The organism is Lysobacter oryzae DSM 21044, assembly GCF_059568595.1.
Window position 1 is genome coordinate 340,492 of record NZ_JCANTQ010000009.1, and the last position, 112,489, is coordinate 452,980.

Here is a 112,489-nt window from a genome sequence, read left to right on the forward strand (position 1 = left end):
ATAGAACTCGGCGGCGGCGGCCACCCCGTAGGAGCGGTGGCCGAAGAAGCTCTTGTTGAGGTAGAGCTCGAAGATCTCGTCCTTGCTCAGCTCGTTCTCGATGCGCATGGCGAGCATCATTTCGGCGAGCTTGCGCTTGTAGCTGTATTCCTGGCTGAGGAAGAACTGGCGGGCGACCTGCTGGGTGATCGTGGAGCCGCCCGGCACGCGGCGGTCATCCGTGGTCGCGAGCAGCCACACCGCGCGCGCGGTGCCCTTGTAGTCGACGCCATGGTGCTTGTAGAAGCGTGCGTCCTCGGCCGCGAGGAAGGCCTGCTTGAGGCGTTGCGGCACGTCCTCGATATTCACCGGGTAGCGACGCGTCTCGCCGAACAGCGCCATCAGCTTGCCGTCGCGCGAGTACACGTACATGGGCTCCTGCAGCTCGACCGAGCGCAGGGTCTCCACATCCGGGAGCTTGGGGGCGATGAGGAAGTACAGAACGCCCAGCGCGATGGCGCCAAGCAGGACCACGCTGGCGGCCGCGATCAGCGTCCAGCGCAGCAAGCGATGAAAACGGGGCATCGAAGCGGAATTCCTCGGCAACGGAGATTGCGGGTGCTGTGGTCGAGGAGTATAGAGGAGGCGCACAGCTGCACCGGGACGTGGTCGTCGTGTTTGCACTTGTCGATCCGCACCGGCGGGTTGCTTCGCGCAGATTGGGGGCGGACGGCGCTATGAATGACGGTGGTGACGCTCGAATCGAGCCCCGGTTCGGCTCGATCGGCCGCCTGGGGCCTGACCGACTGGCCGGGGGCAGGGATTGGGGTTGGGCGCGAAATGACCGGATCGTTTAGGGGTAATCCAACTGTCGCGGCCGTTCCGGTTCAGGTTCGGCGTTCAGAGGGAAAAGCGGTCTGGTTGGCAGTTCGGGGCACGGGGGAGTTGCCAGTCCGGGGAAAGTCCGATATTTAAGGCACGGCCACACGAAGTGCGCGTAAGCGCTTGTGGCATGGGGAGAAAAATCGTGGGGATCGTCACAAAAGGCCAGCCGACCCTAGTCGGCGTGGACATCAGTTCGACCGCGGTCAAGCTGTTGCAGCTCTCGAGGGCTGGCGACCGCTATCGGGTCGAGCACTATGCGGTCGAGCCGCTGCCGCCGAACGCGGTGGTCGAAAAGAACATCGTCGAGGTCGAGGCGGTGGGCGAGGCGATCAAGCGCGCGGTCAACCGCTCCGGCACCAAGGTCAAGTACGCCGCCGCCGCGGTCGCGGGCTCTTCGGTCATCACCAAGGTGATCCCGATGCCTGCCGACCTCGACGAAGACGATCTCGAATCCCAGGTCGAACTCGAAGCGGTCAACTACGTGCCGTACCCGATCGAGGAAGTGAACCTCGATTTCGAGGTGCTTGGGCCGATGCCGAACAATCCCGGCACGCTGCAGGTGCTGCTCGCGGCCTCGCGATCCGAAAACGTCGAACTGCGCTCGTCCGCCCTCGAGATCGGTGGCCTGACCCCGAAGGTCATGGACGTCGAGGCGTTCGCCATCGAGAACGCATTCGCGCTGCTGGCCAACCAGCTGAGCGGCCCGCGCGATGGCCTCACCGCGCTGATCGATTCCGGCGCGACGATGACCACGCTCAATGTGCTGCGCAACGGACGCAGCCTCTACAGCCGCGAACAGGTTTTTGGCGGCAAGCAGCTCACCGACGAGGTGATGCGCCGCTATGGACTGAGCTACGAGGAAGCGGGCCTGGCCAAGCGCCAGGGTGGCCTGCCGGAGAGCTACCAGGCCGAAGTGCTGGAACCGTTCAAGGAAGCGATGGTCCAGCAGGTCAGCCGCCTCCTGCAGTTCTTCTATGCAGGTAGCGAATTCAACCGCGTCGACCAGATCGTCCTCGCCGGCGGCAACGCGGCCATCCCGGGCATCGCCCAGATGGTCGAGGAGCACCTGGGTGTTCCGACCCTGGTCGCCAATCCGCTGGCGCACATGACGCTCGGTCCCCGCGTCCAGGCGCACGCGCTGGCGCAGGACGCACCTGCGTTGATGATCGCTTGTGGCCTCGCCCTGAGGAGCTTCGACTGATGGCACGGATCAATCTCCTCCCGTGGCGCGCCGAACGGCGCAAGCAGCGCCAGAAGGAATTCAGCATCCTGCTCGGCATGTCGGCGCTGGGTGCGGTGCTGCTGTCGTTCCTGATGATTGGCTACTACAACGCCCAGATCAGCGGCCAGAACGAGCGCAACCAGTACCTGACCGACCAGATCGCGCTCGTGCAGAAGCAGATCGACGAGATCAAGCTCCTCGACGAGAAGAAGGCCAAGCTGCTCGCCCGCAAGGAAATCATCGAGAAGCTGCAGGCGAACCGCTCGCAGATGGTGCACCTGTTCGATTCGCTGGTACGGACGATTCCCGACGGCGTGATCTTGACCTCGATCAAGCAGGACGAGGACACGTTGATGCTGGAGGGTCGCGCGCAGTCCAACGCACGCGTCAGTACCTACATGCGCAATCTCGAAGGTTCCGGCTGGATGACCAAGCCCGACCTGTCGATCATCGAGGCGAAGGGCGAGGACAAGGCCCTCCCGAACCAGTTCAAGCTGACCGTCAAGCTCGCCAATCCGAATGCCCCCAAGGATGAGGACGGCGATGGCGTGCCGGACGCCCCCGCGGCAGCGCCCGCCGGTGCCGCCCCGGCCACGATGCCTGGCCCGGCGCCCGCCGCACCGGCCGCCCCCGTGAAACAAGGAGCCGCCTCGTGAGCGCAAAGAAATTCTCGCTGCGGGAACTCGACTTCAACAACATGGGCTCGTGGCCGCAACAGGCCAAGGTCGGCTTCTGCATCATCATCGCCCTCCTGATCGTGTTCCTGAGTTGGTGGCTGTTCGTCCGCGACAAACTGTCCGAGCTCGAGGGCCTCGAAAACAAGGAAACCGAACTCCGCCAGGAGTTCGAGACCAAGCAGGGTCGGGCCGCCAATCTGGAGCCGCTCAAGCAACAGCTGGCGCAGATGGAAGAGCAACTCAAGCAGATGCTGCGACAGCTGCCGAGCAAGACCGAGATGCCTGACCTGATCGTCGACATCTCGCAGACTGCCCTGGCGACCGGCATCACCAATGAATTGTTCCAGCCGGGTCCCGAAATTCCCAAGGAGTTCTACGCCGAGAAGCCGATCGCGCTGCGCATGGTGGGCACTTACCACCAGTTCGGCGGCTTCGTGAGCGGCGTGGCGACGCTCCCGCGCGTGGTGATCATGACGATGCACGACATCTCGCTGAAGCCGCGCGACAAGGACAAGAACGGCAAGCCGGTTCCCATCACCGCCAATAGTCCGCTGGAACTGGCGGGTACGGTGAAGACTTACCGCTACCTGGATGAAGAAGAAGTTGCCCAGCAGGAGCAGGCCGCGAACCAGGCCGCACCCGCTCCGGCCGGCGCTCCCGGCAACACGCAGGGAGGGGGCTGAGATGCTCGGTCTATCTGATCGTGTGAGTGCCATGAGCAAGCGAACGCTGCCACTTCTTGCCCTCCTATTCGCGCTGACCGGTTGTGCCCGTGGTATCACGAGCACCCCCGGAGAGGCGCCGAACCTCGAAAAATGGGTTGCTGAAGTCAAGGCGCGTCCCGCGCCGCCGCTGGATCCGCTGCCTGTCATGCAGCAGTTCGAAACCTTCGAATATGCCGCCTACTCGCTACGCGATCCCTTCAGCACGGCCTTCACGGACACCGACTCTAGCTCGGGTCCGCGTCCGGACCGTCAGCGCCGCAAGCAGGCGCTCGAGCAGTTCCCGCTCGACAGCCTGGACATGGTGGGCACCTTGGGCCGCGGCGCAGGGATGATTGCGCTGGTGATGGCGCCGGACAAGGTCACCTATCGAGTCCGTCCCGGCAACTACATGGGACAGAGCGACGGTCGTGTGACCGGTGTGTTTGAAGACCGCATCGAGTTGGTGGAACTGGTGCCGGATGGCGCGGGTGGCTGGCTGGAACGTCCAGCGTCGGTCGCATTAGAAGATCAATGATTGGGGGATGACACGATGACCGTTTTCAACGCCAACCGCTCCAAGCGCACCGGCATCGGCCTCGCAATCGGGCTGCTGGCCGGGTTCAGTGCGGTCCATGCAGCCACGCCGGCTGGTGGCACCTTCACGCCGACGTTCGTGGCCCAGGTCGCTCCGTCGGTCGCTCCGATGCCGAGCAACGATCCCGCCAAGCAATTGCCGGGGGCCATCTCGGTTTCGAACATCGACTTCAAGCGCGGTGACGGCGGCGCCGGCAAACTGATCCTTCGCTTCAGCGGTGACGGCGCCACGCCGGACCTGCGCAGCAACGGCTCGACGGTGACGATCAACGTAGGTAACGCGCAGCTGCCGGCGAACCTGCAGAAGCCGTTGAACGTCACCGACTTCGCCACGCCGGTGCAGTCGATCAATGCACGTCCCGCCGGGACCGGCACCCAGCTGGTGCTGAACACCACCGGCGCGTACGAATCGATGGCATACCAGACCGGTCGCGACTACATCGTCGAGATCGTGCCGCGAGCCGCGGCGGCCAAGCAGCAACGCGCCGTCGGCGCTGCCAGCACCAGTCCCACCGCCGCCCGCACCTACAGCGGCCGGCCGGTGACGTTCAACTTCCAGGACGTCCCGGTCCGCACGGTCCTCCAGCTGATCGCCGAAGAGTCCGGGCTCAACGTCGTGGCCGCCGACACGGTGCAGGGCAACGTCACCCTGCGCCTCGTCAACGTGCCGTGGGACCAGGCGCTCGACATCGTCCTGCAGGCCAAGGGTCTGGACAAGCGCCGCAGCGGCAACGTCATCTGGATCGCCCCGCAGTCGGAAATCGCCAAGTACGAGCAGGACAAGGAGGACGCGCGCATCGCGCTCGATAACCGCGTCGACCTCGTGACCGAATACATCCAGATCAACTACCACAACGCCGGTGCGATCTTTAAGGCGCTGACCGAGGCAAAGGGCATCGGCTCGGGCGGTGGCGGCCAGGGCGGTGGCGGTGGCAATAATTCCAACCAGAACGACAACGGCTTCCTGTCGCAGCGCGGCCGCCTGGTCGCCGACGACCGCACCAACACCCTGATGGTCAGCGACATTCCCAAGAAGGTCGCGCAGATCAAGGAACTTGTACGCGTGATCGACCGACCGGTTGACCAGGTCATCATCGAAGCCAGGATCGTGATCGCGACCGAGACCTTCGCTCGCGAAATCGGTGCCAAGTTCGGCCTGCACGGGGCCACCGGCAAGGATGGCGATCGCAGCTCGCTGGGCTTCGGTGGCAGCACCGACTCCTCGTCGGAGAATGCGATCGAGCGTGCCAACCGCGTCTCGGCCGGTGAACGTGGCTTCGACTTCAATCGCACCATGAACGTGAACCTGCCGGTCTCGAACCCGGCAGGCGCGCTCGCCCTCTCGATCCTCAATGCCGGCTACCTGCTCGATGTCGAGCTGTCCGCGATGCAGGAAGAAGGCCGCGGCGAAGTCATCTCCAATCCGCGCGTCGTGACCAGCAACCAGCGCGAAGCGGTGATCCGCCAGGGCCAGGAAGTCGGCTACGTGACCGTCACCCAAGGCGCCGGCGCCGGCGGCAACGTCGCCCAGCAGACCGTGCAGTTCAAGGACGTGCTGCTGGAAATGAAGGTCACCCCGACCATCACCAATGACGGCCGCGTCTTCCTCAACATGAACGTGAAGAAGGACGAGGTCGAGGACTTCGTGGAAGCGTCGATCGGCAGCGTGCCGCTGATCAACAAGCGCGAGGTCAACACCGCCGTGCTGATCGAGGACGGCCAGACCGTGGTGATCGGCGGCGTGTACGAGTTCCGCGATCGCAGCGACATCCAGAAGGTTCCCTTCCTCGGCGACATTCCCTTCCTCGGCAACCTGTTCAAGAAGAAGGGCAAGAACAAGGAGAAGGCGGAGCTGCTCATCTTCGTGACGCCTAAGGTCCTGCAGGTCGCCCAGCGCTGATCGCACGATCCATGCAATGAACACGGGGGCCGCAAGGCCCCCGTTGTTTTTTCGCTGTCGCCTACCTGAAACCGGGGCGTCGTGGGCCGAACTTGCCGCTGCCAGTTCGGTCAAAATGGGCCTGGTCCGTCATCGAGCTTCCCATGGACAGCAGCGTTCCCCCGGTTCCGATGCCTGCCGGCAGTGAGGTCAGCCGGCTGTACGACGCCTTCCGCGACCTGCGCGCGGCGCTATCGACGGAGATCGTCGGGCAGGCGGCCCTGATCGAGCGCCTCTTGATTGCCCTGCTGGCAGACGGCCACCTGCTGGTCGAGGGCGCGCCCGGGCTTGCCAAGACCAGCGCGATCCGCGCCTTGGCGACTCGCCTCGATGCCGATTTTTCCCGCGTCCAGTTCACTCCGGACCTGCTTCCCGCCGACCTGACCGGGACCGAAGTGTGGCGTCCGCAGGATGGCCGTTTCGAATTCCAGCCCGGACCGATCTTCCATCCCCTGCTGCTCGCGGACGAAATCAACCGCGCGCCGGCAAAGGTGCAGTCCGCGTTGCTGGAGGCGATGGGCGAGCGCCAGGTGACCGTCGGGCGGCAGACCTACGCGCTGCCGCCGCTGTTCCTGGTGATGGCGACCCAGAATCCCATCGAACAGGAAGGCACGTTCCCGCTGCCCGAGGCGCAGCTCGATCGCTTCCTGATGTACGTGCGCATCGGTTATCCGGAAGCTGCGACCGAAACCGAGATCCTGCGCCTCGCCCGCGAACGTGCGCGTGCCGCCGCGCGCGCGACGCCTGCGGTGGCGGCGCGCATGCCGATAGGGGATGTCTTCGCGGCGCGCGCCGCGGTCCTTGACCTCCATGTGGCCCCGGCGGTGGAGCGCTACCTGATCGAACTCGTGCTCGCCTCGCGGGACGCCGAGCGTTACGACGCCGCATTGGCGCGTCGCATCGAATGGGGCGCCAGCCCACGCGGCTCGATCGCGCTCGAGCGCTGTGCCCGCGCGCATGCGTGGCTGGCGGGACGGGATTTCGTTACCCCCGAGGACGTCCGCGCGATCGCGCCCGATGTCCTCCGCCACCGCATCCTGCCGAGCTACGAAGCGACGGCGGAGGGTTGGGACGGCGAACGCCTGGTCGCCGAATTGCTGCGCCAGGTGCCGCTGCCCTGAGCATGGGCGAACACGACGCCCATCGCGAAGTTGCCGTTGCGCAGGCCGACGGCGTGCGCCCCACGCTGCCGGAGCTGGTGGCGATGCGCGGCAGCATCGGCGGGCGCCGGCCGGCGCGGCGTGGGCGCCATGGCCCCACCGGCCAAGCGCTGTCGCCGCTGCGCGGGCGCGGCATGGAGTACGCCGAGTCACGCGATTACGTGGCGGGCGATGACGCTCGCCATATCGACTGGCGCCTTACCGCGCGCACGGGCCGTGCACACACCAAGCTGTTCCAGGCCGAGCGCGAGCGCCTGACCCTGATCGTCGCGGATACCGCGCCGTCGCTGTATTTCGGCACGCGGGTGCGCTTCAAGTCGGTGCAGGCGGCACGCGCTGGGGCCGTGGCCGCGTGGGCGGCCGCGCGCGATGGCGATCGCCTCGCCGCATTGCGCGGCAGCCTGCGCGAGCCGCCGGTGACGCCGGCTTCAGGTGCGCGCGGCGCATTGCGCGTGCTGGATGCGCTGGTGCGCTGGTACGCCGCGCCTCCGGTCGACGACTCGGGGCTCGCCGTCGCGCTCGACCATGCCCAGCGCCTGTTGCGGCCCGGCTCGCGCCTGGTCCTGCTCGCCGATCCCGGCAGCATCGCCGCGATTGGCGAGCGCCGCTGGCCAGCGCTCGCCCAGCACCACGAGGTCATCGTGCTGCTGCTGACCGATCCGCTGGAGACTGCGGCGCCCAAGCGCGTACTCCCGTTCAACAACGATGGCCATCGGCTCGAGCTCGATCTCGCGTCGCCGCCGCAACGCCAGCGCTGGCTGCGCGAGTTCGTCGCGCCGGTCGAGGCGGCGATCGCCGCGCTGCCCGCGAAGGGCGTGCGCGTGCAGGCCCTGTCGACGGACGCGGCCAGTGATTCCTGGTTGCCCCTGCTTGGCCGCGCCCGGCCCTTGGTGGCGTGATGGCCGATCCGACGCTGGTGCTTCGCGACATCCATGCGACCGCCGCGCCATCGCTGTGGCCGCCCGCCCCGGGCTGGTGGCTGCTCGCGGCGCTGCTGTTGGCCGCCGGTGTCGCGCTAGCGCTGTGGCGGCGCGCCCGCGCGCGCCGGCGTCGTCGCATCCTGCAACTGTTTGATGAAGCGCTCGCGGCGGCAGCGAACGCGCCAGCGCAGGTCGCCGCCATGTCCGCGCTGCTGCGCCGCGCCGCGCGCCGCCGCGATCGCCATGCGGACACGTTGCAGGGCGAGGCATGGCTGGCGTTCCTCGATGCAAACGACAGCAGCCGACCGTTCACGCGTGGCGACGGCAGGCTGCTGCTGGACGGCGGCTTCCAGCGCGATGCCGACCCCGCGCGCGTCGCCACGCTCGGTCGTCTCGCACGCGCGCGCTTCCTCGAATGGATGACGCGCTAGCCATGCCTTCGTTCGCTTCCCTCGAGGCCTTGCGCGAGTTGTTCGCCTGGCCATGGTGGCTGCTCGCGCTGCCACTGCCCTTGCTGGTGCGCTGGCTGCTGCCGGCGGCGCGCTCGACCGGCGCGGCCGTGCGGGTACGGTATGGCGCGCGCCTGGATGCGATCGCGCAGGCGGGAGGGCACACCTTGCGCGGTGGCCGCGTCCATCCGCTGTTGGCGATCGCGTGGATCCTGCTGTGCATCGCCGCGGCGCGCCCGCAGCAGCTTGGCGAGGCGGTGCAGCCACCGCAGGCAGGGCGTGACCTGATGTTGGCGCTCGACCTGTCGGGCAGCATGGCCGAGCCGGACATGGAGCTGGGCGGGCGACCGGTGGACCGCCTCACCGCGGCGAAGGCCGTGCTCGCGGATTTCCTCGACCGCCGCGGCGGCGACCGCGTCGGACTGCTGGTGTTCGGCCGCCGCGCCTACGCGCTGACGCCGCTCACGCTCGATCGCGATTCGGTGCGCGAGCAACTCGGCGACAGCGTCGTCGGCCTGGCCGGGCAGGAGACCGCGATCGGAGATGCGATCGGCCTGGCCGTGAAGCGCCTGCGCACCCAGCCCGCGGAGCAGCGCGTGGTGATCCTGCTCACCGACGGCGTCAACACCGCTGGTGCGCTCGACCCGCGCAAGGCGGCGGAGCTGGCGCGCAGCGAGCACGTGCGCGTGCACACCATCGCCTTCGGTGGAGAAGGCTCGCTGTCGGTATTCGGCTTCAAGCTGCCCATGCCCGGGGGCGGCGACGAGATCGACGAGGCGACGCTGCGCGCGATCGCGGCGCAGACCGGCGGACGCTTCTTCCGCGCGCGCGATACCGGCGAGCTGGCCGGCATCTACGCCGAGATCGATCGCCTTGAACCGGTGCGGCGTCCGGGCCAGGCGGTACGGCCAAAACTCGAGCGCTACGCCTGGCCGCTCACCGGTGCACTGGTTTGCGCGCTGCTCGTGCTCGTCTGGCCGCGGAGGCGCGCATGAGCTGGCTGCCCGACTTGGCGGCACTGCACCTGCTGCGACCGCAGTGGCTGCTCGCGCTGTTGCTGCTGCCGGTGCTGGCCTGGTCGTGGCGGCGCCGGCAGCGCCACAACAGCGCCTGGCGCGACATCGTCGATCCGCACCTGCTGCCGCACCTGATCGAGGCACGCCAGGACCGCCGCAGCCGATGGGGCGCATGGACCGCCGCCGCGGCTTACGTGCTGGCCGTGCTGGCGCTGGCCGGGCCGAGTTGGCGCCAGTCCGCGCAACCCTTGTGGCAGAGCCGGGCGCCGCTGGTGGTGGCGCTGGACCTGTCGAGCGCATCGCTTGCGGCGGACCTGCCGCCCTCGCGATTGGCCCAGGCCCGCGCCAAGCTCACCACGCTGCTGCGCGAACGCAACGGCGGCCAGGTGGGCCTGGTGGCATTCGCCGCCGACGCGTTCACGGTCGCGCCGCTCACCGACGACGCGGCCAACGTCGCGCTGTTCCTGGATTCGCTGCAGCCCGACGTGATGCCACGCGACGGACAACGCGCGGACGAAGCCATCGCCTGGTCGGGCGAACTGCTGCAGCGCGCGGGTGCGTCCCGCGGCGACATCCTCGTGCTTACCGACCACGCCGACGACGCGGCGATCGCCGCTGCCGCCGATGCCGCATCCGCGGGCTATCGCGTATCCGTGCTTGGCCTGGGCACCGACGCTGGCGCTGCCTACCGTCGTCTCGCGGGCGGCATCGCGAACGCACGCCTGGACGCGGCGTCCCTGCGCAGGCTGGCCAGCAGCGGCAACGGCGGCTTCGAGCCGCTCGCCAGCGACGACAGCGACCTGCGCACGCTGGGGCTGCTGGATCCGCCCGCGGCCGAAACGAGCGGCCACGGTGCTCCGGGCCTGGCCTGGCGCGACGAAGGCTACTGGCTGCTGCCGCCGCTGATGCTGCTCGCGCTCTTCGCGTTCCGCCGGCGCAGCGGCGCGGCAGTCGTGGTGGTGGCGTTGTGTTCGTTGCTGCCGCTGGGCAATGCGCGCGCCGCCGACCTGTGGCGACGCCCGGACCAGGCCGCCTACGTGCAGATGCAGCATGGCAACGCGGCCTACCGCAGGGGTGACTACCAGGCCGCCGCGCAGCAATACCAGGGTCTCGACAGCGCAACGGCGCACTACAACCGCGGCAATGCGCTGGCGAAGGCCGGCAGTTATCCGCAGGCGATCGCCGCCTACAACCAGGCCCTGCGGCGCGAACCGGGAATGGCCGACGCGATCGCGAACAAGCAGGCGGTCGAAGCGGCGATGAAGCGCCGCCAGCAGTCGGGCGGCGATTCGGGCAAGCCGCAACAATCGCAGGGCGGGCAGGCTGGCAACCAGGGCAATCCGCAGCAGTCCGCATCCAAACCCGACTCGCCTGGTTCGCAGGGGCAGCAGAAGCAGAAGCAGAAGCAGCCTGCGGAAAAGCCGCCGGCGCAATCCAACCCGCCGCCGGCGACACCTCCTGATGCAGGCGCGCAGGCCGAGGCCGATCGCGCCCAGCGCGAACGCATGCAACGCGCCCTGCAACAGCAGCGTGCGCAGCAGGGCGGAAAGGACCAGCAGCAACAGCGCGCGCAGGCGCAGGAAACACCGGAGCAACGCGAACGGCGCCTGGCCAACGAAGCCTGGCTGCGACGCGTGCCGGACGATCCGGGCGGGTTGCTGCGGGCGAAGTTCCGCCTGGAATACGAACGCCGCGTAGCCGAGGGCAAGCTTCGACAATGAGCAGGATTCCGTCCCTTCTTAGCGCTGCCCTCGTCCTGCTGCTGATGGCCTTCGCGCTGCCGGCCGCGGCGCAGACGCGCGCCTGGCTGGACCGCGACCGCATCAGCGCCAACGAAACCGTCACGCTCAACATCAAGACCGATGGCATGGCGCGCCCGGCCTACGACCCGCTGCTGCGCGACTTCGCCATCAGCGGCCGCAGCAGTCGCACCGAGATGGACAACACCGGCGTGCACAGCCTCTACGCCGTCGCGCTGCAACCGCGCCGCGCCGGCCAGCTGGTGATTCCGGCGCTCCGCGTCGGCAACGCCAGCACGCAACCGCTGGTGTTGCAGGTTGAAGCCGCCAACGCCCCGGCGCCGTCGCGCGCGGGCGACGATGTCTTCATCGAAAGCCAAGCCGATGACGCGCAACCGTACGTGCAGCAGACCGTCGGCTGGGTGGTGCGCCTGTATTCGGCGGCGCCGCTGATTTCCGGCCAGCTCGACCAGCCGGCGCCCGCGGGGGCATCGCTGCAGCAGGTGGGCGAGGACGCGCGCTATTCGCGCGAAGTCGCCGGGCGCCGCTACGAAGTCATCGAACGCCGCTACCAGCTGGTGCCCGAGCGCAGCGGCGCGCTGAGCATCCCGGGCGCGGTATTCGAAGGACGCGGTACCGGCGGCTTCTTCGACGAACTGTTCGGCGACCGCGGCGGCGCGCTCAACGCGCAGGCGCCGGCGAAAGTGCTGCAGGTGCAGCCGATTCCCGCGAATGCGCCGCAACCGTGGTTGCCGCTGCGCGACCTGCGCCTGCGCTACGCCAGCACGCCTGGCGACCTGCGCGCCGGCGCCTCGGGCAGCCTGGTGGTCGAGGCGGTCGTCGACGGTGCCACCGCCGCGCAGATGCCGGAATTGCAGTTGCCACCGATCGACGGGGTGCAGGTATTCGCCGATCCGGTGCAGGCGGACGAGACGTTCCGCAATGGCCGGCCGCAGGTGAAGCTGACCCGCCGCTTCGCCCTGGTTCCCGCGCAGGCCGGCGCGGCAAGCCTGGCAGGCATGCGCATCGATTGGTGGGATGTCGCCGCCGGAGCCAGGCGCACCGCCACGTTGCCGCCGCTGTCATGGAGCGTGGCCGCTGCCGACGGCACCCGCGGCGCCACGACCGCGCCGGCGGCGGGCGCGCCCGCGGTGGCGTCCGCCTCTGCCGGCATGCGCGCGCACGCGGGCTGGATCCTGGCCACGCTGGTGTTCGCGGCATTGTGGTTGTTCACCCTGGTGTGGGGTTTGCACCAGCGCGCGCAGCACCACCAAGCACTACCGCCCACGGGCGCGCGCGGCGCGGTCGTGCCGGGAGCCAGGAAGCCATCGCAGGGCCTGGCCGAGCTTCGCCGCGTCCTGGAGACCGGCGACCTCGGCGATGTCGCCGAGACGTTGCGCGCGATGGCCACGCCCCCGGCAGGAAACCTGGACGAACTCGTGGCCCGGCTCGAGGATGCCGGACAACGCGACGCGGTCGTCGCGCTGCAGCGCGCGCGCTGGGGCAACGGCGACGGCGTGCGCGCGCGGCAGTTGCTGCGCAGCGCGTTTTCCAAGGGGCCACGCTGGCGCGTCGAACCCGCTTCCGCGCCGTCGCTGCTGCCGCCGCTGTACCCGGAACGGTGACGTCGGGGCAAGGCTGAACAGGAGGCCCTGGTGTAATCTCGCGGCTGTTTTGCCCACCCGGAATCCAACCGAATGAGCCACATCAGCCTGCCCGCCGCCACCTCCAAGGGCATGCCGCTGCACGTCAAGGTGCTGATCGGCTTCGTACTGGGTGCCGCGCTGGGACTGCTGGCCCATGTGTATGGCGGCGCCGATGCACCGCTCGTCCACGGCGTCATCGAGTACGTCACGCGCCCGGCGGGGCAGATCTTCCTCAACCTGCTCTTCATGCTGGTGCTGCCGCTGATGTTCTCGGCGCTGGTGCTGGGCGTGGCCGAACTCGGCGACATCGCCAGCCTCGGCCGCCTCGGCTGGCGCACGCTGACCTACACCGCGACCGTCACCGGCGCCGCCGTCGCGATCGGCCTGCTGATGGTCAACCTGATCCAGCCCGGCCTGCACATGGATCCGGCGCTGGTGCAGCAGGCGATGAGCAGCAATGCCGGCAAGGTTGGCGACATCGTCACCAGCGGCCAGCAGCTCAAGGTGCTGGACCTGCTGGTCAACATCGTCCCGCACAACGTGCTCGCGGCCGGGGTGGACGACAAGCAGAAGCTTGGCATCGTGTTCTTCGCCCTGATGATCGGCATCGGCCTGGTGCTGACGCCGTCGGCGGCGACGCAGGCGTTCAAGCATGCGCTGCAGGGCCTGTTCGAGATCAGCATGCGCCTGATCGGATTGTTCATCCGCCTCGCGCCGTACGCGGTGGCCTGCTTCATGTTCGGCCTGTGCGCGCAGTTGGGCTGGGACGTGCTCGCCGGCCTGGCCTACTTCGTGGTCACCGTGGTGCTGGCATTGGCCATCCACATGTTCGTGGTGCTGCCGCTGTGGGTGAGGTTCATGGGCGGGATGTCGCCGCGCACGTTCTTCCGCGGCAGCCAGGAAGCGGTGCTGACCGCGTTCGCCACCGCGTCGTCCACCGCCACCCTGCCGGTCACCCTGCGCGTGGCCGAGGAGAACCTGCACCTGCCGCGCAAGGTGAGCCGCTTCGTGCTGACCGTGGGCGCCTCGGCCAACCACCACGGCACCGCGCTGTTCGAAGGCGTGACCGTGCTGTTCCTGGCGCAGGTGTTCGGCCTGCACCTGCCGCTGACCGAGCAGCTGATGGTGCTGGGCCTGTGCATCCTCGGCGGCATCGGCACCGCCGGCATCCCGTCCGGCTCGCTGCCGGTGATCGCGATGATCTGCGGCATCATCGGCCTCAACCCGGCGGGCATCGGCATCATCCTGGGCGTCAACAGCTTCCTCGACATGTGCCGCACCTCGCTCAATGTCACCGGCGACCTGGCCACCGCGGTGGTCGTTTCGGCGCGCAGTGGCGAGGCCGAGGTCAAGGCGGCGGCGACGGAAAACGTGGAAACCGTGGTGTAGAAGCCGGTGCGGGCCCGCAGCAAGACGAGGTAACGCGGCTGCCGCCACGCCGGGGCGAACCCGGGTCGTTGCCGCGCGCCGCCTGCGCGTTCGCTCGCAGCGTGCGTCCGCAACCTCCTTTTGACCGACGTCGACACGCCCGCTTGCTAAGCTCGGGCATCCGATGCAGGAGCCGGGCCATGGGCGAAGCCAGTCGCGCTGCCGCACGCAAGCTGCCGTTGCACTGGAAGATGCTGCTCGGCTTCCTGGTCGGCCTCGCCGCCGGCCTCACCGCGCACTACACCGCCGGCGCCGATGCGCCGTGGGTGCAGGTGCTGACCACCTACCTCACCCAGCCGGCCGCGACGATCTTCCTGCGGCTGATCTTCATGCTGGTGATCCCGCTGCTGTTCTCGGCGCTGGTGATCGGCGTGTCGGAGATGGGCGACGTGCGCGCCTTCGGCCGCGTCGGCTGGCGCACCCTGATCTACACCGTGGTGATGTCGGCGCTCGCCGTGGTGCTCGGGCTGGTGCTGGTCAACCTGTTCCACCCGGGTTCCGGCGTCGACGAGGCGCAGGCGCTCAAATTGCTGAGCGACAACGCCGAACGCGCGCGCGGCATCGTCAGCGATGCCGGCGCGCAACCCAAGGGCCTCGACATGGTGCTGTCGATCGTGCCCGACAACATCGTCGCCGCGGCGGCCAGCAACAACACCATCCTGTCGGTGATGTTCTTCGCGCTGATGCTCGGCATCGGCCTGGTGGTGGTCCGCAACGACGCGACCGCGACGCTGGCGCGCGGCATCCAGGGCCTGTTCGACGTGTCGATGGCGCTGATCGGCATGGTGATCAGGCTCGCGCCGTATGCGGTCGCGTGCCTGATGTTCAACATGACCGTGGTGTTCGGCTGGGACCTGCTGGGCAAGCTCGCCAGTTACGTCGGCGTGGTCGTGCTGGCGCTGGCGCTGCACCTGTTCGTGACCTATTCGCTCGCGCTGAAGTTCATCGGCGGACGCTCGCCCCTGCAGTTCTTCGTCGGCGTGCGCGAGGCGATGCTGCTGGCGTTCTCCACGGCCTCGAGCAACGCCACCCTGCCGACCGCGCTGCGCGTGGCCGACGAGGAGCTGCACCTGCCGCGGCGCATCTCGCGCTTCGTCCTCACGGTGGGCGCCACCGCCAACCAGAACGGCACCGCGCTGTTCGAGGGAGTGACGGTGATCTTCCTCGCCCAGTTCTTCGGCGTGGACCTGTCGCTCACCCAGCAGGTGACGGTGATGTTCGTCTGCATCCTCGGCGGCATCGGCACCGCGGGCGTGCCCTCGGGATCGCTGCCGGTGGTGGCGCTGATCTGCGCGATGGTCGGGGTGAAGCCGGAAGGCATCGGCCTGATCCTGGGCGTCAATCACTTCCTCGACATGTGCCGGACCACGCTCAACGTGACCGGCGACCTGGCTATTGCCGCGATGGTGTCCCGGGGTGAGGTCGAGGAACCGGCCGCGCCGGCGCCGCAGGCGGCCTGACGCCCCCGGGGGCGGCCGCGGCCGGAATCGCGGGCGGATCGTTACGACGGCGGAGCCGGGGCGGTCGCGTGTGGGACAATGCAGGCCTCGCCGGCCGGCCCCCGCCGCTGCCGCGCCTCTCCCCGCTCCCGCCTCCAGCCGCCACCCATGACGACGCCTGCCCGCCGCGACCTCGCCAACGCCATCCGTTTCCTCGCCATCGACGCGGTCCAGGCCGCCAACTCCGGCCATCCCGGCATGCCCATGGGCATGGCCGACATCGCCGAAGTGCTGTGGAACGACTACCTGCGCCACAGCGCGAAGAACCCGAACTGGTTCAACCGCGATCGCTTCATCCTCTCCAACGGCCACGGCTCGATGCTGCAGTACGCGCTGCTGCATCTGTCCGGCTATGACCTGTCGATCGACGATCTGCGCGATTTCCGCCAGCTCGAATCGAAGACCCCGGGTCACCCCGAGAACTTCATGACCCCGGGCGTGGAAACCACCACCGGCCCGCTCGGCCAGGGCTTCGCCAATGCAGTGGGCATGGCGCTCGCCGAGAAGCTGCTGGCGCAGCGCTTCAACCGTCCCGAGTTCGAGATCGTCGACCACCACACCTACGTGTTCATGGGCGACGGCTGCCTGATGGAAGGCATCTCGCATGAAGCGGCTTCACTGGCCGGCACCTGGGGCCTGAACAAGCTGATCGCGTTCTGGGACGACAACAAGATCTCGATCGACGGCAACACCGATGGCTGGTTTACCGACAACACCCCGGCGCGTTTCGAGGCCTACGGCTGGAACGTGGTGCGCGGCGTCAACGGCCACGATGCGCAGGAGATCAAGACCGCGATCGAGACCGCGCTGAAGTCCAGCGACAAGCCGACGCTGATCTGCTGCCGCACCACCATCGGTTTCGGTTCGCCGAACAAGGCCGGCAAGGAATCCAGCCACGGTGCGCCGCTGGGCAAGGACGAGGTCACCGCGACGCGCGAAGCACTGAACTGGCCGCATGCGTCGTTCGAGATCCCCGAAGCGATCTACAACGCCTGGCGTACCAGCAAGGGCGAAGTGCGCGAAGCCGAGTGGAACACCCTGTTCGACAAGTACGCCGCGAAGCATCCGGAACTCGCCGCCGAGCTCAATCGCCGTTCGCGCAACGAACTGCCGGAAGGCTTCATCGCTGCGGCGGACGCCTACATCGCCAAGCTGCAGGCCGACGGCCCCGTGGTCGCCTCGCGCAAGGCCTCGCAGATGGCGATCGAAGCCTACGCGCCGCTGCTGCCGGAACTGATCGGCGGCTCCGCCGACCTCGCCCATTCCAACCTCACCTTGTGGAAGGGCAGCAAGTCGGTCGCCAGCGATGATCCCAACGCCAACTACATCTATTACGGCGTGCGCGAATTCGCGATGACCGCGATCAGTAACGGCCTCGGCCTGCACGAGTGCTTCATCCCGTACGACGCCACGTTCCTGGTCTTCAGCGATTACGCGCGCAACGCCGTGCGCATGAGCGCACTGATGGGCGCGCACGCGATCCACGTGTACACCCACGACTCCATCGGCCTGGGCGAGGACGGTCCGACCCACCAGCCGATCGAGCACCTTGCATCCCTGCGCTACATTCCCGGCAACGACGTGTGGCGCCCGTGCGACGCGGTGGAATCGGCGGTGTGCTGGAAGAAGGCGATCGAGCGCCACAACGGCCCGAGCTGCCTGATCTTCTCGCGCCAGAACCTCCCGCATCAGTCGCGCAACGCGCAGCAGGTCGCCGACATCGAGCGTGGCGGCTACGTGCTGAAGGAGTCGGCCGGTGCGCCGGAGGTCATCCTGATCGCCACCGGCTCCGAAGTCGGCCTCGCCATGCAGGCCGCGGAGCAGCTGGGCGACAAGGTCCGCGTCGTGTCGATGCCGTCGACCGATGTGTTCGAGCGCCAGGACGCGCAGTACCGCGAGTCCGTCCTGCCGAAGGCCTGCCGCAAGCGCATCGCCATCGAAGCCGGCGTCACCGGTTTCTGGCGCCAGTACGTCGGCCTCGACGGCGCGGTGGTGGGTATCGACAGCTACGGCGCCAGCGCGCCGATCGAGAAGCTGCTGCCGCACTTCGGCTTCACCGTGGAGAAGGTGGTCGAAGCGGCCCGCTCGCTCTGATCCGGTTTCGTCGTCCCGGAACGGCGCCTTCGGGCGCCGTTTTGTTTTCGCCATTCTGTAGCCGGGCCCCTTGTGGCAGGGCGGGTTTCCCGGCACGCTGCGCGCTCCATACGTACGCGTACGCACTGCATGACGCACCCGGATTTCCCGCACCTGTTCGCCCCGCTCGACCTCGGCTTCTGCACGCTGCCCAACCGCGTGCTGATGGGCTCGATGCACACCGGACTGGAGGACAAGGCGCGGGACTTCCCGAAGCTGGCGGCGTACTTCGCCGAGCGGGCGGAAGGGGGCGTCGGCCTGATGGTCACCGGCGGCTTCTCGCCAAACATCGAGGGTTGGCTCAAGCCGTTCGGCGGCACGTTGCGCTGGCCGTGGGACGTGGGCAAGCACCGCCAGGTCACGCGCGCGGTGCACGCGCACGGCGGCCGCATCTGCCTGCAGATCCTGCATGCCGGCCGCTATGGGTACCAGCCGCTGCAGGTGGCACCGTCGAAGCTGAAGGCGCCGATCAATCCGTTCACCCCGCGTGCGCTGTCGGCCGGCGGCGTCGAGCGGCAGATCAAGGCATTCGTGCGCACCGCGAAACTGGCGCGCGAGGGCGGCTACGACGGCGTCGAGGTGATGGGCTCGGAGGGCTACCTGCTCAACCAGTTCACCGTGCCGCGCACCAACAAGCGCAGCGATGCCTGGGGCGGCGATGCGAGCAAGCGCATGCGCTTCGCGGTGGAGATCGTGCGCCGCATCCGCGAGGCCTGCGGTCCCGACTTCATCATCATCTACCGCCTGTCGATGCTCGACCTGGTCGACGACGGCGGTACCTGGGACGACGTCGTCGCGCAGGCCAAGGCGATCGAGGCCGCCGGCGCCACGATCATCAACACCGGCATCGGCTGGCACGAGGCGCGGATTCCTACCATCGCAACATCGGTGCCGCGCGCGGCCTTCACCGGCATCACCGCGCGGCTGAAGCCACATGTGCGACTGCCGCTGGTCACCACCAACCGCATCAACATGCCCGAGGTCGCCGAGCGCATCCTCGCCAATGGCGAGGCCGACATGGTGTCGATGGCGCGGCCGCTGCTGGCCGATCCGCAGTGGGTGAACAAGGCGCGCGTGCGGCGCGTGGACGAGATCAACACCTGCATCGCCTGCAACCAGGCCTGCCTGGACCACGTGTTCCAGGACAAGACCGCGAGCTGCCTGGTCAACCCGCGCGCGTGCGCGGAAACCGAACTGGTCTACCGCCCGACCGCGGCGCCGAAGAAGATCGCGGTGGTCGGTGCCGGGCCCGCGGGCCTCGCGGCGGCCACCGTCGCCGCCGAGCGTGGCCATCACGTCACGCTGTTCGATGCGGCCGCCGAGATCGGCGGGCAGTTCAACCTGGCCAAGCGCATTCCCGGCAAGGAAGAGTTCTTCGAGACGCTGCGCTACTTCCGCCGCAAGCTGGAGCTGGCGAAAGTCGATGTCCGCCTCAACACGCGCGCCGACACCACCACGCTGGCGGCCTCGTTCGATGAAGTGGTGCTCGCCAGCGGCATCCGCCCGCGGGCCGTCGATTTCGCCGGCGCCGACCACGCCAAGGTCGTCAGCTATGTCGACGTCCTCACCGGCCGCATCGTGCCCGGCGCGAAGGTCGCCATCGTCGGCGCCGGCGGCATCGGCTTCGACGTCGCCGAGTTCCTGGTGCATCCCGCGCGACCGTTCGACGCCAGCATGCCCGCACTGGACCCGCAGCACTGGCGGGCGGAGTGGGGCGTGGACCTGGACTACGGCGACAACCGCGGCGGCCTGCGCCCGCCCGCACCGGACGCGCCCGCGCGCGAGGTGTGGCTGCTGCAGCGCAGTCCGGGCAAGCCCGGCGCGAAGCTCGGCAAGACCACCGGCTGGATCCATCGCGCCACGCTCAAGGCCAAGCAGGTGCGGATGCTGGGCGGGGTCGAATACCTCGGTGTCGACGACGAGGGCTTCCACGTTCGCGTCGATGGCCTGGAGCAGACGCTCGCGGTCGACCACGTGGTGATCTGCGCCGGCCAGGAACCGCACCGGCCGCTCGCCGACGACCTGCGCGCCGCCGGCGTGCCGGTGCACGTGATCGGCGGCGCCGACGTCGCGGCGGAGCTGGATGCGAAGCGCGCGATCAACCAGGGCAGCCGGGTCGCGGCCGCCTTGTAGGCGCGCGGGCGACTGCCGCCGCATTGGTCTTCAGGTCCCGCATGGCGACCGGGTTGTTGCGCCGGTAACGCCGGCTGCGTCAGCGCGCCGGTCGCGGCGTGTCGTGGCGCTTGAAATAGCGGTGGTGCTGCAGGTGGTCGTGCTTCTGCCCGATGGCGAAGTAGGCCTTGCCGCCGCGGCGGCCGGTCTGCAGGCAGGGCAGTTCGTACTGCGCCTCGGGATTGTTGGTGTAGTAGTGCGGGATCTTGTCGATGAAGCGTCCGAGCATCTCCGGCCCGCACTCGACCTCGCCGTACTTGTCGAAGCCGAAGCGCGGATTGCCGATGTTGAAGTCGTCCACGCACACCACGCCGTTCTCGATCAGGCCCAGTTCCCGCTCGAGCGGCCAGGCCTCGTACCAGTGGGCGTCGAGGTAGTACAGCGGGCAACGGAAGCGATCGCGGAACTTGGCGATCAATTCGGGGGAATCGATCTTCTCCACATAGGTGTGCGGCATGAAACCGACGCGCCGCTTCACCAGGTCCACGTACCGGTCCACGACGTCGCAGGTGACGATCGACAGATGCGGGTAGGTGCGCGCCAGGTAGTCGGTCGTATCGCCCGCATTGCAGCCGGTTTCGATGATCGCATCGCACTGGTAGCGCTCGATCAGGTAATCGAATTCGAGCGCCGTGGTGATGTCGAAGCCGAAGGGCCCGCCGCCATCACTGAGTTCGGCGGCGCCCAGACGCATGGTGCGGTAGAAGTGCTTGTAGACGTTGTCGGCGGACATCCGGGAATCCGTGGCGCTGGAGCAGCGTGCGAGTATAGGACGCGCTACGGCGACCGGTTACCCCGCCGTGCGCGCCAGTCCCAGCGCCAGCAGCCGCGCTTCCAGGTGTTCGCCCAGGCTGCGGGGAGCGTCCAGTCCCATGCGGGCCGCGGCTTCGCGGTCGCGGATGCCACCGGCGCCCAGCGCCGCCAGCACCGTCCGCAGCTTGCCGGCGCGACTGGCGGTATTGGCCTTGAGCCAGCCCAGGGCCCGTACCAGGCGCTGCTCCACCGCGGTGAAATCGCTGCCGAGCGGATAGTCCGGCAGGGTGCCGTCGCGGCGCAGGTCGGCCAGCGCGTCCCGCAGGCGCTGCGGGTTGTTGTGTTGCGCGCCTGCGTGCATGCCGATGTCGGCGCGTAGCTTGCCGTTGCCGGTCGCGGTGGTGCGGAGCCGGTCCTGGAAGCGCGCATCGGTGATCGCCAGCATCGCGGCGATGCAGTCCTCGTCGCTGCGCCCGCGCAGGTCGGCGATGCCGTACTCGGTGATGTAGACGTCGCGCAGGTGGCGCGGGATGGTCGTGTGGTCGTAGTTCCACACGATGTTGGAGCGCACGCGGCCGCCGCTCTCGCGCGTGGCGCGCAGCAGTAGCACCGAGCGCGCGTCCGGCAGGGCATGCGCCATGGCGACGAAGTTGTATTGGCCGCCGACTCCGGAGACCACGCGCCCGTCGCCCAGCGCGTCCGACACCGCGGCGCCGAGCACCGTCGCCATCATGCAGGTGTTGAAGAAGCGTGCATCGCGGCGCTGCAGGCGCTCGAGCGTCTCGCGTCCGCCGTAGAGTTCGTTGACTTCGCTCACGCGCTTCATGCCGATGGCGCGGCGAGCGTCCTCCGGCATCTCGCGCAGCCAGCGGTAGAAGTCGGGCGAGCCCAGGTAGAACGCGCCGTGCAGGTACTCGCCCTCCTGCTCCAGGCGGACCTGGTCGCCGGCGGTGGCACTGCCCTCGGCGAGGCGCCGCAGCAGCGCCGCGTCGTCGACGACCTTGCGCCGGATCACGCCGGTCTCGACCAGGCGGCGGAAACCTTCATTGATCATCTCGCTGCAGCCGTACAGGCCGTGCTCGAACACGCCCAGTCGCGGATCGTCCGCTTGCGCCGAGTCCAATGCGCGCAACACGCGCCGGTAGGCGGCATTGTCGGTGTGGCGCAGCACCAGCGCATGGCACAGCGCGTCCGACAGCGCGCCGATCCCGACCTGCAGGGTGCCGCCGTCGACCACCAGGGTGCTGGCGTGGAAGCCGATCGCGTAGTCAGTGTCGTTCACCGGTTGCCGCGGCAGCCCGAACAGCTTCGGGTACGGACCCGGCGGCGTGACGACCACATCGAAGAATTCCGCGTCCACGGCGGCGCTGCCACCGAGCCACGGCAGCTCCGGATCGACTTCCGCGACCAGCAGCGGACGGGCGAGTCCACGCGCGGTGATGGCATCGATCGCGTCGAAGGTGAGGTCGGTGTTGCAGGAAAGCGAGAGGCGAGCGCCGTCCGGCGAGCGCGCGACCTTCTGCACGATCGCGTTCACGCCGCGGTCGGCGAGCGCACGCGCCACGTGCGTGTAGTTGAGGCTGGCGTAGCGCCGCTGCGCCTGCGTGGAACCGAGCAGCGCGCCGGACTGGAAGTAGAACTCCTCGACCTCGATATGCGCGGGCAGCGCATCGCGCTTGAGCGCCTGCACGTAGGCCAGGCGCGGGAAATCGTCGCCGAAGTGGCGGGCCACGAACGGACGCAGGAACCGCCCCTCCAGCCCCTTGCCCGGCGCCGGCGGATCCAGCGACAGCGCGGTGTACAGGTGCAGCGGCCGCGCCGGGTCGGCCGCCGCGCGCGCGTACAGCGCATTGAGCAACCGGTGCGGCTTGCCCAGGCCTAGCGGCGCGCCGACGTGCAGCTCGCCTCCGACACGGGCGAGCAGCAGGTCGATGGCGGCCTCGAGCGAGTCGGTGTGCAGGGTGCTTCGCATGCGCCCAGTATGGGCGCGGCGGAGCGCTCAGCGCAGCAGCAGGCGCGCCAGCTGCGAACCGGCGAACAACGCGGCCACGAACAGCACCGCCTCGCCGGCGTGCAACAGGTTGGCCAACGCCGGCCCTGGGCAGTAACCTCCGATGCCCCAGCCGATGCCGAACAGGGCGCTGCCCAGCAGCAGCCTGGCATCCAGGCGGGGTGAGGGGGATGGCGGCAGTTCCGTGCCCAGGTACGTGCGTCCGCGCCGGCGCAGCCAGGCGAAGCCGGGCACCGAAACCGCGAGCGCGCCGCCCATCACCAGGGCCAGCGATGGATCCCAGTGGCCTGCCGGGTCGAGGAAGTTGAGCACCTTGTCCGGGTTGGTCATGCCCGACACCGCCAGGCCGAGGCCGAACAGCAGGCCGGCAAGCAATGCGAAGGCCACGCGCTTCATGCGATGCCCCCGAGGACGTGGCGCAGCACGTAGGTGGTCGCGAACGCCGTGCCCATGAACACCAGCACCGCCACCAGCGAGCGCTTGGACAAGCGTGACAACCCGCAAATGCCGTGGCCGCTGGTGCAGCCGTTGCCGATGCGCGTGCCGAAGCCCACCAGCACGCCGGCCGCGATCAGCCAGCCAAGGGGGAAACCGGTGCGCACCGGCGCCCCGCTGTAGGCCAGCCACGCGCCCGCAGCCACGATCAGCCCGAGCAGGAACGCGAGCCGCCAGCCGCGCTCGCTGCGCTGTTCCACCGTTGCGTTGAGGATGCCGCTGATGCCGGCGATGCGCCCAAGCAGCGCGTACAGCAGTGTCGCGGCCAGCCCGATCAGCGCCCCGCCGAGCAAAGCGGAAACGGGGGTGAACGCGGTGGGCATCGCGTGCGCTCCGTCAGAACTGGTCGAGCGGCACGCGCAGGTAGCGGATGCCGTTCGCGGAGGCGCTGGGCAGCGCGCCGGCGCGCAGGTTCACCTGCAGCGACGGGATGATCAGCGCCGGTACCGCCAGCGTGGCATCGCGCGCCTCGCGCATGCCGACGAACTCGGCCTCGCCGATGCCGGCGCGGACGTGGATGTTGGCGCGCTTCTGTTCGCCGATCGTGGTTTCGCAGGCGGCGGGACGATCGCTGCCGTCTTCGGTGCGCTTGCCGTAGTCGTGGCAGATGAACACGCGGGTCGAATCGGGCAGTTCGTACAGGCGCCGGATCGAGCGGTACAGCATGGCGGCGTCGCCGCCGGGGAAGTCGCAACGCGCGGTACCGGCATCGGGCATGAACAGCGAGTCGCCGGTGAACAGTGCGTCGCCGATCAGGTAGGCGACGCTGTCGCGGGTATGTCCCGGCACGGGGATGACGCGCGCGGGGATCGGACCGAGCGAGAACTCGTCGTCATCGCTGAAGAGGCAGTCGAAATTGTCGGCCGCCGATTCTAGGTTGTAGTCGAACACCGGCGCGAACGTGCGCTGGACCTCGCGGATGCCCTGGCCGATCGCGACCATCGCATCGGGGAGCTGCGTGGCCAGCCATTGCGCGGCGGTGAGGTGATCGGCGTGGGCGTGCGTTTCCAGCAGCCAGCGCACCTGCAGGTCGTGCTGACGCACGCAGTCGAGCAGCTTCTGCGCCGAGGCATGGCCCACGCGTCCGGACTTGGCGTCGAAATCCAGCACCGGGTCGATGATGGCGGCTTGCCGGGTGCCCGGCTCGGCGACGACATAGCTCCACGTGCCGGTGTCGGCGTGGTGGAACGGGTGCACCTGCACCATCGTCGCGGGCGCGTTCATTGCGGCGATCCCAGGGTTTCGTTGAGCAGCGTCGCCAGGCGGTAGGCGGCGAGGCGGATGCGCTGTTCGGCGAGCGCGCGATGCTTCTCGGAATAGCTGCGATCGAGCTTGTGCACTTCCTGCCCGTCCCGGGTCGGGTAAAGCTGGCGCACGTCGGTGAGGGCGCATGATTCGGTGGCCCACGCGGCCGGCGTCAGCGCATTGGGGTCCGACACCGGCGGCCACGGCTCGTGGTCGAGGCGGTCGGTGTACTGGCCAAGGTCGAGGCCGCGCTCGGCCAGCACGTAGAAGTCCCACACCGAGTGCAGGTTGGTGCCCATGACGCCGTCGACATAGCGGTCGCGCGCATAGGCTTCCGGCGCGATGTCGGTGCGCAGGCTGATCTGGTACTTGTTGCCGCCCTGGTCGTTGCGCGCATTGGCGTGCAGCGGCTGGTGCACGTCGCCGACGAAATGGACGATGAACTTGAGCGCCTCGCGGCGCGCCGCGGGCGGCTGGCTGCGGTCGGCGAGGATCGCGCGCTGCGCGGCGATCGCGCCGATGACGCACTGGCCGTCCTTGCAGTCGCGCTCGGGCGCATAGCGGCAGCTGTCGCTGGAGAGGTTGACGTAGTGCCAGCGCGAGGTCTGCTTGAAGCGCTCCGGATCGCTGTCGCGCATCGTGTCCGCCCAGGTGGCGACGCCGGCGAGGGTGGGGTCGGGTTCGCCGGCCAGCAGGCGGGCGACCTCGGCGTTCGCCGCCGGGGTCAGGTGGCGTTGCGCGAGTGCGCCGACCAGCTTGTGGCCCAGGGCGCTCCAGGCGACGACCGGGCCGGCGACCAGCAGCGCGCCGAGCAGGCCAAGGGCGAGGATGCGCGGCCAGCGGCGTGAGGACGGAGGGCGGCGGGCCTGGCCCGCGCGGAGGAGGGGGATCCGGATCATGCCGCCACTTTACCGGAGCCGGCGGGGCACTTCCGTGCCGTATCGGCCATGTCGACCGCGCCCGCGGCCGGGGGCCAAGGGCCGCTCCGCGCAAGGCGGCCGCGGCGCCCCGCCTGCTAAAATATGGGGCTTCTCATCCCGCCCGCGCCCCGCAGGCTCGCTCTCCCAGGAGTTCTCCCGCAATGACGATCAAGGTTGGCATCAATGGCTTCGGCCGCATCGGACGCAATGTGCTGCGTTCGGCCGTGCAGAACTTCGGCAACGACATCGAGATCGTCGCCATCAACGACCTGCTGGAGCCGGACTACCTGGCGTACATGCTTAGCTACGACTCGGTGCACGGCCGCTTCAAGGGCGACGTCAAGGTCGAGGGCAACACCCTGATCGTCAACGGCAAGAAGATCCGCCTGACCCAGGAACGCGACCCCGCCAACCTCAAATGGGACGAAGTCGGCGCGGACGTCGTCATCGAGTCCACCGGCCTGTTCCTCGACAAGACCACCGCGCAGAAGCACCTCGATGCCGGCGCGAAGAAGGTCGTGCTGTCGGCGCCGTCGAAGGACGACACGCCGATGTTCGTCTACGGCGTGAACCACGCCAGCTACAAGGGCGAGGCGATCATCTCCAACGCCTCGTGCACCACCAACTGCCTGGCGCCGCTGGCCAAGGTGTTGCACGACAAGTGGGGCATCAAGCGCGGCCTGATGACCACCGTGCACGCCACCACCGCGACCCAGAAGACCGTCGATGGCCCGTCCAACAAGGACTGGCGCGGCGGCCGCGGCATCCTCGAGAACATCATTCCGTCCAGCACCGGCGCGGCCAAGGCCGTCGGCGTGGTGATCCCCGAGCTCAACAAGAAGCTCACCGGCATGTCGTTCCGCGTGCCGACCTCGGACGTGTCCGTGGTCGACCTGACCGTCGAGCTCGAGAAGTCCGCCACCTACGCCGAGATCTGCGCCGAGATGAAGGCGCAGTCGGAAGGCGCGCTCAAGGGCATCCTCGGCTACACCGAGGACAAGGTCGTCGCCACCGACTTCCGCGGCGACGCGCGCACCTCGATCTTCGACGCCGAAGCCGGCATCGCGCTGGATGGCACCTTCGTCAAGCTGGTGAGCTGGTACGACAACGAGTGGGGCTACTCCAACAAGTGCCTCGAGATGGTCAAGGTCGTCGCCGGCAAGTAAGCGGCGTCCATGCCCGGCGAAGCCCCGCATCACGCGGGGCTTCGCGTTTGCGAGCCCCAGTTTGCTTTTTGAATTCCACAGGAGTCCCCCATGTCCATCGTCCGCATGACCGACCTCGACCTGAACGGCAAGCGCGTTCTGATCCGCCAGGATCTCAACGTCCCCGTCGCCGACGGCAAGGTCACCTCCGACCAGCGCCTGACTGCATCGATCCCCACCTTGAAGCTGGCCCTGGAGAAGGGCGCGGCGGTGATGGTGATGTCGCACCTGGGACGGCCCAAGGAGGGCATGTGGACGCCCGAGGATTCGCTCGAACCGGTGGCAAGGCGCCTGGGCGAACTGCTGGGCTTCGAGGTTCCGCTGGTGCGCGACTGGCTCAGCGCCGACTTCGCCGTGAAGCCGGGCCAACTGGTCCTGCTCGAGAACTGCCGCATGAACATGGGCGAGGGCAAGGACGATGAGGCCCTGTCGAAGAAGTACGCGGAGCTGTGCGATGTGTTCGTCATGGATGCGTTCGGCACCGCGCATCGCGCGCAGGCATCGACGCACGGCGTGATCCGTTTCGCGAAGGTGGCCGCGGGCGGCCCGCTGCTGATGGCGGAGCTGGATGCGCTGGCCAAGGCGCTCGACAACCCGGCGCGTCCGCTGCTGGCGATCGTCGCCGGCTCCAAGGTGTCGACCAAACTCGAGCTGCTGTCGTCGCTGGTCGGCAAGGTCGACCAGCTGATCGTCGGCGGCGGCATCGCCAACACCTTCATCGCCGCGATGGGCCACGGCGTGGGCAAGTCGCTGGTCGAACCCGACCTGCTCGACACCGCCAGGCAGATCATGGCCGACGCCAAGGCGCGCGGCGCCGACATCCCGATCCCCAGCGACGTGGTGGTCGCGCCGAAGTTCGCCGCCGACGCGCCGGCAACCGTGAAAGCCGTGGACGCCGTGGGCGCGGACGACATGATCCTCGACATCGGACCGCAGACCGCGGCGCGGTACGCCGACCTGATCAAGGCGGCCGGCACCGTGGTGTGGAACGGCCCGGTCGGCGTGTTCGAATTCGACTCATTCGGCAAAGGCACGCAGACCCTTGCGCGCGCCATTGCCGCGTCGAAGGCCTTCTCGATCGCCGGCGGCGGCGACACCCTGGCCGCGGTCGACAAGTACGGCATCGAAGAGGACGTGTCGTACATTTCCACCGGCGGCGGCGCGTTCCTCGAGTTCCTCGAGGGCAAGGAACTGCCGGCCGTGGCGGCGCTGAACGCGCGCGGCTGAGCGCTCTCCCCGCATCTGTCGCAACCGTGGCGATGCCGGTGTTCCGGGCCGGCGTCACCAATTCCCGCAGTGCGTGTCGGTTAGAGTACCGGCAGGGGAAACAGAGAACGGCAATGCGGATAGTTCTGGTGATGCTCGCCCTGCTGGCGGCGGGCATGGCGGGTGCGCAGGAAGTCGAACACACGCGCGGCGAATACCGATTTGGAGTAGGGCCGGAGCCCGCGTTCGTGCAGCAGCAGGACGTCGCCACCGAGTGGGATGCGAAGGCCCCGGGCGCGAGCGGTGCGCCCTGGCGGTTCTGGCTTTTCGACGAGCAGGTGGATCGGCGCTCCGGTCGCGATCACGTCTATATCGACTACGCCTATGAAGCCAGGGACGCGACCCTGCTAGGCGAGGCGGGGCGCTACCAGATCACGTTCAATCCCGTTTACCAGCGTCTGGTCCTGCACCGGGTGCAGTTGCGGCGCAACGGCAAGTGGCTCGAGCGGCTGGTGCCGGACCGCATCTCGCTGGCACGCCGCGAGGAGGGATTCGAGCAGGACCTCGCGGACGGCAGCGTTACGGCCCTGATCGTCCTCGATGACGTGCGCGTGGACGATGTCGTCCGGGTGCGGTACTCGATCATCGGCAGCAATCCGATACTGTCCGGCCAGGTCGTCGATGGCGGCCAGTTCGGCTGGAACAGTCCGCTGCTGAAGAACCGCTTGCGCGTGCTGTACGACCGCGGCGCCAAGCCCAACGTCCGCCGGGAAAACGATGCCCCCGCGCCGGTGATCCGCGAGTCGGACGCAGCCACTGAAGTGCTGTTCGAATCCGCGCGCAATCGCGCGTACGCGAACGAAGGCTCCTATCCCGTCTGGTACCAGCCGTATCCCGTCGCGCACGTGTCGCAGGCGCGTAGCTGGTCCGATGTCGTCGCCTGGGCGCTGCCGTTGTATCCGCGCGTCGAGGGAGCGCTGCCCACCGACCTGCAGGCCCACGTCGCGCGCTGGTCGAAGCTGGCCGATCCCCAGGCGCGCCTCACCGCCGCATTGCGCTTGGTGCAGCAGCAGGTCCGTTACTTTGGGGTGGAGATGGGCGACAACACGCACCGTCCCACCGCGCCCGCGGAGACCTGGTCGCGCCGCTACGGTGATTGCAAGGACAAGGCCTACCTGCTGGCGACGCTGCTCAAGCGCATGGATATCGATGCGGTTCCTGCGCTCGTGTCCGCCGGCAGCGGCAAGCGCATTGCCGGCGAGCCCCCTGCCGCCTCGGTGTTCGATCACGTCATCGTGCGCGCACGCCTGGCCGACACGGTGCTGTGGGTCGACCCGACGATGACGTCCGAGGGTGGCGCGGCCCGCGACAGCGACCTCAGCCGATACGGCGTGGCGTTGCCGGTCGCCGCCGGCATCACCGCACTGGAGACGATTCCTGCCGCCAAGGCGTCGCTCGCGTCGATCGTCGTCGCCGAACGCTACGAGCCCAGCGACGACGGGCGCAGCGCCAGGCTCAGCATCCGGACCACGTATCGCGGCCGCTCCGCCGACGATGCCAGGCGCAACTTTGCCGGTGCGCGCCCCGAAGAAACCGCGCGACGCTACGCCGACTACTATCGCCGGCGATTCGGCCAGCTGACGGTCGTGAACGCGCCCGCGTTCGAGGACGACCCGGACGGCAACGTGCTGGCGGTCACCGAGGAATATTCCCTTGCATCGCCCTTCGAGGACGACGGGGGCCTGCACGCGCTCGACCTGTACGCCGAGGCGTTGGCCTCCTCCGCGCAGCTGCCGGATTCGATGGAGCGCAACGGCCCGCTTGCCATCGGCTTTCCCGCCCACTATCGCCAGGAGGTCGAGGTGCGGCTGCCGGCGCGCTGGGTCACGGTGCTGGGCGACGAAGCCCTGGAAATCAATACCGACGCCTTCGCGTTCGGACGCGATGTGACCGTCAAGGATCGCAGCGTCAAGATTGATTTCGACATGAAGGTGACGGCGGACGAAGTGCCGGGCGACAAGGTCGTCCCGCATCTGGTCGAGTTGCGCAAGGTGCGGGACAACCTTTACGCGAGGGTGGCGATCAAGCCGGCGCCAGTCGCGCAAAGCAAGGACCGGGATGCGCGGCTCAAGGCGCTGCTGAAGAATGCGATCGAGGACGAGGCAAAGTGAAGATCGACAGGACGATTCTGGGTTGGGTTGTCGGTGCCGCGGCTGTCCTGGCCATGGGCTCGCCGCTGGCGCAGGTGCGCGACGCGGCGGATGCGGCCCGCGCGTGGGAGCAGTTCCTCAAGACCGCGGATGTGGACGAGGCCTACGGCGCCCTCGATATCCTCGACAAGGTCGGCTATGACGTCACGTCGGTCGACGCGGCGAAGTGCCGCGACAACGCCGATGCGATGCGGGCCGCCGTGGCCGCGGCGCCCGTGAGCCTGGCGATCAGGCGCGCCGCCTTGCTTTGCGCGGATGCCCTGAACGACTCCGCCACCGCGGAGCGCGAGATGGCCGTGGTCGCGGCGCTGTCGCAACAGGCCATGAAGCAGGCCGGCACCGAGTCGCTGCTGTCGGACCCCATCCGCGTGTTGGGGCTTGCCGATGCCTATGCGCTGGTCGAGAGCCTCGGGATGACCGCGCGGTACTCGTACTACAGCCAGGTGCATGCGAGCCGCCACTTTCCCTTCGTGATCGCCGCCTGGGACGAGGATGCGAAGCGGGAGCGGCGCTTGCGCTTCGACTTCGTCGATACCGCATACACGCTCAGCCGAAGCAATCCGCTGGCGGGCTACCCGATGCTGCGTACCGTCATGGCCAATGCGTTCATCAGTGGCGGCGTCAAGGCGGATCTGTTGTCTTCGGTGGACGCCGCCGCGGTGCAGGCGGCGGCCGCCGAGGCCAGGCCGGAGGACAAGGTGGCCAAGCTGCGGCGCAGCGCCAACGCGGGAGGCGTGCAGGCGGCGACGTCCTGGCTGATGGTTTGTGCGTTTGCGCCGAAGTACACCGGCTGCGCGGATGGCTTGGTGGATGCGCTGTTGCCCGGCGCGGAAGCCAACAACGCCGTTGCGATGGTCCTGCTTGCATTCGCCCAGCACGAAGGCATCGGGACGAAGCGCGACGCTGCCGCCGCCTGGGCGTTGCTGGACGCGGCGGACCGCGTTGCGCCACAGGAAGCGGTGAACGACTTCGTTTCGTTGTGGTCGATGACGCGAAGCGGCACCCCGCTGCCCGCGGAGGCCGGGCAGCGCCTGTCGCGCGCCGGGAAGACGGTCAAGGCGGCCCGCCTGACGGCCATCCAGCTCAAGGCCGCCGGCAAGGCGGAGCTTGACGCCGCCGACCTCGCGTTCCTGGCGGACCCAGCGGTCAACCGACGTGGCCAGGGCTATTCCGTGCTGGTCGACTATTTCGAGGCAAGGGGCAGGAAGAAGGAGCAGCAGGACGCGACGCAGAAGGCGGCACTGGCGGGCTCCACCGCCGCCAAGGCCCGCTATGCCTTGACACTCTTCACGGGCGCCGACGGCGTCACCCGCGATGTCGCGCGTGCCGACGCACTGTTCACCGAAGCGGCGCACGAGGGCAACGTCCGCGCCGCGCTGTACAAGGCAGGAACCAGCTACCTCGCCGGGAATTTCGCCGCCGCCGAAAGCTGGGCGCTGGCGCCTGCCTCCGCCGCCGACGTCGACGCCATCCTGTTCCTTGCCGACCTGTACACGCAGGGTCGCCCCGGCGTTTCCGGCGATATCCAACGCGCGTTGCGGATCTACAACATGATCGCGGCGGATGAAGCCGGTGGCGCGCCGGCGCGGCGCGCGCTTGCCGAGCTTGCCCTGCGCGGCAAGGGCATGCCCAAGGACCCCGCAAAGGCGAAACAGTGGCTGCAGGGTGACGCGAGCGCCGGCGACCACGAGTCCGAGGCCATGCTGGGTTCCCACTACCTCAAGGGCGATTTCGGCAAGGTCGAGGAATCGGAAGGACGACGCTGGCTGGAACGTGCGGTCGCCGCGAACAACGAGCGCGCGTTCGTCGAATACGGCAACTGGCTGTTCCAGACCAAGGGCGACGCCAAGTCGCGCGCCCAGGCGATCGAGCTCTGGACCCGTGGCGAGGCCGCCGGTTACGTGAGTTCCACCAACAGCCATGCCTGGGTGCTCTGCACGTCGATCCATGACGACGTGTTCGATCCCAAGCGCGGACAGGAGATGAGCAAGCGCCTGGGCGATACCGAGCGCATGGCCCCGGGCGTACTGGACACGGTGGCGGCGTGCGAGGCGGCGGCGGGAGACTTCAAGCGCGCCGCGGCCCTGCAGGAACGGGCTGCGGCGCAGTTGGCGATAGTGGACGCGGCGCCGGGCCCGGAGTCGGACGGCAAGCAGCCTGGATATCGGCAACGCCTCGACCTGTACCGCGCCGGCAAGGTGTACCGCAGCGCCGGCACCGGCAACTGACCGCGAACGCGTCCTCGCCATGGGAAACACGATGCCCACGCTCTTCTTCGACATGGACGGCACGCTGATCAATTCCGAGATCGGCATCACCCGCTGCGTGGCGCACGCGCTCACGCAGATGGGGCTGGAAGTGCCGCCGGATGCCGAGTTGCGGCGCTGGATCGGCCCGTCGCTACGCACCAGTTTCGCGCCGTTGCTGGGCGACGAGGCGAAGGTGGAGGAGGCGGTGCTGCATTACCGCGACCGGTTCGAGTCGCACGGCTGGGCCGAGCACGAGATCTACGCCGGCGTCGGCGAGGCGATCGAGGCGCTGCACGCCGCCGGCCACCGCCTGGCGGTGGTGACGGCGAAAAACGAGCCGCACGCGCGCAAGATCGCCGCGCACCTGCCGTTCGGCCATCGCTTCGTCGACATCGTCGGCGCCACCGTCGATGGCAGCCGCAGCCACAAGCCGGAGCTGATCGCCGAAGCGCTGCAGCGGCTTGACGTGGCGCCCGACCAGTGCTGGATGATCGGCGACCGCCGCATGGACATCGAAGGCGCGCTGCACCACGGCATGCGCCACGTCGGCGTGCTGTGGGGCTTCGGCGGCGCGGACGAACTGCGCGAGGCCGGGGCGCAGCGCCTGGTGGCGCACCCGGACGAACTGCTGCCGCTGCTCGCGGCCTGAGGTCGTATTCAGTGCCGGGCGTTGGACGCCGGCCTTCGCCCGTGTGCTAGGTTTCGGACGATTCCGAGCAGACCAGCGCAGCAATGTCCAACAACCGCAGACGCACCAAGATCCTCGCCACCCTCGGCCCGGCGACCGACGCCCCGGGCGTGCTCGATGCCCTGCTACTGGCGGGCGTCGATGTCGTCCGCCTCAACTTTTCCCACGGCGATCCATCCGGCCAGGTGGCGCGCGCCAATGCCGTACGCGAGGCCGCGCACCGGGTCGGCCGCGAGGTCGGCATCCTCGCCGATCTGCCCGGCCCCAAGATCCGCATCGAGCGCTTCGCCGAAGGCCGCGTGCAGCTCAAGGCCGGCGACCGCTTTGACCTCGTCGCCAGCGACAGCGCGCCGCCCGGCACCGTGGGCGAGGTCGGCGTCAGCTACCTGGGCCTGCCCGGCGACGTGATTCCCGGCGACGTGCTGCTGCTCGACGACGGCATGATGCAGCTGCGCGTTGAGCGCATCGAGGGCGAGCGCATCGTCAACACCGTGCTCAACGACGGCGCGCTGTCGGACCGCAAGGGTTTGAACAAACTGGGCGGCGGCCTGTCGCTGGGGGCGCTGACCGAACGCGACTGCGAGCTGATCAAGGTCGCCGCCGAGCTCGGCGCGGATTTCATCGCGGTGTCGTTCTGCCGCAATGCGCAGGACATGCACGATGCGCGCCGGGTGGCCCGGGCCGCCGGCAGCGATGCCGCGCTGGTGTCGAAGATCGAGCGCGCCGAGGCGATCGAGAACCTTTCGGAGATCGTCGAAGCCAGCGACGTGGTCATGGTCGCGCGCGGCGACCTCGGCGTGGAGATCGGCGATGCCGAGCTGCCCGGCCTGCAGAAGAAGATCATCCGCGAATCGCTGGAGCGCAACCGCGTGGTGATCACCGCGACGCAGATGCTGCAGTCCATGGTCGACAGCCCGATCCCGACCCGTGCGGAAGTCCTCGACGTGGCCAACGCCGTCATCGACGGCACCGACGCGGTGATGCTGTCGCAGGAATCCGCGGCCGGGAAATACCCGGTGCGCGCAGTCGAGGCGATGGCGCGCATCTGCCTCGGCGCCGAGCGCCAGTTCGAGTCCGATACCGATTTCGAAGAGGCGCCGCGCAACCTCGAGCGCGCCGACCAGGCGATCGCGATGGCGACGATGTTCCTGTCCGAGCACATCGGCGTGCGCGCGATCCTCGCGGCGACCGAATCCGGCGGCACCGCGCGCTTCCTGTCGCGGTTCCGCTCGCCGGTGCCGATCTATGGCCTGTCCCGCCACGACGGCGCACGCCGGCGCATGGCGCTGATGCGCGACGTGTTCCCGATCGATTTCGACAGCCGCGGCCTGGCCTCGCGCGAAGCCGCACGCTTGTCGATCCGGCAGCTGTTCGATGCGGGCTTCCTGGCCGAAGGCGAGCGGGTGATCTTCACCAGCGGCGACCACATGGAGCACCACGGCGCCACCAACACCCTGCGCCTGCTGCAGGTGGGCGCGGGTGGCAAGGCCGAGGGGCTGGGCGAGCTCTAGCCACCGCGGCGGGGCGTACAGGGCGATGAACGGGCGCGCCGGACCCTCGGGTCCGGCCGCAGCGACGCCGCGGGCTATAATTTCGGTTTCCCCAGGCCCCGCAGGACCCCTTCACATGAGCATCGAACAGCTTGCCGAAATCGCCCAGGCCATGGTCGCCCCGGGCAAGGGCATCATCGCGATCGACGAGTCCACCGCCACCTGCGCCAAGCGCTTTGCCGGCGTGGGCATCGAGAACAACGAAGAGAACCGTCGCCGCTACCGCGAGCTGCTGCTGACCACGCCGAACCTGAGCGACTACATCTCCGGCGCGATCCTGTTCGACGAAACCATCCGCCAGTCCACCAGCGACGGCGTGCCGTTCGCCAAGTACATGATGGACCACGGCATGATCCCGGGCATCAAGGTCGACAAGGGCACGCATGCCCTCGCCGGTTGCCCGGGCGAAGTAGTGACCGAAGGCCTCGACGGCCTGCGCGACCGCCTCGCCGAGTACTACAAGCTCGGTGCCCGTTTCGCCAAGTGGCGCGCGGTGATCAACATCGGCGACGACATCCCCTCGGGCACCTGCATCGAAGCCAACGCCCACGCGCTCGCGCGCTATGCCGCGCTGTGCCAGGAACAGGGCCTGGTGCCGATGGTCGAGCCGGAAGTGATCATGGACGGCTCCCACGATATCGATGAGTGCTTCCAGGTCACCGAGGTGATGCTGCGTTCGCTGTTCGCCTCGCTGGTCGAGCACAACGTCGTGCTCGAAGGCTGCATCCTCAAGGCCTCGATGGTCGTGCCGGGCACCACCAGCGGTGAGAAGGTTTCGGTCGAGGAAGTCGCCGCCGCCACCCTGCAGTGCCTGAAGTCGACCGTGCCGGCGATCCTGCCGGGCATCGTGTTCCTCTCGGGCGGCCAGAGCGACGAGGACGCCACCGCGCACCTCGACGCGATGAACCGCATGGGCCCGAACCCGTGGCCGCTGTCGTTCTCCTACGGCCGCGCCATGCAGGCCGCCGCGCTCAAGCTGTGGTCGCAGGACCTGGTGAACAACTTCGCCGCCGCGCAGAAGACCGTTTACGCGCGCGCCAAGGACAACGGCCTGGCCGCGCTGGGCAAGTGGGAGAAGGCGGCGTAAGCAGTTCCCTCATGCGCCAACAAAACGCCGGCCTCGCGCCGGCGTTCTTGTTTTGGGCCGCCCGGTCGAGCAGCCACGGCGGCGCCGCCCTGCAGTCAGCGGCGCTGGAACCTGTGCATCGCCAGGCCGGCAGCGGGCTTCGGGGAGCCGCGCAGCAGGCGGCCAGGTCCGGTCCCGCAACGGATGGCCCCACCGCTGCCGCTGGCTGGCTTCATCGGCGGGGTTGGCGATGGCGTCCACGCCCGCTCGCGTAATGTCGCCCCGGCTGACCTCAATAATCGGCGTGGCCGGCGGCGCGCCCCGAAGATCCGGTTTTGCCGCATCGGGGCGCAACCATCGGGCCATACGTGGGGTCATGCCGCGCCCGTAGAATCGGCCCTTCCTCCGGCCCCACCCGTATCCATGCCCCCCTTCCTGTCCGCACGTCCGTATCGCGCCCTGCTCGCACTTGGCCTGGTCAGCCTGGTCGCCGCCTGCGGCAAGGGCGACGCGGAAGGCGGCAAGGGCGGCCAGCCGCCCGCGGCCGTGACGACCCTGCAGGTGCAGCCGGTGCGCTGGAGCGACGAACTCAAGGCGCTGGGCACCGCCAACGCGCGCGAGTCGGTGACCATCACCGCGAGCGTCAGCCAGACCATCGCCAGCGTCGAATTCGACAGCGGCGAGTACGCGACGAAGGGACAGCCGCTGGTCACGCTCGTGCAGGGCCAGCAGGCCGCCAACGTCGCCCAGGCGCAGGCGCAGCTGCGCAACGCGGAGCAGCTCTACGAACGCAACCGCAAGCTCGCGGACCAGCAGCTGATCTCGCGCGCCGACCTCGACACGCAGCGCGCCGCGCTCGAAGCCGCGCGCGCCCAGGTCGCCACGCAGCGCGCCACCGTCGCCGACCGGGTGATCCGTGCGCCGTTCTCCGGCGTGCTCGGGCTGCGCCTGGTCAGCGCCGGATCGCTGGTCACGCCGGGTACCCCGATCACCACGCTCGACGACGTCTCGCTGATCAAGCTCGACTTCACCTTCCCCGAATCCGCGCTGTCGCAACTGGCCGTCGGCCAGCGCGTCAACGCGCGCAGCGAGGCATGGCCGGGCGTGACTTTCACCGGCACCGTAGCCTCGATCGACTCGCGGGTGGATCCGGGCTCGCGCGCAGTCACCGTGCGCGCGGAAATCCCCAATGCCGACGGCCGCCTGCGCCCTGGCATGCTGCTCGACGTCGGCGTCGAACGCGCAGCACGCGACACCCTGGCGATCCCCGAGCTCGCGCTGCAGCAGAACGGCACGCAGGCCAGCGTGTTCCGCGTCGAGCCGGGCGACAAGGTCAAGGAAGTGCCGGTGAAGATCGGCTCGCGCCGGTTCGGCGAAGTCGAGATCGTCTCGGGCCTCAAGCCCGGCGACCGCATCGTGGTCGAGGGCACGGTCAAGCTGCGCGACGGCGGCAAGATCAAGGACGTCGGCACCAAGGCGGCGGGCGGCGCGCAACCGGGCGAAAGCGCCGACGGCACCCGCCCCGCGAAGGGAGGCTGAGCCGTGCTGCTTTCCGACGTCTCGATCAAGCGTCCCGTCTTCGCGACGGTGATGTCGCTGATCCTGATCGTGCTCGGCGTGGTCTCGTTCACCCGCCTGCCGTTGCGCGAACTGCCCGACGTCGATCCGCCGGTGGTGTCGGTCAATACCAGCTACACCGGCGCCTCGGCGGCGGTGGTCGAGAGCCGCATCACCCAGGTGCTGGAAGACGCGATCAGCGGCATCGAGGGCGTGGACCTGATCACCGCCACCAGCCGCAACGGCCGCTCCGACATCAACATCGAGTTCACCCTCACGCGCGATATCGAGGGCGCCGCCAACGACGTGCGCGACGCGATCAGCCGCGTCAGCAACCGCCTGCCCGAGGACGTCGACCCGCCGCAGGTCGCCAAGCAGGACAGCGACTCTTCGCCGATCATGTTCCTCAACCTCAGCGATCCCCGGCTGAGCGCGCAGGAGCTGACCGACTACGCCGAACGCAACCTGGTCGACCAGTTCTCCTCGATCGATGGCGTCTCCTCGGTATTCGTCGGCGGCGGCCAGCGCTACGCGATGCGGGTCTGGCTGGACGCCAAGGCGCTGAGCGCGCGCGGGCTCACGCCAGACGACATCGGTACGGCCTTGCGCCGCGAGAACATCGAGCTGCCCGGCGGCAGCATCGAATCGCAGACGCGCGAGTTCGCGCTGCGGGTGATGCGCGGTTACGAAACCCAGGAAAGCTTCGCCGGCCTGGTGGTCGGCAAGGGCGCCGACGGACACGTCATCACCCTGGGCGAAGTGGCGAAGGTCGAACTGGCCACGGAAGAGCGCCGCGCCTACTACCACGGCAACGGCGTGCCGCAGATCGGCCTGGGCATCGTCGCCACGTCGACGGCGAACTCGCTGGAGGTGGCGCAGAAGACCCGTGCGCTGGTGGAGCAGGTGTCGAAGACCCTGCCGCCTGGCATGCAGATGACCGTGGCCTTCGATTCCACGGTCTTCACCGAGGCCGCGGTGGACGAGGTCTACAAGACCCTGGCCGAGGCGATCGCGCTGGTGCTGCTGGTGGTGTTCGTGTTCCTCGGCAGCGCGCGCGCGGCGCTGATCCCGGCGGTCACCGTGCCGGTGTGCATCACCGCCGCGTTCATGGCCCTGTACGCCTGCGGATTCTCGATCAACCAGCTCACCCTGCTGTCGCTGGTGCTGTCGATCGGCCTGGTGGTGGACGATGCCATCGTCGTGCTGGAGAACTGCCAGCGCCGCACCGACCTGGGCGAGCCGCCGCTGCTCGCGGCGATGCGCGGCACGCGCCAGGTCGCTTTCGCGGTGATCGCCACCACGGTGGTGCTGATCGCGGTGTTCCTGCCGATCGCCTTCATGGAGGGCAACACCGGTCGCCTGTTCCGCGAGCTGGCGGTCGCGGTCGCCGGGGCGGTGGCGATCTCCGGATTCGTCGCGCTGACGCTGACGCCGATGATGTGCTCGCTGCTGCTGCGCCCGCACACGCATGGCATCGCCGGTAAAAGCCTCGGCTTCAACAACTGGGTAAACGGGCGCCTCGACACGCTCACGCGCTGGTACCGCGGCCTCGTCGGCAAGGTGGTCGGCCGCGGCTGGCTGCTGGCCGCGGCGATGGCGACGACGTTCGTCATCAGCGGCGTGCTGTTCAAGCTGGTGCCGTCGGAACTGGCGCCGGCCGAGGATCGCGGCGACTTCAACGTCTCCATCACCGGGCCGGAAGGCGCGGGCTACGACTACATGGTCCGGCAGATGGCCGGGATCGAGAAGCGCCTGCTCGAATACACCGGCGACGGCAAGCCGGTGGCGCGCGTGATCACGCGCGTGCCGGGCGGCTTCGGCGGCCAGAGCAGCGGCTTCAACACCGGTCGCGCGACGGTGTTCCTCAAGCCGTGGGACGAGCGCGACGTGACCACGCAGGACGTGATGGACCAAGTGCGCAAGACGATGGCCGGCATCCCCGGCGTGCGCATCACCACCGAGGTGCGGCAAGGCCTGGTCCGCGGTTTCGGCCGCCCGGTGCAGTTCGTGCTGCGCGGTCCGACCTACGAGACCGTGGCGCAGTGGCGCAACCGCATGCTGGTGCGGATGGAGGAGAACCCGCGCTTGCTGAACGTCGATTCCGACTACAAGGAAACCCTGCCGCAGATCCGCGTCGACATCGACAAGGCGCGTGCGGCCGACCTGGGCGTGCCGGTGCAGGCGATCGGCAATGCGCTGCAGACCATGCTCGGCTCGCTGCGCGCGGGTACCTACGAGAAGGATGGCGAGGAGTACTACGTCATCATGCAGGCGCCGCTGGAGAGCCGCCGCGACCCCACCGACATCACCGGCCTGTACGTGCGCTCCACCACCACCGGCAAGCTGGTGCCGCTGTCGAACCTGGTGAAGCTGAGCGAGAACGCCGAGGCAGGCACGCTCAGCCGCTTCAACCGCATGCGCGCGATCACCCTCAGCGCGGGCCTGGCGCCGGGGTACACCGTGGGCGAGGCGCTCGACTACCTGCGCGGCCTCGCCGCGGAGGAGCTGCCGCCGGAAGCGCAGGTCGACTACAAGGGCGAATCGCGGGAATTCATGAAGTCCAGCGGCGCGATCTTCTTCACCTTCGGCATGGCCCTGCTGGTCGTGTTCCTGGTGCTGGCGGCGCAGTTCGAAAGCTTCCTGCATCCGCTCGTGATCATGCTCACCGTGCCGCTGGCGATGCTCGGTGCGCTCCTCGGCCTGACCATCTGGGGCGTCAGCCTGAATCTCTACAGCCAGATCGGCATCGTCATGCTGGTCGGCCTGGCGGCGAAGAACGGCATCCTGATCGTCGAGTTCGCCAACCAGCTGCGCGACGAGGGCCGGACCGTGCGCGAGGCGATCGTCGAAGCGGCGACCGTGCGCCTGCGCCCGATCCTGATGACCTCGGTGGCGATGATCTGCGGTGCGATCCCGCTGATGCTGTCCAGTGGCGCGGGCGCCGCCAGCCGGGCCAGCATCGGCGTGGTGATCGTGTTCGGCGTGGCGTTTTCGACGCTGCTGTCGCTGCTGGTAGTGCCGGCGTTCTACGCGTTGCTGGCGCCCTACACGCGCTCGCCCGACGCGGTCGCGCAGGAACTGGAGAAGCTCGAGCAGGTCACGCCGCCGGTCAGCGGGCACGCCTAGCGCCGCGGCAGGATCGGCTTTCCGCGCCGCCTGTCGATGGCGACGCGGTAAGCTGCGCGCATGTCCGAACACCGTTCCCGTCCCCCGCGCCCGCCCGGCGCGGGACCCTGGAAGTCCCCGACCTCGCCCCCGGCCCGCGACCGCGCGCCGCGATCGCACGACGCGCCACGCGCTTCGCACCCGCATCCGGCGCCGCGGGTGCCCGTGCGCAGCCACGATGAACCCTGGCACGAGGAAGGCATGGAAGCAGCGCATCCGGCGCGTGCGCGCCGCGACACCGAGTTGCGCCTGTACGGCCTCAACGCCGTGCATGCGGTGTTCGCGCGCCGCCCCGCGGCGATCCGCAAGCTCTACCTGGTGGAGTCGCGCATTCCCGCGCTGCAGCCGCTGTTGAAGTGGTGCGTGGCCCATCGCGTCGGTTACCGGGTGGTGGAAGAGGGCGACCTCGACCGCCTCGCCGCCAGCACGCACCACGAGGGCGTGGTCGCGGACGTCCTGCGCGAGGAACCGCAATCGCTGTCCACCTGGCTGCGCGACCTGCGCGACGGCCCGCAATGCGCGGTATGGCTGGATGGGGTCGGCAACCCGCACAACTTTGGCGCGATCCTGCGCTCGGCCGCGCATTTCGGCGTCAGCGCGATCCTGCTGCCCAAACATTCGCCGCTCGCGCTGTCGGGCGCCGCCGCGCGCGTGGCCGAAGGCGGCGCGGAAGCGGTGCCAATGGTGCGGCTGGGCCGCCAGGACAATGCGCTGGCGCAGCTGCGCAGCGCCGGTTTCGCCTTGGCCGCGACAGTGGTGAAGGGCGGGCAGGACGCCTTCGACGCCTCGCTGCCGCAGCGACTGGTGTTCGTGCTGGGCAGCGAAGGCGAGGGCATGGACCCCGAGCTGGCCGCCGCCTGCGACCTGCGCCTGTCGATTCCCGGCACCGGCGCGGTGGAAAGCCTCAACGTCGCCGCGGCCACGGCGGTGCTGCTGGCGGCGTGGCGTTCGCGCCTGTAGCGCGCGGCGCGTAACAAAAAAAGCCCGGGAATTCCCGGGCTTTTTCGTTTGCGCGGAATTCATTCCGACGGCGGTGAGACGGTCTTCGCCTCGCTGCCAAAGTCGCCGTCCGCGCTGGCGGCGAGGTAGGCGAACACCGCATACGCCGCGACGTTCTGCGCCAGCGCCTTCGGATCGATCTTGTCGAGCGTGTCGTCCGGGGTGTGGTGGTAGTCGAAGTAGTCGCTGCCGTCCTGGCGCAGCGAGGCCCAGGCCAGGCCCTGCGCGGCGAACGGGCTGATGTCCGGGCCGGGTCCGCCTTCGTCCGGCGAATGGGCGATGCCCAGCGGCGCCAGCACCTCGGCGATCTGCTTCACCGCGGCCTGCGCGTAGTCCGGTGCGCCGCTGCGGAAGGCATAGATGCGGCCGGCGCCGAAGTCGCTCTCCGCGGCCAGCTGGTGCTTGCGGATGTCGCCCACGTGCCTGGCCGCGTACGCCTTGCCGCCGTACAGGCCCTGCTCCTCGTTCGCGAACGCGACGACGCGGATCGTGCGCAGCGGCCGCTGCTTGAGTTCGCCGATCAATGCGCCCGCGGCCATCGTCAAGCCCACGCCTGCACCGTCGTCGATCGCGCCGGTGCCCGGATCCCATGAGTCCAGGTGCCCGCCGATCAGCACGACCTCATCGGGCTTGCCGCGGCCGCGGATCTCGCCGACCACGTTGTGCGACACCGCCTCGCCGTCCCAGCCGCAGTCCAACGCCACGCGCACCCGCACCGGGCCGCGCGCGAGCAGGCGGGTGAGCTGGTCGGCGTCGGGCGCCGCCAGCGCGGCGGACGGGATCGGCGTCAGCCCCTCGTCGAAGCGGGTGATGCCGGTGTGCGGATTGCGATGCGAATCGGTGCCGGCCGAGCGCATCAGGTAGGCGGCGGCACCGGCGCGGATGGCGGCCGAGGGACCGCGGCCGCGCACCTTGCTGCCCATGCCGTAGCCGCTGCCGTCGCGTGCGCGCTCCATGTGGTGGTCGATGAAGGCGATCTTGCCGGCGAGCGAACCGGCGGGTGCCGCTTCCAGCGATGCCAGGTCGGCGAAGCGCACCACCTCGGCCTCGACCGTTCCGCCCGGGCTGCCACCCAGGGCGATGAGCGTGAGGCGCTGGTGGTTGGCGCCGACGATTTCGCCATGTTCGCCGCGGCGCTCCCACTTCGGGAACCGCACTTCCTCCAGCCAGACCTTGTCGTAGCCCAAGGCCTTGAACTTGGCCTGCGCCCACTGCACCGCGCGGGTGTCGGCTTCGCTGCCGGCCAGGCGCGGGCCGACCTCGGTGGTCAGCGATTCGGTGACCTGGTAGCCGAGGTTGCTCGCCAGCGCGGTTTCGCGCAGCTGCGTGGCCGTCGCGACGGCTTTCGCCGGAATGGTCGTGGTGCGCGGTGCGGCCGGGAGCGGGCCGGCGGCAAGCAGGGAAGCAGCGAGAACCCACGGCACAACGCGCATTACGGCTCCTTTCGGGCGGCGGAAACGAGAGAGCCGCGAGCTTAACCGCCCGCGGCTCCCTTACGTTGTGCGCCACGCCACCGCAGGCGTGAGAGTTTTTGGCGGCAGCCGCGAGCCTCGCTCGCGGCTGCGCCCGGCTGCGTGGTCAGCGCTTGAGCGAATCGCGGATCTCGCGCAGCAACAGCACTTCTTCCACCGGCGCCGCCGGGGCGGCCTCGGCCGGCTTGCGCATGCGGTTGTAGGCCTTGAGCACCAGGAAGATGACGAAGGCGATGATCAGGAAATCGATGACCGCCTGGAAGAACATGCCGTAGCGGATGGCGGCTTCGGCGGCGACTTGCTTCCCGGTGGCGTCCAGTTGCGCCGGGGTGATCACGTACTTCCAGTCGGCGACGCTGGCGCCGCCGCTCAGCAGGCTGATCACGGGCATGACGATGCCGTCGACCAGGGCGGTGACGATCTTGCCGAAGGCGGCGCCGATGACCACGGCGACGGCCAGGTCGACCACGTTGCCGCGCGCGACGAATTCCTTGAATTCCGCAATCAGGCCCATCTTGTCCTCCCGTTGGATGGCACGGAGGTGCCGGGCCGGACTATACCGAAGCGGTCGGGGCGAGGATGACGCCCTGCAGCACCAGGTCGCTCTGCGCATCGGCGCGGTCGAGCCGCGCCTCGAACGTGTCGCCCGGCAGCAGCGGGCCAACGCCCGCGGGCGTGCCCATGAAGATCAGGTCGCCGGCGCGCAACGCGTACAGCTTCGACAGCTCGTGGATGATGTCGCCGACGTTCCAGATCAGGTCGGACAGGCTCCCGTGCTGGCGCACCTCGCCATTGATGCGCAGCGTGAGCGTGTGGCCATCGAGCGCGCCGAGGTCCGCGGCCGGAACGATCGCGCCGATGGGCGCGGCGTGCTCGAACGACTTGCCGGTATCCCAGGGCAGGCTCTTCGCCTTGGCCGCGGCCTGCAGGTCGCGGCGGGTCAGGTCGAGCCCGACCGCATAGCCGTAGACCAGCGACATCGCTTCGTCCGCGGCGATGCCGCCGATGGGAGCGTCGTGGCCGAGTGCGACGACGAGTTCCACTTCGTGGTGCAGTTCGCGCGTGCCGGGCGGATAGACGACGTGGCCATCGGTGGCGATGGCATCGGCGGGCTTGAGGAAGAAGGTCGGATTGCCACGCTCGGCCGGCGAAGTGGGCGCAGCTGCACCCATTTCACGCGCGTGCTCGGCGAAGTTGCGGCCGACGCAGTAGATCCGATGGACCGGGAAGCAGCTGTCCGGGGCGAGGCCGGAGCCGCGCACCGGAACACGCGGTTGCGGCGCTGCGACGACGACGTCGTGCATGCGTCAGCGCGGCAGCGAGACGGGATTGACTACGCGGAATTCGCCGTCGAGTACGCGCGGGTCGCGCGCGATGGGCTTGCCGCGCTGCTTCCACAGCTTGAACAGCAGGCCGGCACCGACCATCGCCGCGCCGACGAACACGCCGAACATCACCAGCACCGCCAGCAGCGCCAGCCCGACCAGGCCCAGCGCGACCCGCAGCGCGCGGTGGCGCGGCTTGCGCGGAGCAGTGAACGCGTTGCGCATGCGCGCATTGAACTGATCGAAGCGGAAGGCGTGGGCAAACATTCGTCGACGGACCCCGGTGGTGACACAATCCGGTCACGAGGACCGGGCGCGCAGTATCGGCCGGGCTTTCGGGTCAAGTGTGAGAACTGCGTTAAACAATGAGACCGTGGACACAACCGAGCCCAAACCACGCCCCGCATTGATGACCCTCGACGCCATTGCCGACGGCGGCTTTGCCGAAACCGAGGTGGTCATCGATGGCGATGCGGAATCGCTGATCCTGTATCGCCAGGGCGACGCGGTGCGCGCGTGGTTGAACATCTGTCCGCATGCAGGACGCCGTCTCGATTGGGCGCCCGGGCAGTTCCTCAAGAGCAAGGACGGCCTGCTCGTGTGTGCGGCGCACGGCGCGAGCTTCGAACTCGCGCGGGGCGAATGCGTGGGCGGCCCCTGCCGTGGTGAAGCGCTGCGCGCAGTGGTGGTGGAAGTGCGCGACGGACACGTGTGGCTCGCGTCGTAGCCGCCGCGATCAGCGGAACAGCAGCTCCACCATCGCCACCATCACCAGCGTGTACAGCATCGACAGCGGGCCGCCGATGCGCCACATCTCCTTGGCCGTGTAGCCGGCCGGGCCGGTGACCATCGAGATCACCGGGTTTGACGCGGTCATGAAATTGTTCGATGCCGATAGCGCGACGATCAGTGCAAACGCCGTCGGATTGCCTTCCGCAGCCAGCGCGAGGTTGATGGCCAGCGGCACCATCACGATGGTTGCGCCGACATGGCTGATCACCAGCGAGAACGCAGTGGTCAGGAACCCCACCAGCAGTTCCAGCACCCACACCGGGGTGCCGCTGGGTAGCTGTTCCAGCGAATGCCCGGCGACCCACGCCGCGGCGCCGCTCGAATCCATCGCCCAGCCCAACGGGATCAGGCAGGCCATCAGGAACACCGTTCGCCAGTTGATGGCCGCATAGGCTTCGTCGATATGCAGCACGCCTGCGATCAGCATGCCGGCCACGCCGGTCATCAGCGCGATCGACACGGGCAGGCGCGAGGACAGCGCCAGCAGCATGGATACCGTGAAGATGGCGAGGGCGATCTTGAGCTTGTGCGGACGCTGCTCACCCTTGGGGTAGTCGGTGACGACGACCAGGTCCTTGCTCTCGGCCGCTTCCGCCAGGTCGGTCCAGATGCTGTGCAGCACCAGCATGTCGCCGCTGCGCAGGGTCACGCCGCGCAGGTCCTCGCGCAGCACCTGCTTGTCGCGGTTCACCGCGAGCAGGCTCAGGCCGAGGTTCTTGCGCAGGCCCAGGTCGCCTGCCTTCATGCCGAGGAACTTCGACGTCGGCGGCAGCACGGCCTCGGAGATGCCCGCGCGGCTGGGATTGAACAGGTCGGAGAAGTTGCGCAGGCGCGAGCTCAGGCGCAGGAAATTGTTCTGCGCGAAATCGCCGACCACCTGCTTGTCGCCCATCGCGCCGAGGACACTGCCGACCCAGATGCGCGCATCCGCCGGCGGCGCCAGCCGCGACTCGTCGCCCGTCTTCAGCGCGAGCAGCAACGGCGCGCCGCGCAGGGCTTCGGCCTCACCGACCGACATGCCGACAAGGGGGCTGTCGGCGCTCACGGTGAGTTCGTAGACATCGCCTTCGATGCCGTAGGTCCTGGCGAAGTAGCTCTGCGTGCGCGCGGGCGTGGCGCCGCCGCCGGCCTCCTCCTTTCCCTGCAGGCGCTTGTCGCCGAAGAAGTGGAAGTAGGCGAGGGAGAGGGCGAGCAGCGCCAGGCCGATCGGCAACGGCGCGAACATCTTCAGCGGTTCGATGGTCGCCGCGCCCGAGGGCAGGTTGGCGTTGGCCGCCACCAGCAGGTCGTTGAGCAGCATCAGCGGCGAGTTGCCGACCATGGTCAGTGCGCCGCCCATCACGATGGCGGCGGCGATCGGCAGCAGCAGGCGCGGCAGCGACAGGCCCGTGCGCGAGGACAGGCGCGAGGCGACGGGCATGTACAGCGCCATCACCGACGGGTTCTGCATGAAGGAAGAATTCAGTCCGGCGATGGCCGTCGTGAACAACAGCAATCGTTGTTCGATGCCGTTCGCCCGTCGCAGCAGCCAGCCGGCGAGCCGGTTGAGCGCGCCGGTACGGTCGAGGCCGGCGCCGAGGATCATCGTGGCGACGATGCTGATGACCGCGTTGCCGGAGAATCCGTTGAACAGCAGTTCCGGTTCGACCAGGCCGGACAAGCCGAGCAGGACCAGCACTACGAGGGCGACGACGTCCGCGCGGATGCGTTCGAACAGGAACATCACCATCGTGAACACCACCAGCCCGAGAACGAGCTTCATGTCGGTGGTGAGCGGGAGCGCGGTGTCCATGCCGGGGCGTCAGCGGGTCATCAGTTCTTGTCGTAGAGAAGGTCCCAGACGCCGTGGCCGAGATTCTGGCCGCGGGTCTCGAAATGCGTTTGTGGCCGCCATTCCGGCCGCGGCACTGATCCGCGCTCCCCAGCTCGATTGGCGATGCCCGGTGTGGCGTCGAGTACGTCCCACATCTGCTCGGCATAGTCGTGCCAATCGGTGGCGAGGTGCAAGCGCCCGCCGCTGGCGAGTTTGCCCACGATCAGCTTGGCGAAGTCGGGCTGCACGAGGCGACGCTTGTTATGGCGCTTCTTGTGCCACGGATCCGGGAAGTAGATCCGGATTTCATCGAGCGAGCCGTCGGCGATCTCGTGGGTCAACACCTCGACCGCGTCGTGGTGGTAGAGGCGGACGTGGTCGCTGCCGTCCTGGGCAAGCGCGTTGAGCAGCCGTCCGACGCCCGGGGCATGCACCTCGATGCCGATCAGGTCCCGATCCTTGTCGTGCTGCGCGGCGAAGCGCAGCGCCTCGCCATTGCCGAAACCGATCTCGACCACGCGCTTGGCCTTGCGGCCGAACACGGCGTCGAAGTCGCGCGGCCGACCGGCGTAGTCCAGCCCGAAACGCGGCCACAGTTCGTCGAAGGCGCGCTGCTGCGCGGGGGTGAAGCGCCCTTGCCGCAGCACGAAGCTGCGGACCTTGCGATGGCCTTCTTCGATGGTGAAGGGCTTGGGCGGTGCTTTTCGGTGGTCGTGTGTGTCGGTCACGCGCGGCTTTTCAAAGGAAGTCTGGTGAGGCGTTACGGTTGCCATCCTGGCGCGACGTCATTGCCCGTGGAACGCCCGGCCCGGCCATCCATCGCCGGGCATTCGCCGGAGCGCGAGCCAATGGCCCGCAAGCGCCGGCTCACCCGATCAGTCCATCCACCGGCGAGGAGGCGCTCGCATAGCGCTTGCGCGGAATGCGCCCGGCCTTGAACGCGGCGCGTCCGGCTTCCACCGCGAGCTTCATCGCGTGCGCCATCAGCACGGGATCCTTCGCGCCCGCGATCGCGGTGTTCATCAGCACGCCGTCGCAGCCCAGTTCCATCGCGAGCGAGGCATCGGAAGCGGTGCCGACGCCGGCGTCGACGATGATCGGCACCTGCGCGTTCTCGACGATTTCGATCAGGTTGTAGCGGTTCTGGATGCCCAGGCCCGAACCGATCGGCGCGGCCAGCGGCATCACCGCGACGCAGCCGATTTCTTCCAGGCGCTTGCACAGGATCGGGTCGTCGCTGGTGTAGACCATGACGTCGAAGCCGTCCTTCACCAGCGTCTCGGCCGCGGCCAGAGTCTGCACCACGTCGGGGTAGAGCGTCTTCCGGTCGCCCAGCACTTCGAGCTTGACCAGGTTGTGGCCGTCCAGCAGCTCGCGCGCGAGGCGGCAGGTGCGTACCGCATCCTCGGCGGTGTAGCAGCCTGCGGTGTTGGGCAGGATGGTGTAGCGGTCGGGCGGCAGCACCTCGAGCAGGTTCGGCTCGCCCGGGTTCTGGCCGATATTGGTGCGGCGGATCGCCACGGTGACGATCTGCGCGCCGGCGGCGTCGGTGGCGCGGCGGGTTTCGTCGAGGTCACGGAACTTGCCGGTGCCGGTGAGCAGGCGGGAGGAGTAGGCCTTGCCGGCGATGACCAGGGGGTCCGCGGGCGGCGTGAACAGTGCGGGGAGCGTCATCCGCGAATTTTAGCAGTGAGGCCGCCGCCGCCGGGGCCGGACCGGTTGTGCCCGCCATCGACCGTCCGTCGCATGTCTGCGACCCGTGCATGCGAGCGTGGCCGCCTCCGGGATTCGGCTGCGTTGGGACAATAAGCAGAATGCGTTACAGCCCGGACCAGGAAGCGTTCCCCTGCGCTTACCCCCGGCACGACTAGTTCTGCTACGCGCGGTTTACACCGTGCGGTACGCTAATGGCACACCCGGTGCGAACCGGGGCCGCAAAGCCACGGATCCCGGGCGACTCCCTCCGCCCGCGATGGCCGGACTTCCTTACCGCCGGTGTCTACCGCGCGTCACCTGCCCAAGCGTACGGCGATCAGCCTCCGCCCAGGGCGTGCACGATCTCGATCCGGTCGCCTTCGCCCAGCGTGTGTTCCCCGTGGCGGCTGCGCGGCAGGATTTCCCCGTTGATCTCGACCGCGACGCGACGTTCGCCCAGCCCCTCTGCCTGGAGCAGTTGCAGCACGGTCAACGCAGTGGCGAGCGCACGCGGCTCGCCGTTCAAGACGATGTTCATGGCGCCATTGTCGTTCGCCGCGGGCACGACGGCCAGCGGCCATGCCGCGCTGCCGCTTGTGCGCCGCGTCACGGCATGGTTCGATGCGGCTCCATCCGCTCGCGTATGCCTGCTGCGGCGTGATCGGAACAACCACAAGAACGCATTCACTTTTTTCGGGGAGAAAAATCGATGAAGAAGCCTGTCCGCCGTCTGCTTGCCGCCGCCCTGGCGCTGGCGTCTGCGCCCGCATTCGCGCAAACCTTTTCACAGACGGTCTTCTTCGGCGACAGCCTGACGGACTCCGGCTTCTACCGGCCGTTCCTGGTACAGAACGCCGGACCCAGCGCTGCCATCGTGGGCCGCTTCACCACCAATCCGGGCCTGGTCTGGTCGGAATATCTGGCTGGCCACTACGGCACCAATGCCTCGTCGGCATGGGGCCTGACCAACACGGGCATCGTGGCGGCCACGGGTACCAATTTCGCCGCCGGTGGCGCCACGGTGAAGCCGGGTCCCGGCTTCCCGCCGAGCGTGCCGACCCAGTTCGCGCCCTCGCTGGGCACGCAGGTCTCCGCCCACCTGGCGCGCAACGGCGGCCAGGCCGATCCGAACGCGCTCTACACCGTCTGGGGCGGCGCCAACGATCTGTTCTTCGCGCTCAACGGTGCGATCACCACGCAGCAATTCCTCGGTTCCGCGCAGACCCAGGTCGGGCTGGTCAATACCCTGACCGCGGCGGGCGCGCGCTACATTCTGGTGCCGAACCTGCCTGACGTCGGCCTGACCCCGTTCGGCCTGTCGCAGGGTCCCACCGGATCGGCCGGCATCACCGCGCTGGTGAACGCCTACAACCAGACCCTGTTCGGTGGCATCGCCCAGCAGGGGCTGCGCGTGATCCCGCTCAACGACTACGCGCTGCTGCACGAAATCAGCGCCGATCCGGGCGCCTACGGGTTCAACAGCGCCACCACCCCGGCCTGCACCGGCAGCTCCCTCACCTGCGTGAGCACCGGCAGCGGCCGGGCCTTCGCCGATGGCGTGCATCCGAGCACCGAAGCGCACGCGATCATCGCCGAGTACGCGGTCTCGGTGATGGAAGCGCCGCGCCAGATCGCACTGCTGCCGAATTCGGCGGCGATGGTCGGCCGCTCGCGCGCCGAGCGGGTTGCCGCGCATGCGACCAGCCCCGACGCGGACGGCATGAAGTGGTGGAGCGACCTGCGTGGCGACTTCCAGCGGTATGCCCACGGCAACGTGTACGACGGGGCCGGTCCGACCCTGACCTTCGGCGTCGACTGGAACAGCGGCAACTTCGTGTACGGCGGGTTCGCCGGCTACGGCCGCCAGGCCCAGGACTTCGGCCATCGCGGTGGCAGCTTCGACCAGACCGACCTGAGCCTGGGCGGTTTCATCGGCTGGTACGGGGACAACGGTGCATGGGTCAATGGCCAGCTGAGCTGGAGCCAGGTCGACTTCGACATCGATCGTGAAGTCGTGCTCGGCCAGGCGGTGCGCAAGCACAGCGGCTCGGCCGACGGCGAGAACCTGACCGGCGGCATCAGCGCGGGCTGGGAGTTCGGCGAAGGCGCGCTGCGCCACGGCCCGGTGATCAGCGTGCTCGCGCAGCGCATCGACGTCGACGGTTTCGCCGAAGACCACCCGGAGCTGTCGACTTCCCTGGCCTATTCGGACCAGAGCTTCGACTCGCTGATCGGCAGCGTCGGCTGGCAGGCGAGCTATGCCGCCAGTGAATCCTTCAAGCCGTACGCGCGCCTGACCGTGGATCGCGAGTTCGAGGACGCGCCGGCGGAAGCGTTCGCGCAACTGCAGTCGATGCCGGACACCGCGCCGTACGCGGTGCCGGGGGTCGAATTCGACCAGGACTACGGCACGCTGACGTTCGGCGCCCGCACCAAGGTCTTCGGCCTCGATGCCAACATCGGTACCAGCGTGACCGCCGGCCAGAAGAACGCGAACCACGCGACGGTGTTCGTCACCGTCGGCGCAGGCTTCTGACGGCCGCGCCACTGACCGCAGGACAACGAAGGGCCCCTCGGGGGCCCTTCATTGTTTCGCACCGCCCGCATTGCCAAGGCGCGCAGGCGGCGCATAGACTGCCCGCATCGGGCGGGTGTAGTTCAATGGTAGAACTTCGGCTTCCCAAGCCGATAGCGTGGGTTCGATTCCCATCACCCGCTCCAGTTCAACGCTTCCGGAACCGCCACGTCCCGAAGCAACAAAACCGTAACGGCAGTCGCGTCACAGTGACTGCCGTTTTTCTTTCGAGGGAATTCGCGTGGCGCAGAAGATTCCGGATGAGCGGATCGTGCTCGGCTGGCGCGAGTGGGCCAGCCTCCCGCGACTGGGACTGGCGTCCGTGCGCTGCAAGATCGACAGCGGCGCGCGCAGTTCGGCGCTGCATGTCGACCGCTGCTGGCGGTTCGTCGAACGTGGCGTGCCATGGGTGGGCTTCCAGCTCAGCAACGACGGCCACGGCGAGGCCCTGGTGCAGGCGGTCGCGCCAGTGTTCGATGAACGCGACGTCATCGACTCGGGCGGTCATCGCACCCGGCGCATCTTCCTGCGTACGACCTTGCAGCTGGCCGGCGTGGAACGCGAAATCGAAATAAACCTGACCGATCGCAAGCGCATGCTGTTCCCGATGCTGCTCGGACGCACCGCGATGGTGGATTGCTTCACCGTGGACCCGGCCCGGTCCTACCTGCACGGGCGCAGGAGCCTGGGTGCTCGCGAGGGCCGGCTCGCCCGTGCGACCAACGTGGCGGCCACCCCGCTGTTCAACCGGCTACCGATCTCCGACTCCAGGGTTCTATGAAACTTGCGATCCTCTCGCGCAACAGCAAGCTGTACTCCACCCGGCGCCTGGTCGAGGCCGCGCGCGAGCGGGGCCACAGCGTGCGCGTGCTGGATCCGCTGCGCTGCTACATGCGCATCGACAGCGACGGCTTCGCCATGCATTACAAGGGGCGGCCGATCGCCGGCTACGACGCCGTGGTTCCACGGGTGGGCGCGTCGGTCACCCGCTACGGCTCCGCGGTGCTGCGGCAGTTCGAGCTGATGGGCTGTTACACGCCCAATTCCTCCGATGCGCTGCTCAAGGCACGCGACAAGCTCCGCTGCCACCAGTTGCTGGCCGCCCAGGCCATCGGCCTGCCGGCGACGGTCTTCGGCGACAACCCCGATGACACCCACGACTTGTTGGCGATGCTCGGACCGCCGCCGCACGTCATCAAGCTCAACGAGGGCACGCAGGGCGCGGGGGTGATGCTGACCGAGAAGCCATCGGCCTCGCGCAGCGTGATCGAGGCGCTGCGTGGCCTGTACGCCAATTTCCTGGTGCAGGAGTTCGTCGCCGAGGCCAAGGGCGCGGACCTGCGTTGCTTCGTGGTCGGCAATGTCGTGGTTGCGGCGATGAAGCGGCAGGCGCCCAAGGGCGACTTCCGCTCCAACCTGCATCGTGGCGGCAGCGCCAAGGGCGTGAAACCGACCGCGATGGAGCAGGACGTGGCGATTCGCGCCGCGCAGGCACTCGGGCTGGGCGTCGCGGGCGTGGACCTGATTCGTTCCAAGCGCGGCCCGCTCGTGCTCGAAGTCAATGCATCGCCCGGACTGGAAGGCATCGAAGCCTCGACCGGCGTCGACGTCGCCGGGGCCATCATCGAGTACGTGGGAGGCCGGTTCAGGCGGGGGAGCCGCCGGGCGACGGCGGCAGGCAAGCCTCTTAACGAAAAAATAGCCGTCGGAAATTTCCTTTGAAATTCAGCCGGTTATTTGTTAAATGCTGGACGCCGGGCTGGTCAGTCGCGTCGAAATAACGAAATTTTACATGCCCCTTTTAACGGACTTTTAGTTCCCGCAGGCGTAGCCTGAGCACACCGGAATCCCGCTGCTTCCTCGTCAGTAGTCGGTCGCAGGATGACGGTAATCGGGGCAACACCCTTTTTGACCCGGATGCGGCGGCCCCGCATCCGGGTCTTTCTTTTTCGTGATTCCGATTGGCGATCGGATGCCGCGAGCGCGCGAAACGGCCAGTCACGGGATCGTTTCCAGTAGATTTGTTAATTTCCTCACGACGCTCCGGTCGCGCTGCTTCCGGAACCCGGCGGCGACCGCATGGTCGAAGCCCTACCTGAGACGGACGGACACATGCGCATCCTCGTCATCGAAGACAACCAGGACATTGCCGCCAACCTTGGCGACTTCCTCGAGGACCGCGGCCACACCGTGGACTTCGCCGCCGACGGCATCACCGGCCTGCACCTGGCGGTCGTGCACGAATTCGATGCCATCGTGCTGGATCTGAACCTGCCCGGGCTCGATGGCCTCGAGGTCTGCCGCAAGCTGCGCAACGAAGCGCGCAAGCAGACGCCGGTGCTGGTGCTGACCGCGCGCGATTCGCTCGACAACAAGCTCGCGGGTTTCGATTCGGGCGCCGACGATTACCTGATCAAGCCGTTCGCGTTGCAGGAAGTCGAGGTCCGGCTGAATGCGCTGGCGCGACGCGGTCGCGGCGTGCAGACCCGCGTGCTCAACGTCGCCGACCTCGAATACAACCTCGACACCTTGGAAGTGCGCCGACAGGGCAAGCTGCTCCAGCTCAACCCGACCGCGCTGAAGATCCTGCAGGCGCTGATGGAAGCCTCGCCGGCGGTGGTGACGCGGCAGGAGCTGGAAACGCGGGTGTGGGGCGAGGAACTCCCTGACTCGGATTCCCTGCGCGTGCACATCCATGGCCTGCGCGCGGTGGTGGACAAGCCCTTCGAGACGCCGCTGATCCAGACCCGGCACGGCATCGGTTACCGCATCGCTCCGCCGGAGAACGGCTGACGCGCCGACCCACGCTCGGCGCAGTAATTGCCGATACCGGGCCGGGCACACCGGCATGCTGCGTGCGCCGCGCGCGATCTCCCCTGGCCTGACATGTCCAACGAAACCGGCCCCGCTTCCCCACGCAAGTCGAAGACGCGCTACCGGCGCCAGCTGCGCAGCCGCATCATCCTGGCCTTCGTGCTGCTGGGCTTCGGGCTGACCGCGTTGTTTGCCTATGCGACCAACTGGACGCGCTCGCGCGTGGAGAACGCGCTGGTCGAGGACGTGATGAACCGCAACATCGGCGCGTTCGCCGAACAGTTCTCGCGAGATCCGAAGAACCCCGAATTCGCCGTCAACCAGATGCGCGCGTTCGTGTACACGCCGGACAAGTTCGAGTCGGTGCGCGTCAACCGCCCCGAGTGGTACGGGCTGGCAGACGGCATCCACGGCATCGTCGGCACCGATGAACAGGGACAGCCGCTGAGCTACAAGCTCGCGGTGCGCAAGACCCCGCAGGCCTGGTTCTTCCTCGCCTACGACATGACCCAGACCATGCGCGGCGAGGAGCAGTTCAACCGCGCGATCTATGTCTCCGTGGTCGTGTTCACGCTGCTGTCGCTGGTGGTGGGCCTGTGGGCGGCGTCGCGCGTGATGAGCCCCGTCATCGAACTCGCCAACCGACTCCAGCATTCGGGCAGCAGTTCCGAGCCGGAGGCGCTGGCCTCGCATTTCCCCGACGACGAGGTCGGCCAGCTCGCCGAGGCGCTGGACGACTACGCCGAGCGCCTGACCCACGTCGTCCAGCGCGACCGCGAGTTCAATGCCGACGTCAGCCACGAACTGCGCACGCCGCTGGCGGTGATCAGGGGCGCGGTGGAGCTGCTGCTGTCGAAGCCGGAACTGGACGAGAAGACCCGGGCCCGCCTGCAACGCATCCAGCGGGCCGAGCAGCAGTGCACCGACCTGATCAGCGCGCTCCTCCTGCTGTCACGCAACGAGCGTGGCCACGGTGCCACCGACGTCGCCAAGGTCGCCGAGCAGTTGCTCGATGCGCACCGCGCGCAGCTCGGCGGCAAGCCGCTGGAGCTGGTCCTGGAGGGACCGCGCGGCCTGGTGGTGGATGCGCCGGAAGCCGCGGTGTCGGTCGCGCTGGGCAACCTGATCGGCAATGCGGTCAAGTACACGACGCAGGGCATGGTCCTGGTGCGCGTGCATCCCAAGGCGGTGGAAGTGATCGACTCGGGCCCGGGACTGAGCGCGGAGGATGCGGCCAAGCTGTTCGAACGCGGCTATCGCGGCACGCATGCCGGGCATTCGCAGGGCGGCGGCATCGGCCTGTCGATCGTGCGCCGCCTGTGCGACCTGTACGGCTGGGACGTCCGCGTGCTGCCGGGCGGGTCCAAGGGCGTCGTCGCGATCCTCACGTTCGGCCGCGACCACGCGATGCTGGCCTGACGCAGGCATGAAAAAAGCCGGGTCGCCCCGGCTTGATTCGTTGCCGTCCGCTTAGAGCGGTTCCAACCAGCCGTGCTTGTCCTGGGTGCGGCCATCGAACAGGCCGAAGAACAGTTCCTGGATGCGGCGGGTGACCGCGCCGGGCTTGCCCGTGCCGACCTGGCGACCGTCGACGGAGCGGATCGGGGTGATCTCCGCCGCCGTGCCGCACATGAACAGCTCATCGCACAGGTACAGGTATTCGCGCGGCAGGTCGCGCTCGACCACTTCGATGCCGTGGTCGCGCGCAAGCGTGATGATGCTGTTGCGGGTGAGGCCATTGAGCAGCGCGGCGCTCACCGGCGAGGTATGCAGCGCGCCATCGAAGACCAGGAACAGGTTCTCGCCGGCGCCTTCGCTGAGCAGCCCGGTCGACGCGAGCGCGATGCCTTCGCCGAAACCCAAGCGACGCGCCTCGCGTGCGACCAGCTGGCCGGACAGGTAGTTGCCGCCGGCCTTGGCACCTGCCGGCAGGGTGTTGGGGGCGAAGCGCTGCCAGCTCGACACGCAGGCATCGATGCCCTGTTCGACCACGCTGGCGCCGAGGTACTGGCCCATCTTCCAGGTGGCGACGGCGACGTCGGTGGGCGTGTCGGCGGAGAGGCCGAAGCCACCCAGGCCGCGGTACGCCACCGGGCGCAGGTAGTCGGTGCTGTTGTCGTTCGCCTTGATCACTTCGCGGCAGCCCGCGTTGATCTCGTCGAGCGAATACGGAATCGCCATGTCGTAGATCTTGGCCGACGCGAACAGGCGCTTGTTGTGGTCGGTGAGCCGGAAGATCACCGGGCCCGAGGGCGTCTGGTAGGTGCGGATGCCCTCGAACACCGACGAGCCGTAATGCACCACGTGCGACATGACATGCGTGGTCGCCTCGGCCCAACGCTTGATCACGCCGTTGTGCCAGATCCATTCGGGGTAGTGCATGGCCATGCCGGTTCTCGCGGGGGAAAAAGACTGCCTAGTTTAACGCCCCGGGTCTGCGGGCAAGAAATGCCGCCACGAAGCAAACGGGCCGCGCGGCTTGCGCCGCGCGGCCCGGGATCGCGAGTGCCCAGAGCGGCGAAGTCAGCGGAAGCCGGCCACCGTCGCCTTGGTTTCCACCAGCACGCGCTGGTTGTGGCTCTTGTCGTAGGTGCCCATCGGAATGCCGCCGTAGGTCACCGCCGGGTTCGACCAGTAATTCAGGCGCGGGCAGCCGGCGCCCGTGCAGTTGTAGGCCATGATCGTGCGCCAGCTGTTGTCCGGCGCGCGGTAGCCGTGGCCATATGCATACGGCGTGTTGGTGCCGTCGGTTGCGGGGTCATGCCGCGCCGACTGCAGGTGGCCGATCTCGTGCGCAAAGCTGTAGTAGCCCGCGATGCAGTCCCAGTACGCCGTCGCGAACGCGGTCGCCGCGGTCGAGCCAATGCCCGAGGCCAGGCCGCAGGCCGAGGCATCGTTCGCCACGAGCATCATCACGTCCGCCGTGTTGGCGTCGCGCACGGCATGCACATTGTCCATGTAGCCGTCGCTGGTGCCGCGGAAGCGCGACAGGTCGGTGCTCATGCCGGCGGTGGCGTAGGTGGTGGTCGAGTAGTTCGCCAGCACCATGTTGATGCCCACGTTCGAGTTGGCGTAGCCCTGGTTGGATTCGGCCACCGCGAGTTGCACCAGCGCCTGCATGTCGCCGCCGTATGCCGCGATCGCGTCGTTGGTGGCCACGACCATCACGCGGATGGTCTGGGTCGGGCCCGGATCGACCGGCGTGCCTCCACCGCCGCAACCGGTGCGGCAGGGTTTGCCCTGGGGCGATACGTTGGTCTTGTCGCGAGCGGCGGCTTCGAAGATCGCGCGGTAGGCGGCTTCGGGATGGTCCGCCGGCATCCGGTTCTCATCGACCTCCACCACCGCGGTCGCGCCGCTGGGCAGGGGACGGATGCGGTAGAGCCGGCCATCCACGCGGACGCTGCCGGTGATCTGGTTGCCGTGGCGCACCAGCACGACGTCGTTGAGCGGATCGGCGCTGGTCTCGCGCGGCGCGTAGCCGCTGCTGCGCCCGTGCTGGACGTGGCCGTACCACACGTCGCTGCCGGTCGACGTGCGCTCGGCACGCGAACGGTCCGCGGTGATCGTGCGACCGCCGACGACCAGTTCGATCTGGGCCGCATCGCTGGCGGACGCATCGACCTTGACGAGCTTGACGTCGCGGGTGCTGGGGCTGCTCAGCAGGCGCTCGAGTACGCGCTCATTGCGCGCATCGGCCTGGCCGCCACCGGCGACGAACAGCGGCTTGCCGGCCGCCGAGGCGACACCCGCGAGCAGGAGGCCGGCGGCGCCGGCCACAACAGGAAGCGATCGATTCATTCGGCTATTCCCTATGCGTATGGCTGCGATGGCCCGGTCGCAGGAACGTCGAAGACGTTCGAGTGGAGCTTCGCCAACAAGCGCGCCTGCCGCACGTTGCGACGCAACAGCACGGCGACGTATGTGCCACCGTCACGATCCATGGACACGAGGTGTGGCTAGAGGTGCACCCACCAGCACCCGAAGTAATGCGTCAGCCCGAACACCGTCCGCGAAGGCGTCGCGGTGTTGCGCAGCGTCTGTTCGACGCGCAGGGCGACTGGATCACGCCGCACGGTGGTCTGCGGATACAGCTCGCCGTCGGCCGGCGCGGCGTCCGCGGATTGCGCATCCGTGGTGGCGCGACTTACTGGCATCACCGGCAGGATATCGACCAACGGCCGGTTCGCGATCGCGTCCAGTTGCGACCAGATGCGATACCCGGCATCAGCGGACGTGCCCGGCCAGTGGTACACGCCGGCCAGGCGGTTGGCATCGCCCGCATCGATCGCGCTGCTCATCTCGAAGACGAGGTCCTGCAAGGTACGCGCACAACCACCCGCACGCTGCACGCGCGCACCCGCCGGCGCGTCGTGGCGGGGAGTGGCTTCGGCTGCTGCGACCTCGTCGCATTTGCGGTCGGTGAAGATGGTCTGGCCGCTGGCGGTCACGCAGCGGCGCACGTCCGCGCGCGCGCAATGCGGCCATGCCAGCGCCAGTGCGCAGGCGAGGAACAGGGGCAGAATCCGGTGGAGCGGCATGGCGGGCAGCCTAGCGCCGCGGGTAGGACGCGAAAAGTGCGGGCGTGCGCAGATCGGAGGGTCGGCCGGGGTGCGCGTGCTGCCAGCGCGCTTGGCCTCAAGCGGCGATGAAGTAGCAGCCCTGGTAGCGTCGCACCGCGAAGTCGACGATGCGCCCATCGCCGGCGAACACCAGTTGCATCAGGCCCGGATCGTTCGGTACCGCGCGCGCCGCTTCGTCACCGGATCCGATCCAGGCGGAGAGGAAGCGGGCGTCGGCCAGCGGCTTCGACGACAGGCGTTCGAGCTGCTTCATCACGGGCAGCGCCTGGCGATTGCTCATGCCGGCCCAGTGATAGCTCTCCGCCACGCGGTTGACGTCGTGCAAGGCAAACGCGCCGACCAGGTCGCGCGAGAGTTGCTCGGGTGAGCGCGCGCAGCCACCGGCCAGAGAGCGGCGGCCCGGAATCGCGACTTCGAGCGGTTCGGACGCGTCGCGGTACGAGCCGATCGAGATGTCACCGCCGGCGTCGCGATCGGCCGCATGCGCGAGCGCAAGGCGCATGGACAGGTCGTCGGAAATGCGCGTCGGCCGGGCCCGGAACAGGGCGCAGGGTTTGTCCGTGTACACGGTGTTGCCATCGGCTCCCTCGCAGCGTTGCAGGACGGAGTCGCTGGAAGCGAGGGCATCGTGGGGCTGGGTGGCGCCGAGGGTGCCAACGGCGAGGACGGCGAGGGCTGCGAATGCGGAAGTCTTCACGACGACACCGGTGGTTCGGAGTACGTCGTGATGGTCTGTTCGGCCTCATCAAAGGTGCGTGTGCGACCCGCGATTCAGCCTGAACCTGCGCTGTTCGCCAGCGCAGGTTCAGTGACGTCGCGTCGGGGTGAGCACCGCCACGAAAAATGACTGCGCTATTTCAAGCGCGACAGCACGCCCAATGTCGGCTTGGAAAGGTTGAGGGTGTAGAAGTGGAGTCCCGGCGCACCGCCGTCGACCAGGCGCTGGCACAACGCCGCGACGAAGTCGGACGCGAACTCGCGCACGCTGTCGACGTCGTCGCCGAAGGCCTGCATGCGCTTGCCGATCCAGCGCGGGATCTCCGCGCCGCACGCTTCGGAGAATCGGCGCAGCTGGGTGAAGTTGGAGATCGGCATGACGCCCGGCACGATCGGCACCTCGACGCCGAGCTTGCGCGCATCGTCGACGAAGCGGAAATACGCATCGGCGTTGTAGAAGTACTGGGTGATCGCGCCGTTCGCACCGGCGTCGACCTTGCGCTTGAAGTTGCGCAGGTCAACGAGTGCGTCGTCGGCCTGCGGGTGGCACTCGGGATAGGCGGCGACTTCGATGTGGAAGAAGCCGTCGTACTCGGTGCGGATGAACTCGACCAGGTCGGAGGCATAGCGGAAGTCGCCGGTGTGGCCCATGCCCGACGGCAGGTCGCCGCGCAACGCCACGATCCGGCGGCAGCCCATGGCCTTGTAGCGCAGCAGCAGTTCACCGAGTTCCGCGCGCGTGCCGCCTACGCAGGACAGGTGCGGCGCGGCGTCGAGGCCGTGCCGGGCGTGCAGGCGCTCGACCGTTTCCGGTGTGTACGACAGGGTCGAGCCGCCCGCTCCAAAAGTGCATGAGACGTAGTCGGGATCCATCGCGCGCAGCTTCGCCGCGGTCTTGTCCAGCTGCGCGCGCTGCTCGTCGGTTTTCGGCGGGTAGAACTCGAAGCTGATGGCGGGGAGGGGCATGCGGCGAGCCAATGACTGGGTTCTGGCAGTCTATCGCTTCATCGCGATGATAGGAAACAGACATTTGCGCGGGCCTGGCCGCCGCCGCCCGCCCGGTGCTGCCGCCGTCCACCACCGCCTGCGGCCACTCGTCATTTCCTTGCGCCGCAGCCGCTGCCGCTGGCCGACGCTGCGCCCACACCCAACGCAAGGAGCCCGTCCATGCAACCGCTCGCGCAGTCGATCTTCCAGACCTCCTTCCGCACCGCCTTCCGGATCTTCGCCGCCGGCTTTGCCCTGTCGTTTGCCGCGTGGCACGGCGCGCATGCCGCCACGCCCCAGACCTTCCGCGACCTCAAGGTCGAGGTGGTCGGGCAGGGGCGGCCGGTGCTGATGGTCCCGGGCCTCAACAGCGCCGGCGAGACCTGGACCGAGACCTGTGCCGCGCTGCAGGCCGACCACGTGCAGTGCCACATCGTGACGTTGCCGGGCTTCGCCGGTCTGCCGTCGGCCGCGGATGCCAGCAAGGACGCGTGGCTCGAGGACATGCGCGATCGCCTGCTCGCCTACGTCGATGCGCGCAAGCTCAAGCATCCGGTGGTGATGGGCCACAGCCTGGGCGGCTTCCTCGCCCTGCAGATGGCGATCAAGCAGCCGCAGCGGTTCGACCGCGTGGTGGTCGTGGACGCGCTGGCCTTCCTCGGCGCGGTGCGCAACCCGGCCGCGACCGCCGATGAGGTGAAGCCGATGGCCGCAGCCATGCGCAAGCAGATGCTGGCGCAGGACGAGGCGGGTTACCGCGCCGGCGTCTCCGCCAACCTGAAGGGCATGGTCCACGATCCCAAGCGCGTGGAGACCCTGGCCGCCTGGGGCAACGCCAGCGACCGCACGATCACCGCACAGGCGATGTACGAAATGATGGTGACCGACCTGCGCGGCGAACTGGTCAAGGTCCGCACGCCGACGCTGGTGCTCGGCGCGTGGGCGGCGTACGCGCCGTATGGCTCGACCAAGGAATCCACCGCGGCCATTTACCAGGCGCAGTACGCGAAGCTCGACGGCGTGCGCGTGGAGATGAGCGAAGGCGGCTACCATTTCCTGATGTGGGACGATCCGCAGTGGCTGCAGCAGCAGGTGCGCGGCTTCATCGCCACCGGCAAGTGACGCAATCCGCATCGCGACGGCCAGCGCTGCTGGCCGTCGCCTTGTCCAAGGCAACGAACCGTATCCAGGAAGGGAACCCGTTTCGATGACGCGCGCCGATGTCCGCTTTGCCCTGCTGAACCTGATTCCGGCCGCCCTGTACGCCGGTTTCATCGTCTTGAGTTTCAGCATGATGGGCGCACCCAGCGCCGCGGCGTGGTGGCTGGCCGGCAGCCTGGGCGCGGGGCTGTGGGTGGCGACGGGAATACTGCGCACCGTGGCGCTACGCCGCGATTGGTTCGCGCTGGGCGCCGGCGCCTTGCTGCTGCGACTCACCGTGGCCGTGGTGGTGGGCGCCTTCGCCGTGCAGTTCGCCGTGCGGGTGGTCATCACCATCGCCGACATGCTCGGCCTGTACCGCATCGCGGCCAACGACACCTATGGCATCCGCGAAGCGGTCATCTACGCGATCCAGGTGTCGTTGATCCTGTGGCTGTGGGTCGCGGCCTGGGCCGGCTGGCACCTGCTGCGCCACCGCCGCCAGAGCGAAATGGCGCGGCTGCGGGCGGAATCGCAGCGCAACGCGCTCGAGCTGGACGCGCTGCGGGCGCGGCTGAATCCGCATTTCGTCTTCAACGCCCTCAACAACGTGCGTGCGCTGATCAACGAGGAACCGGCGCGGGCCCGTGAAGTCGTCACGCGGCTGTCGAACATCCTGCGCCATGCGCTGGAGCACAGCCAGCGCGACTGCGCCTCGCTGGGCGAGGAGTTGGCCGTCGTGGACGATTACCTCGCCGTCGAGAGCGTGCATTACGAGGAGCGGCTGCGCGTGCACCGCGACATCGCCCGCGATGCGCTCGATGCGCAGCTGCCGCCGATGCTGCTGCAGCTGCTGGTCGAGAACGCGATCAAGCACGGCATCGCGCGCACGCCGGGCGGCGGCGAACTGGGCGTGTCGGCCTGGCGCCACGAAGGCAAGCTGACGATCGAAGTCAGCAATCCGGGCCGCGTGGAGGGGGCGGGCGGCGGCCATGGCGTCGGCCTGGCCTACCTGCGCGCGCGCCTGGCGCGCGAACCGGGCAGCCGCTTCGAGTTGCAGCAGAACGGACCGCGCGTGCTCGCGCGCCTGGAGATCGCGCAATGAGCACGCTTGCGAAGACGTCGGCCGCGAAGGTGCCGTTGAGAGTGCTGATCGTCGACGACACCCGGCTGGCGCGGCAGGAGCTGCGCACGCTGCTGGCCGAGGTGCCCGATGTCGAATGCATCGGCGAGGCCGAGGATGTCCCCGCAGCACAGGCCGCCATCGACCGGCTGCAACCGGACCTGGTGCTGCTCGACATCCAGATGCCGTCGGGCACCGGCTTCGACGTGCTGGAAGGGCTCGATCACGCCCCGCTGGTCGTGTTCACCACCGCCTACGACCACTACGCCGTGCGCGCCTTCGAGGCCAACGCGCTCGATTACCTGGTCAAGCCGGTCGTGCCCGAGCGCCTGGCCGCGGCGATCGAACGGGCACGGGCTCGCCGCGCGGCGACCGCGCCGGCCGAGGCGGAACCGCGCGGGATGCTGGGCGCGAACGACCAGGTGTTCCTGCGCGACGGCGAGCAGTGCTGGTTCGTCGCGCTGCACGAGATCAGCCGGATCGTGGTGGACGGCAACTACGCGCGGGTCTGGTTCCGCGGCGAGAACGCGCTGCTGGCGCGCAGCCTGAGCGCGCTGGAGGCGCGCCTGGATCCGGCGTTGTTCTTCCGCGCCAACCGCAACACGCTGGTGAACCTGCGCATGGTCAAGAACATCGACCTGGCGGTCGGCGACGGGTACGACCTCACCCTGAAGGACGGCAGCGTCGTCGAGGTGTCGCGGCGGCAGGCGCGGGAATTGCGCGAACGCCTGGCGCTGTAGCGGCAAAAGAAAACGGGCGCCGAAGCGCCCGTTTCCGTATCGCACCGCCGCGCCGATCAGTAGCGGTAGTGGTCCGGCTTGTACGGACCTTCCACCGGCACGCCCAGGTAATCGGCCTGGTCCTGGGTCAGCGTGGTCAGCTTCACGCCGATCTTCTCCAGGTGCAGGCGCGCGACTTCCTCGTCGAGCTTCTTCGGCAGGATGTAGACGCCGGCCTGGTAGTTGTCCTTGTTCGCCCACAGGTCCAGCTGCGCGAGCGTCTGATTGGAGAACGAGTTGGACATCACGAAGCTCGGGTGGCCGGTGGCGCAGCCCAGGTTCACCAGGCGGCCTTCGGCGAGCAGGAAGATGCTGTTGCCGTTGGCGAAGGTGTACTTGTCGACCTGCGGCTTGATGTTGAGCTTCTTCGCGCCCGAGGCGTTCAGTGCATCGACCTGGATCTCGTTGTCGAAGTGGCCGATGTTGCAGACGATCGCCTGGTCCTTCATCTGCGACATGTGCGACAGGGTCAGTACGTCCTTGTTGCCGGTGGTGGTGACGTAGATGTCGCCGCGGCCCAGGGTCGATTCGACCGTGTTGACCTCGAAGCCTTCCATCGCGGCCTGCAGGGCGTTGATCGGATCGATCTCGGTGACCACCACGCGGGCGCCGTAGGCACGCAGCGAGTGGGCCGAACCCTTGCCGACGTCGCCGTAACCGCACACCACCGCGACCTTGCCCGCCAGCATCACGTCCATCGCGCGCTTGAGGCCGTCGGCCAGCGACTCGCGGCAGCCGTAGAGGTTGTCGAACTTCGACTTGGTGACCGAGTCGTTGACGTTGATCGCCGGCACCAGCAGCTTGCCCTGCTCGGCGAGCTGGTACAGGCGGTGCACGCCGGTGGTGGTCTCTTCCGACACGCCCTTCCAGTCCTTGACCACGCCGGCGAAGAAGCCCGGACGCTCGGCATGGACGCGCTTGAGCAGGTTCTTGATCACCTGCTCCTCGTGGTTCGACGAGGGAGTGTTGACCCAGTCGGAACCGTTCTCGAGCTCGAAGCCCTTGTGGATCAGCAGGGTGACGTCGCCGCCGTCATCGACGACGAGTTCGGGACCCTTGTTGCCGGGGAAGGTCAGCGCGTCGAGCGTGCAGTCCCAGTATTCCTCCAGCGACTCGCCCTTCCACGCGAACACCGGCGTGCCGGACTTGGCGATCGCGGCGGCGGCGTGATCCTGGGTCGAGAAGATGTTGCACGAGGCCCAGCGCACGTCGGCGCCGAGGTCGCGCAGCGTCTCGATCAGCACCGCGGTCTGGATGGTCATGTGCAGCGAGCCGGTGACGCGCACGCCCTTGAGCGGCTTGCCGGAGGCGTACTTGCGGCGGATCGACATCAGGCCCGGCATTTCCTGCTCGGCGATGTCGATTTCCTTGCGGCCCCAGTCGGCCAACGAGATGTCGGCAACCTTGTAGTCGCCTTCGGTGGAGAAGGTTTTCGGTACGGCGTTCATGGTGTAGCTCCGTTGTTTGGAAGTCCGTGGTCCCTGTGGCAGCGGTGGACTTGCATTAACGGGCGCCGTTGTTGCGTTTGGAACCTCGCCGAGCCTGGCCGCAAGTGAATTCATTGCGGTCGCAGCGCCCCTCGGCGGGGCAGGGTGGAATTCTACCGCGTCGCGCCCCGCGATGGCCGCGGGCGCGGGCCTGGAAAGGGCCATTCAGCGTACGAAGCCGCCGTGGAGCCCACAACGAAAACGGGCCGCTGCGCGGCCCGCTTCGTACTCCTTTTCGGTTGCGAAGCCGGACTTACTTCTTCAGTCCGGCGTCCTTGCGCAGGGCGTCGGCGCGATCCGTCTTCTCCCAGGAGAAGGCGGTGGCCTTGTGCTTCTTGCCGGCGCCGTCGGTGTAGCTGATTTCCTTGGGCTTGCGGCCGAAATGGCCGTAGCTGGCGGTGGGCTGGTAGATCGGGTGTTCCAGGTCCAGCATCTTGGTGATGCCGTACGGACGCAGGTCGAAGTGCTTGCGGATCAGCTTCTCGATCTTGTCGTCCGAGATGTGGCCGGTGCCGAAGGTGGTGACCGAGATCGAGGTCGGGTCGGCGACGCCGATCGCGTACGAGACCTGCACCTCGCACTTGTCGGCCAGGCCGGCGGCGACGATGTTCTTGGCCACGTAGCGCGCGGCGTAGGCGGCCGAACGGTCGACCTTCGACGGATCCTTGCCCGAGAACGCGCCGCCGCCGTGGCGGGCCATGCCGCCGTAGCTGTCGACGATGATCTTGCGGCCGGTCAGGCCGCAGTCGCCCACCGGCCCGCCGATCACGAACTTGCCGGTCGGGTTGATGTGCACCTTGTTCTTGGACAGCGCTTCGAGCCACTTCTTCGGCAGCACCGGCACCAGGATCTCGGCGCGCACGGCCTCGATCAGGTCCTTCTGCTTGATGTCCGGATCGTGCTGGGTGGAGAGCACGACGGCATCCAGGCCGAGCACCTTGTTGCCGTCGTAGCGCAGGGTGACCTGCGACTTCGCGTCCGGACGCAGCCACTTGAGCTTGCCGCTCTTGCGGACCTTGGCCTGCTGCTCGACCAGGCGGTGCGAGTAGTACAGCGGCGCCGGCATGAATTCCGGGGCTTCGTTGCAGGCGTAGCCGAACATCAGGCCCTGGTCGCCCGCGCCCTGTTCTTCCGGCTTCTTGCGGTCGACGCCCTGGTTGATGTCCGGCGACTGCTTGCCGAGCATGTTGATGATCGCGCAGGTATGGCCGTCGAAGCCGACTTCGGAATTGTTGTAGCCGATGTCGTTGATGACCTTGCGCGCGAGGGCTTCGATGTCGACCCAGGCGGTCGTCGTGACTTCGCCGGCGACGATCGCGGCGCCGGTCTTCACCATCGTTTCGCAGGCCACGCGGGCGCGCTTGTCCTGCGCGAGGATCGCGTCGAGGACGGCGTCGGAGATCTGGTCGGCGATCTTGTCCGGATGGCCTTCGGAAACGGATTCGGAGGTGAAGAGATAGCTGGTGGACATCGAGGCTTCCTTGATTAATCCCTTCATGGGGATGAAAAGATGGCCGCGCATGATACAGGCTCAAGCTGGCCAGTGCATGAAGCGGGCATTGTGCGCCTGTTTGCCTGGCCCGGCGTCGACCGCGCGCCCGGCCGGCCCGGGCCGGCCAGAACCGGCGGGCATCAGCTGAGTCCGCGCTGTCATCTGGCTGTCGCCGCCGCGCAGCCGGACTGTCGCATCGCCCCGGCAGGCTGCCACCGGGCAGGGGGCAACCGGCGATGCAAATGTTCGAGCAGCAGCTGCAACAACGGTTTCCGCACTGGTTCCGCGGGCGCCGCGCCACGCTGGCACGTCCGGTGCTGCGCGCCATCGGACGCTGGTCGAAGTTCGACGCCATCGCGGCGTTCCTCGAGGCGAGCGGGCACCTGCGCGACTTCGAGTTCGTACGTGCCGCCCTGGAGTTCCTGCAGGCGCGCCACGGCAGCGATGCGGCCGAGCTGCGCCGCATCCCGCCCAGCGGCCGCCTGCTGATCGTCGCCAATCACCCCTCCGGTGCGCTGGACGCGCTCGCGCTGCTGGATGCGGTGGGGCAGGTGCGCCGCGACGTCAAGATCGTCGCCAACGACCTGCTGACTGCGCTGCAGCCGTTGTCGGGCCTGCTGCTGCCGGTCCGGATCGTCGGCGGCAGGCCCGGTGCCGACAGCCTGCGGGCGATCGAGGCGGCGCTGCGCGAGGAACGCTGCGTGATCGTGTTTCCGGCAGGCGAGGTCGCGCGCCTGGGCTTGCGCGGCGTGACCGACGGACGCTGGCGCCGCGGCTTCCTGCGCTTCGCCCGCGCCACCGCCACGCCGGTCCTGCCGGTGCGGATCGAGGCGCGCAACTCGGCGCTGTTCTACGGCGCGTCGGCGATGTTCAAGCCGGCCGGTACGGCGCTGCTCGCGCGCGAGATGTTCGCCCGTCGCAGCCGCCGCATCGTCCTGCGCATCGGTCACCCGCTGCAGCTGCCGGACGGCGGCAAGCCGACCGAGCTGTTGCGGCAGGTGCGGCGCGAACTCCACGCGATCGGCACCAGACACGAGCGCCCCGCACCGGTCGGGCAGGTGCCGCTGATCGACGCCGTCGAGCCCGCGCTGGTGCGCGCGGGCATCGAGGCGATGGAGCCGCTGGGCCAGACCTTCGACGGCAAGCAGATCCGGGTCGGGCGCCTGGCCGCCGGCGCGCCGCTGCTGCGCGAAATCGGCCGCCTGCGCGAGCTGACCTTCCGCGCGGTCGGCGAGGGCACCGGCCTGCGCCTGGATGTCGATCTCCACGACAGCTGGTACGAGCACATCGTGCTGTGGGACGCGGCGGCGTCGAAGATCGCCGGCGCCTACCGGCTCGCGCGCGGCGCGGCGCTCCTGCCCGAGCGCGGGCTCGCCGGCTTCTACACCGCGTCGCTGTTCGACTACGCCGACGACGCACTGCCGCGCCTGCGCCAGGGCATGGAGCTGGGGCGCAGCTTCGTCGCGCCCGAATACTGGGGCAGCCGCAGCATCGACTACCTGTGGCAGGGCATCGGCGCGTACCTGCGGCGGCATCCGCAGGTGCGCTACCTGTTCGGGCCCGTGTCGATCAGCGCCGCGCTGCCGGTGGAAGCGCGCGAGCAGATCGTCGCCTACTACGCCCGCTACTACGGCACGCAGCGGACGTGCGCGCAGTCGCGGCAACCATTCGCGTACCGCGCGGCGCCGCCGCAGTTCGGGGATGCGCTCGACGCCGCCACCGCGTTCCGGGTGCTGAAGAACAACCTGGATGCGCTCGGGGCGACGCTGCCGATGCTCTACAAGCAGTACACGGACCTGTGCGAACCGGGCGGAGCGCGGTTCCTCGCGTTCGGCGTGGATCCGGCCTTCAGCGATTCCGTCGATGGACTGATCGAGGTCGACCTGCACAGCCTGCGGCCGAAGAAACGCGAACGCTACCTCGCGCCGGGTGCGTCACGCACGGCGGAAGCCGCCGCGTGAGCGCCGCGATCGCGCCGCCGGCTCCGCACCGGCGCGCGGTCTTCATCTCCGACGTCCACCTGGGTTCCACGCATTGCCACGCCGCCGAACTGGCCGCCTTCCTGTCCGCGCTGCGCTGCGATCGGCTGTACCTGGTCGGCGACATCGTCGACCTGTGGTGGCTCGCCTCGCGGCGTGCCACCTGGACCGAGGCCCACAACCGCGTGCTCGAGGCGCTGCATGCGCTGCGCCGCGCCGGCACCGGGATCGTCTACGTGCCCGGCAACCACGATCGTCCGGTGCGCCGCTGTTGCGGACTGGTGCTGCCGCGCATGGCGATCCGCCGCCGCGCCATCCATGTGACCGCCGACGGACGCCGCCTGCTGGTCGTGCACGGCGACGACTACGACGCGGTGACGCACTTCGGCGGCCTGCAGGAGAAGTTCGGCGACTGGCTGTACTACCGCATCCTCACCGGCAACCGCCTGTTGAACCGGGTGCGCCAGCGCCTGGGCCTGCGCTACTGGTCGCTGGCCGGATTCCTCGAGCGCCGCAGCGGCGCGGCGGAACGCTACATCGCCCGCTTCGCGCAGACGGGGCTGGACGATGCGAGACGCCGCGGGCTCGACGGCATCGTCTGCGGCCACATCCACCGCGCCGCGCTGTTCGAACGCGATGGCTGCGTCTACGCCAATGACGGCGACTGGGCCGAGAACCTCACCGCGCTGGCCGAGGATCCCGACGGTACCCTGCGGCTGCTTGCGCACACCGGTGAAACGCTGGTGCAGCTGTCGCCACGACCGCGCCAGGCAACGCGGGCGTGCGCGCTGCCGTGCGCGGCGTGATGGTCACTTGCTGGCGATGCTCCGGGCGGACTTCCTGGCGTCCTGCTTCGGCTGCTCCAGCGCCAGCTTGACCATGGCGGCGTGTACGCGCGCAGCCTTGCGGTCGTAGGACGTCCGGTACTGCGCGAATGCCGTGCGCGCGCCCAGGACCATGCGCACGTCGTCGATCGTGACGCCGGCTTCGTCGGCGACGCGCTGCAGCTGGTCACGCTCGCTGGCAGCGGCGGGGCCGGCGACGCCGGCAAGAGCGACTACGGCGAGTATCAATGCCAGGGATTTCACGACGACCTCCTCGCGCGGCTCGGCACGCGAAACGTTGCCTCCATTCATGGATACGGCGCCTGCGGAAGTGGATTACGCGATCGCGTGCCGCGCGTCAGATCGCCCCGCTGAACGGCGATGCGTCCGTGTTCGGTCGCACCCCAACCTGCTCGCGAGCGCATTCAAGTCCACCGGGTCGGCGCGCTCGGCGAGCAGCGCGGCGGTTCACGGCGCGGAAGACGCCGGACCGTGTCTGCGAGCCGCGGTCCCCGGCGGCTGCGCGCCGCGGGATGCCGCGCGGCCCGCGCTCCGGTCGTGTCGCGGCAGTGCGGCGATGCGGGCGCGCAGGTCGCGCGCCCACGGATGCGTCCGGCCCCAGCCGTCGGTGAAGATGCGTTGCGCTATCGCGTAGTGCTCGCGCGCCGCCTGGTAGCGGCCCTGGCGCGCGCGCAGTTCGCCCATGCTGCGTTCGATGATGCCGCGGCGCACGTTGTTGGCCGGCAGGGTTTCGCGCGCGAGCTGCAGCCCCTCGCGCAGGAACGGTTCGGCCTGCGCCGGCTCGCCCTTCTTCAGGTAGGCGCGTCCCATCGTGTCCAGGAGCAGGATCACGTAGGCCTGCCGGCGGCGCCCGGTCCGGTCGACCGACTGCAACGCCTGCTGCAGCAGCGGGATCGCCGCGTCCGGCCGGCCGGTCTCGACCAGCGCCTCGGCGACACGGTTCATCGAGAAGTGCGTCCAGTTGTGGTCCGGACCCTGCACGCGCAGGCGCTCGCGCAGCGCGTGCTGCAGCAGCGGCAGGGCCTTCGCGGGTTGCCCGCGCATCAGCCGGATCAGGCCGAGGTAGTGGACCACGGTCAGCGTGCGCGGATGGCTGTCGCCGATGGTCTCGACCAGGCCCTCGTGGATGTGGCTGAAGAGCGCATCGGCCTCGTCCCATTGCCCGCGCATCATCAGCATGTCGCCGAGCGATACCTGCTGCCACAGGTACTCGGGATGGTTCGGGCCGAGCTGGCGGCGCGAACGCGCCAGCGCATCCTGCAGCGCCACCATCGCCTCGTCCCAGCGATTGGTTTCGGTGTACAGGTCGGCGAGGGTCGCATCGATGTCGGCGAGCATCCCCGGCGCGCGCGCGGAGTCGTTGCGCAGGGCGAGCAGCTCCTGCAGCGCGGGTTCGAAGCGGTCGGTCTCGTACAGCATCATCGCGTGGTTGCGGCGCACGCGCAGCGACCTCGCGCTGGTCGTGCCATGCGCGCGCTGCACGGCGGGCAGCAACGTGCGGTAGACCGCTTCCGCGCGCTCGTACTGGGCGTCGTAGGTCAACGCCAGCGCCAGGTACTCCGCGGTGTCCAGGGTCTGCGGATTGCTCGCGCCGAGCAGCCGCTGCGCGTCCGCATAGGTGCGGTCCAGGCGCAGGCGCGCTTCGTGCCAATGGCCCTGGCCGAGCCAGGCCCGGCCGATCGACAGGCCGATCTGCGCGCGCGCCGCCGGCTGGTCGGCGAAGCCCTCGTCCAGGCGCGTTTCGGCGCGCGCCAGCACGCCCGCCATGTCCCGGTCGACGCGGTAGGGGTCGGCGACGGCCAGCAGGTCCTCGTTGATGAAGCGGTTGACCTCGCGCGCCGCGGCGGCGTTGCGCTCCGCGCGCTGCCATTGCAGCGAGGTGGCCGCGATCCCGGCGACCAGCGCAATGCCGGCGCCGCCGACTGCGAAAGCGAGCGCAGGCTCGCGCTGGGTCCAGTGCCCGACGCGCTGCCAGACATTGAGCGGACGCGCGCGCACCGGACGGCCTTCGAGGTACCGGCCCAGGTCGTCCGCCAGCGCGCGCGCGGTGAGGTAGCGCTGCAGCGGCGATCGCGCCAGGCATTTCATGCAGATCGCTTCCAGGTCGCGATGCACCGGTGCGCTGCGACTGAGGCGCCGCACCCGGCCTTCGCGCACCAGGCGCAGGGTCTCGTCGGCCGTCGGCGCGAGGAACGGCGGCGAGCCGGCGATGCATTCGTACAGGATCGTGCCCAGGCCCCAGACGTCGGTCGCCGGCGTCAGCACGCCGTGCAGCGGATCGGCCTGCTCGGGCGACATGTAGCTGGGCGTGCCCAGCACGCGCTCGTTCTCCACGCTCAGTGCGCGCCCGAGCCGACGGGCCAGGCCGAAGTCCGAGATCTTCGGCGCACCCATGCGGTCGAGCAGGATGTTCGCGGGCTTGAGGTCGAGGTGGAGCACGCCGAGGCGATGCGCGTAATCGACGGCCTCGGCGAGCGTACGCGTCAACCCGACCGCGTCGCGCGGCGCCATCGCATGCACGCGGTCCAGGCAGTGGTCGAGCGTTTCGCCCGCCACCAGCTCCATCGCGTAATAGATCACCCCTTCCTGCTCGCCGATGGCGTACACCGCGACGATGTTCGGATGGTGCAGGCCGGCCGCGCTCTGCGCCTCGTACTTGAACATCGCGATGAAATCCTGCGAGGCCCACGGGCCCGCCGAGAGCAGCTTCACCGCCACCTCGCGATCCAGCGACGGCTGGCGCGCGCGGTAGACCGCGCCCATGCCGCCTTCGCCGATCCGCTCGATCAATTCGAATTCGCCGAAGCGGCGCTGCTCGGGATCGCGCAGGTCCAGGTCCAGCGGCTCGGCATGGGCCCGGTGCGTGGCCCCGCGCGGGGTCAACGCGCTGTCGTCCTTGGTCGACAGGTCGAAGGCGACGCGCACGAGCGCCTTCCGGGCCGGAACCCAGGCGCCGCGCGGTGGCGGGTCGCGCGCGGTCACGACGGCGGCCCCGGGCCGGTGCGCGCGAGGCGCGCTGGCGCGGCGCGCCGCCCGGTCTCAGTCGTCGATGTGCTTGAGCGTGTCGCGCAGGTCATGCAGTTCCGCCTCCACGCCGGCCGGGCCCCCGCAGGTGTCGGCCAGTTCCTCGCGCACGAGTTCGCGCAGGCGCGCGCGCAGCCGATGCACGGCCACGGCCACGGTGTTGGCGCGCAAGCCGAGTTCGGCGCCGATGCGCTGGTAGTCGTCCGTGGCCGGGCGTTCGGCCAGGTAGGGACTGAGCTGCTCGAACAGTTCGAGCTTGCCCGCGCGCTCGGCCTCTTGCCGCAGGCGCGCGCAGCTGCGGTCCAGCACGGTCATCGCCCACGCGCGCTGGAACATCTGCTCCGGACTCTCGCCATTGGGCGCCTCCAGCCGCTCCAGTTCGCCGCTGCCGGCCTGGAGGCCGCGGCCGCCGCGCTTGAGCGCGTGCGCCGCCTCGTCGGCGCTGATGAGGAAGCGCCGGATGGCGACCAGCAGGAACGCGCGGAAATGCCCGCGCTGGGGATCGACGTTGACGTCCCAGCGTCCCTCGAGGAAGCGCGCGAAGAATTCCTGGGTCAGGTCCTCGGCATCGGCGCGCGCATAGCCGTGCCGGCGGACATAGGCGAGCACGGGCGCCCGGTAGGCGCGACAGATTTCCTCGAGCGCGCGCCGCGACGTCCCCGCGTCGCGCGCATCGAAGATCAGGCTCCAGCGTGTGGTTGCAAACCGCGTCATCACCGCTCCGGCAGGTAAAGCGTCCGTGCGGGATTCGCAGGCATCCGCCAATATGGAGAAGGTCCCCAGCAGATGCCGTGTGGGCTCCCGATGCCAGTACCGCATCGGGTGACGTGTTTTCGGAATTACTAACGCGGTCTTTGCAATTGCCTGTGCGCACCCACTTGCGCCGCGTTGGCCGGGCTTCGTGCGCGCCGGTACGATCGCATTCATGGATTCCCTGACGCACCTCTTCGTCGGTGGCGCTATCGCCGCCGTGCTTGCGCCCGCATCGCAGCGGCGCGCGGCCCTGCTCGCCGGAGCCGCGATCAACAGCCTGCCGGACATCGACGTACTGCCACTGTGGTTGAGCGACGATCCGGTCACGCGCCTGGTCTGGCACCGCGGCCTCACCCATTCGTTGTTGGTGTTGCCTTTCGTCGGCTGGGCGCTGTGGGCCTGGTATCGCCGGCGGGGCGGTCGCGTGGCGCAGGCGCCGCAGCGCTGGTTCTGGATCTTCCAGGCGTGCCTGCTCGCGCATCCGCTGCTGGATGCGCTGACCGTGTACGGGACGCAGCTGTTGTGGCCGCTGCCACTGCCGCCGACGATGTGGTCGAGCCTGTTCATCATCGATCCGCTCTTCACCCTGTGCCTCGCGCTGCCGTGCGCGATCGCCTGGTGGGCCCGCGCCCGGCCGATCGCGCAGCGTTCGCTGGTGACCGGACTGCTGCTGTCGGTGGGCTACGTCGGCTTGTCGCTGGCGGCAAAGGCGCAGGTGGATCGCGATGCCGGGCAGGCGCTGGCCGCGCGCGGGCTGCAGGATGCACCGCGCTTCTCGGTGCCGATGCCGTTCAACATCCTGCTGTGGCGCGTGGTGGCCATGACCCCGGAGGGTTTCGTCGAGGGCGAGCGCTCGCTGGTCGCCGATCGCGGGCCGATGCGCTTGCGCGCGTACGCAAGCGACGTTGCGGCGCTGCGCGACGTGGGTGGCTACCGTGCAGTCGACCGCTTGCTGTGGTTCAACCACGGCTTCGTGAAGGCGAAGCAGCGCGGGCCGCTGCTGGTGCTCTCGGACCTGCGCATGGGGGCGGAACCCGACTATTCGTTCCGCTTTGCGGTCGCGCGCCGCGACGGCGAGACATGGCGGGAGATACCGCCGCGGCAGTTGCGCTGGCCGTGGGAGGCCAGGCGCCGCCTCGATGCGATGTGGCGGCGCATCTGGAAGGCGCCGCCCACACCGCAGTCACGTCCGGCAGCTCGCGTGGAGGCTGGCCGGGCTGTCGAGGCGTGATTCCTCGGTTACGGGGTGTTCCTGTTGCGGTTTTCGTCGAGCACCGCCAGCAGTGCGCGGGCCTTGGTGTCGACGGAGGCCGAGATCAGCTCACCCCTGTTCATCAGATGGTCGTAGCGGTCGCCACCGATCGCCCGGCGCAGCTTGGCGACGCTGCGGTCGTAGGTGTAGGTGTATTCCGCGAACGAGGTGCGGTTGCCAAGGATCATGTTGACCTTGCGCTCGCTCAGCCCGGTCTCCTGGGCCAGCTGCTTGCAAGGATCGTCGCCGGCGAATGCCGGGGCGGAAATGGCCATCAAAGCGGCCGCGAGTACTGCGAGCCTGATATTCATGGTTGCCTCCAGTGGGTGCGTCGTCATGCGTCGACGTGGAATGCCCGGGTTGGCTGCGGCGGAGTGCCGCTGTGGATGCCATCCCGTACTGCATATTTCGACAATGTCGCGGTGCGATTACATCGCCCATTCGACGTTATTACTTCTGGCGCCGGTAACAAGGCTCGCGGTCGTCACGACAACCGTCGCACAGCGATGCAGCAACAACGATCAACGCGGATGTGCATCGGTTGGCGCGACGCGCACTCGATGCACCGCAATCGTTTCGGATGCGACCATCAGTGCATGACTTTGGTCACGCCGCTCGATGGCATGGAAGATGCCGATCAAGCGGCCGCAGGCAACCGTGGCACCACGCCCGCGGCCAGTGCATCGAAGTAATCGCGCGTCAGCCGCTTCTGCGCTTCGCCGGTCTCCGCCTGGTTGACGACCGAACGGAACGCGGCGTTCTCGGGGCGGTCCTTCGCGTACCAGCCCAGGTGCTTGCGCGCGATGCGCACGCCGGCCTGTTCGCCGTAGAACGCGTGCAGGTGGTCCAGGTGCGCGAGCAGGATGTCGCGGACTTCGGCCACCGGCGGCTCGGGCAGCAGCTCGCCGGTGGCGAGGTAGTGGGCGATCTCGCGGAAGATCCACGGGCGGCCCTGCGCGGCGCGGCCGACCATGACGGCGTCGACGCCGGTGCGCGCCAGCACCTGCGCCGCCTTCTGCGGCGAGTCGATGTCGCCGTTGGCCACGACCGGAATCGACAGCCGCGACTTGATCTCGGCGATGGTGTCGTACTCGGCGACGCCGGTGTACTGCTGGTCGCGGGTGCGGCCGTGGATCGCCAGCGCGGCGATGCCCGAGGCCTCGGCGATGCGCGCGATGGTCGCGGCGTTGCGTTGCCCCGCGGCCCAGCCGGTGCGGATCTTCAGCGTCACCGGCACGTCCGCGGCGCCGACCACCGCTTCGAGGATCCGCGCCACCAGCGGCTCATCGCGCATCAGCGCCGAACCCGCCCACGCGTTGCAGACCTTCTTGGCCGGACAGCCCATGTTGATGTCGATGAGCTGCGCGCCATGGTCGACGTTGTAGCGCGCGGCCTCGGCCATCACCTCGGGGACGGTGCCCGCGATCTGCACGCTGATCGGCGCGGGCTCGCCTTCGTGGTCCATGCGATGCCGCGACTTCGCCGTGTTCCAGAAGCGCGGATCCGACGTGGTCATCTCCGACACGCACAAGCCCGCGCCCAAGCGCTTGCACAGCACGCGGAACGGCTTGTCGGTCACGCCCGCCATGGGCGCGAGGATGACCTTCGGTTCGATGTCGAATGGGCCGATGCGCATGCCGCCATTGTAGTGGCGGCGCGCACTCGGGCCGCCTAGCTGTCCTGGATGAACGCCGCCACCGCGGCCCGCACCGCCTCGTCGTTGTCGAGACCGCCATGGCTGGTGGCGCGGGTGGCCGCGCCGCCGGGACGCCAGCTGAAGCCGGGGCAGCGCAACTGCTGCACCTGGCCGCCCCAGGCGTGGGTGGGCAGCGCCGGCACCAGGTGCTTTTCCATGCCCAGGATCGGTGTTTCCTTGTGGCCCTCGAACGCGCGCGACACCAGGTACAGCAGCGAGTGGCCGTACGGCTTGCAGGTGTCGTCCGCGCGCTCGGCGGCGTCGGTGAGGTTGGCGAGCAGAACCGGGATGCGCCTGGCGGCGACTGCCGCGCCCAGCTGGCGATCGAACTCGTCCAGGCGCACGGCCGCGGCCATCAGGCTCACCGAGCGCACGTCGAAGCCGTTCTTCAACGCCGATGCACCCAGGTGCGCCTGCACGATCGAGCCCGCGGAATGGCCGATCAGATGCAGGCGGATCGAAGGCAGCGCGGCCCGCGTCGTGGGCCGGCGCAGCAGCGCGAACAGCTGCGCGACACCTGCCTCGCGCGCTTGGGAGATGTCGCGCGCGTTGTCCTTCATCTCGTTCCACAACAGCCGCCCGGGCAGTCGCGCCAGCCCTTCCAGGCGCTCGTTCCACCATTCGCGCAGTTCGTCCTTGAAGCGGGTCCAGCGTTCGCCGCCGGTCTTCTCCGCTTCCCCGCGCACCGCGTCCTCGAAGATGTCGCCCAGGGTCTGGAACGCGCCGGTCTCCCACATCAGGAAGATCGGGAAGATCCGCCTGGAATACAGATAGGGAATCCACGCGCGCGCGGTTTCGGCGGCCACCTCCTCGCTGGTGAGGCCGCCGTGCGCATACAGCGCGACGTCGATGTGGCCACTGCGGTGCGCGTCCCACTGCTGCGCCGCGTACGGCAGGTGGTGTTCCACCAGCAGGCGCAGGTCGTCGGGCGTGGTGCGGAAGCGGCCGCGATCGCTCAGGCGGCCCTCGTTCTCCATGTCGATCACGAACGGCGAGATCTCGTGGTAGGCGAGCGTGGCATCGCGCGAGACCACGACGTTGCCGGCGGGATCGGTCCGCAGCGAGGGCGCATTCGCGACGCGCTCATGCTCGGTGGTGACCGCGCCCAGCTGCACCACCCAGCAGTCCATGGCATTGGCGAGCCAGTCGCCGTAGGGCAGCACGGCGAAGCCGCCGCGGCCCCAGCCGGCGCCCCACGAGTTCTGCACGATGAAGCCGTCGCAGGTGTGGCCGACGATGGCGAAGGCGTGGCCCTGGTCGCGCGCGCCGGTGCCCGACTGCAGCAGCGGGATCTCGCCGATGGCGGTCGGCGCGGGCGTGCGCGCGCCGCGCAGCAGCGCATCCCAGCCGGTATGCGTGTATGCGCTGGCATAGATCGCGCCGACCTCCGCCAAGGCGACGTGCATGTCGCGGATGTTCTTCGGATCGATGCGGTAGTACGCGCCCATCGGCCGCTTCACCGCGTCCAGCCACCAATCGGATTCGTCGTTGCTCGCCTTGGGCATCGGCAGGTTGCGCCATAGCCGTTCGGTGCTGGCGCCGTGGTGCGACCAGCCCTTGAGCGCGCCGCGCAACGACGAACCGCTGTCGGACTCATCGCCTTCGTCGGCCCACTCGTCATAGCGGCGCGCCATGCTGTAGAGCATGTAGCCCGACATCATTTCCACCGGGCGCTGGGCGCGATCGAGCAGGTACTCGATCACCGTCGCCAACGCGAACCCGGTGCAGGCATTGGTCTGCCCCTGTTGCTTGACCGGCTTGGGGTCGTTGGGCATCAGCGCGTCGCGCGGGGCGATGGCGATGCTGGGGCGGTATTCCCAGTCGCGCAGGTCGACGGCATCGGGGCGCACGTTGCGCCGCCGCGGATTCTCGCGGCGGATTTCGGCGACCGGGGCGAAGCGATCGCGCCCCGGCGGCAGTGCCGGCGACGCGCGGCGCGCCGGCTTGCGTGGACGGGTTGCCGCAAGCCGTTCGCTCCATTCCTCGAATGCCGCGGCGAGACGCTTGTCGTAGCCATGCGCGGCGAAGCCGGGGCCGTTGTAGGCGCGCGCGAATGCCTTCCAGTCGTACCCGCGCAGCGCCGGCAGGAACGGCGGGCGCGACACGAACTTCACCATCAGCGCCAGCTGCTGGGTCGCGCTCTCGTACTGGCGGGCGACGAACGTCTCCACGTCGGCGCAGCCGCAGTACGGATAGTTGAAGCCCATGATCTGGAACAGGCCCCAGCTCGCCGACTGCAGCGCGGCAATGCGGTCGAGGCGGCAGGCGGCTTCCAGCCGCCGCCATTCGCCGGCCAGCGAACCGGAATACTTGCGCCGGTTCCATTTCGGATAGCTGAGGTCGGGATGCGCGGCGCTGTAGCGGCCGCCGGTGAGGCGATGGAACGCGTGGCCCTCGAACAGCACCTTCGGCTTGTCCGAGGGCGCGGGCAGGAAGCCGCTGCCGTCGGATTCGACCGCCGCCACCGCGCGCAGCGCGGCCTCGTCGATCTCCAGCGCCCGGGCGAAGTCGCTCCAGGAGGCGTCGGCGATGCTGCGCCGGTGGGCTGCCATCTGCCGGGTTGCGGTGCTCATGTGCGTCTCCTTGCTCCGATCCGTCGAAATCCTTCGCCGCCGGGCGCGCCTGACAGCAGGCCCACTTGAAGCAACGGGAAGAACGCCGCCACCACGGTCATCGCGCGGGGCGTCGACCGTGCGGCCAGCATGCATCGGGACGGTCGCCGGGACTGAGACGCGGCGCAAACGAGAACGGGCCGCTTGCGCGGCCCGTCCGGGAGTGGTGCTGGCGCCGCGTCAGCCGGCGAAGCTGGTCAGTACGCCGGCGATCGTCGCGGTCATGAAGGTGGCGATCGAGCCGCCCAGCACGGCCCGCAGGCCGAGGCGGGCGAGGTCGTGGCGCCGCTCGGGCGCGAGGCCGCCGATGCCGCCGATCTGGATCGCGATCGAGCTGAAGTTGGCGAAGCCGCACAGTGCGTAGGTCGCGATCAGCTTGCCGTGCTCGGTCAGCGTTACGCCGGGGGTCTTGCCGTTGATGATGTCGGACAGCTGCAGGTAGGCGATGAACTCGTTGAGCACGATCTTCTGGCCGATCAGGCCGCCGACGGTGGTCGCGTCCTGCCACGGCACGCCGATCACCCACGCGATCGGCGACAGCAGGTAGCCCAGCAGCGTGCCCAGGTCGGTCGGCTTGCCGAGCATCTGCGCGATGCCGGTGACTTCGCCCGCCCAGGTCAGCGGCGCGTTGAGCAGCGCGATCAACGCGGTGAAGGCGAGCAGCATCGCGCCCACGTTCAGCGCCAGGCGCAGGCCATCGCCGGCGCCGGCGGCCGCGGCGTCGATGACGTTCGCGGTGCTCTTCTCGACTTCCATCTTCACCTTGCCGCGGGTGAGCGGCTCGCCGATTTCCGGCATCAGGATCTTGGAAATCACCAGCGTTGCCGGCGCGGCCATGATCGAGGCCGTGAGCAGGTGCTTGGCGTAGAACGCCTGCTGCACCGGATCGCTGCCGCCGAGCATGCCCACGTAGGCCGCGAGCACGCCGCCGGCGATGTGGGCCATGCCGCCGACCATGATCGTCAGCAGCTCGGACTGGGTCATGCGGCTGAGGTACGGGCGGATGGTCAGCGGCGCCTCGGTCTGGCCGATGAACACGCTGGCGCACACGCTGGTCGTTTCCGCGCCCGACACGCGCATGACCTTGGTGATCGCCCAGGCCATGCCACGCACGATCCACTGCATCACGCCCAGGTGGTAGAGCATGCCCATCAGCGCGGCGAAGAAGATGATCGTCGGCAGCACCTGGAAGGCGAAGATGAAGCCGAACTTCTCGCTCTTAGATAGGTCGCCGAAGATCAGCTGCGTGCCGACGCCGGTGAACTCGAGCAGCTTGACGAAGCCACGGCCCAGCGCATCGAACACGTCCTTGCCGCCGGGTACCAGCAACACCAGCGCCGCGAACGCGATCTGCAGGGTGACGCCGGTTCCGACCAGCTTCCAGTCGACGGATTTCTTGTTGCTCGAAAACAACCAGGCCAGCCCGATCAGGACGGCCAGGCCAAACAGGCCGAAGGCGACGCGCGCAAGTGCTTCCACTGATTTCCCCTGTGCCGGTGACGGCATGAACTGGCGCAGGGTAGCGGTGGCCGCTGGTGCGGGCAACCGCGGCGGGTCCGTGCGTGCGTTGAGCGGCTGGATTCGCTGCCAGCCGTGGAAGGAGGCGGAATCCGCGGCCTCCGATTGCGGTTCAGCTGTCGCGCGCGATCACCCGGTTGCGGCCTTCGCGCTTGGCTTCCTGCAGGCGCTGGTCGGCGCGGCGGAGCAGGCGCGACAGGTCGGCCCCCTCCTGCGGGTAGGTGGCGATGCCCGCGCTCAGGCTGAGGCGGAACGGCTCGCCGCCACGCTCGAGTTCGAACGGCCGCTGCAGCAGTTGCCGGCGCAGGTGGTCGACGCGCTCCCAGGCGCTGCCGATCGGCTTGCGCATCAGCAGCACGAATTCCTGACCGCCGATGCGGACGAGGCTTTCGCCGGGTTCGGCGCCATCGCGCAGGATCGTGACGACGTGCTTCAACGCGCGGTCGCCGGCGCGGTGCCCGGCTTCGTCGTTGACGCGCTTGAAGTGGTCGAGGTCGATCAACGCCAGCGAAAGGCTGCTGCCGTCGCGCTGCACGGCGTCCATCACGCGCGGCACCCGGTGCAGCAGCCAGACGCGATTGGGCAGGCCGGTGAGTCCGTCGGTGCCCGACATCTCCACGACGCGCTGCATGCGGAAGGTGACCATCACCGTGATCAGGGTGGTGATCGCCAACAGCACCAGGCGCTGGACCTGGGTGCCGACCGTGACCGCGCCGTAGTCGGCGGAGATCAGCTGCTCGGGCGAAGTCGCCGAGCTGATCACGACCGCGACCAGCAGCGCGTATTCGAGCAGCGCCAGCGCACCGGCGAACAGGGTCACGCGCGCGTCGCCGCGCAGCGCCGTCAGCACCAGCGCCAGCAGGTAACCGCACCACACCACCATGCTGTTGAGGCCCGCGGGCAGGTGGTTGATCGCGAGCGCCATCAGCACGAGCGTCGCGGCGGTCACGTCGAAGGCGGAGCTGGCGAACGGCAGCCAGCGGTAGCGGCGCTGCCGGCGTGCGAGCGCCAGCCACAGCTGCGCAAACACGTTGACGAAGACCGCGCCGCCCAGGCCGATCACGGTCTCGCGGATGCCGCCGCCGCTGGCTGCATTGATCAGCGGCAGCAGCAGGAGCAGCAGGGCGATCACCGCGCGCAGGCGCGCGGCGATCAGTTCGCCCCCGGACCCGACCTCGAGCATGACCTCGTCGGGTTGTGCGAACAGCAGGCGCAGCGTGTCGCGGATCTGGCGGATCAGGGCCTGCACGTGGTGTTCTCCCACACGGGTCGGGACGGGCGGCGGTAGCATGCACGCCATCGCGGACGATTTCACGGAGTTCCCATGCACTACCGGCGCCTTGGCTCCTCCGGCCTGCAAATGTCGGCCCTGTCCTTCGGCGCGTGGCTGACGTTCGGCGCCCAGGTTGGCCGCAGCGTCTCGCGCGACCTGGTGGCGGCGGCCTGGGACCACGGCATCAACTTCTTCGACAACGCCGAGGGTTATGCCAACGGTATGGCCGAGACCGTCATGGGCGACGTGATCGCCGACCTGCGCCTGCCGCGCGACGGCTACTGCGTGTCGAGCAAGGTGCTGTTCGGCTCGGCGGCGGATCCCAGGCCGACGCAGAAGGGCCTGTCGCGCAAGCACGTGACCGATGCCTGCCACGCGGCGCTGAAGCGGCTGCGGGTCGACTACCTCGACCTTTATTACTGCCATCGCCCGGATCCGGACACGCCGGTCGAGGAGACCGTGTGGGCCATGGACACGCTGATCCGGCAGGGCAAGGTGCTGTACTGGGGGACGTCGGAGTGGCCCGCGGCGATGATCCGCGAGGCGCACCGGATCGCGCGTGGCGCCGGCCTGCATGCGCCGACGATGGAGCAGCCGCAGTACAACCTGCTGCACCGGGAACGGGTCGAACTCGAATACGCGCCGCTCTACGCGGAACTCGGCCTGGGCACGACCACCTTTTCGCCACTGGCCTCGGGCCTGCTCACGGGCAAGTACGCAAGCGGCGCGGGCGAGGAGGCGCGGCTCGATCGCGAAGGCATGGGGTGGCTCAAGCGCATCGTCGTCGGCGACAGCGAAGCGCACCGCATCGAGCGCTCGGCGCGCTTCGCCGCGGCGGCGCGCGAGATGGGACAGGTCCCGGCGACGCTTGCCATCGCTTGGTGCCTGCGCAACCCGCATGTGTCGAGCGTGATCCTGGGCGCGAGCCGGGTCGAGCAACTGCTGCAGAACCTCGAGGCGCTGCAGCTGTTCGAAGCATTGGGCGAGGACGAATGGGCGCGGGTGGAAGCCGCGGTGGCCTAACGCTTGCCCGCGGGCATCGCCGGCGGCATGGCCGCAACGGCCTGCTGATCCTCGACGAGGCCAGCACGTTTCGCAAAGTTCGAGCCCCGTGCCGTCCGGCACGGGGCTCTTCTCATGCTCAAAGAAGGGTCAGCGGCTGCGGCGGCGGTGGCGGAGGCGTCGGCGCGTCTGGCGCCGCGGCCGGCGGTGGCGGCGGGGGCAGCGGTGCGGCCGGCATCGGCGCCGGTGCGGGCAGCGCCGCCCGCGGCGCGGCCGGAGGCGCTGGCGGTGCAGGCGGCGTGGGCAGCCGCAGCATCGCCCGCTCCGGCAACGTCAGGCGCGTGCTCAACAGCTTGCGATCGCGCAGGTACTCGACCGCCACCGCCGTGCCGGGCGCATGCGCATGCGCAGCGGCCATGGCCTCGCGCGGCGTGCCTACCGCCTTGCCGTCGACCTTCTTCAGCACGTCGCCCGGGCGCAGTCCGCCCATGCCTTCGGGAATGCTCAGCACCAGCACGCCGCTGTCGGTACCGAAGTAGTGGCCCAGGTCCTTGCCGACCGATGCGAGGTTGAGGCCGTTCCAGCGGAAGGCCTCGGCCAGCATCGGCAGGCGGCATTCGTCGCCGTCGTCGCATAGTTGTTCGCGCACGATTTCGCGCCGGATCTGCGGCGCGATGCCGCCCGGCGCCATGTGGACCACGCGCGACTCGAACTCCACGCCGCCCTCGGGATCGATGCGCAGCTCCGGCGCCCGGGCGAACGCGCTGAGGTCGCCGTTGCCGCCGTGGAGCATCAGGAGCTGGTCGCCGGAGCCGGGCGTGACCTTGACGTTGCTCGTGCGTCCATCGCGCACGTATGCCAGCGCGACGGGTGTCTTGTCGTCCAGGCTGCGCAGCCGCATCCGCGCGTCGGCGAGGCGGGCATCGCCGTCGGCACCGGCCAGCGGCTTGCCATCGATGGCGGTGATGCGGTCGCCGCCGCGCAGTCCGGCCTTGGCCGCGCCGCTTTCCGGGGTCACGGCGGCGACACGCACGCCGGCGCCGTCATCGCCTTCGAGGATCACGCCCAGCACCGGGCGCTGCATCAGCCGGCGTTCGATGACCATGTCACGGCTTGCGCCGGTCTCGCGCGAGAGTTCGGCGACGCGCTGGGCCGCGCGGTGCAGTTCCTCGCGGGCGGCGGCGAGTTCCTTCTGTTTCGCCGCATCGGGCGCGACCTGGGCGAATGCGCCGAAGGCCAAGGCGAGGGCGATCGCGGAGGCGACGGCGGTGGTGATGGGGACAGCGGGTTTCATCTGGGGCCTCCGGAGGGTCGGAATGAGTGAAGCGATGGGTAAAGAGCGCCGACGGTCAGTCGACGCTGACCAGCAGGGTTTCGCTGGAAGCGCCCTGCGCCGCGAGCCAGCGCGCGGTGGCCTCGACGCCGGCGAGCTGCCGCAGCAGGTCGACGCGCTGCTGCCATAGCTCGTGCTTGCGGTCGTCGAGCAGGTCCTGCTGCGACAGCGCGGCATCCACCGCCGCGATGCCGGCATCGAGTTCGCTGCTGAGCAGTTCGTTGCTGGCGTTGCCGACCTGGTCGTCGCGCGCCAACGCAACGAGCGCTTCCAACTGCGCCGATTGCGACTTCAGCTTCTGCAGCGCGTCGCCGGGCGCTGGCGCGGGCGACGCTGAGGCGACTTCCGGCAGCACCTTCATCGGCGCGGGCGTCCGCCGGGTCGCGGCGGCGACGCGGGCGCGCTTCGGGCGCAGCTTGTGTTCCGGGTGCGATCGCGCTTCCACCGCCGCCGGTGTCTGCATCCGCGCTTCCGGCGCGGCGAGACTGGTCTGGTCGGCGACGCGGGTGGGGTCTTGGGGCGCGGCACGCGCCGGCGCTGCGGGCCCGCGCGATCCCGGCGCCGCCGTCGCAACGACCGTGCCCGGACCCTGGGTTCCATCACTGTGCAGCCACTGCGACAGCGGCGACCACGCCGCCACGACGAGGACGGCGGCACTGGCCAGTCCGATCGCCCAGTTCGTCCGCCGTTCCCGCCGCACGGCGCCCGGTGGCGCCGCGCGTGCGTCCAGTCGGCTGGCGACGCGGCCCCAGCCATCACCGGGTGGCGCTTCCTGGGGCAGCGCGGCGAAGGCCTCGCCCCAGCCCACGGGCGCACCAGCGATGGCGCGGTTGTCGATGAAGTCAGGCATGACGCACCTCGAATGTCGCTGCCGGCGCGCTGCCGCTGCGTGCGGCTTCGGCCTGCGTGGCGTCGGGTTCCAGCAGCTGGCGCAGGCGGCGACTGCCGCGCGCGAGCTGCGATTTCGAGAAACTCGCCGTGCGCTGCATCAGCGCGGCGATCTCCTCATGGGTGTAGCCCTCGGCGTGGTACAGCCAGAGCACGCTGCGGGTGACCGGCGGCAACTGCGCGAGGGCGCGCTGCAACTGCGCGGCATCCGCGGCCGCCGGCGGCGGTGGCGCCAGGTCCTCCAGCGCCTGCTCGTCCTCGATCGCCACCTCGCCGTGCGTACGCCGGCTGCGCAGGCGCATCAGCGCCTCGTTCACCGCGATCTGGCGCAACCACGCCCAGAACGGACTGCCTTCGCCGCCGCTGCCGCAACCGCGGAATTCCGCCACCCGGTTCAGCACCTTGAGCATCGTGTCCTGCAATACCTCCGCGGCTTCCTCGCGGTCGCCGCACATGCGCATGGCCAGCGTGAACACCGGCCGCTCGAACCAGCGATACAGCTGCTCGAACGCCCCCCGCTCACCCGCACGCGCGCGGACCAGCAGGCTGTCGGGCACATCGATGGCAAAGGCAGAGGTCGTCGTCGGCATCCAAGCTCAAGGATGCGCCCGGAGGGCAAACGGTCGCACGTGCTGTTGGGCCTTTGCGGCAACCGCCGATGGGCGGGGCGCGCCGCCTATACTGGCTCCACTGTCTGGGAGGGGAAGCCGATGTCGCTGGGTACCTTATTGGCCGCCGTGCTGTTGTTCGCCGGCGTGATCGTGCTGTTCAAGGCCGTCCGCATGGTGCCGCAGGGCTACGAATGGACGGTGGAGGCGTTCGGCAAGTACACCCACACGCTGTCGCCGGGCCTGCATTTCCTGATGCCGATCTACCAGGGCGTCGGCCGCAAGATCAACATGATGGAGCAGGTGCTGGAAGTGCCGAGCCAGGACGTCATCACCAAGGACAACGCGGTGGTGAAGGTCGACGGCATCGTGTTCTTCTCGGTGCTGGACGCGGCCAAGGCGGCCTACGAGGTGGCCACGCTCGAGATCGCCATCCTCAACCTGGTGATGACCAACATCCGTACCGCGATCGGTTCGCTCGACCTGGACGAGTCCCTGTCCAAGCGCGACGAGATCAACGCCAAGGTGCTGGTCGCGGTGGACCAGGCGACCCATCCGTGGGGCATCAAGGTCAACCGCATCGAGTTGAAGGACATCCAGCCGCCGCGCGACCTGGTGGATTCGATGGCGCGGCAGATGAAGGCCGAGCGCGAGAAGCGCGCCAACGTGCTCGAAGCCGAGGGCTTCCGCCAGGCGGCGATCCTGAAGGCGGAAGGCGAGAAGCAGTCGGTGATCCTCGAAGCCGAGGGCAACAAGGAAGCCGCGTTCCGCGCGGCCGAAGCACGCGAGCGCCTGGCCGAGGCGGAAGCGAAGGCGACCCAGCTCGTCTCCGATGCGATCGCCGGCGGCAACGTGCAGGCGATCAATTACTTCGTCGCGCAGAAGTACATCGAGGCGTTCAAGGCGCTGGCCGAGGCGCCGAACCAGAAGTTCGTGATGATGCCGATGGAGTCCGCGGGCGTGATCGGTTCGCTGGCGGGCATCGCCGAGCTGGCGAAGGAAGCCATGCACAAGGCGCCGCCGCCCGTGCCGGCGCGCGGGGGCTGACCCATGCGCTGGGACTGGCAGGTGGTGGCATGGGCGGCGGCGGCACTGCTGCTGTTCGCCCTCGAAACGATGGCGCCGGGCGCGTTCATGCTGTGGCTGGGCTTCGCGGCGGCGGCGGTGTTCGTCGTCGTGCTGCTGTTGGACATCCCGGTGTTGGCGCAGGTGGCGCTGTTCGTGGTGCTCAGCTTCATCTCGATCCAGGTGTACCGGCGCTGGTTCCGCAGCCGTGCGCGCGGCAGCGACCGGCCGACGCTCAACCGCCGCGCCGAGACCCTGATTGGGCGCGTGGTGCCGCTGGAGCGCGCGATCGTCGGCGGACGCGGGCGCGTGCAGATCGCCGACGCGTTCTGGGACGTGAGCGGTCCGGAGCTTGCCGCGGGCACGCCGGTGCGGGTGGTGGCGGTTGAAGGCATGCACCTGAAGGTCGAGGCGGTCTGACCTGCTGAGGGGCGGGCTGGGTTCGCCCCGGCGCTGTTCAATGCTTCGCCGTATGGGCTGCGTCGTTGCCGACCCTGTCGGCAGCGCCGCCAAGGCAGGCCCATGGCCGAGCAGATTTCGTCGCGGCGCGGGATAATCGCGGGCTTCACTCCCACGTTGCCGCCGCCATGACGCAGAAGACCATCCTCAACGACACCCATCGCGCCCTCGGCGCCAAGATGGTCGACTTCGGCGGCTGGGACATGCCGATCCACTACGGCTCGCAGATCGACGAGCACCACCTGGTGCGCCAGGACGCCGGCATGTTCGACGTCTCGCACATGACCGTGGTCGACCTGCGCGGTGCGAAGGTGCGCGAGTTCCTGCGCAAGCTGGTCGCAAACTCCGTCGACAAGCTCAAGACGCCCGGGAAGGCGCTGTACACCTGCATGCTGAACGAGCAGGGCGGCGTGATCGACGACCTGATCGTGTACTTCCGCGACGAGGAGTTCTTCCGCCTGGTCGTCAACGCGGCGACCCGCGACAAGGACCTGGCGTGGATCGCGCAGCAGGCGAAGGCATTCGGCGTCAGCGTCACCGAGCGCCCCGAGTTCGGCATGATCGCCGTGCAGGGGCCGAACGCCCGCGAGAAGGTCCTGGGCCTGCTGCGCGCGGAAGACCGCGCGGCGATCGGCAAGCTGGGCAAGTTCGTCGCCGGCGAGGCGAAGACCGCCGACGGCATCGAGGTTTTCATCGCCCGCACCGGCTACACCGGCGAGGATGGCTTCGAGATCATCGTGCCGGAGCCGCAGACAGTCGCTTTCTGGAACGCGCTGCTCGCCGCCGGGGTGAAGCCTGCGGGCCTGGGCGCGCGTGACACGCTGCGCCTCGAAGCCGGCATGAACCTCTACGGCCAGGACATGGACGAGACCGTGTCGCCGTACGAGGCCGCACTGGCATGGACCGTTGCCCTGGATGAAGGCCGCGACTTCACCGGCCGCGGCGCGCTCGAGGCGCAGAAAGCAAATGGCGTGCCGAGGCAGATGATCGGACTGGTCATGGATGAAAAGGGCGTGCTGCGCCACGGCCAGAAGGTCCTGACCGCGCATGGCGAAGGCGAGATCCTGTCCGGCACCTTTTCGCCGACGCTGGGCAAGGCGATCGCGTTCGCGCGCGTGCCGGCCGGCGACATCCCGCCGGGTGCCGGCGGCAATGTCCGCGTCGATATCCGCGGCAAGGAAGTGCCGGTGCGCGTCGTGAAGTTTCCGTTCGTGCGCGATGGCAAGCCGCAGGAAGGCATCTGACCTGGAGGCGCGCCTTGATCCGGCGCGCCTGTGCTTAGTTACACTACGCCCCCAACGCGCCCGCACTGGCGGCGTACTCACCAACCCCCACACGTTCGACGCACAGCTACGGAGCAACCCATGAGCGAGATCCCCGGCGACCTCAAGTTCCTCAAGTCCCACGAATGGGCGCGCGTCGAAGGCGACGGCAAGGTCACCGTCGGCATCTCCGACCACGCGCAGGGCCTGCTGGGCGACCTGGTGTACGTCGAGCTTCCGAACGTGGGCGATCGGGTCGAGGCCGGCAATGCCTGCGCCGTGGTGGAATCGGTGAAGGCCGCCTCTGACGTCTACGCGCCGGTCAGCGGCACCGTCACCGCGGTCAACAGCGCGCTCTCGGACAAGCCCGAGACCATCAACGAAGACGCCTACGGCGAAGGCTGGCTGTTCACGCTCGCCATCGAGGAGCCCGAACAGCTCAACGAGCTGCTCGGTCCCGACGACTACGCCGAGCTGCTGGAAGACGAAGACCACTGACGACTTCCGGGCCGCACGCCGTGCGGTTGCCGATGTTCCTGTGATGCCGGCCGGGCAACCGCGCCGGCATCTTCGTTTCTGCGCCACGCACCCGGCCTTGGCCCAGTCGCTCGCGTTGCACACCATCACGATGTCTTCTCGCGCCTCACCCGGTGGCGCGCCACGGGCCGCGGGCTGGTGCCGCGTCCCGACGTGCCGAACCTGGTTTCCGGTTCGTTCGATGCGGCACGCGCCGGATGCTCGACGCACCCCGCATCCGCAACTTCGGGTGCGCCGCCGCTCTGCGCGATCGTGGCGACGGTCGAAAAAGTTTGCGCAGTTTTCGCGCAAATGGACTTGTGCGACGCCAAATCGGCCTGCCGGTCGTCGGCGCGAAACGATTGCCGAAACGGTCGTCGAGCGGCGATGCGGGCCGCTCGCGCGCCATTCGAAGTGGAGCGCGCTGGTGCGATGCATTCGCTCGCTGTAATCGTGAAATGCCTTTTTTTATGTGCTTTGCGAAAACGCATTGCGAAGCGCCGACACGATGTGCGCGCGGGCGATGCGCTTCGCTGAAGGCGATCGCCGTCGACGGCCATGGCCGGCCCGGCGGAGCACCCGGAAAAAAATTTCGCCGGATTGTTGACATGGCAAAAAACCGTGATTAGGTTTCGCCCAGCAGACGATTCCTGCGGAATAGAGTGAGTAGAGCGATCGCGACAACGCACGGTAAGAAACGGACCTCCGCCAGCAACAATGAAACGGTGGACGTTGGTGTCCTGTCCTTTGCGAAAACGCAGCTCACCTACACGCAAACGAGTGACCGCATCCAACCCGGTTCGCCCACAGCGGATCGGGTTTTTGTTTGCGGGGCGGTCACCCAGGGCCCGGCGCACGTCCTCGGACGCGTGGTCGGGTCCACCCATCGGGCACGGTCGGGCCGGCCGGCTTCGATGGTTGATGCATTCGCCTTGGTGCGCCCGGCGCACCGGCGTTTGGTCGCGGGCTTGCCCGCGGCAGGTTTTGTACTGGGCTGTTGTTAACCCGAAAGACCGACGCCCCTCAGGGGCATGTTTCACAACTGACGAGGAGCCATACCATGGCCATGAAGAAAGCTGCTAAGAAGAAGCCCGCCGCCAAGAAGGCTGCGAAGAAGGTCGCCAAGAAGGCTGGCGCCAAGAAGGCCGCCAAGAAGACCGTGAAGAAGGCTGCGAAGAAGGTCGCCAAGAAGGCCGCCAAGCGCCCGGCCAAGAAGGCCGCCAAGAAGGTAGCGAAGCGTCCGGCCAAGAAGGCCGCCAAGAAGACCGCGAAGAAGGCTGCCAAGAAGGCCACCAAGAAGGTCGCTAAGCGTCCGGCCAAGAAGGCTGCCAAGAAGACCGCGAAGAAGGCCGCCAAGAAGGCTGCCAAGCGTCCGGCGAAGAAGGCCAGCAAGAAGCGCGCTCCGAAGAAGGCCGCTGCAGCCATGCCGGCGACCCCGGCGCCGATGATCTAAGTCATCGCCTAGAACAGAAAGTCCCGATTACCGTAACACCCGCTCTCTCCCCGCAGCCCAGGCGGGGGGAGAGTTTTTTTTTGGCGCCGCCACACGATCGTCGTGCGGTTGGCCCACCGCGCCGCCGCGCGCTGGGGAGGCCCAGCCTCGGGCCCCTAGGTCGCTATCCGCGCTGCCGACTCACTCCATCAGCGCCCGCACATGGGCCACGCTGCATTCGCGCAGCGCCGTCAGGTCGTAACCGCCTTCCAGCATCGACACCACCCGGCCTTGCGCATGCTTCTCGGCCAGCGCCACCAGTTGCGCGGTCAGCCAGCTGTAGTCCTCGGCCTCCAGCTGCAGTTGCGCCAGCGGGTCGAGGCGATGCGCATCGAAGCCCGCGGAGACCAGCAGCAATTGCGGCCGGAATGCATCCACGACCGGTAACAGCGTCTGCGTCCACGCCGCGCGGAAGGCCTCGCTCCCCGCCCCGGGGCGCAGCGGGGCGTTGGCCACGTTGCCGATGCCGCGCTCGTTGGCGTAACCCGTGTCGGGATACAGGGGCATCTGGTGCGAGCTCAGGTACGCCACGCGCGGGTCACCGTCGAAGATCGCCTGGGTGCCGTTGCCGTGGTGCACATCGAAATCGACGATCGCCACCCGCGCCAGGCCGTGCGCATCGAGCGCCTGTGCGGCGGCGACCGCGATGCTGTTGAACAGGCAGAAGCCCATCGCCACGGACGGCGTTGCATGGTGGCCCGGCGGGCGTACGGCGCAGAAGGCGCGACGCGCGGATCCAGGCCGCTGCGACGCCGCGATCACGGCGTCGACCGCGGCGATGCCGGCGCCGGCGGCGCGCAGCGCGGCCTCGGCCGAATGCTTCGAAAGCACTGTGTCGGGATCCAGCGGTATCGCCGCATCCGCGACCGGTGTGTCGAGCACCAGGCGCAGCAGCCCGTCGTCGTGCACGCGCAGCAGCTGTCCACGCGTGGCGCGCGGTGCTTCCAGCCATGGGACGTCCGGGAAGGCCGCTCGCAGCGCCGCGGTTACGGCTTCCAGGCGCGCCGGTCGTTCGGCATGGCCGGTGCCGGTCTCGTGCAGCAGGCAGGCGGGGTGGGTGTAGAACTGCACGGGCGGTTCCGGTGGGAAAGCGAGACCACGAGGGTAGCGGCGACGCGATGGTCGCGCCCGTGAATTCCCGTGCGCCGGGTCCGCGCACGCGTGGCGACGCGGCGGGTGTGCCGCACGCCTAGCTTGTAGGCGGCGCGCCCTTGCGCCGTTCGTGATTCCACAGCACTTCGCCATGGCCGCTGGCGCGCGCGAGCACACGGGCCAGGACGAACAGCAGGTCGGACAGGCGGTTGAGGTAACGGACGGCTTCCGCGCGCACCGCGTCGTGCCGCGCCAGGGTGACCGTTTCGCGCTCCGCCCGGCGCACCACGGTGCGGGCGACGTGGCAGCGCGCCGCGGCTTCGCCACCGCCGGGGAGGATGAAGTCCTTCAGCGGCGGCAGCGGGTCGTTGAAGGCATCCAGGCTTTTTTCCAGGCGCTCGATGTCCGCTTCGAAGATCGCCGCGTGGCCCGGGATGCACAGCTCGCCACCGAGGTCGAACAGCTGGTGCTGGACCGAGACCAGCAGCGCGCGCACGTCATCGGGAATATCGGTGGCCAGCACCAGGCCGATGCACGAGTTGGCCTCGTCCACGGTGCCGTAGGCGGCGACGCGCGCGGAATCCTTGGCGACGCGGCTGCCGTCGCCCAGGCCGGTGGTGCCGTCGTCACCGGTCCGGGTGTAGATCTTGGAAAGACGGTTGCCCACGCCGCTCGAACCGTTGGAGTCAGACGGTCTGCGCGCGCAGCACCGGCATGCGCTGGCGCAGCAGGCTGAAGCCGCCGAACAGCATCGCGGAGAAGAACAGCGTGCCCAGCAACGTGCCCTGGAAGAACGGGATGCCGGCGATGTAGGCCGCCATCAGGCCGGCGGCGTTCTGCGGGTACATCGACGAGCCGATCCAGGCGCCGAAGTTGGTCACGAGGAAGAACAGCACCGACCCGGCCAGCGAAAACCCGAGCACGCGCAGGCCGTTCACCTTGCCGCGCAGGCCGAAGCCGAGCACGCTCGACAGCGCGATGCACGCGTACACCAGCCAGAAGCTCGCGCTGCCGAAGTAGGTCGCGTAGCCGCCGCCATGGATCTGCGACAAGGCCAGGTCCGACACCAGCAGCCCCGCAAGCGGCACCAGCACGGCCAGCCAGCGCGACGCGAAGTAGGCACCGCCGAACAGCGCGATGGCCTCCACCGGGGAGAAGTTCCACGGGTGCGGCGCGACGCGGGTGAGGGCGGCGACGAGGATCATGGCGCCGAGGACGAGCGGACCGGGAGCGAACGAAGAAGCGGTGCGATTCATGGCTGCGTACTGATGTGGGCCGGTGCCGGCCGTAGGTCCGTTAGCATAGCGCAATGGCCCAGACCGACCTGTCCCCGCAGTCCGCCGCGCCCCCGGGCGAGGACGCCTCGCACGACGTACTCATCATCGGCGGCGGGTTGGTCGGCGCCAGCCTCGCCATCGCCCTCGACCGCCTCGGCCTCGATGTCGGGCTGGTCGAAGCGACCGCTCCGGGCACGCTGCCCGCGGTGTTCGACGAGCGCAACCTGAGTTTTGCCGAAGCCACGCTGCATGCGCTGAGCGCGCTTGGCGTCATGCAGAAGCTGCGCGCACCGATCGGGGCGATCCAGCGCATCCACGTCAGCCGCAGCGGCGATTTCGGCCGCACCGTGCTGGATGCGGCGAAGTACGGCCGCAGCGAATTCGGGCGCGTGGTGATCGCGCGTGACTTCGGCGAGGCGCTGGAAGCCCGGCTGACGGAGCTGACGCACCTGCGCCGCTACCGTCCCGCGCGCTTCCTTGGCCTGGTCGACGCAGGAGCCGAGGCGCGCGGCGTCCGCGTCGCCGACGCCAGCGGCGAGCGCGTAGTGCGTGCAAGGCTGCTGGTGGCGGCGGACGGCACCCGCAGCGGCGTGCGCGATGCCCTGGGCATCGCGGTGGACGAGCACGACTACGCGCAGACCCTGTTCGTCGCTCGCCTGCGCAGCGAGCGCGCGCCAGACGGCACCGCCTACGAACGCTTCGGCGCCCACGGCCCGACCGCACTGCTGCCGCGCGGCGACCGCTGCTTCGGGCTCGTGCATGGCGTGGCGAGGGACGAGGCCGACGCCGTCGCCGCGCTCGACGACGCCGGCTTCCTCGCCCGCGTGCAGGACGCATTCGGCTGGCGCATCGGCCGCTTCCTCGGCTGTGGCCCGCGCAGCGCGTACCCGGTCACGCGGGTACTGGCGCGCGCGTTGACCGCGCCACGCGCGGTGCTGGTCGGCAATGCGGCCCAGACCATCCATCCGATCGGGGCGCAGGGCTTCAACCTGGGGCTGCGCGATGCGTTGACCCTGGCCGAGCTGATCGAGGAAGGGCGTCGGGATGCCGCCCGCAGCGGCACGCGCCTGGATTGCGGCGACGCCGCGCTGTTGGCGCGCTACACCCAGCGCCGCGGCGAGGATCGCGAACGCACGGTCGCCTTTTCCGACGGGTTGGCGCGCTTCACCGCGAACGAGTCGACGCTGCTGCGTCCGCTGCGCAGCCTCGGCCTGGTCGCGGCCGACCGGTTGCCTTCCGCGCAGGCCTTCCTGGTTGGCGCGGCGATGGGTTATCGCGGCGACGTTCCCGCGCTGTGCCGCGGCGAGCCGCGCCCGGGGGTGGCATGAGCCGTCGCGACGCAATCGATATCGCCATCGTCGGTGCTGGCGTGGTCGGCGCCGCCGCGGCGCTCGCCTTGGCGCGGGATGGATGGCAGGTCGCACTGGTGGAGGCGCGCGAACCCGCGCCGTGGCGCGTCGACCAGCCCGACCTGCGCGTGTACGCATTCGCACCGGACAACGCCGCGCTGCTCGACGACCTGGGCGTGTGGGCATCGATCCGCGATGCGCGCGCGCAGCCGTATCGCGGCATGCGCGTGTGGGACGCGGCGGGCGGCGACGCGCTGCGCTTCGATGCCGATGCGTTCGGCCGGCGCGAACTGGGCTGGATCGTCGAGAACGCGCTGCTCGTGGACCGCCTGTGGAACGCGCTGCCGGCGGCGGGCGTGCGCCTGGTCTGTCCGGCGCAGCTGGCGACGCTCGAGCAGGAGGCCGGCCACGCCACGCTCGAACTGGAGGACGGCACGCGCCTGCGCGCGCGCCTGGCGCTGGCGGCCGATGGCGGCGATTCGAAGCTGCGCGGCTTGGCGGGCATCGACACCTACACCCACGATTACGGACAGAACGGCCTGGTCGCGTTCGTGGATCACGAACGTCCGCACGAAGCGACGTGCTGGCAGCGCTTCCTGCCCACCGGACCTCTGGCATTCCTGCCCTTCGCGGGCGATGGCCATCGCAGCTCGATCGTCTGGACCCTGCCCGAAGCCGAGGCCACGCGGCTGCTGCAGGCGGACGAGGCGGATTTCCTGCGCGAACTGCACCTCACGTTTGCGGGCACGCTGGGCGCGCTCACCGCGGTGTCCAGGCGGGTCGCGTTCCCGTTGCGCCGCCAGCTCGCGCAGGCGCACGTGGCCGGGCGTGTCGCGGTGATCGGCGACGCCGCGCACGTGGTGCATCCGCTGGCCGGGCAAGGCGTCAACCTCGGCCTGCGCGATGTCGCGGCGCTGCGCGCGGTGCTGCAACGGCAGCGCGCGGCTGGCCGCGATCCCGGCGCCGCCGCGCCATTGGCGCGCTGGGCGCGCGCTCGCCGCAGCGAGAATGCGCTGGCGGCATATTCCTTCGACAGCCTCAATCGCCTGTTCTCCAACGACCACCTGCTCGCGACCCTGGCGCGCGGGCCGTTGCTGGGGCTGGTGGGCAAGCTACCGCCGCTGCGGCATGCGTTCTGGCGGCGCGCCGCTGGGTTGTGACCGCGGCCGGAGCGCCGCGTGACAGCAAACGCCCCGCTACAAGCGGGGCGTTCGCGTTTTCGCTGCGGGATCAAGCCAGCCGGATCAATTGACCACGCTTTCCGTTTCCGTGCGCGACAGCTTGCCGTCGTGGTCGGTATCCAGCGCGGCGAACTGCTGCTGGACCTTGGCGTTGCGCGCGGCTTCGCGACGCGAGAGCACGCCGTCCTGGTCGACATCCAGCGCGCGGAATTCGGGGCGGTAGCCCGCCGCGATCGGATCGCCCGGATGCGAGGTGACGGTGACGTTGGCCGTCGGCAGCACCGCAGTGGAGGCGCGCGCGCTGGTGGCCATGCCCGTCGTGGTCGTCTGCATCGCCGCCGAAGCGTCGTTGCTGGTCATGGCCGTCGCCTCCGGCTCGGCCGGGGTCGCCGGTTCCGGGGTGGGCGGCGGAGGTGCCGCCGCCTCGGCCGTGGCCGCGGCGGCGTCCTGTGCCCGCGCGCTCGCGTCGGCGGCCTTCGCGCTGGCCTTGCTCGCGGTGCGCGCGGCGGCCTGCGCCTCGGCGGCCGCAGCCACCGGGTTCGTGCCTCCTTCGGCCACGCTCGCGGCGCCCTGCGCCTGTTGCGCCGCCGTGACCGCTTCGTTGGCGGCGGCATTGGCGCTCACGGACGACTCATGCGCGGCGTGTGCATGCGCGTCCGCGGCGACCGCGCCACTGGCCGTGGCCGCACCGGCATCGCGCACCTGGGCCGCGGTCTGCGCGGCCGCCTGTGCGGACTTGGCGCTCGTGCGCGCGGCCTGCGCCTCGTCGGTGGCGGTGGTGGCCTTGTCCTCGGCCGTCTGCTTGGCCGGGGCGGTCGACTGCGCGAACGCGGAGCCGCCAACGCCGAGCGCGGCGATCAGGGCGAGCAGGAGGAGATGATGACGATGCTTCATGACGGGCTCCGGAAGGGGTTTTCCGGGCCGCACGCTAGTCCTGCATCAGTCAATCACGCGTCAATGAAGTGCGCGCAGGCGACCTTGCGTTCATGCATGTGAGCAACGCGTCAGCGCCGCGCCTTCATTCACGCTGCGAGGTGGCGAAGACGGTGATTTCCTCGCGGTCGTGGAACAACTGGCGCGCACGCACCTGCAGCGGCTTCTGCGCCTGCTGCTCGAACAGCTGCAGGCACAGCCGGGTCTCTTCCCAGCGCTTCTTCATCGGCAGCTTGAGGTTGAAGATGGTGTGGCGGCACCAGCCTTCGCGCAGCCAAGTGGCCATGCGCTCGGCGACGCGGCGCGGCTGTTCGACCATGTCGCACACCATCCAGTCCAGCGCTGCCTTGGGTTGCCAATGGAAGCCGTCGGCGCGCAGGTGGTCGACGCGGCCGCTGTCGAGCAGTTGCTGGCGCAGCGGGCCGTTGTCGACCGAGGTGACATGCAGGCCGTTGCGCACCAGCACCCAGGTCCAGCCACCGGGCGCGGCGCCCAGGTCGGTGGCGCGCATGCCTTCGCGCAGCAGGCGTGAGCGCTCCGCGTCGGTGAGCAGGGTGAGCAGGGCTTCGTCGAGCTTGAGTGCGGAACGGCTGGGCGCGTCCGGATGCATGCGCAGGCGCGGGATGCCCAGCGGCCAGAGCGAACCGTCGTGCGGATCGCCCTGGGCGAGCACGATGTGGTCGCCGGCGAGGAACAGCACATGCAGGCGCGGGCGGGTCGCATCGTCCTCGCGCGCAAGCCATCCGGCCTTGCGCAGCGCCGGGCGCAACGCGTTGCCGAAACTGCGGGCGAGGCCGGCGAGCGGCTTGCCTTCATCGGAATCGGGATGCTCCACCCACAGCTCGCCGAACAGCCGCCGCGGCAGTGCATCGAGCGCGGCGAGGATCGGGGCGATTCGGTCCTTCGGGTCGATCCCGCGCAGCTCGGCCAGGCGCAGCAGCTTCTGCCGCGCGAAGATCAGGCCGGCGAAGGGCAGGGCGCGCGACAGCGTTTCGGCCTCGTCGCTGAAGAATTCGACGTAGCCGCTGTTGCGCGCGGTGCGCGCGTAGCCGGGCACCCCGGCGAGCGCCGCGCGTTCGGTGAGTTCGCCCGCCAGTTCCGGCTCGAATCCGGCGCGGCACCAGCAGAACAGGCCATCCGGGGACTGCGCGTCGGCCGGCATCAGTAGCGTTCGCCGCCCGCTTCGCCGTAGCCGCGCAGCACCGCGCGCGCCTCGTCGCGCAGCACGTCGCGGGTGACCACGATGCCGCGGCGCTCGAGTTCGCCCACCCAGTCCGCGGGCAGCGGGCCTTCGTCGAATTCGGTGAGTTCCTCGACGTCCTCGCTGCGCGCGCCGATCAGCAGGCGGTCGATGCCGGCCCAGACCGTGGCGCCGTAGCACTGGCAGCACGGCTGCGACGAGGTGGCCAGCGTGATCGGGCCGATCGGCGCATCGTCGGCGTCGCGATTGAGGCGCGGTCGCTGGGTGCGCAGCTGCGCCAGCATGTACGCCATCATCTCGGCGTGCGCGACCGAACACGAATGCGGCAGCACGCGGTTGACGCCGATGGCGATCAGGCGATCGTCGGGCCCGAACACGGCGGCGCCGAAGGGTCCGCCGCTTCTTTCCTCGACGTTGACGCGCGACAGCTCGATCGCGAGCGCGACCTTGTCGTCATCGCTGGCATACGTGCGCGCGGTGTCGACGCTGTCGTGCACCCACGCCGGCAAGGTGAGATGGACCTGGGCGTAGAGCATTACTGCAGCTGTCCGCCGGCGGCGGCCTCGCAGCGGCCCTGCTTGCAGCTGCAGGACGAGATTTCCGGGAAGCCGCACACCGATGACATGCCCTTCTTCGCGCATTCGGCCTGCACGCCCTTCGGGTCGGTCGGGCTGTTGACGTTGACGCAGGCCGGCTGGTAGCCGCAGCAACTGCCGACGTTCTTCACCGCGCAGTCGGCATCGGTGCGGCAACTGGTGTCGACGATGCCCGGCTTGCTGCCCGGCAGTTCGTCCCTCGGCTCCGGCGGCAGCGGGCCGCCGGTGCGCATGGTTTCCTTCGGCGCCGCCGGCGTCGGCTGCGCCTGCGCCGGTGCCGGCTTGGCAACGGACGACGGCGCGTCGGCCTTGGCCTGTGCGTCGCCGTTCGGGGCCGGGGCCGCGCAGGCGGCGAGGACGCCCACTGCGAGCGCGAACGTAGCGATACGGAGGGTGCGGCGAATGGTGTCCGGCATGCGCATGGGTGCTGCTCCTCAGGCTTTGCCCGACCAGGTATCACGCAGCGTCACGCTGCGGTTGAACACCGGCCGCGCGGGGCTATGGTCATAGCGGTCGGCGACGAAATAGCCGATGCGCTCGAACTGGAACGATTGCTCCGGCGCGGCCTGCGCGGCCGCCGGCTCGACATAGCCGGTGACGACGCGGCGCGAATCCGGGTTCATGTAGTCCTTGTAGGTCTTGCCGCCTTCCTCGTTGTCCGGATCGGCGACGACGAACAGGCGGTCGTACAGGCGCACTTCCGCGGCGACCGCATGCTTCGCACTGACCCAGTGGATGGTGCCCTTGACCTTGCGGTTGGCGCCTTCCATGCCGGGACGCGAATCCGGATCGAGCGTGCAGCGCAGTTCGACCACCTTGCCACTCGCGTCCTTGACCGCTTCATCGCAACGGATGATGCCGGCGCCACGCAGGCGCACGTCGCCGCCCACGGTCAGGCGCTTGAAGCCCGGCGGCGGCACTTCCTCGAAGTCCTCGCGCTCGATCCACAGCTCGCGCGCGAACGGCACCTGGCGCTCGCCCAGCAAAGCGTCCTTGGGATGGTTGGAGAAGGTCAGCGATTCCTCGTGCGATTCGCCCAGGTTGGTCAGCACCAGCTTGAGCGGATCGATCACGGCCATGCGCCGCGGCGCGTGCGCGTCGAGGTCGTCGCGCAGCGCGCCCTCGAGGATCGAGATGTCCAGCAGCGAGTTCTGCTTGCTGATGCCGACGCGGTCGACCATCAGGCGCAGCGCCGACGGCGTGTAGCCGCGGCGGCGGATGCCCTGCAGGGTCGGCATGCGCGGATCGTTCCAGCCGTCGACCAGGCCTTCGGTGACCATCGCCAGCAGCTTGCGCTTGCTCATCACCAGGAAGTTGAAGTTCAGGCGCGAGAACTCGATCTGGCGCGGCTTGCTGGCCTCGAACGGCAGGCCCCTGGAGGTCAGCGGCGCGACCAGTTCCGGCGAATGGGCGAGGTCGACCTTGTCCACGCACCAGTCGTACAGCGGGCGATGGTCCTCGAACTCGAGCGTGCACAGCGAGTGGGTGATGCCTTCGACCGCGTCGCTCAGCGAATGCGCGTAGTCGTACATCGGGTAGATCGGCCAGTCGTTGCCGGTGTTCTGGTGCTCGACGTGCTTGATCCGGTACAGCGCCGGATCGCGCAGGTTGATGTTGCCGCTGGCCATGTCGATCTTGGCGCGCAGGGTGCGCGCGCCGTCCGGGAACTCGCCGGCGCGCATGCGCCGGAACAGGTCGAGGTTCTCCTCGACGGAACGCTCGCGGTAAGGCGAATTGCGGCCCGGCTCGGTGAGGGTGCCGCGGTACTCGCGCACCTGCTCGGCGCTGAGGTCGCAGACGAAGGCGTCGCCCTGGCGGATCAGCTTCTCGCCGGCCAGGTACAGCACCTCGAAGTAGTCGGAGGCGTGGCGCAGGTCGTGCCACTCGAAGCCGAGCCAGCGCACGTCGTCCTGGATCGCGCGGACGTACTCGGGGTCTTCCTTGGCCGGGTTGGTGTCGTCCAGGCGCAGGTTGCACTCGCCGCCGAACTCGCGGGCGACGCCGAAGTCCAGGCAGATCGCCTTGGCGTGGCCGATGTGCAGGTAGCCGTTGGGCTCGGGCGGGAAGCGGGTCTTGATCGCCGCATGCTTGCCGCTGGCGAGGTCCTCGCGAACGATCTGCCGGATGAAGTCGTTCTTCTCCGGGGTGGCGGGGACGGCGGGAGCGGGCGTGGCGGACATGCAGGACGAAGGCAGCGAGGGAGAACGCGCAGTTTAGCCGCTGGGGCTCGGGGAGGTTTCCGCCGGATGCCGGGCGGGCCGGGCATGGGCCGGATCTGCCCGCCGGGAGCCGCATCCGGTCGTGGGCGAGGAGAAGCCAGGGCCGGGCCAGTGGAAATTGCCCGCGGTCCGGTGGAATTCGCTCGCGCGCCAGTGAAACCCACTTGCGGTCGAGCGGCATTTGCTCGCGCGCCAGTGAAGACTACTCGCGGCCGGGTGAAATCCGCTCGCCGGCCAGTGAAATCCACTCGCGGTCGACTGAAGACCACCGGTGTGCCAGTGCAATCCACTCGCGGGCGAGTGCAATCCGCTCGCGGCCGGGTGAGATCCGCTCGCCGGTCAGTGAAATCCACTCGCGCTCGACTGGCGACCACCGGTGCACCAGTGAAATCCACTCGTGGGCGAGTGCAATCCACTCGTGGGCGAGTGCAATCCACTCGTGGGCGAGTGGAATCCACTCTTGCGCCAGTGAAATCCAGTCGCGGCCGAGTGAATTCCACTCGCCCGCCCGTGGCAACCAGGCGCCCAAGCGCCGGCCACCCACTCGCGTGCGAGCGGCGCGGCTGCCGGCATCCAACGTAAGCTGGGCCCATGGCCAACCTGCTGACCCTGATCCGCGACGTTCCCGACTTCCCCAAGCCCGGCGTGGTGTTCAAGGACATCGGGCCGCTGCTGGCCGACCCCGCCGGGTTCGCCGCCTGCATCACCGCGCTGGCGGCGCCTTGGAAGGACACGCCCCTCGATGCCATCTGCGGGATCGAGTCGCGCGGCTTCATCTTCGGTGCGGCCATGGCCCTGGCGATGCAGACCGGCTTCGTGCCGCTGCGCAAGGTCGGCAAGCTGCCGCCGCCGACCATCGGCGTGGACTACGACCTGGAGTACGGCAGCGCGCGCCTGGAGATCGGCGCGCAGGGCCTGAAGAAGGGAGCGCGCGTCTTGCTGGTGGACGACGTGCTGGCCACGGGCGGCACCCTGGATGCGGGACGCCGGCTGCTCGAGGCGATCGGCGCCGAGGTGGTGGGCGCGGGGGTGGTGATCGAGATCGATGCATTGTCGGGCCGCGCGCGCTGGCCCAGCGCCATCCCCCTGCGCGCGCTGCTGCATTGCTGAGGCGTATGCTGGATCCGCGACCCGAGCGCCGGAGCCTGCGATGAAAGTCGTCTACGAAGCCGCCAACCTGATCGACGCCCACCTGGTCCGGCATGCGCTGGAAGCGGCGGAGATACCGGCATTCCTGCGCGGTGAGCAGTTGCTCGGCGGCATGGGCGAGCTGCCGTTGTTCGGGGTGATTGCGGTGTGCGTGCCGGACGTGGCGTGGCCGCAGGCGCGCGAGATCGTCCTGGCCTTGCCGCTGGGCGAAGCGCCGGCGCCGGAGGACGACGAGCTCGGCGCCGACGGCTGGCTGCCCGCGTAAACCCGCTGCGCCGGTCGTGCGACCGTCTCCTCATCGCGATCGCGATGGCTTCGTTGCATGCGCGTCCACGCCGCGCGCCGCCGGCCGCGCCACAATGCCGGTCCCGCACCCGCCCCAGGACCCGCGCGTCATGCCCCTGCTCGTGATCGGCAACAAGAACTACTCGTCGTGGTCGCTGCGGCCGTGGTTGCTGCTGCGGCACTTCGGCGTCGCCTTCGACGAGCTGCGCCTGAACCTGGACACGCCGGAGTTCCATGCGCAGATCGGCCAATGGTCGCCCACGCGCACCGTGCCGGTGCTGCACGACGACGGCCTGGTGGTGCCCGACTCGCTGGCGATCTGCGAGTACGCCAACGAACGCTGGCTCGACGGCCGCGGCTGGCCCGGCGACGTGCGCACCCGCGCCCGGGCGCGCGCGGCCGCCATGGAGATGCACTCGGGTTTCCGCGCGCTGCGCACGCAGCTGCCGATGAACTGCCGGCGTCGCCCCGACGCCTACCGCTGGGACGCCCACGCGCAGGCCGACATGGATCGGATCCAGGCACTGTGGCGGGAGTTGCGCGCCGACTTCGCCGCGAACGGGGACTTCCTCTGCGGCGGTTTCGGCATCGTCGATGCGATGTTCGCGCCCGTGGCGATGCGCTTCCTCGGCTACGGCGTGGCAATGGACGCCAACGCGCAACGCTACGTCGATGCGCTGACGGCACTGCCGGCCCTGCGCGAGTGGCGCGCCGCCGCGGACGCCGAACCCGAGCGGATCGCCGACACCGACAACCTGGTGCAGGCATGACCCACGCCTACCCGCGTGGTGCACTCGCCGGGATGGCGCTCGGCGCGGTGCTGATCAGCACCTCGGCGGTATTCGTGAAGTGGGTGTCGATCGGGCCGACGGCCTCGGCGTTCTGGCGCATGGGCCTGGCCGCGGTGCTGCTGCTGGGGTGGTGGTTCCGCCGCGCCGCGGGCGCCACCTGGATGCCGGAGCGGCGCGTGCTCGGCCTGCTGGTCGTGGCCGCGCTGTTCTTCGCCGCCGACCTGTGGATGTGGCACCGGAGCATCCTCTACGTCGGCGTCGGGCTGGCGACGCTGCTCGGTAATTTCCAGGTGTTCGCGCTCGCCGCCTACGGCAGTTTCGTGCTCGGCGAACGTGGCGGCTGGCGGCTGTGGGTCGGCCTGCTGATGGCGCTGGCGGGACTCACCCTGCTGCTGGCGCCGGGCTGGGCCGGCTTCGATGCGCGCTTCCGCATCGGCATCGCGTTCGGCCTCGGCACCGCGGTCGCGTACGGCGGCTTCCTGATCGCGTTCCGCGCCGCGCAGGCGCAGCGCGCGCACGTGGCCAACGAGGCGCTGCTGTGGTGGCTGTGCGTGCTGACCGCGGCGCTGCTGCTGCCGTTGAGCCTGCTTGGCGGCGAATCCCTGGCGCCGCGCAGCGGCACCGACTGGGCCGCGTTGCTGGCCTACGCGCTGATCGCGCAGGTTTTCGGCTGGCTGGTGATCGGGCGGGTGATGCCGAAGCTGCCGGCGGGCGTGCTCGGCCTGTGCCTGCTGCTGCAGCCCCTGCTGTCGTACGTGTGGGATGCGCTGCTGTTCGGCACGCGCCTGGGGCCGGTGGGCATGCTGGGCCTGGCCTTGTCCTTGGCCGGCATCTTCCTCGGCCTGGTGCGCGGCACGCGCCGGCCGGCGGCGGAATCCGCGACGGCCTGAACCTCGGGCCGGGCGATGGACCGCCCTTACGGATCCGTCCCGTCCTGCTGCGAGCCGCCATCCCGGCGATCGCCGCACGCGCTGCAGACGTACCAGTGGTGGTCCTGGAGGCGCGTGAGGTGCGCACGCCCGCGGCATCCAGGCTGGGCACAGCGCGCGGGAATGCGCATCGCGATCGCGGTGGCGCCCACGAACACCATGACGCCCAGCGCGATGAACGCCGCCAGCCCCCACAGCCCCGGCGGCTGGGTCAGGTACAGCACCAGTCCCCCGCCGAACAGCAGGCCGAAGCGGAGCAGCAGGAGCAGTTGGCGATGGCTGTCGATGGTCATGGCGGCGCTAGAGGCGGGTGATCGCGCACACATACACCAGTTCGCACGCGCCGGCACCGACGTCCTCGCGCGTGAGCGAGCTGCGCCAGCGCCAGCCATCGCCGGCCTGCGCCTCCACCAGCCAGCCGTCGATGCGCACCCGCTGGCCGGCTTGCACGTCCCGCAGCGCGGATGCGATGGCCGCGTTGCCAGGGATCAGGTGCATGTTCGCCGCGGAGCGGTCGATCTCCGCCTGCGGGATCGGGGGCTCGCCGCCGTAGCGATAGCGGTACCAGCGCGCGGACTGGGTGATGGTCAGGCGCGACAGCACGGCGTCGTCGCGCATGCGGCCCCAGCCCAGGGCGAGATCGACCGGCGCGAGCTGCGCTTCGCGATCGGACCGGTAGTCGCGGCGCGACAGCACGCGGGCGTCGATGCTGAAACCGGCCAGCGGCTGCAACGTGGCGGCCGGCAGCCGGAAGGTGCCGAGCGCTGCGGGCACGCTGGTCTGCAATGGCGCGGCGAAGGCGGCCACGCGCGGCGGCAGCGTGCAGGCGATGGGCGCGGACTTGACGGATGCGCGGGCTCCCGCCGCGGGCGCCACCGCGGTGCCGGCGTCCACGCGTGCAGGGACATGCGGCATGCGCGGCGAAACCGGTGAGTACCACCAGCCGATGCCCGCGACGACCAGCACCAGCGCCAGCCACGCGCGCCCGTTCATGACTTGCCTGCGCTCCTGCGGGCACGCGCGACAGTCGGCGTCGGCGGCTTCAGCAGCGACTTGGGCAGGCTGCGCAGTTCCGCGGCGAGCTGCTGCAGGAAATCGCCCATCGCCGAACTGCGCCGCCACACCATCGCGATCTCGCGATGCGGCGCTTCGCCGCGGAACGGCAACAGGTGGATGTCGGGCGAGGCCGGCACCGGCGGCTGCACCGCCAGCACCGGCAGCAGGGTGATGCCGACGCCGGCGGCGACCATCTGCCGCAGCGTTTCCAGCGACGTGGCGCGGAAGCCATCGCGCTCGTCGGCGCCGGCCATGCGGCAGACATCGAGCGCCTGGTCGCGCAGGCAATGGCCTTCCTCGAGCAGCAGCAGGTGCTGGTCGTCGAGGTCGTCGACCACCAGCGACGATTGCCTGGCGAAGGCATGCTGCTGCGGCACGGCCAGCAGGAAGGGTTCGTCGAACAGCGGCTCGACGTGCAGCTGGTCGTCATGGATCGGCAGCGCGAGCAGGCCGGCGTCGAGGCGGCCATCGCGCAGGCGGGCGAGGATCTGGTCGGTTTTCTCCTCGACCAGCAGCAGTTCCAGGCGCGGGAAGCGCTTGCGCAGGCCGGGCACCACGTGCGGCAGCAGGTACGGGCCGAGGGTGGGGAACAGGCCGAGCCGCACGGTGCCCGCTTCCGGGTCCTGGCTGCGCCGCGCGATCTGGGTCATCTGCTCGACATCGCTGATCACCTTGCGCGCGCGCTCGGCGATCTCGCGTCCCACCGGCGTGAGCATGACCTTGCGCGGCGCGCGTTCGACCAGCGCGACGCCGAGTTCGTCCTCGAGCTTGCGGATCTGCGTGGACAGCGTCGGCTGGCTGACGAAGCTGGCCGCGGCCGCGCGGCCGAAATGCTTGTGGTCGGCGAGGGCGACGAGGTACTTGAGGTCGCGCAGGTTCATGCGGGCGATGGTAGCCCGGGTACGGCTGCCGGCCGCACCCGGGGTTGCCGGCTCCGCGCGGTCAGGCCGCGGCCTGCTGCTCGGCCGGCGCCGACGTGCGGATCAGGTGGTCGAACGCGCTCAGCGCCGCGGTCGAGCCCGCGCCCATCGCGATCACGATCTGCTTGTACGGCACGGTGGTGGCGTCGCCCGCGGCGAACACGCCCGGCAGCGAGGTCGCGCCGCGGTCGTCGATGAGGATCTCGCCGCGCGGCGACAGATCGACCGCGCCCTTCAGCCATTCGGTGTTGGGCAGCAGGCCGATCTGCACGAAGATGCCTTCGAGCTCGAGCGTGTGCGAGCGGCCGCTGCTGCGGTCGGTGTAGGCCAGGCCGGTGACCTTGTTGCCGTCGCCGAGTACCTGCGTGGTCTGCCCGCCGACGACGATGTCGACGTTGGGAAGGCTGCGCAGCTTGCGCTGCAGGACTTCGTCGGCGCGCAGCTTGCTGTCGAACTCGATCAGGGTGACATGCGCGACGATGCCGGCGAGGTCGATCGCCGCCTCGACGCCCGAGTTGCCGCCGCCGATCACCGCCACGCGCTTGCCCTTGAACAGCGGGCCATCGCAGTGCGGGCAATACGCCACGCCCTTGTTGCGGTACTGGTCCTCGCCCGGCACGTTCATCTGCCGCCAGCGTGCGCCGGTGGCGAGGACCACCGACTTCGCCTTCAGCGAGGCGCCGCTTTCCAGCTGCACTTCGATCAGGCCGCCGGGCGCCTTCGCCGGAACCAGCCTGCTCGCGCGCTGCAGGTTCATCACGTCGACCTCGTAGTCGCGCACGTGCTGCTCCAGCGCCACCGCGAGCTTCGGGCCCTCGGTGTAGGACACCGAGATGAAGTTCTCGATCGCCATGGTGTCGAGCACCTGGCCACCGAAGCGCTCGGCGGCGATGCCGGTGCGGATGCCCTTGCGCGCGGCGTAGATCGCCGCCGCCGCGCCGGCCGGGCCGCCGCCGACGATGAGCATGTCGAACGCTTCCTTCTTCGCGAGCTGCTCGGCCTGGCGCGCGGCGGCGCCCGTGTCCAGCTTCGCCAGGACCTGTTCCACCGTCATCCGGCCGACTTCAAACAGCTCGCCGTTGAGCAGCACGGTCGGCACCGACATCACCTCGCGCGCCTGTACCTCGTCCTGGTACAGCGCGCCGTCGATGGCGACGTGGCGGATGTTGGGGTTCAGCACGCTCATCAGGTTCAGTGCCTGCACCGTGTCCGGGCAGCTCTGGCACGAGAGCGACATGAAGGTCTCGAAGAAGAACTCACCCTGCAGCTCGCGCACCTGGTGGGCGAGCGCCTCCTCGATCTTCGGCGGGTGGCCGCCGACCTGGAGCAGCGCCAGCACCAGCGAGGTGAACTCGTGGCCGAGCGGAATGGCGGCGAAGCGCACCTCGATGTCGGTCCCGGTGCGCGCGATCGCGAACGACGGCTTGCGCGCTTCGCGGTCGTCGCGGCGGTAGCCGATCTTGTCGGACATCGATGCGATGTCCTGCAGCAGGGCTTCGAGCTCGCGCGAGGCCTCGCCGTCGTCGAGCGAGGCGACCAGCTCGATCGGTTGCTGCACGCGGGCCAGGTACGCCTGCAGTTGGGTCTTCAGGTCTGCATCGAGCATGGGAACTCCACGATGGCCAGGTGGGATGGGGGAGGCGCAGCCGGCGCAGGGCGCGGCGCGGCAGGAATGCATCGGAACGGATGCTTGAAGGAGCGGCCCGGGCCGGGGAGAGGGAGGCCCGAGGGCGCGCGGCGTGTACGGGCCGCTCGTCCAAGCATCCGACGGGCCGCGGCCCGCGGAATGCCGGCCCGCCGTTGCGGGCGGGCCAGCGGGTAACGCCTGGAATCAGATCTTGCCGACCAGGTCGAGCGACGGCTTGATGGTCTTCTCGCCTTCGTGCCACTTGGCCGGGCAGACCTCGCCCGGATGGCTGGCGACGAACTGGGCGGCCTTCAGCTTGCGCAGCGTCTCGGTGACATCGCGGGCGATGGCGTTGTCGTGGATTTCCAGCGTCTTGATCACGCCGTCCGGATTGATGATGAAGGTGCCGCGCAGGGCGAGGCCTTCTTCATCGATGTGGACGTCGAATGCGCGGGTCAGCTGGTGGGTCGGGTCGCCGACCAGCGGGAACTGCGCCTTGCCCACGGCCGGCGAGGTCTCGTGCCACACCTTGTGCGAGAAATGCGTGTCGGTGGTGACGATGTAGACCTCGGCGCCCGCCTTCTGGAACTCGGCGTAGTTGTTGGCGGCGTCCTCGACTTCGGTCGGGCAATTGAAGGTGAAGGCGGCCGGCATGAAGATCACGACGGACCACTTGCCCTTGAGCGAGGCGTCGGTCACTTCGACGAACTTGCCGTTATGGAAGGCCTGCGCCTTGAACGGCTTGATTTCGGTGTTGATCAAAGACATTGCATTCGTCCGTGGTTGAGGGTGGATGGGAAGACAGGAGGGAATGCTAGGTGTGGCGATCGAATTGATCAATTCGATTGATGCGATTGATGCGATAGGCAATGCCTATTAAGGCGGCAGGCGCCGCGCACGCGCCGATGTAAGCCGACGCGCCGTTTGCCGTGCGTATGCGCCGGGTGCAGGCGGCCGGACCGCTACCATTTGCCGATGAATTCCCACGCCCCCGGCACCCGACGCCTCGACGCCCTGCTGCGCGACGCGCGCGGCCGCATCGATGCGGTCGATGCGGAATTCCTGCTGCTGCACGTGTTGGGCCAGCCCCGCGCCTGGCTGTTCGCGCACCGCGATGATCCCGCTGCCGACGATGTCGCCGCTGTGTTCGAGGTGCTGGTGGAGCGGCGTGCGCGCGGCGAACCCGTCGCCTATCTCACCGGCCGGCGCGGCTTCTGGTCTTTCGACCTCGCGGTCACCGCCGCCACCCTGATCCCGCGCCCGGAAACCGAGCTGCTGGTGGAACTGGCGCTGGCCCGGTTGCCCACGGACCGCCCGCTGCGCGTGGCCGACCTGGGCACCGGCAGTGGCGCCATCGCCCTGGCTCTGGCGCACGAGCGGCCGCGCGCGCAGGTGGTCGCCAGCGACGCCAGCGCGCCGGCGCTCGCCGTCGCCAGCGCGAATGCGCGGGCACTGGGCCTGGCGAACGTGGTGTTCCGGGAAGGCGACTGGTTTGGCCCGCTGGCGGGCGAGCGCTTCGACCTGGTTGCCAGCAATCCGCCCTACATCGCCGGCGACGATCCGCACCTGGCGGAGGGCGACCTGCGCTTCGAGCCGGCGTCGGCGCTGAGCTCGGGCGTCGACGGCCTCGATGCGATCCGGCGGATCGTGGCGGATGCGCCCGCGCACCTGCAGGACGGGGGCTGGCTGCTGCTGGAGCACGGCTGGGAGCAGGGCGCGGCGGTGCGCGCGCTGCTGCGCGATGCCGGCTTCGCGGCGGTGGCGACCGAGCGCGACCTCGAAGGCCGCGACCGGGTGACGCTGGGGCAAAAGCCGCTCTAGTCGCCTGTCACCGCCTGTCCTGCGGGCGGCCGACAAGAGTCGGCAGGAGCCCGCGCGCTAGAATTTCCTTCCCCGCGAAGACGGACCCGTCGCAATGCGCACGCTCTTCCCCGAGATCCAGCCGTACGACACCGGCACGCTGCAGGTCGACGACCGCCACGTCCTCTATTACGAGCAGTGCGGCAATCCGGACGGCAAGCCGGTGGTGCTGCTGCATGGCGGCCCGGGCGCGGGCTGCAGCGACAAGATGCGGCGTTTCCACGATCCGGCGAAGTACCGCATCGTGTTGTTCGACCAGCGCGGCAGCGGCCGCTCGAAGCCGCATGCGGATCTGGTCGACAACACCACCTGGGACCTGGTTGCCGACATCGAGAAGCTGCGCGTGCAGCTCGGCATCGAACGCTGGCAGGTCTTCGGCGGCTCGTGGGGTTCCACGCTGGCCCTGGCGTATGCGGAGACCCATCCGCAGCGCGTCACCGAACTGGTGCTGCGCGGCATCTTCATGCTGCGCCGCTGGGAGCTGGAGTGGTTCTACCAGGAAGGCGCCTCGCGCCTGTTCCCCGACGCGTGGGAGCCGTACGTCAACGCGATTCCGCCGGTGGAGCGCCACGACCTGATTTCCGCGTTCCACCGCCGCCTGACCTCGGACGACGAAGCCACGCGCCTGGACGCGGCGCGGGCCTGGAGCGTGTGGGAAGGCGCGACCAGCTTCCTGCACGTCGATGCCGACTTCGTCGCCGGGCACGAGGACGCCGCGTTCGCGTTGGCGTTCGCGCGCATCGAGAACCATTACTTCGTCAATGGCGGCTTCTTCGAGGTCGAGGACCAGCTGCTGCGCGATGCGCACCGGCTCAAGGACATCCCCGGCGTGATCGTGCACGGCCGCTACGACGTGGTGTGCCCGGTGCAGAGCGCGTGGGAACTGCACAAGGCCTGGCCGAAGGGCGAGCTGGCGATCACGCCGGCCTCGGGGCATTCGGCCTTCGAGGCGGAGAACGTGGACGCGCTGGTCCGCGCGACGGAGCGCTTCGCCTGAGTCGCGCCGGCCTTCGTTCCCGCGCGGGACGAAGGCCTCGCCTCAGCCGGCGCGCGGCGTACCGTCCGGCTCGCGCTCCAGCATCCACAGCCCGGCCCAAAGCTTGAGGTCGAGCTCGTAGCCTTCGGCCTGCTTGCGCATCAACCATGCGGGCGCCTGCAGCCGTGGCACTTCGTGCACCGTGATGCCTTCCCCGTCCACCCCGCCGCCGGCGCCGACGCGCTTGAGTTGCGAAGCGCGGACGAAGGCGATGCGCTCGTTGCTCATGCCCGCGGAGGTCGGACCGACCAGCAGGACTTCGACCTGCGCCGGTTCCCAGCCGGTCTCCTCCACCAGTTCGCGCCGTGCCGCGGATTCCAGGGTGTCGTGCGCGTGGTCGTCGCCGACCAGGCCGGCGGGCATCTCGATCGTGCGCTTGCCCAGCGGCACGCGGAACTGCTCCACGAACAGCACGTGGTCGTCCGGCGTGGCGGCGATGATGATCACCGCCATGCCGTTGCCATGGCTGCGCTCGGCATATTCCCAGTGGCCGCGACGCATCAGTCGCAGCCACTGGCCGTCATACAGGGTTTCGCTCGGGTGGTCTTCGGTTTCGTGCTGCTGCTGGCTCATGCGGCGATGCTACCGCGCCGCGATCGCCCCCGCCGTCGTTCCACCGCAATGCGCAGCGCGCGCGAGGAGCGCTGGCAGGCGGGATCTCGCGCGCGCGGCCGGCGCTAGGCGACCGCGAATTCCAGCCCCGCCGCGGCGTGCAGCCGGCGCCGGGTCATCGGCCCGAAGCGCAGCGCCTCGCACAGGGTCGCCAGCATCTGCGGATCGGGATTGCCGCGTTCGAAGTGGCCCGCTTCCAGCGGCGCATCCAGCGCGATGGTGGTGAGGCGGCGCCACAACAGGGCCTGTTCGCGGTGCTCGCGCAGCTTGGCCGCGACGCCGGCGGCTCCGCGGATGCGCAGGTACGGCACTTCGTCGATCCGCGCCAGCAGTGCGTCCAGCGTTTCGAAGTGCGCCAGCAGTACCGCCGCGGTCTTGGCGCCGACACCGGGCACGCCGGGGATGTTGTCGACGCTGTCGCCGGTGAGGGCGAGGTAATCGGCGACCTGGTGCGCGTGCACGCCCTGGCGCGCCTTGACGCCGCTCGCGCCCCAGCGCTGGTCGCGGGCGTAATCCCACTGCTCGTCGTGCTCGCCCAGCAACTGCGAAAGATCCTTGTCCGCGGAGACGATCACGCTGCGGAAGCCGTGCGCACGCTGCCGCACCAGTGCCGAACCGATCAGGTCGTCGGCCTCGTAGTCGCCGTGCGCCAGCACCGTGAAGCCCAGTGAGATGCACAGCGCCTTGCAATGCGCGAACTGGCGCTTGAGTTCTTCCGGCGCGGCGTCGCGGTTGGCCTTGTAGGCCGGATACAGCGTGTTGCGGAAGCACGAGTCGAGCGCCTCGTCGAAGGCGATGGCGATGTGCTGCGGCCGCGTGCGGTCGAGCAGTTCCAGCAGGAAGCGGGCGAAACCGTGCACGGCGTTGGCCGGCCAGCCGTCCGCGTCGGTGAATTCGTTCGGCATCGAATGCCAGGCCCGGAACACGTACATGCTGGCGTCGACCAGGTACAGGGCGCGCGGGGTGGCTGCGGGCGTGGTCATGGCGTCCACTCGCTCAGCAGCTCGCGCGGATCGGGGCGTTCGCGCTCCGGCGCGTCGAGCTTGGGCGTGCCGATGTGGATGAAGCCGGCGATGCGCTCGTGCGCGGCCAATTCCAGCCAGCGCGCGACTTCCGCGTCGTAGGCGGGCCAGCCCGTCAGCCACTGGGCGCCGAAGCCCGCGGCCTGGGCGGCCTGCAGCAGCGCGAAACAGACGCAGCCCGCGCTGAGCAGGCGCTCCTGCTCGGGGATCTTCTCGTCCGGTCCGAGTTGCGCGACGACCGCGATCACCAGCGGGGCGTGGGCGAAGCGCAGCCGATCCTTTTCGATCGCGGCATCGCCGGCATCGGGATCGCGTTCGCGGCCGCGCGCCGCCAGGCGCTCGCCGAGGGCGAGGCGCGCATCACCGCGAATGGCCAGGAAGCGCCACGGCGTGCGCTTGCCGTGGTCGGGTACGCGCACGGCCGACTGCAGCAACCGCAGCAGGGTGGGCTGGTCGGGCGCCGGGTCGGTGAGTTGTTTGGACGGGACCGAGCGCCGCCGGTCGAGCGGGGCCAGTCGGTCGTCAAGGACGTTATGGGACATGGGTCACAGATCTGGAGACAAGGTCGCAAGCTGACAATTTCGGACACTATGCTGCGGAACACGTCGCAAAGTGCCGTCGGTGTCGCAGCCCGGCGGCGGGGAAAAGGTGGCAACAGTGTCCGATTATCCTCCCATGGCCAAGACCGCACAGGGCGCTTCCGGGCGTGGCGATCCCGCGCGCGTGCTGGAAGAGATCAAGCGCATCGCGGTCGAGCTGTTGGGCGCGGTGCCCAGCGGCCTGTACGCGCCGGTCGAGTTCACCCTGCAGGATTCCTCCGCCCGCGGTGGCGCCGTCCGCCACGTCGAACTGCAGGCGCTGCTGAAACTGCGCCAGCAGGCCGCCGGATTCGTCATGCGTTACCGCCAACAGGTGGCGCAGGGCTTCGACGATTTCCGCTCGCTGCGCATCCGCAACCGCGGCGACCTGCCGCTGTCGCTGGTCGCGGAGAACCAGCTCGCCTTCCACCTGGCCGGCCAGCAATTGGCCGACGCCATCGAGAACCGCTTCGCTCCCGCGCTGGAAACCATGAACGCCCGCCTGGACAAGCTGGCAGAAGCGCTGCAGATGCAGCCGGGCGCCAACCCGATCGGCGCCGGCCGCCTGGCCGGGGCCTTCATCGAAACCTACCGCGACGCGGCCATGCCGCACGACCTGCAGCCGCTGATGTTCCGCGCCTACGAGCAGGAACTCACGCGCGTGCTCGGCGACCTTTACACCCGCGTCAACCAGCTGCTGGCGACCTCCGGCTACGGCGCGCCTGCACAAGGGCCGCGCCCGCTGCCGCCCAAGGACATCCAGGTCGCCCGGCGCGACCAGGAACCCGAACTGGTGCCGGAGATCCGCCGCACCCGGGTGAAGGATCCGGCCATCTCCGCGCAATTCGCGCAGTTGCGCTCCGAACTGCGCGCCTGGCGCCAGCAGCGGCCCGGGCATGCCCAGAACGAAGCCCTGAACGCATT

104 protein-coding genes, 1 tRNA gene and 2 riboswitches (2 of these 107 running past the window's edge) are annotated in these 112,489 nt (G+C 69.1%); of the genes, 54 read left to right on the forward strand and 51 right to left on the reverse strand.

Annotated elements, in window-relative coordinates; genetic code table 11:
* Nucleotides 1-564: the 5' portion of a penicillin-binding protein 1A gene (locus BP05_RS05330; protein WP_496361216.1), read on the reverse strand. The gene continues 1,962 nt to the left of window position 1, outside the view; only the first 564 of its 2,526 coding nucleotides appear in the window; it begins with the start codon at nt 562-564; its stop codon lies beyond the left edge, outside the window.
* A gap of 427 nt (nt 565-991) precedes the next feature.
* Here BP05_RS05330 and BP05_RS05335 point away from each other — a divergent pair, with 427 nt between their 5' ends.
* The 15 genes from BP05_RS05335 to BP05_RS05405 all read left to right on the forward strand — a co-directional run bounded on the left by BP05_RS05335 (nt 992) and on the right by BP05_RS05405 (nt 20,123).
* Nucleotides 992-2,065, forward strand: a complete 1,074-nt coding sequence (locus BP05_RS05335) for a pilus assembly protein PilM (protein ID WP_496361218.1) — start codon at nt 992-994, stop codon at nt 2,063-2,065.
* Nucleotides 2,065-2,742, forward strand: a complete 678-nt coding sequence (locus tag BP05_RS05340; protein ID WP_496361220.1) for a PilN domain-containing protein — start codon at nt 2,065-2,067, stop codon at nt 2,740-2,742. Before BP05_RS05335 ends, BP05_RS05340 begins: the two co-directional genes overlap by 1 nt.
* Nucleotides 2,739-3,446 (forward strand): type IV pilus inner membrane component PilO, encoded by a 708-nt coding sequence (locus BP05_RS05345; protein ID WP_496361222.1) that lies wholly within the window; start codon nt 2,739-2,741, stop codon nt 3,444-3,446. Before BP05_RS05340 ends, BP05_RS05345 begins: the two co-directional genes overlap by 4 nt.
* A gap of 31 nt (nt 3,447-3,477) precedes the next feature.
* Nucleotides 3,478-4,002 (forward strand): pilus assembly protein PilP, encoded by a 525-nt coding sequence (locus BP05_RS05350; protein ID WP_496361224.1) that lies wholly within the window; start codon nt 3,478-3,480, stop codon nt 4,000-4,002.
* Between the two features lie 15 nt (nt 4,003-4,017).
* Entirely contained in the window at nt 4,018-5,961 is a 1,944-nt protein-coding gene (locus BP05_RS05355) for a type IV pilus secretin PilQ (RefSeq protein ID WP_496361226.1), read from the forward strand.
* A gap of 143 nt (nt 5,962-6,104) precedes the next feature.
* A complete protein-coding gene (locus BP05_RS05360) occupies nt 6,105-7,121 on the forward strand; it encodes an AAA family ATPase (protein ID WP_496361228.1) in 1,017 nt (338 codons plus the stop codon).
* Nucleotides 7,122-7,123: 2 nt separating this feature from the next.
* Complete coding sequence (locus BP05_RS05365) at nt 7,124-8,059, forward strand: DUF58 domain-containing protein (RefSeq protein WP_496361230.1); 936 nt, start codon at nt 7,124-7,126, stop codon at nt 8,057-8,059.
* Nucleotides 8,059-8,511: a DUF4381 family protein gene (locus BP05_RS05370; RefSeq protein WP_496361232.1), complete on the forward strand. Its 453-nt coding sequence runs from the start codon at nt 8,059-8,061 to the stop codon at nt 8,509-8,511. Before BP05_RS05365 ends, BP05_RS05370 begins: the two co-directional genes overlap by 1 nt.
* A 2-nt stretch (nt 8,512-8,513) precedes the next feature.
* Complete coding sequence (locus BP05_RS05375) at nt 8,514-9,524, forward strand: vWA domain-containing protein (RefSeq protein ID WP_496361234.1); 1,011 nt, start codon at nt 8,514-8,516, stop codon at nt 9,522-9,524.
* On the forward strand, nt 9,521-11,266 hold the full coding sequence (locus tag BP05_RS05380; RefSeq protein WP_496361236.1) for a VWA domain-containing protein: 1,746 nt from the start codon (nt 9,521-9,523) through the stop codon (nt 11,264-11,266). Before BP05_RS05375 ends, BP05_RS05380 begins: the two co-directional genes overlap by 4 nt.
* Complete coding sequence (locus BP05_RS05385) at nt 11,263-12,909, forward strand: BatD family protein (RefSeq protein ID WP_496361238.1); 1,647 nt, start codon at nt 11,263-11,265, stop codon at nt 12,907-12,909. Before BP05_RS05380 ends, BP05_RS05385 begins: the two co-directional genes overlap by 4 nt.
* A 72-nt stretch (nt 12,910-12,981) precedes the next feature.
* A complete protein-coding gene (locus BP05_RS05390; RefSeq protein WP_496361240.1) occupies nt 12,982-14,319 on the forward strand; it encodes a dicarboxylate/amino acid:cation symporter in 1,338 nt (445 codons plus the stop codon).
* A 179-nt stretch (nt 14,320-14,498) separates the two neighbouring features.
* Complete coding sequence (locus BP05_RS05395; protein ID WP_496361242.1) at nt 14,499-15,818, forward strand: dicarboxylate/amino acid:cation symporter; 1,320 nt, start codon at nt 14,499-14,501, stop codon at nt 15,816-15,818.
* 147 nt (nt 15,819-15,965) lie between these two features.
* Complete coding sequence (gene tkt / locus BP05_RS05400) at nt 15,966-17,951, forward strand: transketolase (protein WP_496361244.1); 1,986 nt, start codon at nt 15,966-15,968, stop codon at nt 17,949-17,951.
* A 129-nt stretch (nt 17,952-18,080) separates the two neighbouring features.
* On the forward strand, nt 18,081-20,123 hold the full coding sequence (locus tag BP05_RS05405; protein ID WP_496361246.1) for an oxidoreductase: 2,043 nt from the start codon (nt 18,081-18,083) through the stop codon (nt 20,121-20,123).
* A gap of 79 nt (nt 20,124-20,202) precedes the next feature.
* Here BP05_RS05405 and BP05_RS05410 read toward each other — a convergent pair whose 3' ends face one another.
* Genes BP05_RS05410 through BP05_RS05435 form a run of 6 tightly spaced genes read right to left on the reverse strand, consistent with a single transcriptional unit; the run spans nt 20,203 to nt 25,565 of the window.
* The gene (locus BP05_RS05410; protein WP_496361248.1) at nt 20,203-20,895 is read right to left on the reverse strand and encodes a hypothetical protein; all 693 of its coding nucleotides are present in this window, start codon (nt 20,893-20,895) and stop codon (nt 20,203-20,205) included.
* 57 nt (nt 20,896-20,952) lie between these two features.
* On the reverse strand, nt 20,953-22,887 hold the full coding sequence (locus BP05_RS05415) for an acetyl-CoA hydrolase/transferase C-terminal domain-containing protein (RefSeq protein ID WP_496361250.1): 1,935 nt from the start codon (nt 22,885-22,887) through the stop codon (nt 20,953-20,955).
* A gap of 27 nt (nt 22,888-22,914) precedes the next feature.
* Entirely contained in the window at nt 22,915-23,322 is a 408-nt protein-coding gene (locus tag BP05_RS05420; protein WP_496361252.1) for a DUF6691 family protein, read from the reverse strand.
* Entirely contained in the window at nt 23,319-23,744 is a 426-nt protein-coding gene (locus BP05_RS05425) for a YeeE/YedE family protein (protein ID WP_496361254.1), read from the reverse strand. The genes BP05_RS05420 and BP05_RS05425 overlap by 4 nt, the downstream gene beginning before the upstream one ends.
* Nucleotides 23,745-23,757: 13 nt before the next feature.
* The gene (locus BP05_RS05430; protein WP_496361256.1) at nt 23,758-24,645 is read right to left on the reverse strand and encodes an MBL fold metallo-hydrolase; all 888 of its coding nucleotides are present in this window, start codon (nt 24,643-24,645) and stop codon (nt 23,758-23,760) included.
* Nucleotides 24,642-25,565: a S1/P1 nuclease gene (locus BP05_RS05435; RefSeq protein ID WP_496361258.1), complete on the reverse strand. Its 924-nt coding sequence runs from the start codon at nt 25,563-25,565 to the stop codon at nt 24,642-24,644. The genes BP05_RS05430 and BP05_RS05435 overlap by 4 nt, the downstream gene beginning before the upstream one ends.
* A 182-nt stretch (nt 25,566-25,747) precedes the next feature.
* Between BP05_RS05435 and gap the strand changes: the two genes are divergently transcribed.
* The 10 genes from gap (at nt 25,748) to BP05_RS05485 (ending at nt 41,442) form a co-directional block, all read left to right on the forward strand.
* Entirely contained in the window at nt 25,748-26,752 is a 1,005-nt protein-coding gene (gene gap / locus BP05_RS05440; RefSeq protein ID WP_496361260.1) for a type I glyceraldehyde-3-phosphate dehydrogenase, read from the forward strand.
* 90 nt (nt 26,753-26,842) lie between these two features.
* Nucleotides 26,843-28,018: a phosphoglycerate kinase gene (locus BP05_RS05445; RefSeq protein WP_496361262.1), complete on the forward strand. Its 1,176-nt coding sequence runs from the start codon at nt 26,843-26,845 to the stop codon at nt 28,016-28,018.
* Between the two features lie 113 nt (nt 28,019-28,131).
* Nucleotides 28,132-30,168, forward strand: a complete 2,037-nt coding sequence (locus BP05_RS05450; RefSeq protein WP_496361264.1) for a DUF3857 domain-containing protein — start codon at nt 28,132-28,134, stop codon at nt 30,166-30,168.
* Nucleotides 30,165-32,435 (forward strand): tetratricopeptide repeat protein, encoded by a 2,271-nt coding sequence (locus tag BP05_RS05455; RefSeq protein ID WP_496361266.1) that lies wholly within the window; start codon nt 30,165-30,167, stop codon nt 32,433-32,435. The genes BP05_RS05450 and BP05_RS05455 overlap by 4 nt, the downstream gene beginning before the upstream one ends.
* A gap of 31 nt (nt 32,436-32,466) precedes the next feature.
* Nucleotides 32,467-33,105 (forward strand): HAD hydrolase-like protein, encoded by a 639-nt coding sequence (locus BP05_RS05460; RefSeq protein WP_496361268.1) that lies wholly within the window; start codon nt 32,467-32,469, stop codon nt 33,103-33,105.
* 83 nt (nt 33,106-33,188) lie between these two features.
* Nucleotides 33,189-34,655, forward strand: a complete 1,467-nt coding sequence (gene pyk / locus BP05_RS05465; RefSeq protein ID WP_496361270.1) for a pyruvate kinase — start codon at nt 33,189-33,191, stop codon at nt 34,653-34,655.
* Nucleotides 34,656-34,770: 115 nt separating this feature from the next.
* Entirely contained in the window at nt 34,771-35,781 is a 1,011-nt protein-coding gene (locus BP05_RS05470) for a class I fructose-bisphosphate aldolase (protein ID WP_496361272.1), read from the forward strand.
* 402 nt (nt 35,782-36,183) lie between these two features.
* A complete protein-coding gene (locus BP05_RS05475) occupies nt 36,184-37,299 on the forward strand; it encodes an efflux RND transporter periplasmic adaptor subunit (RefSeq protein WP_496361274.1) in 1,116 nt (371 codons plus the stop codon).
* Nucleotides 37,300-37,302: 3 nt separating this feature from the next.
* Complete coding sequence (locus tag BP05_RS05480) at nt 37,303-40,443, forward strand: efflux RND transporter permease subunit (protein ID WP_496361276.1); 3,141 nt, start codon at nt 37,303-37,305, stop codon at nt 40,441-40,443.
* A 60-nt stretch (nt 40,444-40,503) separates the two neighbouring features.
* Nucleotides 40,504-41,442, forward strand: a complete 939-nt coding sequence (locus BP05_RS05485; RefSeq protein ID WP_496361278.1) for a TrmH family RNA methyltransferase — start codon at nt 40,504-40,506, stop codon at nt 41,440-41,442.
* A gap of 59 nt (nt 41,443-41,501) precedes the next feature.
* Here BP05_RS05485 and BP05_RS05490 read toward each other — a convergent pair whose 3' ends face one another.
* From BP05_RS05490 to BP05_RS05505, 4 genes are all read right to left on the reverse strand, one after another.
* Complete coding sequence (locus tag BP05_RS05490) at nt 41,502-42,914, reverse strand: M28 family peptidase (protein WP_496361280.1); 1,413 nt, start codon at nt 42,912-42,914, stop codon at nt 41,502-41,504.
* Nucleotides 42,915-43,059: 145 nt separating this feature from the next.
* The gene (mscL, locus tag BP05_RS05495; protein WP_496361282.1) at nt 43,060-43,467 is read right to left on the reverse strand and encodes a large-conductance mechanosensitive channel protein MscL; all 408 of its coding nucleotides are present in this window, start codon (nt 43,465-43,467) and stop codon (nt 43,060-43,062) included.
* Between the two features lie 40 nt (nt 43,468-43,507).
* On the reverse strand, nt 43,508-44,257 hold the full coding sequence (locus tag BP05_RS05500; protein ID WP_496361284.1) for a fumarylacetoacetate hydrolase family protein: 750 nt from the start codon (nt 44,255-44,257) through the stop codon (nt 43,508-43,510).
* Between the two features lie 3 nt (nt 44,258-44,260).
* On the reverse strand, nt 44,261-44,545 hold the full coding sequence (locus BP05_RS05505; protein WP_496361286.1) for a hypothetical protein: 285 nt from the start codon (nt 44,543-44,545) through the stop codon (nt 44,261-44,263).
* Nucleotides 44,546-44,687: 142 nt separating this feature from the next.
* Between BP05_RS05505 and BP05_RS05510 the strand changes: the two genes are divergently transcribed.
* A complete protein-coding gene (locus BP05_RS05510; protein ID WP_496361524.1) occupies nt 44,688-45,005 on the forward strand; it encodes a Rieske (2Fe-2S) protein in 318 nt (105 codons plus the stop codon).
* 9 nt (nt 45,006-45,014) lie between these two features.
* Here the strand turns inward: BP05_RS05510 and BP05_RS05515 are convergent, their stop codons facing one another.
* From BP05_RS05515 to thiS, 4 genes are all read right to left on the reverse strand, one after another.
* Nucleotides 45,015-46,862: an SLC13 family permease gene (locus BP05_RS05515; RefSeq protein ID WP_496361288.1), complete on the reverse strand. Its 1,848-nt coding sequence runs from the start codon at nt 46,860-46,862 to the stop codon at nt 45,015-45,017.
* A 20-nt stretch (nt 46,863-46,882) separates the two neighbouring features.
* Nucleotides 46,883-47,611, reverse strand: coding sequence for a tRNA (guanosine(46)-N7)-methyltransferase TrmB (gene trmB / locus BP05_RS05520; protein ID WP_496361290.1), 729 nt, complete (start codon nt 47,609-47,611; stop codon nt 46,883-46,885).
* Between the two features lie 139 nt (nt 47,612-47,750).
* Complete coding sequence (locus BP05_RS05525; RefSeq protein WP_496361292.1) at nt 47,751-48,557, reverse strand: thiazole synthase; 807 nt, start codon at nt 48,555-48,557, stop codon at nt 47,751-47,753.
* Nucleotides 48,558-48,782: 225 nt separating this feature from the next.
* Nucleotides 48,783-48,872, forward strand: a riboswitch (cyclic di-GMP riboswitch).
* A gap of 43 nt (nt 48,873-48,915) precedes the next feature.
* Entirely contained in the window at nt 48,916-49,116 is a 201-nt protein-coding gene (gene thiS / locus BP05_RS05530; protein ID WP_496361294.1) for a sulfur carrier protein ThiS, read from the reverse strand.
* Here thiS and BP05_RS05535 point away from each other — a divergent pair.
* The 7 genes from BP05_RS05535 (at nt 49,115) to BP05_RS05565 (ending at nt 55,386) form a co-directional block, all read left to right on the forward strand.
* Nucleotides 49,115-49,291: a hypothetical protein gene (locus BP05_RS05535; protein WP_496361296.1), complete on the forward strand. Its 177-nt coding sequence runs from the start codon at nt 49,115-49,117 to the stop codon at nt 49,289-49,291. The two genes, thiS and BP05_RS05535, sit on opposite strands and share 2 nt — an antisense overlap.
* Entirely contained in the window at nt 49,288-51,114 is a 1,827-nt protein-coding gene (locus tag BP05_RS05540; protein WP_496361298.1) for an autotransporter domain-containing protein, read from the forward strand. Before BP05_RS05535 ends, BP05_RS05540 begins: the two co-directional genes overlap by 4 nt.
* Nucleotides 51,115-51,225: 111 nt before the next feature.
* Nucleotides 51,226-51,299 (forward strand) — tRNA-Gly (locus tag BP05_RS05545).
* Between the two features lie 95 nt (nt 51,300-51,394).
* The gene (locus tag BP05_RS05550) at nt 51,395-51,934 is read left to right on the forward strand and encodes an ATP-dependent zinc protease family protein (protein ID WP_496361300.1); all 540 of its coding nucleotides are present in this window, start codon (nt 51,395-51,397) and stop codon (nt 51,932-51,934) included.
* A complete protein-coding gene (gene rimK, locus BP05_RS05555) occupies nt 51,931-52,875 on the forward strand; it encodes a 30S ribosomal protein S6--L-glutamate ligase (protein ID WP_496361302.1) in 945 nt (314 codons plus the stop codon). The genes BP05_RS05550 and rimK overlap by 4 nt, the downstream gene beginning before the upstream one ends.
* A 390-nt stretch (nt 52,876-53,265) precedes the next feature.
* A complete protein-coding gene (locus BP05_RS05560) occupies nt 53,266-53,946 on the forward strand; it encodes a response regulator transcription factor (protein ID WP_496361304.1) in 681 nt (226 codons plus the stop codon).
* Nucleotides 53,947-54,039: 93 nt separating this feature from the next.
* Nucleotides 54,040-55,386, forward strand: a complete 1,347-nt coding sequence (locus tag BP05_RS05565) for a sensor histidine kinase (protein WP_496361306.1) — start codon at nt 54,040-54,042, stop codon at nt 55,384-55,386.
* Between the two features lie 51 nt (nt 55,387-55,437).
* Here BP05_RS05565 and BP05_RS05570 read toward each other — a convergent pair whose 3' ends face one another.
* From BP05_RS05570 to metF, 5 genes are all read right to left on the reverse strand, one after another.
* Entirely contained in the window at nt 55,438-56,355 is a 918-nt protein-coding gene (locus BP05_RS05570; protein ID WP_496361308.1) for a branched-chain amino acid transaminase, read from the reverse strand.
* Nucleotides 56,356-56,490: 135 nt separating this feature from the next.
* The gene (locus BP05_RS05575) at nt 56,491-57,768 is read right to left on the reverse strand and encodes a M12 family metallo-peptidase (RefSeq protein ID WP_496361310.1); all 1,278 of its coding nucleotides are present in this window, start codon (nt 57,766-57,768) and stop codon (nt 56,491-56,493) included.
* Between the two features lie 158 nt (nt 57,769-57,926).
* Complete coding sequence (locus BP05_RS05580) at nt 57,927-58,508, reverse strand: hypothetical protein (protein ID WP_496361312.1); 582 nt, start codon at nt 58,506-58,508, stop codon at nt 57,927-57,929.
* A 97-nt stretch (nt 58,509-58,605) separates the two neighbouring features.
* Complete coding sequence (locus BP05_RS05585) at nt 58,606-59,247, reverse strand: hypothetical protein (protein ID WP_496361314.1); 642 nt, start codon at nt 59,245-59,247, stop codon at nt 58,606-58,608.
* Nucleotides 59,248-59,402: 155 nt separating this feature from the next.
* On the reverse strand, nt 59,403-60,233 hold the full coding sequence (gene metF, locus BP05_RS05590) for a methylenetetrahydrofolate reductase [NAD(P)H] (RefSeq protein WP_496361316.1): 831 nt from the start codon (nt 60,231-60,233) through the stop codon (nt 59,403-59,405).
* A 201-nt stretch (nt 60,234-60,434) separates the two neighbouring features.
* Between metF and BP05_RS05595 the strand changes: the two genes are divergently transcribed.
* The 3 genes from BP05_RS05595 to BP05_RS05605 all read left to right on the forward strand — a co-directional run bounded on the left by BP05_RS05595 (nt 60,435) and on the right by BP05_RS05605 (nt 63,257).
* On the forward strand, nt 60,435-61,376 hold the full coding sequence (locus BP05_RS05595; protein WP_496361318.1) for an alpha/beta fold hydrolase: 942 nt from the start codon (nt 60,435-60,437) through the stop codon (nt 61,374-61,376).
* A gap of 85 nt (nt 61,377-61,461) precedes the next feature.
* The gene (locus tag BP05_RS05600; protein WP_496361320.1) at nt 61,462-62,499 is read left to right on the forward strand and encodes a sensor histidine kinase; all 1,038 of its coding nucleotides are present in this window, start codon (nt 61,462-61,464) and stop codon (nt 62,497-62,499) included.
* A complete protein-coding gene (locus BP05_RS05605; RefSeq protein WP_496361322.1) occupies nt 62,496-63,257 on the forward strand; it encodes a LytR/AlgR family response regulator transcription factor in 762 nt (253 codons plus the stop codon). Before BP05_RS05600 ends, BP05_RS05605 begins: the two co-directional genes overlap by 4 nt.
* Before the next feature lie 56 nt (nt 63,258-63,313).
* Here the strand turns inward: BP05_RS05605 and ahcY are convergent, their stop codons facing one another.
* Entirely contained in the window at nt 63,314-64,744 is a 1,431-nt protein-coding gene (gene ahcY / locus BP05_RS05610; RefSeq protein WP_496361324.1) for an adenosylhomocysteinase, read from the reverse strand.
* 53 nt (nt 64,745-64,797) lie between these two features.
* A riboswitch (S-adenosyl-L-homocysteine riboswitch) is annotated at nt 64,798-64,883 on the reverse strand.
* A gap of 153 nt (nt 64,884-65,036) precedes the next feature.
* Nucleotides 65,037-66,254: a methionine adenosyltransferase gene (gene metK / locus BP05_RS05615; protein WP_496361326.1), complete on the reverse strand. Its 1,218-nt coding sequence runs from the start codon at nt 66,252-66,254 to the stop codon at nt 65,037-65,039.
* A 257-nt stretch (nt 66,255-66,511) separates the two neighbouring features.
* Here metK and olsF point away from each other — a divergent pair, with 257 nt between their 5' ends.
* Both olsF and BP05_RS05625 read left to right on the forward strand, forming a co-directional pair.
* Nucleotides 66,512-68,236, forward strand: a complete 1,725-nt coding sequence (gene olsF, locus BP05_RS05620) for a bifunctional ornithine lipid synthase OlsF (RefSeq protein WP_496361328.1) — start codon at nt 66,512-66,514, stop codon at nt 68,234-68,236.
* Nucleotides 68,233-69,060, forward strand: a complete 828-nt coding sequence (locus tag BP05_RS05625) for a UDP-2,3-diacylglucosamine diphosphatase (RefSeq protein WP_496361330.1) — start codon at nt 68,233-68,235, stop codon at nt 69,058-69,060. The genes olsF and BP05_RS05625 overlap by 4 nt, the downstream gene beginning before the upstream one ends.
* A 3-nt stretch (nt 69,061-69,063) precedes the next feature.
* On the opposite strand, the gene BP05_RS05630 is transcribed toward BP05_RS05625, so the two are convergent.
* The 3 genes from BP05_RS05630 to BP05_RS05640 form a co-directional block, all read right to left on the reverse strand.
* On the reverse strand, nt 69,064-69,390 hold the full coding sequence (locus tag BP05_RS05630) for a hypothetical protein (RefSeq protein WP_496361332.1): 327 nt from the start codon (nt 69,388-69,390) through the stop codon (nt 69,064-69,066).
* A 156-nt stretch (nt 69,391-69,546) separates the two neighbouring features.
* A complete protein-coding gene (locus tag BP05_RS05635) occupies nt 69,547-72,024 on the reverse strand; it encodes a protein kinase domain-containing protein (protein WP_496361334.1) in 2,478 nt (825 codons plus the stop codon).
* Nucleotides 72,025-72,138: 114 nt separating this feature from the next.
* Nucleotides 72,139-72,837 carry an RNA polymerase sigma factor gene (locus BP05_RS05640; protein WP_496361336.1) on the reverse strand — a complete coding sequence of 233 codons (699 nt, stop codon included), beginning with the start codon at nt 72,835-72,837 and terminating at the stop codon, nt 72,139-72,141.
* A 211-nt stretch (nt 72,838-73,048) separates the two neighbouring features.
* Between BP05_RS05640 and BP05_RS05645 the strand changes: the two genes are divergently transcribed.
* Nucleotides 73,049-74,107: a metal-dependent hydrolase gene (locus tag BP05_RS05645; protein WP_496361338.1), complete on the forward strand. Its 1,059-nt coding sequence runs from the start codon at nt 73,049-73,051 to the stop codon at nt 74,105-74,107.
* Nucleotides 74,108-74,115: 8 nt separating this feature from the next.
* Here the strand turns inward: BP05_RS05645 and BP05_RS05650 are convergent, their stop codons facing one another.
* The 5 genes from BP05_RS05650 to BP05_RS05670 form a co-directional block, all read right to left on the reverse strand.
* On the reverse strand, nt 74,116-74,439 hold the full coding sequence (locus BP05_RS05650; RefSeq protein ID WP_496361340.1) for a hypothetical protein: 324 nt from the start codon (nt 74,437-74,439) through the stop codon (nt 74,116-74,118).
* 326 nt (nt 74,440-74,765) lie between these two features.
* Entirely contained in the window at nt 74,766-75,764 is a 999-nt protein-coding gene (gene dusB, locus BP05_RS05655) for a tRNA dihydrouridine synthase DusB (protein WP_496361342.1), read from the reverse strand.
* Between the two features lie 35 nt (nt 75,765-75,799).
* Nucleotides 75,800-78,397: an N-acetylmuramidase domain-containing protein gene (locus tag BP05_RS05660; RefSeq protein WP_496361344.1), complete on the reverse strand. Its 2,598-nt coding sequence runs from the start codon at nt 78,395-78,397 to the stop codon at nt 75,800-75,802.
* Between the two features lie 219 nt (nt 78,398-78,616).
* Nucleotides 78,617-79,915, reverse strand: a complete 1,299-nt coding sequence (locus BP05_RS05665) for a NupC/NupG family nucleoside CNT transporter (protein WP_496361346.1) — start codon at nt 79,913-79,915, stop codon at nt 78,617-78,619.
* Nucleotides 79,916-80,066: 151 nt separating this feature from the next.
* Nucleotides 80,067-81,203 (reverse strand): GGDEF domain-containing protein, encoded by a 1,137-nt coding sequence (locus BP05_RS05670; RefSeq protein WP_496361348.1) that lies wholly within the window; start codon nt 81,201-81,203, stop codon nt 80,067-80,069.
* Nucleotides 81,204-81,278: 75 nt separating this feature from the next.
* Here BP05_RS05670 and BP05_RS05675 point away from each other — a divergent pair, with 75 nt between their 5' ends.
* Nucleotides 81,279-82,250, forward strand: a complete 972-nt coding sequence (locus BP05_RS05675; protein ID WP_496361350.1) for an aldo/keto reductase — start codon at nt 81,279-81,281, stop codon at nt 82,248-82,250.
* Nucleotides 82,251-82,368: 118 nt separating this feature from the next.
* Here BP05_RS05675 and BP05_RS05680 read toward each other — a convergent pair whose 3' ends face one another.
* The 3 genes from BP05_RS05680 to BP05_RS05690 are packed head-to-tail and all read right to left on the reverse strand — an operon-like array spanning nt 82,369 to nt 85,040.
* The gene (locus tag BP05_RS05680; RefSeq protein WP_496361352.1) at nt 82,369-83,523 is read right to left on the reverse strand and encodes a PDZ domain-containing protein; all 1,155 of its coding nucleotides are present in this window, start codon (nt 83,521-83,523) and stop codon (nt 82,369-82,371) included.
* 55 nt (nt 83,524-83,578) lie between these two features.
* A complete protein-coding gene (locus BP05_RS05685) occupies nt 83,579-84,412 on the reverse strand; it encodes a hypothetical protein (protein ID WP_496361354.1) in 834 nt (277 codons plus the stop codon).
* Nucleotides 84,405-85,040, reverse strand: a complete 636-nt coding sequence (locus BP05_RS05690; protein WP_496361356.1) for an RNA polymerase sigma factor — start codon at nt 85,038-85,040, stop codon at nt 84,405-84,407. Before BP05_RS05690 ends, BP05_RS05685 begins: the two co-directional genes overlap by 8 nt.
* Before the next feature lie 120 nt (nt 85,041-85,160).
* On the opposite strand from BP05_RS05690, the gene BP05_RS05695 reads away from it, so the two are divergent.
* The 4 genes from BP05_RS05695 to gcvH all read left to right on the forward strand — a co-directional run bounded on the left by BP05_RS05695 (nt 85,161) and on the right by gcvH (nt 88,342).
* Nucleotides 85,161-86,105 (forward strand): SPFH domain-containing protein, encoded by a 945-nt coding sequence (locus BP05_RS05695; RefSeq protein WP_496361358.1) that lies wholly within the window; start codon nt 85,161-85,163, stop codon nt 86,103-86,105.
* Nucleotides 86,106-86,108: 3 nt separating this feature from the next.
* On the forward strand, nt 86,109-86,543 hold the full coding sequence (locus BP05_RS05700; RefSeq protein WP_496361360.1) for an NfeD family protein: 435 nt from the start codon (nt 86,109-86,111) through the stop codon (nt 86,541-86,543).
* A gap of 167 nt (nt 86,544-86,710) precedes the next feature.
* Nucleotides 86,711-87,826: a glycine cleavage system aminomethyltransferase GcvT gene (gene gcvT, locus BP05_RS05705; protein WP_496361362.1), complete on the forward strand. Its 1,116-nt coding sequence runs from the start codon at nt 86,711-86,713 to the stop codon at nt 87,824-87,826.
* A gap of 120 nt (nt 87,827-87,946) precedes the next feature.
* Nucleotides 87,947-88,342 carry a glycine cleavage system protein GcvH gene (gene gcvH / locus BP05_RS05710; RefSeq protein ID WP_496361364.1) on the forward strand — a complete coding sequence of 132 codons (396 nt, stop codon included), beginning with the start codon at nt 87,947-87,949 and terminating at the stop codon, nt 88,340-88,342.
* Nucleotides 88,343-88,467: 125 nt separating this feature from the next.
* Here the strand turns inward: gcvH and BP05_RS05715 are convergent, their stop codons facing one another.
* The gene (locus BP05_RS05715; RefSeq protein ID WP_496361366.1) at nt 88,468-89,247 is read right to left on the reverse strand and encodes a hypothetical protein; all 780 of its coding nucleotides are present in this window, start codon (nt 89,245-89,247) and stop codon (nt 88,468-88,470) included.
* Nucleotides 89,248-89,426: 179 nt separating this feature from the next.
* Between BP05_RS05715 and BP05_RS05720 the strand changes: the two genes are divergently transcribed.
* A complete protein-coding gene (locus tag BP05_RS05720; RefSeq protein ID WP_496361368.1) occupies nt 89,427-89,813 on the forward strand; it encodes a hypothetical protein in 387 nt (128 codons plus the stop codon).
* 180 nt (nt 89,814-89,993) lie between these two features.
* On the opposite strand, the gene BP05_RS05725 is transcribed toward BP05_RS05720, so the two are convergent.
* The 3 genes from BP05_RS05725 to BP05_RS05735 form a co-directional block, all read right to left on the reverse strand.
* Nucleotides 89,994-90,923 carry a histone deacetylase family protein gene (locus tag BP05_RS05725; RefSeq protein ID WP_496361369.1) on the reverse strand — a complete coding sequence of 310 codons (930 nt, stop codon included), beginning with the start codon at nt 90,921-90,923 and terminating at the stop codon, nt 89,994-89,996.
* Between the two features lie 118 nt (nt 90,924-91,041).
* Entirely contained in the window at nt 91,042-91,611 is a 570-nt protein-coding gene (locus tag BP05_RS05730; protein ID WP_496361371.1) for a cob(I)yrinic acid a,c-diamide adenosyltransferase, read from the reverse strand.
* Nucleotides 91,612-91,630: 19 nt separating this feature from the next.
* Entirely contained in the window at nt 91,631-92,200 is a 570-nt protein-coding gene (locus tag BP05_RS05735; protein ID WP_496361373.1) for a DUF6580 family putative transport protein, read from the reverse strand.
* A 53-nt stretch (nt 92,201-92,253) separates the two neighbouring features.
* Here BP05_RS05735 and ubiH point away from each other — a divergent pair, with 53 nt between their 5' ends.
* Both ubiH and BP05_RS05745 read left to right on the forward strand, forming a co-directional pair.
* A complete protein-coding gene (gene ubiH / locus BP05_RS05740) occupies nt 92,254-93,549 on the forward strand; it encodes a 2-octaprenyl-6-methoxyphenyl hydroxylase (RefSeq protein WP_496361375.1) in 1,296 nt (431 codons plus the stop codon).
* Nucleotides 93,546-94,730, forward strand: a complete 1,185-nt coding sequence (locus BP05_RS05745; RefSeq protein ID WP_496361377.1) for an FAD-dependent oxidoreductase — start codon at nt 93,546-93,548, stop codon at nt 94,728-94,730. Before ubiH ends, BP05_RS05745 begins: the two co-directional genes overlap by 4 nt.
* A gap of 84 nt (nt 94,731-94,814) precedes the next feature.
* Here the strand turns inward: BP05_RS05745 and BP05_RS05750 are convergent, their stop codons facing one another.
* The 6 genes from BP05_RS05750 to BP05_RS05775 form a co-directional block, all read right to left on the reverse strand.
* Nucleotides 94,815-95,645, reverse strand: a complete 831-nt coding sequence (locus tag BP05_RS05750) for an EF-hand domain-containing protein (protein WP_496361379.1) — start codon at nt 95,643-95,645, stop codon at nt 94,815-94,817.
* A gap of 124 nt (nt 95,646-95,769) precedes the next feature.
* The gene (gene rlmM, locus BP05_RS05755) at nt 95,770-96,846 is read right to left on the reverse strand and encodes a 23S rRNA (cytidine(2498)-2'-O)-methyltransferase RlmM (protein ID WP_496361380.1); all 1,077 of its coding nucleotides are present in this window, start codon (nt 96,844-96,846) and stop codon (nt 95,770-95,772) included.
* Nucleotides 96,846-97,421 carry a nucleoside deaminase gene (locus BP05_RS05760; RefSeq protein WP_496361382.1) on the reverse strand — a complete coding sequence of 192 codons (576 nt, stop codon included), beginning with the start codon at nt 97,419-97,421 and terminating at the stop codon, nt 96,846-96,848. The genes rlmM and BP05_RS05760 overlap by 1 nt, the downstream gene beginning before the upstream one ends.
* Nucleotides 97,421-97,714, reverse strand: coding sequence for a hypothetical protein (locus tag BP05_RS05765; RefSeq protein ID WP_496361525.1), 294 nt, complete (start codon nt 97,712-97,714; stop codon nt 97,421-97,423). The genes BP05_RS05760 and BP05_RS05765 overlap by 1 nt, the downstream gene beginning before the upstream one ends.
* A 201-nt stretch (nt 97,715-97,915) precedes the next feature.
* A complete protein-coding gene (locus BP05_RS05770; RefSeq protein ID WP_496361384.1) occupies nt 97,916-99,661 on the reverse strand; it encodes a glutamine--tRNA ligase/YqeY domain fusion protein in 1,746 nt (581 codons plus the stop codon).
* Nucleotides 99,662-99,902: 241 nt separating this feature from the next.
* Nucleotides 99,903-100,229 carry a hypothetical protein gene (locus BP05_RS05775; RefSeq protein ID WP_496361386.1) on the reverse strand — a complete coding sequence of 109 codons (327 nt, stop codon included), beginning with the start codon at nt 100,227-100,229 and terminating at the stop codon, nt 99,903-99,905.
* 62 nt (nt 100,230-100,291) lie between these two features.
* Here BP05_RS05775 and BP05_RS05780 point away from each other — a divergent pair, with 62 nt between their 5' ends.
* From BP05_RS05780 to BP05_RS05795, 4 genes are all read left to right on the forward strand, one after another.
* A complete protein-coding gene (locus tag BP05_RS05780; RefSeq protein ID WP_496361388.1) occupies nt 100,292-100,810 on the forward strand; it encodes an adenine phosphoribosyltransferase in 519 nt (172 codons plus the stop codon).
* Between the two features lie 40 nt (nt 100,811-100,850).
* Complete coding sequence (locus BP05_RS05785) at nt 100,851-101,114, forward strand: putative signal transducing protein (RefSeq protein WP_496361390.1); 264 nt, start codon at nt 100,851-100,853, stop codon at nt 101,112-101,114.
* 130 nt (nt 101,115-101,244) lie between these two features.
* Nucleotides 101,245-101,904 (forward strand): glutathione S-transferase family protein, encoded by a 660-nt coding sequence (locus BP05_RS05790; protein ID WP_496361392.1) that lies wholly within the window; start codon nt 101,245-101,247, stop codon nt 101,902-101,904.
* A complete protein-coding gene (locus BP05_RS05795) occupies nt 101,901-102,815 on the forward strand; it encodes a DMT family transporter (RefSeq protein WP_496361394.1) in 915 nt (304 codons plus the stop codon). Before BP05_RS05790 ends, BP05_RS05795 begins: the two co-directional genes overlap by 4 nt.
* Nucleotides 102,816-102,841: 26 nt before the next feature.
* Here BP05_RS05795 and BP05_RS05800 read toward each other — a convergent pair whose 3' ends face one another.
* The 5 genes from BP05_RS05800 to ahpC form a co-directional block, all read right to left on the reverse strand.
* Nucleotides 102,842-103,147: a hypothetical protein gene (locus tag BP05_RS05800; protein WP_496361395.1), complete on the reverse strand. Its 306-nt coding sequence runs from the start codon at nt 103,145-103,147 to the stop codon at nt 102,842-102,844.
* Nucleotides 103,148-103,154: 7 nt separating this feature from the next.
* Entirely contained in the window at nt 103,155-103,847 is a 693-nt protein-coding gene (locus BP05_RS05805) for a hypothetical protein (protein WP_496361397.1), read from the reverse strand.
* A complete protein-coding gene (gene oxyR, locus BP05_RS05810; RefSeq protein WP_496361399.1) occupies nt 103,844-104,791 on the reverse strand; it encodes a DNA-binding transcriptional regulator OxyR in 948 nt (315 codons plus the stop codon). Before oxyR ends, BP05_RS05805 begins: the two co-directional genes overlap by 4 nt.
* 61 nt (nt 104,792-104,852) lie before the next feature.
* Nucleotides 104,853-106,436 carry an alkyl hydroperoxide reductase subunit F gene (gene ahpF, locus BP05_RS05815; RefSeq protein WP_496361401.1) on the reverse strand — a complete coding sequence of 528 codons (1,584 nt, stop codon included), beginning with the start codon at nt 106,434-106,436 and terminating at the stop codon, nt 104,853-104,855.
* 225 nt (nt 106,437-106,661) lie between these two features.
* Nucleotides 106,662-107,225: an alkyl hydroperoxide reductase subunit C gene (gene ahpC / locus BP05_RS05820; protein WP_496361403.1), complete on the reverse strand. Its 564-nt coding sequence runs from the start codon at nt 107,223-107,225 to the stop codon at nt 106,662-106,664.
* A gap of 207 nt (nt 107,226-107,432) precedes the next feature.
* Between ahpC and prmC the strand changes: the two genes are divergently transcribed.
* Together prmC and pip are read left to right on the forward strand one after the other, a co-directional pair.
* Nucleotides 107,433-108,278, forward strand: coding sequence for a peptide chain release factor N(5)-glutamine methyltransferase (gene prmC, locus BP05_RS05825; RefSeq protein WP_496361405.1), 846 nt, complete (start codon nt 107,433-107,435; stop codon nt 108,276-108,278).
* A 94-nt stretch (nt 108,279-108,372) separates the two neighbouring features.
* Nucleotides 108,373-109,314: a prolyl aminopeptidase gene (gene pip / locus BP05_RS05830; protein WP_496361407.1), complete on the forward strand. Its 942-nt coding sequence runs from the start codon at nt 108,373-108,375 to the stop codon at nt 109,312-109,314.
* Nucleotides 109,315-109,356: 42 nt separating this feature from the next.
* Here the strand turns inward: pip and BP05_RS05835 are convergent, their stop codons facing one another.
* The 3 genes from BP05_RS05835 to BP05_RS05845 form a co-directional block, all read right to left on the reverse strand.
* Nucleotides 109,357-109,926, reverse strand: a complete 570-nt coding sequence (locus tag BP05_RS05835) for an NUDIX hydrolase (RefSeq protein WP_496361409.1) — start codon at nt 109,924-109,926, stop codon at nt 109,357-109,359.
* Between the two features lie 104 nt (nt 109,927-110,030).
* Nucleotides 110,031-110,948, reverse strand: a complete 918-nt coding sequence (locus BP05_RS05840) for a 5'-3' exonuclease (protein WP_496361411.1) — start codon at nt 110,946-110,948, stop codon at nt 110,031-110,033.
* Nucleotides 110,945-111,529: a nitroreductase family protein gene (locus tag BP05_RS05845; RefSeq protein WP_496361413.1), complete on the reverse strand. Its 585-nt coding sequence runs from the start codon at nt 111,527-111,529 to the stop codon at nt 110,945-110,947. The genes BP05_RS05840 and BP05_RS05845 overlap by 4 nt, the downstream gene beginning before the upstream one ends.
* 133 nt (nt 111,530-111,662) lie before the next feature.
* Here BP05_RS05845 and BP05_RS05850 point away from each other — a divergent pair, with 133 nt between their 5' ends.
* Nucleotides 111,663-112,489: the 5' portion of a DUF1631 family protein gene (locus BP05_RS05850; RefSeq protein ID WP_496361415.1), read on the forward strand. It continues 1,324 nt past the right edge of the window; only the first 827 of its 2,151 coding nucleotides appear in the window; its start codon is at nt 111,663-111,665; its stop codon lies beyond the right edge, outside the window.

Coding starts and splice junctions, on each gene's coding strand:
- BP05_RS05335 (WP_496361218.1), top strand. CDS start 992: ATGGGGAGAAAAATCGTGGGGATCGTCACAAAAGGCCAGCCGACCCTA.
- BP05_RS05340 (WP_496361220.1), top strand. CDS start 2,065: ATGGCACGGATCAATCTCCTCCCGTGGCGCGCCGAACGGCGCAAGCAG.
- BP05_RS05350 (WP_496361224.1), top strand. CDS start 3,478: ATGAGCAAGCGAACGCTGCCACTTCTTGCCCTCCTATTCGCGCTGACC.
- BP05_RS05355 (WP_496361226.1), top strand. CDS start 4,018: ATGACCGTTTTCAACGCCAACCGCTCCAAGCGCACCGGCATCGGCCTC.
- BP05_RS05360 (WP_496361228.1), top strand. CDS start 6,105: ATGGACAGCAGCGTTCCCCCGGTTCCGATGCCTGCCGGCAGTGAGGTC.
- BP05_RS05365 (WP_496361230.1), top strand. CDS start 7,124: ATGGGCGAACACGACGCCCATCGCGAAGTTGCCGTTGCGCAGGCCGAC.
- BP05_RS05370 (WP_496361232.1), top strand. CDS start 8,059: ATGGCCGATCCGACGCTGGTGCTTCGCGACATCCATGCGACCGCCGCG.
- BP05_RS05375 (WP_496361234.1), top strand. CDS start 8,514: ATGCCTTCGTTCGCTTCCCTCGAGGCCTTGCGCGAGTTGTTCGCCTGG.
- BP05_RS05380 (WP_496361236.1), top strand. CDS start 9,521: ATGAGCTGGCTGCCCGACTTGGCGGCACTGCACCTGCTGCGACCGCAG.
- BP05_RS05385 (WP_496361238.1), top strand. CDS start 11,263: ATGAGCAGGATTCCGTCCCTTCTTAGCGCTGCCCTCGTCCTGCTGCTG.
- BP05_RS05390 (WP_496361240.1), top strand. CDS start 12,982: ATGAGCCACATCAGCCTGCCCGCCGCCACCTCCAAGGGCATGCCGCTG.
- BP05_RS05395 (WP_496361242.1), top strand. CDS start 14,499: ATGGGCGAAGCCAGTCGCGCTGCCGCACGCAAGCTGCCGTTGCACTGG.
- tkt (WP_496361244.1), top strand. CDS start 15,966: ATGACGACGCCTGCCCGCCGCGACCTCGCCAACGCCATCCGTTTCCTC.
- BP05_RS05405 (WP_496361246.1), top strand. CDS start 18,081: ATGACGCACCCGGATTTCCCGCACCTGTTCGCCCCGCTCGACCTCGGC.
- BP05_RS05410 (WP_496361248.1), bottom strand. CDS start 20,895: ATGTCCGCCGACAACGTCTACAAGCACTTCTACCGCACCATGCGTCTG.
- BP05_RS05415 (WP_496361250.1), bottom strand. CDS start 22,887: ATGCGAAGCACCCTGCACACCGACTCGCTCGAGGCCGCCATCGACCTG.
- BP05_RS05420 (WP_496361252.1), bottom strand. CDS start 23,322: ATGAAGCGCGTGGCCTTCGCATTGCTTGCCGGCCTGCTGTTCGGCCTC.
- BP05_RS05425 (WP_496361254.1), bottom strand. CDS start 23,744: ATGCCCACCGCGTTCACCCCCGTTTCCGCTTTGCTCGGCGGGGCGCTG.
- BP05_RS05430 (WP_496361256.1), bottom strand. CDS start 24,645: ATGAACGCGCCCGCGACGATGGTGCAGGTGCACCCGTTCCACCACGCC.
- BP05_RS05435 (WP_496361258.1), bottom strand. CDS start 25,565: ATGATCCGGATCCCCCTCCTCCGCGCGGGCCAGGCCCGCCGCCCTCCG.
- gap (WP_496361260.1), top strand. CDS start 25,748: ATGACGATCAAGGTTGGCATCAATGGCTTCGGCCGCATCGGACGCAAT.
- BP05_RS05445 (WP_496361262.1), top strand. CDS start 26,843: ATGTCCATCGTCCGCATGACCGACCTCGACCTGAACGGCAAGCGCGTT.
- BP05_RS05450 (WP_496361264.1), top strand. CDS start 28,132: ATGCGGATAGTTCTGGTGATGCTCGCCCTGCTGGCGGCGGGCATGGCG.
- BP05_RS05460 (WP_496361268.1), top strand. CDS start 32,467: ATGCCCACGCTCTTCTTCGACATGGACGGCACGCTGATCAATTCCGAG.
- pyk (WP_496361270.1), top strand. CDS start 33,189: ATGTCCAACAACCGCAGACGCACCAAGATCCTCGCCACCCTCGGCCCG.
- BP05_RS05470 (WP_496361272.1), top strand. CDS start 34,771: ATGAGCATCGAACAGCTTGCCGAAATCGCCCAGGCCATGGTCGCCCCG.
- BP05_RS05475 (WP_496361274.1), top strand. CDS start 36,184: ATGCCCCCCTTCCTGTCCGCACGTCCGTATCGCGCCCTGCTCGCACTT.
- BP05_RS05485 (WP_496361278.1), top strand. CDS start 40,504: ATGTCCGAACACCGTTCCCGTCCCCCGCGCCCGCCCGGCGCGGGACCC.
- BP05_RS05490 (WP_496361280.1), bottom strand. CDS start 42,914: ATGCGCGTTGTGCCGTGGGTTCTCGCTGCTTCCCTGCTTGCCGCCGGC.
- mscL (WP_496361282.1), bottom strand. CDS start 43,467: ATGGGCCTGATTGCGGAATTCAAGGAATTCGTCGCGCGCGGCAACGTG.
- BP05_RS05500 (WP_496361284.1), bottom strand. CDS start 44,257: ATGCACGACGTCGTCGTCGCAGCGCCGCAACCGCGTGTTCCGGTGCGC.
- BP05_RS05505 (WP_496361286.1), bottom strand. CDS start 44,545: ATGTTTGCCCACGCCTTCCGCTTCGATCAGTTCAATGCGCGCATGCGC.
- BP05_RS05510 (WP_496361524.1), top strand. CDS start 44,688: ATGACCCTCGACGCCATTGCCGACGGCGGCTTTGCCGAAACCGAGGTG.
- BP05_RS05515 (WP_496361288.1), bottom strand. CDS start 46,862: ATGGACACCGCGCTCCCGCTCACCACCGACATGAAGCTCGTTCTCGGG.
- BP05_RS05525 (WP_496361292.1), bottom strand. CDS start 48,557: ATGACGCTCCCCGCACTGTTCACGCCGCCCGCGGACCCCCTGGTCATC.
- BP05_RS05535 (WP_496361296.1), top strand. CDS start 49,115: ATGGCGCCATTGTCGTTCGCCGCGGGCACGACGGCCAGCGGCCATGCC.
- thiS (WP_496361294.1), bottom strand. CDS start 49,116: ATGAACATCGTCTTGAACGGCGAGCCGCGTGCGCTCGCCACTGCGTTG.
- BP05_RS05540 (WP_496361298.1), top strand. CDS start 49,288: ATGAAGAAGCCTGTCCGCCGTCTGCTTGCCGCCGCCCTGGCGCTGGCG.
- rimK (WP_496361302.1), top strand. CDS start 51,931: ATGAAACTTGCGATCCTCTCGCGCAACAGCAAGCTGTACTCCACCCGG.
- BP05_RS05560 (WP_496361304.1), top strand. CDS start 53,266: ATGCGCATCCTCGTCATCGAAGACAACCAGGACATTGCCGCCAACCTT.
- BP05_RS05565 (WP_496361306.1), top strand. CDS start 54,040: ATGTCCAACGAAACCGGCCCCGCTTCCCCACGCAAGTCGAAGACGCGC.
- BP05_RS05570 (WP_496361308.1), bottom strand. CDS start 56,355: ATGGCCATGCACTACCCCGAATGGATCTGGCACAACGGCGTGATCAAG.
- BP05_RS05575 (WP_496361310.1), bottom strand. CDS start 57,768: ATGAATCGATCGCTTCCTGTTGTGGCCGGCGCCGCCGGCCTCCTGCTC.
- BP05_RS05580 (WP_496361312.1), bottom strand. CDS start 58,508: ATGCCGCTCCACCGGATTCTGCCCCTGTTCCTCGCCTGCGCACTGGCG.
- metF (WP_496361316.1), bottom strand. CDS start 60,233: ATGCCCCTCCCCGCCATCAGCTTCGAGTTCTACCCGCCGAAAACCGAC.
- BP05_RS05595 (WP_496361318.1), top strand. CDS start 60,435: ATGCAACCGCTCGCGCAGTCGATCTTCCAGACCTCCTTCCGCACCGCC.
- BP05_RS05600 (WP_496361320.1), top strand. CDS start 61,462: ATGACGCGCGCCGATGTCCGCTTTGCCCTGCTGAACCTGATTCCGGCC.
- BP05_RS05605 (WP_496361322.1), top strand. CDS start 62,496: ATGAGCACGCTTGCGAAGACGTCGGCCGCGAAGGTGCCGTTGAGAGTG.
- ahcY (WP_496361324.1), bottom strand. CDS start 64,744: ATGAACGCCGTACCGAAAACCTTCTCCACCGAAGGCGACTACAAGGTT.
- metK (WP_496361326.1), bottom strand. CDS start 66,254: ATGTCCACCAGCTATCTCTTCACCTCCGAATCCGTTTCCGAAGGCCAT.
- olsF (WP_496361328.1), top strand. CDS start 66,512: ATGCAAATGTTCGAGCAGCAGCTGCAACAACGGTTTCCGCACTGGTTC.
- BP05_RS05630 (WP_496361332.1), bottom strand. CDS start 69,390: ATGAATGGAGGCAACGTTTCGCGTGCCGAGCCGCGCGAGGAGGTCGTC.
- BP05_RS05640 (WP_496361336.1), bottom strand. CDS start 72,837: ATGACGCGGTTTGCAACCACACGCTGGAGCCTGATCTTCGATGCGCGC.
- BP05_RS05645 (WP_496361338.1), top strand. CDS start 73,049: ATGGATTCCCTGACGCACCTCTTCGTCGGTGGCGCTATCGCCGCCGTG.
- BP05_RS05650 (WP_496361340.1), bottom strand. CDS start 74,439: ATGAATATCAGGCTCGCAGTACTCGCGGCCGCTTTGATGGCCATTTCC.
- dusB (WP_496361342.1), bottom strand. CDS start 75,764: ATGCGCATCGGCCCATTCGACATCGAACCGAAGGTCATCCTCGCGCCC.
- BP05_RS05660 (WP_496361344.1), bottom strand. CDS start 78,397: ATGAGCACCGCAACCCGGCAGATGGCAGCCCACCGGCGCAGCATCGCC.
- BP05_RS05675 (WP_496361350.1), top strand. CDS start 81,279: ATGCACTACCGGCGCCTTGGCTCCTCCGGCCTGCAAATGTCGGCCCTG.
- BP05_RS05680 (WP_496361352.1), bottom strand. CDS start 83,523: ATGAAACCCGCTGTCCCCATCACCACCGCCGTCGCCTCCGCGATCGCC.
- BP05_RS05685 (WP_496361354.1), bottom strand. CDS start 84,412: ATGCCTGACTTCATCGACAACCGCGCCATCGCTGGTGCGCCCGTGGGC.
- BP05_RS05690 (WP_496361356.1), bottom strand. CDS start 85,040: ATGCCGACGACGACCTCTGCCTTTGCCATCGATGTGCCCGACAGCCTG.
- BP05_RS05695 (WP_496361358.1), top strand. CDS start 85,161: ATGTCGCTGGGTACCTTATTGGCCGCCGTGCTGTTGTTCGCCGGCGTG.
- BP05_RS05700 (WP_496361360.1), top strand. CDS start 86,109: ATGCGCTGGGACTGGCAGGTGGTGGCATGGGCGGCGGCGGCACTGCTG.
- gcvT (WP_496361362.1), top strand. CDS start 86,711: ATGACGCAGAAGACCATCCTCAACGACACCCATCGCGCCCTCGGCGCC.
- gcvH (WP_496361364.1), top strand. CDS start 87,947: ATGAGCGAGATCCCCGGCGACCTCAAGTTCCTCAAGTCCCACGAATGG.
- BP05_RS05715 (WP_496361366.1), bottom strand. CDS start 89,247: ATGGGTGGACCCGACCACGCGTCCGAGGACGTGCGCCGGGCCCTGGGT.
- BP05_RS05720 (WP_496361368.1), top strand. CDS start 89,427: ATGAAGAAAGCTGCTAAGAAGAAGCCCGCCGCCAAGAAGGCTGCGAAG.
- BP05_RS05735 (WP_496361373.1), bottom strand. CDS start 92,200: ATGAATCGCACCGCTTCTTCGTTCGCTCCCGGTCCGCTCGTCCTCGGC.
- ubiH (WP_496361375.1), top strand. CDS start 92,254: ATGGCCCAGACCGACCTGTCCCCGCAGTCCGCCGCGCCCCCGGGCGAG.
- BP05_RS05745 (WP_496361377.1), top strand. CDS start 93,546: ATGAGCCGTCGCGACGCAATCGATATCGCCATCGTCGGTGCTGGCGTG.
- BP05_RS05750 (WP_496361379.1), bottom strand. CDS start 95,645: ATGAAGCATCGTCATCATCTCCTCCTGCTCGCCCTGATCGCCGCGCTC.
- rlmM (WP_496361380.1), bottom strand. CDS start 96,846: ATGCCGGCCGACGCGCAGTCCCCGGATGGCCTGTTCTGCTGGTGCCGC.
- BP05_RS05760 (WP_496361382.1), bottom strand. CDS start 97,421: ATGCTCTACGCCCAGGTCCATCTCACCTTGCCGGCGTGGGTGCACGAC.
- BP05_RS05765 (WP_496361525.1), bottom strand. CDS start 97,714: ATGCGCACCGGCGGCCCGCTGCCGCCGGAGCCGAGGGACGAACTGCCG.
- BP05_RS05770 (WP_496361384.1), bottom strand. CDS start 99,661: ATGTCCGCCACGCCCGCTCCCGCCGTCCCCGCCACCCCGGAGAAGAAC.
- BP05_RS05780 (WP_496361388.1), top strand. CDS start 100,292: ATGGCCAACCTGCTGACCCTGATCCGCGACGTTCCCGACTTCCCCAAG.
- BP05_RS05785 (WP_496361390.1), top strand. CDS start 100,851: ATGAAAGTCGTCTACGAAGCCGCCAACCTGATCGACGCCCACCTGGTC.
- BP05_RS05790 (WP_496361392.1), top strand. CDS start 101,245: ATGCCCCTGCTCGTGATCGGCAACAAGAACTACTCGTCGTGGTCGCTG.
- BP05_RS05795 (WP_496361394.1), top strand. CDS start 101,901: ATGACCCACGCCTACCCGCGTGGTGCACTCGCCGGGATGGCGCTCGGC.
- BP05_RS05800 (WP_496361395.1), bottom strand. CDS start 103,147: ATGACCATCGACAGCCATCGCCAACTGCTCCTGCTGCTCCGCTTCGGC.
- BP05_RS05805 (WP_496361397.1), bottom strand. CDS start 103,847: ATGAACGGGCGCGCGTGGCTGGCGCTGGTGCTGGTCGTCGCGGGCATC.
- oxyR (WP_496361399.1), bottom strand. CDS start 104,791: ATGAACCTGCGCGACCTCAAGTACCTCGTCGCCCTCGCCGACCACAAG.
- ahpF (WP_496361401.1), bottom strand. CDS start 106,436: ATGCTCGATGCAGACCTGAAGACCCAACTGCAGGCGTACCTGGCCCGC.
- ahpC (WP_496361403.1), bottom strand. CDS start 107,225: ATGTCTTTGATCAACACCGAAATCAAGCCGTTCAAGGCGCAGGCCTTC.
- prmC (WP_496361405.1), top strand. CDS start 107,433: ATGAATTCCCACGCCCCCGGCACCCGACGCCTCGACGCCCTGCTGCGC.
- pip (WP_496361407.1), top strand. CDS start 108,373: ATGCGCACGCTCTTCCCCGAGATCCAGCCGTACGACACCGGCACGCTG.
- BP05_RS05835 (WP_496361409.1), bottom strand. CDS start 109,926: ATGAGCCAGCAGCAGCACGAAACCGAAGACCACCCGAGCGAAACCCTG.
- BP05_RS05840 (WP_496361411.1), bottom strand. CDS start 110,948: ATGACCACGCCCGCAGCCACCCCGCGCGCCCTGTACCTGGTCGACGCC.
- BP05_RS05845 (WP_496361413.1), bottom strand. CDS start 111,529: ATGTCCCATAACGTCCTTGACGACCGACTGGCCCCGCTCGACCGGCGG.